The 115,343-nt window shown below is 71.2% G+C and carries 100 protein-coding genes, 3 rRNA genes and 2 pseudogenes (2 of these 105 only partly in view); 78 read left to right on the forward strand and 27 right to left on the reverse strand.

From position 1 onward, the window contains the following. The 9 genes from BR98_RS19045 to BR98_RS19085 form a co-directional block, all read left to right on the forward strand. A protein-coding gene (locus tag BR98_RS19045) for an aldehyde dehydrogenase family protein (RefSeq protein ID WP_035846245.1) crosses the window boundary here: on the forward strand, window positions 1-624 show its final stretch. The gene continues 819 nt to the left of window position 1, outside the view; only the last 624 of its 1,443 coding nucleotides appear in the window; its start codon lies beyond the left edge, outside the window; the stop codon is at window positions 622-624. A gap of 280 nt (window positions 625-904) precedes the next feature. Next, complete coding sequence (locus BR98_RS19050) at window positions 905-1,876, forward strand: hypothetical protein (RefSeq protein ID WP_051969929.1); 972 nt, start codon at window positions 905-907, stop codon at window positions 1,874-1,876. 78 nt (window positions 1,877-1,954) lie between these two features. Then, window positions 1,955-2,338 carry a hypothetical protein gene (locus tag BR98_RS19055; RefSeq protein WP_035846246.1) on the forward strand — a complete coding sequence of 128 codons (384 nt, stop codon included), beginning with the start codon at window positions 1,955-1,957 and terminating at the stop codon, window positions 2,336-2,338. A gap of 82 nt (window positions 2,339-2,420) precedes the next feature. Beyond that, window positions 2,421-2,828, forward strand: coding sequence for a hypothetical protein (locus BR98_RS19060; protein ID WP_035846247.1), 408 nt, complete (start codon window positions 2,421-2,423; stop codon window positions 2,826-2,828). A gap of 55 nt (window positions 2,829-2,883) precedes the next feature. After that, entirely contained in the window at window positions 2,884-4,113 is a 1,230-nt protein-coding gene (gene dxr, locus BR98_RS19065; protein WP_035853002.1) for a 1-deoxy-D-xylulose-5-phosphate reductoisomerase, read from the forward strand. Window positions 4,114-4,185: 72 nt separating this feature from the next. Further along, a complete protein-coding gene (locus tag BR98_RS19070; protein ID WP_035846249.1) occupies window positions 4,186-5,493 on the forward strand; it encodes a M50 family metallopeptidase in 1,308 nt (435 codons plus the stop codon). A 117-nt stretch (window positions 5,494-5,610) separates the two neighbouring features. Further along, a complete protein-coding gene (gene ispG, locus BR98_RS19075) occupies window positions 5,611-6,771 on the forward strand; it encodes a flavodoxin-dependent (E)-4-hydroxy-3-methylbut-2-enyl-diphosphate synthase (protein ID WP_035846252.1) in 1,161 nt (386 codons plus the stop codon). Window positions 6,772-6,805: 34 nt separating this feature from the next. Next, complete coding sequence (locus tag BR98_RS19080; RefSeq protein WP_035846258.1) at window positions 6,806-7,681, forward strand: GNAT family N-acetyltransferase; 876 nt, start codon at window positions 6,806-6,808, stop codon at window positions 7,679-7,681. Window positions 7,682-7,751: 70 nt separating this feature from the next. Then, a complete protein-coding gene (locus tag BR98_RS19085; RefSeq protein ID WP_035846259.1) occupies window positions 7,752-8,321 on the forward strand; it encodes a GNAT family N-acetyltransferase in 570 nt (189 codons plus the stop codon). On the opposite strand, the gene BR98_RS19090 is transcribed toward BR98_RS19085, so the two are convergent. Next, window positions 8,294-9,217: an aminoglycoside phosphotransferase family protein gene (locus BR98_RS19090; RefSeq protein WP_035846265.1), complete on the reverse strand. Its 924-nt coding sequence runs from the start codon at window positions 9,215-9,217 to the stop codon at window positions 8,294-8,296. The genes BR98_RS19085 and BR98_RS19090 overlap by 28 nt on opposite strands. 116 nt (window positions 9,218-9,333) lie before the next feature. Continuing rightward, window positions 9,334-9,906, reverse strand: a complete 573-nt coding sequence (locus BR98_RS42585) for a ferritin-like domain-containing protein (RefSeq protein ID WP_157538180.1) — start codon at window positions 9,904-9,906, stop codon at window positions 9,334-9,336. 783 nt (window positions 9,907-10,689) lie between these two features. Between BR98_RS42585 and rimP the strand changes: the two genes are divergently transcribed. From rimP to BR98_RS19150, 10 genes and pseudogenes are all read left to right on the forward strand, one after another. Further along, window positions 10,690-11,238 carry a ribosome maturation factor RimP gene (rimP, locus tag BR98_RS19105; protein WP_035846267.1) on the forward strand — a complete coding sequence of 183 codons (549 nt, stop codon included), beginning with the start codon at window positions 10,690-10,692 and terminating at the stop codon, window positions 11,236-11,238. Window positions 11,239-11,240: 2 nt separating this feature from the next. After that, the gene (gene nusA / locus BR98_RS19110; protein WP_035846268.1) at window positions 11,241-12,266 is read left to right on the forward strand and encodes a transcription termination factor NusA; all 1,026 of its coding nucleotides are present in this window, start codon (window positions 11,241-11,243) and stop codon (window positions 12,264-12,266) included. Window positions 12,267-12,346: 80 nt separating this feature from the next. After that, window positions 12,347-12,640 (forward strand): YlxR family protein, encoded by a 294-nt coding sequence (locus tag BR98_RS19115; protein WP_083977517.1) that lies wholly within the window; start codon window positions 12,347-12,349, stop codon window positions 12,638-12,640. Window positions 12,641-12,832: 192 nt separating this feature from the next. Beyond that, window positions 12,833-16,011, forward strand: a pseudogene (infB, locus tag BR98_RS38160) (translation initiation factor IF-2). A gap of 139 nt (window positions 16,012-16,150) precedes the next feature. Continuing rightward, window positions 16,151-16,447, forward strand: coding sequence for a DUF503 domain-containing protein (locus BR98_RS19125; RefSeq protein WP_035846273.1), 297 nt, complete (start codon window positions 16,151-16,153; stop codon window positions 16,445-16,447). A gap of 150 nt (window positions 16,448-16,597) precedes the next feature. Further along, window positions 16,598-17,041, forward strand: coding sequence for a 30S ribosome-binding factor RbfA (rbfA, locus tag BR98_RS19130; protein WP_035846275.1), 444 nt, complete (start codon window positions 16,598-16,600; stop codon window positions 17,039-17,041). 2 nt (window positions 17,042-17,043) lie between these two features. Further along, window positions 17,044-18,147 carry a DHH family phosphoesterase gene (locus tag BR98_RS19135; protein ID WP_083976734.1) on the forward strand — a complete coding sequence of 368 codons (1,104 nt, stop codon included), beginning with the start codon at window positions 17,044-17,046 and terminating at the stop codon, window positions 18,145-18,147. Between the two features lie 25 nt (window positions 18,148-18,172). Beyond that, on the forward strand, window positions 18,173-19,078 hold the full coding sequence (truB, locus tag BR98_RS19140; RefSeq protein WP_035846286.1) for a tRNA pseudouridine(55) synthase TruB: 906 nt from the start codon (window positions 18,173-18,175) through the stop codon (window positions 19,076-19,078). A 218-nt stretch (window positions 19,079-19,296) separates the two neighbouring features. After that, complete coding sequence (locus BR98_RS19145; protein WP_051969930.1) at window positions 19,297-21,822, forward strand: hypothetical protein; 2,526 nt, start codon at window positions 19,297-19,299, stop codon at window positions 21,820-21,822. Window positions 21,823-23,044: 1,222 nt separating this feature from the next. Beyond that, window positions 23,045-24,019 (forward strand): bifunctional riboflavin kinase/FAD synthetase, encoded by a 975-nt coding sequence (locus BR98_RS19150; RefSeq protein ID WP_035846287.1) that lies wholly within the window; start codon window positions 23,045-23,047, stop codon window positions 24,017-24,019. A gap of 63 nt (window positions 24,020-24,082) precedes the next feature. On the opposite strand, the gene BR98_RS19155 is transcribed toward BR98_RS19150, so the two are convergent. The 3 genes from BR98_RS19155 to eccE form a co-directional block, all read right to left on the reverse strand. Then, window positions 24,083-26,335, reverse strand: a complete 2,253-nt coding sequence (locus BR98_RS19155; protein ID WP_063774803.1) for a MinD/ParA family ATP-binding protein — start codon at window positions 26,333-26,335, stop codon at window positions 24,083-24,085. A gap of 184 nt (window positions 26,336-26,519) precedes the next feature. Continuing rightward, window positions 26,520-27,287 (reverse strand): hypothetical protein, encoded by a 768-nt coding sequence (locus BR98_RS19160; RefSeq protein ID WP_232247456.1) that lies wholly within the window; start codon window positions 27,285-27,287, stop codon window positions 26,520-26,522. Beyond that, a complete protein-coding gene (gene eccE, locus BR98_RS19165; protein ID WP_232247457.1) occupies window positions 27,287-28,552 on the reverse strand; it encodes a type VII secretion protein EccE in 1,266 nt (421 codons plus the stop codon). The genes BR98_RS19160 and eccE overlap by 1 nt, the downstream gene beginning before the upstream one ends. A gap of 253 nt (window positions 28,553-28,805) precedes the next feature. On the opposite strand from eccE, the gene eccB reads away from it, so the two are divergent. From eccB to BR98_RS19195, 6 genes are all read left to right on the forward strand, one after another. Beyond that, window positions 28,806-30,407 carry a type VII secretion protein EccB gene (gene eccB, locus BR98_RS19170; RefSeq protein ID WP_035846292.1) on the forward strand — a complete coding sequence of 534 codons (1,602 nt, stop codon included), beginning with the start codon at window positions 28,806-28,808 and terminating at the stop codon, window positions 30,405-30,407. Window positions 30,408-30,585: 178 nt separating this feature from the next. Continuing rightward, complete coding sequence (locus BR98_RS19175) at window positions 30,586-30,891, forward strand: WXG100 family type VII secretion target (protein WP_035846299.1); 306 nt, start codon at window positions 30,586-30,588, stop codon at window positions 30,889-30,891. A gap of 86 nt (window positions 30,892-30,977) precedes the next feature. Next, window positions 30,978-31,274: a WXG100 family type VII secretion target gene (locus BR98_RS19180; RefSeq protein ID WP_035846302.1), complete on the forward strand. Its 297-nt coding sequence runs from the start codon at window positions 30,978-30,980 to the stop codon at window positions 31,272-31,274. 105 nt (window positions 31,275-31,379) lie between these two features. Continuing rightward, window positions 31,380-32,648, forward strand: a complete 1,269-nt coding sequence (gene mycP / locus BR98_RS19185; RefSeq protein ID WP_232247459.1) for a type VII secretion-associated serine protease mycosin — start codon at window positions 31,380-31,382, stop codon at window positions 32,646-32,648. 60 nt (window positions 32,649-32,708) lie between these two features. Further along, a complete protein-coding gene (locus BR98_RS19190; protein WP_035846306.1) occupies window positions 32,709-33,236 on the forward strand; it encodes a SigE family RNA polymerase sigma factor in 528 nt (175 codons plus the stop codon). A 36-nt stretch (window positions 33,237-33,272) separates the two neighbouring features. Continuing rightward, the gene (locus BR98_RS19195) at window positions 33,273-34,559 is read left to right on the forward strand and encodes a hypothetical protein (protein WP_051969931.1); all 1,287 of its coding nucleotides are present in this window, start codon (window positions 33,273-33,275) and stop codon (window positions 34,557-34,559) included. Window positions 34,560-34,644: 85 nt separating this feature from the next. Here BR98_RS19195 and BR98_RS19200 read toward each other — a convergent pair whose 3' ends face one another. Continuing rightward, a complete protein-coding gene (locus tag BR98_RS19200) occupies window positions 34,645-36,051 on the reverse strand; it encodes an APC family permease (protein WP_035846308.1) in 1,407 nt (468 codons plus the stop codon). A gap of 513 nt (window positions 36,052-36,564) precedes the next feature. Continuing rightward, window positions 36,565-40,512 carry a type VII secretion protein EccC gene (locus BR98_RS19205; protein ID WP_035846312.1) on the reverse strand — a complete coding sequence of 1,316 codons (3,948 nt, stop codon included), beginning with the start codon at window positions 40,510-40,512 and terminating at the stop codon, window positions 36,565-36,567. 197 nt (window positions 40,513-40,709) lie between these two features. Between BR98_RS19205 and eccD the strand changes: the two genes are divergently transcribed. From eccD to pstB, 20 genes are all read left to right on the forward strand, one after another. Next, the gene (gene eccD, locus BR98_RS19210) at window positions 40,710-42,167 is read left to right on the forward strand and encodes a type VII secretion integral membrane protein EccD (RefSeq protein ID WP_035846316.1); all 1,458 of its coding nucleotides are present in this window, start codon (window positions 40,710-40,712) and stop codon (window positions 42,165-42,167) included. Window positions 42,168-42,248: 81 nt separating this feature from the next. Continuing rightward, window positions 42,249-42,539, forward strand: coding sequence for a 30S ribosomal protein S15 (gene rpsO, locus BR98_RS19215; RefSeq protein ID WP_033222116.1), 291 nt, complete (start codon window positions 42,249-42,251; stop codon window positions 42,537-42,539). 408 nt (window positions 42,540-42,947) lie between these two features. Further along, on the forward strand, window positions 42,948-45,155 hold the full coding sequence (locus tag BR98_RS19220) for a polyribonucleotide nucleotidyltransferase (RefSeq protein ID WP_035846318.1): 2,208 nt from the start codon (window positions 42,948-42,950) through the stop codon (window positions 45,153-45,155). Between the two features lie 114 nt (window positions 45,156-45,269). Further along, window positions 45,270-46,622 (forward strand): M16 family metallopeptidase, encoded by a 1,353-nt coding sequence (locus tag BR98_RS19225; protein ID WP_035846320.1) that lies wholly within the window; start codon window positions 45,270-45,272, stop codon window positions 46,620-46,622. Window positions 46,623-46,633: 11 nt separating this feature from the next. Then, entirely contained in the window at window positions 46,634-47,380 is a 747-nt protein-coding gene (gene dapB, locus BR98_RS19230) for a 4-hydroxy-tetrahydrodipicolinate reductase (RefSeq protein WP_035846322.1), read from the forward strand. Continuing rightward, window positions 47,380-47,814: a tetratricopeptide repeat protein gene (locus BR98_RS19235; protein WP_035846324.1), complete on the forward strand. Its 435-nt coding sequence runs from the start codon at window positions 47,380-47,382 to the stop codon at window positions 47,812-47,814. The genes dapB and BR98_RS19235 overlap by 1 nt, the downstream gene beginning before the upstream one ends. An 85-nt stretch (window positions 47,815-47,899) precedes the next feature. Beyond that, window positions 47,900-48,634 carry an FAD-dependent thymidylate synthase gene (gene thyX, locus BR98_RS19240; protein WP_035846326.1) on the forward strand — a complete coding sequence of 245 codons (735 nt, stop codon included), beginning with the start codon at window positions 47,900-47,902 and terminating at the stop codon, window positions 48,632-48,634. A 228-nt stretch (window positions 48,635-48,862) separates the two neighbouring features. After that, entirely contained in the window at window positions 48,863-49,762 is a 900-nt protein-coding gene (gene dapA, locus BR98_RS19245; protein ID WP_035846329.1) for a 4-hydroxy-tetrahydrodipicolinate synthase, read from the forward strand. A 208-nt stretch (window positions 49,763-49,970) separates the two neighbouring features. Then, window positions 49,971-51,656, forward strand: a complete 1,686-nt coding sequence (locus BR98_RS19250; protein WP_035846331.1) for a ribonuclease J — start codon at window positions 49,971-49,973, stop codon at window positions 51,654-51,656. A gap of 461 nt (window positions 51,657-52,117) precedes the next feature. Continuing rightward, window positions 52,118-53,639, forward strand: a 16S ribosomal RNA gene (locus BR98_RS19255). A gap of 280 nt (window positions 53,640-53,919) precedes the next feature. Further along, window positions 53,920-57,035, forward strand: a 23S ribosomal RNA gene (locus tag BR98_RS19260). An 86-nt stretch (window positions 57,036-57,121) separates the two neighbouring features. Then, window positions 57,122-57,238: ribosomal RNA gene (rrf, locus tag BR98_RS19265) — 5S ribosomal RNA — on the forward strand. Together the 16S, 23S and 5S rRNA genes form the textbook arrangement of a ribosomal RNA operon. 96 nt (window positions 57,239-57,334) lie before the next feature. After that, a complete protein-coding gene (gene mshD, locus BR98_RS19270) occupies window positions 57,335-58,249 on the forward strand; it encodes a mycothiol synthase (protein ID WP_035846333.1) in 915 nt (304 codons plus the stop codon). A gap of 100 nt (window positions 58,250-58,349) precedes the next feature. After that, window positions 58,350-60,635 carry an RNA degradosome polyphosphate kinase gene (locus BR98_RS19275; RefSeq protein ID WP_407639465.1) on the forward strand — a complete coding sequence of 762 codons (2,286 nt, stop codon included), beginning with the start codon at window positions 58,350-58,352 and terminating at the stop codon, window positions 60,633-60,635. Between the two features lie 78 nt (window positions 60,636-60,713). Continuing rightward, window positions 60,714-61,862: a CHAD domain-containing protein gene (locus BR98_RS19280; RefSeq protein ID WP_063774806.1), complete on the forward strand. Its 1,149-nt coding sequence runs from the start codon at window positions 60,714-60,716 to the stop codon at window positions 61,860-61,862. A gap of 219 nt (window positions 61,863-62,081) precedes the next feature. Beyond that, entirely contained in the window at window positions 62,082-62,495 is a 414-nt protein-coding gene (locus BR98_RS19285; RefSeq protein WP_035853030.1) for an NUDIX hydrolase, read from the forward strand. A gap of 271 nt (window positions 62,496-62,766) precedes the next feature. Further along, window positions 62,767-63,912, forward strand: a complete 1,146-nt coding sequence (gene pstS, locus BR98_RS19290; RefSeq protein WP_035846336.1) for a phosphate ABC transporter substrate-binding protein PstS — start codon at window positions 62,767-62,769, stop codon at window positions 63,910-63,912. 170 nt (window positions 63,913-64,082) lie between these two features. Next, on the forward strand, window positions 64,083-65,096 hold the full coding sequence (pstC, locus tag BR98_RS19295; protein ID WP_035846339.1) for a phosphate ABC transporter permease subunit PstC: 1,014 nt from the start codon (window positions 64,083-64,085) through the stop codon (window positions 65,094-65,096). Continuing rightward, window positions 65,093-66,169: a phosphate ABC transporter permease PstA gene (gene pstA / locus BR98_RS19300; protein WP_035846340.1), complete on the forward strand. Its 1,077-nt coding sequence runs from the start codon at window positions 65,093-65,095 to the stop codon at window positions 66,167-66,169. The genes pstC and pstA overlap by 4 nt, the downstream gene beginning before the upstream one ends. A 43-nt stretch (window positions 66,170-66,212) precedes the next feature. Next, window positions 66,213-66,989: a phosphate ABC transporter ATP-binding protein PstB gene (gene pstB / locus BR98_RS19305; RefSeq protein ID WP_035846342.1), complete on the forward strand. Its 777-nt coding sequence runs from the start codon at window positions 66,213-66,215 to the stop codon at window positions 66,987-66,989. Between the two features lie 120 nt (window positions 66,990-67,109). Here the strand turns inward: pstB and BR98_RS19310 are convergent, their stop codons facing one another. Together BR98_RS19310 and BR98_RS19315 are read right to left on the reverse strand one after the other, a co-directional pair. After that, window positions 67,110-68,105 carry an inorganic phosphate transporter gene (locus BR98_RS19310; protein ID WP_035846344.1) on the reverse strand — a complete coding sequence of 332 codons (996 nt, stop codon included), beginning with the start codon at window positions 68,103-68,105 and terminating at the stop codon, window positions 67,110-67,112. A gap of 5 nt (window positions 68,106-68,110) precedes the next feature. Next, the gene (locus BR98_RS19315; RefSeq protein ID WP_035846346.1) at window positions 68,111-68,731 is read right to left on the reverse strand and encodes a DUF47 domain-containing protein; all 621 of its coding nucleotides are present in this window, start codon (window positions 68,729-68,731) and stop codon (window positions 68,111-68,113) included. A gap of 327 nt (window positions 68,732-69,058) precedes the next feature. On the opposite strand from BR98_RS19315, the gene BR98_RS19320 reads away from it, so the two are divergent. Further along, window positions 69,059-69,442 carry a metal-sensitive transcriptional regulator gene (locus BR98_RS19320; protein WP_035846350.1) on the forward strand — a complete coding sequence of 128 codons (384 nt, stop codon included), beginning with the start codon at window positions 69,059-69,061 and terminating at the stop codon, window positions 69,440-69,442. On the opposite strand, the gene BR98_RS19325 is transcribed toward BR98_RS19320, so the two are convergent. Both BR98_RS19325 and BR98_RS19330 read right to left on the reverse strand, forming a co-directional pair. Continuing rightward, a complete protein-coding gene (locus tag BR98_RS19325; protein WP_157537842.1) occupies window positions 69,420-69,650 on the reverse strand; it encodes a hypothetical protein in 231 nt (76 codons plus the stop codon). The two genes, BR98_RS19320 and BR98_RS19325, sit on opposite strands and share 23 nt — an antisense overlap. Before the next feature lie 183 nt (window positions 69,651-69,833). Continuing rightward, complete coding sequence (locus BR98_RS19330) at window positions 69,834-70,718, reverse strand: LolA-like protein (RefSeq protein ID WP_051969933.1); 885 nt, start codon at window positions 70,716-70,718, stop codon at window positions 69,834-69,836. A 150-nt stretch (window positions 70,719-70,868) separates the two neighbouring features. Between BR98_RS19330 and BR98_RS36440 the strand changes: the two genes are divergently transcribed. Continuing rightward, window positions 70,869-71,063: a hypothetical protein gene (locus BR98_RS36440; RefSeq protein ID WP_157537843.1), complete on the forward strand. Its 195-nt coding sequence runs from the start codon at window positions 70,869-70,871 to the stop codon at window positions 71,061-71,063. Between the two features lie 63 nt (window positions 71,064-71,126). Here BR98_RS36440 and BR98_RS19335 read toward each other — a convergent pair whose 3' ends face one another. Further along, entirely contained in the window at window positions 71,127-71,831 is a 705-nt protein-coding gene (locus tag BR98_RS19335; protein WP_035846355.1) for a phosphatase PAP2 family protein, read from the reverse strand. A gap of 102 nt (window positions 71,832-71,933) precedes the next feature. Further along, window positions 71,934-73,031 (reverse strand): C40 family peptidase, encoded by a 1,098-nt coding sequence (locus tag BR98_RS19340; RefSeq protein WP_083977521.1) that lies wholly within the window; start codon window positions 73,029-73,031, stop codon window positions 71,934-71,936. A 418-nt stretch (window positions 73,032-73,449) separates the two neighbouring features. Here BR98_RS19340 and BR98_RS19345 point away from each other — a divergent pair, with 418 nt between their 5' ends. The 5 genes from BR98_RS19345 to BR98_RS19365 all read left to right on the forward strand — a co-directional run bounded on the left by BR98_RS19345 (window position 73,450) and on the right by BR98_RS19365 (window position 78,874). Beyond that, window positions 73,450-73,764: a hypothetical protein gene (locus BR98_RS19345; protein ID WP_035853039.1), complete on the forward strand. Its 315-nt coding sequence runs from the start codon at window positions 73,450-73,452 to the stop codon at window positions 73,762-73,764. A 70-nt stretch (window positions 73,765-73,834) separates the two neighbouring features. Continuing rightward, window positions 73,835-74,650 carry a hypothetical protein gene (locus tag BR98_RS19350; RefSeq protein WP_035846357.1) on the forward strand — a complete coding sequence of 272 codons (816 nt, stop codon included), beginning with the start codon at window positions 73,835-73,837 and terminating at the stop codon, window positions 74,648-74,650. Then, on the forward strand, window positions 74,640-75,926 hold the full coding sequence (locus BR98_RS19355; protein WP_035846359.1) for a hypothetical protein: 1,287 nt from the start codon (window positions 74,640-74,642) through the stop codon (window positions 75,924-75,926). The genes BR98_RS19350 and BR98_RS19355 overlap by 11 nt, the downstream gene beginning before the upstream one ends. 7 nt (window positions 75,927-75,933) lie before the next feature. After that, the gene (locus BR98_RS19360; RefSeq protein WP_035846362.1) at window positions 75,934-77,508 is read left to right on the forward strand and encodes an SCO6880 family protein; all 1,575 of its coding nucleotides are present in this window, start codon (window positions 75,934-75,936) and stop codon (window positions 77,506-77,508) included. Between the two features lie 55 nt (window positions 77,509-77,563). Beyond that, a complete protein-coding gene (locus BR98_RS19365) occupies window positions 77,564-78,874 on the forward strand; it encodes an ATP-binding protein (RefSeq protein WP_051971121.1) in 1,311 nt (436 codons plus the stop codon). A gap of 26 nt (window positions 78,875-78,900) precedes the next feature. Here BR98_RS19365 and BR98_RS19370 read toward each other — a convergent pair whose 3' ends face one another. The 5 genes from BR98_RS19370 to BR98_RS19390 all read right to left on the reverse strand — a co-directional run bounded on the left by BR98_RS19370 (window position 78,901) and on the right by BR98_RS19390 (window position 84,409). Beyond that, window positions 78,901-79,917 (reverse strand): sensor histidine kinase, encoded by a 1,017-nt coding sequence (locus tag BR98_RS19370; protein ID WP_324606681.1) that lies wholly within the window; start codon window positions 79,915-79,917, stop codon window positions 78,901-78,903. A gap of 527 nt (window positions 79,918-80,444) precedes the next feature. Continuing rightward, window positions 80,445-81,218 carry a response regulator transcription factor gene (locus BR98_RS19375; protein ID WP_035846365.1) on the reverse strand — a complete coding sequence of 258 codons (774 nt, stop codon included), beginning with the start codon at window positions 81,216-81,218 and terminating at the stop codon, window positions 80,445-80,447. A gap of 114 nt (window positions 81,219-81,332) precedes the next feature. After that, window positions 81,333-82,421, reverse strand: a complete 1,089-nt coding sequence (locus tag BR98_RS19380) for a S1C family serine protease (protein WP_035846367.1) — start codon at window positions 82,419-82,421, stop codon at window positions 81,333-81,335. Window positions 82,422-82,510: 89 nt separating this feature from the next. Next, window positions 82,511-83,566 carry a LacI family DNA-binding transcriptional regulator gene (locus tag BR98_RS19385; protein WP_035846370.1) on the reverse strand — a complete coding sequence of 352 codons (1,056 nt, stop codon included), beginning with the start codon at window positions 83,564-83,566 and terminating at the stop codon, window positions 82,511-82,513. An 84-nt stretch (window positions 83,567-83,650) separates the two neighbouring features. Continuing rightward, window positions 83,651-84,409 carry a response regulator transcription factor gene (locus tag BR98_RS19390; RefSeq protein ID WP_035846372.1) on the reverse strand — a complete coding sequence of 253 codons (759 nt, stop codon included), beginning with the start codon at window positions 84,407-84,409 and terminating at the stop codon, window positions 83,651-83,653. A 478-nt stretch (window positions 84,410-84,887) separates the two neighbouring features. On the opposite strand from BR98_RS19390, the gene BR98_RS19395 reads away from it, so the two are divergent. The 6 genes from BR98_RS19395 (at window position 84,888) to BR98_RS19415 (ending at window position 87,958) form a co-directional block, all read left to right on the forward strand. Beyond that, window positions 84,888-85,175 (forward strand): MoaD/ThiS family protein, encoded by a 288-nt coding sequence (locus BR98_RS19395; RefSeq protein WP_051969936.1) that lies wholly within the window; start codon window positions 84,888-84,890, stop codon window positions 85,173-85,175. A 148-nt stretch (window positions 85,176-85,323) separates the two neighbouring features. Next, window positions 85,324-86,013, forward strand: a complete 690-nt coding sequence (locus BR98_RS19400) for an LmeA family phospholipid-binding protein (protein ID WP_035846377.1) — start codon at window positions 85,324-85,326, stop codon at window positions 86,011-86,013. Between the two features lie 112 nt (window positions 86,014-86,125). Next, a complete protein-coding gene (locus BR98_RS42590; RefSeq protein ID WP_369405619.1) occupies window positions 86,126-86,206 on the forward strand; it encodes an Ms5788A family Cys-rich leader peptide in 81 nt (26 codons plus the stop codon). Window positions 86,207-86,445: 239 nt separating this feature from the next. Next, window positions 86,446-87,288: a sulfurtransferase gene (locus tag BR98_RS19405; RefSeq protein WP_035846385.1), complete on the forward strand. Its 843-nt coding sequence runs from the start codon at window positions 86,446-86,448 to the stop codon at window positions 87,286-87,288. A gap of 36 nt (window positions 87,289-87,324) precedes the next feature. After that, the gene (locus BR98_RS19410; protein ID WP_035846389.1) at window positions 87,325-87,615 is read left to right on the forward strand and encodes a DUF1416 domain-containing protein; all 291 of its coding nucleotides are present in this window, start codon (window positions 87,325-87,327) and stop codon (window positions 87,613-87,615) included. A 67-nt stretch (window positions 87,616-87,682) separates the two neighbouring features. Further along, entirely contained in the window at window positions 87,683-87,958 is a 276-nt protein-coding gene (locus BR98_RS19415) for a DUF3099 domain-containing protein (protein ID WP_035846392.1), read from the forward strand. Here BR98_RS19415 and BR98_RS19420 read toward each other — a convergent pair. Then, window positions 87,952-88,314, reverse strand: a complete 363-nt coding sequence (locus tag BR98_RS19420; RefSeq protein WP_035846394.1) for a DsrE family protein — start codon at window positions 88,312-88,314, stop codon at window positions 87,952-87,954. The two genes, BR98_RS19415 and BR98_RS19420, sit on opposite strands and share 7 nt — an antisense overlap. A gap of 285 nt (window positions 88,315-88,599) precedes the next feature. Between BR98_RS19420 and BR98_RS19425 the strand changes: the two genes are divergently transcribed. Genes BR98_RS19425 through ygfZ form a run of 3 tightly spaced genes read left to right on the forward strand, consistent with a single transcriptional unit; the run spans window position 88,600 to window position 90,708 of the window. Next, window positions 88,600-89,202, forward strand: coding sequence for an FABP family protein (locus tag BR98_RS19425; protein ID WP_035846395.1), 603 nt, complete (start codon window positions 88,600-88,602; stop codon window positions 89,200-89,202). Between the two features lie 46 nt (window positions 89,203-89,248). Beyond that, window positions 89,249-89,707 (forward strand): Fur family transcriptional regulator, encoded by a 459-nt coding sequence (locus BR98_RS19430; protein ID WP_051969938.1) that lies wholly within the window; start codon window positions 89,249-89,251, stop codon window positions 89,705-89,707. 38 nt (window positions 89,708-89,745) lie between these two features. After that, on the forward strand, window positions 89,746-90,708 hold the full coding sequence (gene ygfZ / locus BR98_RS19435) for a CAF17-like 4Fe-4S cluster assembly/insertion protein YgfZ (RefSeq protein WP_035846396.1): 963 nt from the start codon (window positions 89,746-89,748) through the stop codon (window positions 90,706-90,708). Window positions 90,709-90,720: 12 nt separating this feature from the next. On the opposite strand, the pseudogene dtd reads toward ygfZ, so the two are convergent. After that, window positions 90,721-91,163, reverse strand: a pseudogene (gene dtd / locus BR98_RS19440) (D-aminoacyl-tRNA deacylase). 372 nt (window positions 91,164-91,535) lie between these two features. Here dtd and BR98_RS19445 point away from each other — a divergent pair. After that, window positions 91,536-92,036 carry an RsiG family protein gene (locus tag BR98_RS19445; RefSeq protein ID WP_324606682.1) on the forward strand — a complete coding sequence of 167 codons (501 nt, stop codon included), beginning with the start codon at window positions 91,536-91,538 and terminating at the stop codon, window positions 92,034-92,036. Window positions 92,037-92,174: 138 nt separating this feature from the next. On the opposite strand, the gene BR98_RS19450 is transcribed toward BR98_RS19445, so the two are convergent. Then, window positions 92,175-92,669, reverse strand: coding sequence for an inorganic diphosphatase (locus BR98_RS19450; protein WP_035846397.1), 495 nt, complete (start codon window positions 92,667-92,669; stop codon window positions 92,175-92,177). A 76-nt stretch (window positions 92,670-92,745) separates the two neighbouring features. Between BR98_RS19450 and dacB the strand changes: the two genes are divergently transcribed. From dacB to folE, 6 genes are all read left to right on the forward strand, one after another. After that, window positions 92,746-94,140 (forward strand): D-alanyl-D-alanine carboxypeptidase/D-alanyl-D-alanine endopeptidase, encoded by a 1,395-nt coding sequence (gene dacB / locus BR98_RS19455; RefSeq protein ID WP_198042245.1) that lies wholly within the window; start codon window positions 92,746-92,748, stop codon window positions 94,138-94,140. A 62-nt stretch (window positions 94,141-94,202) separates the two neighbouring features. After that, a complete protein-coding gene (locus tag BR98_RS19460; protein ID WP_035846399.1) occupies window positions 94,203-95,393 on the forward strand; it encodes a zinc-dependent metalloprotease in 1,191 nt (396 codons plus the stop codon). 170 nt (window positions 95,394-95,563) lie between these two features. Further along, window positions 95,564-96,709, forward strand: coding sequence for a tRNA lysidine(34) synthetase TilS (tilS, locus tag BR98_RS19465; protein WP_035846400.1), 1,146 nt, complete (start codon window positions 95,564-95,566; stop codon window positions 96,707-96,709). Between the two features lie 41 nt (window positions 96,710-96,750). Further along, window positions 96,751-97,305, forward strand: a complete 555-nt coding sequence (gene hpt / locus BR98_RS19470; protein ID WP_035846402.1) for a hypoxanthine phosphoribosyltransferase — start codon at window positions 96,751-96,753, stop codon at window positions 97,303-97,305. 260 nt (window positions 97,306-97,565) lie between these two features. Then, the gene (gene ftsH, locus BR98_RS19475) at window positions 97,566-99,605 is read left to right on the forward strand and encodes an ATP-dependent zinc metalloprotease FtsH (RefSeq protein ID WP_035846404.1); all 2,040 of its coding nucleotides are present in this window, start codon (window positions 97,566-97,568) and stop codon (window positions 99,603-99,605) included. 106 nt (window positions 99,606-99,711) lie between these two features. Next, on the forward strand, window positions 99,712-100,317 hold the full coding sequence (gene folE, locus BR98_RS19480) for a GTP cyclohydrolase I FolE (RefSeq protein WP_035846405.1): 606 nt from the start codon (window positions 99,712-99,714) through the stop codon (window positions 100,315-100,317). A 27-nt stretch (window positions 100,318-100,344) separates the two neighbouring features. Here folE and BR98_RS19485 read toward each other — a convergent pair whose 3' ends face one another. Then, on the reverse strand, window positions 100,345-101,526 hold the full coding sequence (locus tag BR98_RS19485) for an alpha/beta hydrolase (RefSeq protein ID WP_051969941.1): 1,182 nt from the start codon (window positions 101,524-101,526) through the stop codon (window positions 100,345-100,347). Between the two features lie 441 nt (window positions 101,527-101,967). Between BR98_RS19485 and BR98_RS19490 the strand changes: the two genes are divergently transcribed. From BR98_RS19490 to BR98_RS19520, 7 genes are all read left to right on the forward strand, one after another. Next, complete coding sequence (locus BR98_RS19490) at window positions 101,968-103,812, forward strand: phosphatidylglycerol lysyltransferase domain-containing protein (protein ID WP_083976737.1); 1,845 nt, start codon at window positions 101,968-101,970, stop codon at window positions 103,810-103,812. 153 nt (window positions 103,813-103,965) lie between these two features. After that, on the forward strand, window positions 103,966-104,820 hold the full coding sequence (gene folP / locus BR98_RS19495) for a dihydropteroate synthase (protein WP_232247461.1): 855 nt from the start codon (window positions 103,966-103,968) through the stop codon (window positions 104,818-104,820). A gap of 22 nt (window positions 104,821-104,842) precedes the next feature. Further along, window positions 104,843-105,337 (forward strand): nuclear transport factor 2 family protein, encoded by a 495-nt coding sequence (locus tag BR98_RS19500; RefSeq protein WP_232247462.1) that lies wholly within the window; start codon window positions 104,843-104,845, stop codon window positions 105,335-105,337. A 126-nt stretch (window positions 105,338-105,463) separates the two neighbouring features. Further along, complete coding sequence (gene folB / locus BR98_RS19505) at window positions 105,464-105,823, forward strand: dihydroneopterin aldolase (protein ID WP_035853060.1); 360 nt, start codon at window positions 105,464-105,466, stop codon at window positions 105,821-105,823. Window positions 105,824-105,896: 73 nt separating this feature from the next. Continuing rightward, window positions 105,897-106,496, forward strand: coding sequence for a 2-amino-4-hydroxy-6-hydroxymethyldihydropteridine diphosphokinase (folK, locus tag BR98_RS19510; protein WP_035846406.1), 600 nt, complete (start codon window positions 105,897-105,899; stop codon window positions 106,494-106,496). 65 nt (window positions 106,497-106,561) lie between these two features. Further along, window positions 106,562-107,059, forward strand: a complete 498-nt coding sequence (locus BR98_RS19515) for a DUF3180 domain-containing protein (protein WP_035846407.1) — start codon at window positions 106,562-106,564, stop codon at window positions 107,057-107,059. A 94-nt stretch (window positions 107,060-107,153) separates the two neighbouring features. Next, complete coding sequence (locus BR98_RS19520; protein ID WP_035846408.1) at window positions 107,154-108,251, forward strand: hypothetical protein; 1,098 nt, start codon at window positions 107,154-107,156, stop codon at window positions 108,249-108,251. A gap of 106 nt (window positions 108,252-108,357) precedes the next feature. Here BR98_RS19520 and BR98_RS19525 read toward each other — a convergent pair whose 3' ends face one another. Further along, a complete protein-coding gene (locus BR98_RS19525) occupies window positions 108,358-108,843 on the reverse strand; it encodes a hypothetical protein (protein ID WP_035846410.1) in 486 nt (161 codons plus the stop codon). Between the two features lie 53 nt (window positions 108,844-108,896). On the opposite strand from BR98_RS19525, the gene arfB reads away from it, so the two are divergent. Then, window positions 108,897-109,328 carry an alternative ribosome rescue aminoacyl-tRNA hydrolase ArfB gene (arfB, locus tag BR98_RS19530; RefSeq protein ID WP_035846411.1) on the forward strand — a complete coding sequence of 144 codons (432 nt, stop codon included), beginning with the start codon at window positions 108,897-108,899 and terminating at the stop codon, window positions 109,326-109,328. Window positions 109,329-109,371: 43 nt separating this feature from the next. Here arfB and BR98_RS19535 read toward each other — a convergent pair whose 3' ends face one another. After that, on the reverse strand, window positions 109,372-109,893 hold the full coding sequence (locus BR98_RS19535) for a flavin reductase family protein (RefSeq protein ID WP_232247463.1): 522 nt from the start codon (window positions 109,891-109,893) through the stop codon (window positions 109,372-109,374). Between the two features lie 325 nt (window positions 109,894-110,218). Here BR98_RS19535 and BR98_RS19540 point away from each other — a divergent pair, with 325 nt between their 5' ends. Both BR98_RS19540 and BR98_RS19545 read left to right on the forward strand, forming a co-directional pair. Continuing rightward, window positions 110,219-112,129 carry a GGDEF domain-containing protein gene (locus BR98_RS19540; RefSeq protein ID WP_035846412.1) on the forward strand — a complete coding sequence of 637 codons (1,911 nt, stop codon included), beginning with the start codon at window positions 110,219-110,221 and terminating at the stop codon, window positions 112,127-112,129. An 84-nt stretch (window positions 112,130-112,213) separates the two neighbouring features. Continuing rightward, the gene (locus tag BR98_RS19545) at window positions 112,214-113,200 is read left to right on the forward strand and encodes a carbohydrate-binding protein (RefSeq protein ID WP_035846413.1); all 987 of its coding nucleotides are present in this window, start codon (window positions 112,214-112,216) and stop codon (window positions 113,198-113,200) included. On the opposite strand, the gene BR98_RS19550 is transcribed toward BR98_RS19545, so the two are convergent. The 3 genes from BR98_RS19550 to BR98_RS19560 form a co-directional block, all read right to left on the reverse strand. Continuing rightward, entirely contained in the window at window positions 113,173-114,057 is an 885-nt protein-coding gene (locus BR98_RS19550; protein ID WP_035846416.1) for a class II fructose-bisphosphate aldolase, read from the reverse strand. The genes BR98_RS19545 and BR98_RS19550 overlap by 28 nt on opposite strands. A 69-nt stretch (window positions 114,058-114,126) precedes the next feature. Continuing rightward, a complete protein-coding gene (nagA, locus tag BR98_RS19555) occupies window positions 114,127-115,293 on the reverse strand; it encodes an N-acetylglucosamine-6-phosphate deacetylase (protein ID WP_035846419.1) in 1,167 nt (388 codons plus the stop codon). Next, window positions 115,290-115,343, reverse strand: partial view of an ROK family protein gene (locus tag BR98_RS19560; protein ID WP_035846421.1) — the 3' portion only. Its footprint extends 879 nt past the window's final position; 54 of the gene's 933 nt are visible here — the last part of the coding sequence; its start codon lies off the right edge, out of view — the gene reads right to left on this strand; the stop codon is at window positions 115,290-115,292. The genes nagA and BR98_RS19560 overlap by 4 nt, the downstream gene beginning before the upstream one ends.

Consider the following 115,343-nt stretch of genomic DNA (forward strand, 5'->3'; position numbering starts at 1 on the left):
ATCGCGATGTTCGCCAACTACCAGGGCGGCCAGTCCTGCATCTCGGTGCAGCGGGTGATCGCCGACGCCACCGTCTACGACGCGCTGGTGGAGAAGCTGGTGACCAAGGTGCAGGCCCAGGTCACCGGTGACCCGGCCGCCGACGCCACCGACGTCGGCCCGCTGGTGGACGAGAACGCCGCCAAGCGCGTGCAGGAGTGGGTCGAGGACGCCGTCGCCAAGGGCGCCAAGGTGCTCACCGGCGGCAGCCGGGACGGTGCGAGCTACGCGCCCACCGTGCTGGCCGAGCTGCCCGCCGACGCGATCCTGGCCACCGCCGAGGTCTTCGGCCCGGTGCTGTCGCTGCACAAGGTGGACTCCACCGAGGAGGCCTTCGCGGCGGTCAACGACTCCAAGTTCGGCCTGCAGGCGGGCGTATTCACGCACGACGTGCAGACCGCCTTCCGGGCCCACCGCGAGCTGCAGGTCGGCGGTGTGATCATCGGTGACGCGCCGTCCTACCGCGCCGACCAGATGCCGTACGGCGGCGTCAAGGACTCCGGCGTGGGCCGCGAGGGCGTCAAGTACGCGATGGACGACTTCACCTACGAGCGGGTCCTGGTGCTGACCGGTCTCGACCTCTGACAGGTGCCCCCGGAACCCCCGTCTCCGCACTGCGGAGGCGGGGGTTCCTGCTGTCCGGCAAACGGCCAAGTCCCAAGATTTCGTTACTCGTTGGTCCTCTTGACCCGTTCCGGTCAGCTGGCTACGCTCGCGGCGGCCAGGCACCCCAGCCGGGCCCCACCCCCCACGGATCGGCGCCACCCCACAGGCGCGGCCGCCCCTGGCATGCCCGTCCCACCCTGACGGGCCCCGGCCGCACTGCAGGGCTCCCCATCGACCACCCTCATCGAAGGGCATCACCTTGCTGCGCTCGATCAAGCACACCGCCGGCATCGCCGCCGCGCTGACCGCCGCCGCCCTGCTCGTCGCCGCCCCAGCCGGCGCCCAGGTGCCGGAGGCCGCGACCCACGCGCTGCACACCCGCTCCAACGCCACCACCGCGAGCGGCAACAACCTCGCCTACGGTGGCGGCAACATCGTCACCAGCCCGAAGATCTACATCGTCTACTGGGGTAACCAGTGGGGCACCGGCTCCACCGTCACCAACGACCCGTCGGGCGAGGCCGCGCTCCAGCTCTCCTTCTTCCAGCACGCCTACGGCAGCGGCGACACCTGGTCCAACTCGGTGACCCAGTACTGCCAGGGCGTCGCCGTCGGCACCACCCAGTGCGGCAGCTCCGGCACCCACGTCGGCCACCCGACCGGCAACCCGGTGGCCGGCACCTGGTTGGACAGCTCGGTCAAGGCGCCGAGCAAGCCGGGCCAGACGGCCATCGCCGCCGAGGCGCAGAAGGCCGCCGCGCACTTCGGCGTCTCCGGCGACAACGTCCAGATCATCGTGGACGCCCCGCACGGCGTGGTCCCGCAGGGCTTCAAGACCCAGTACTGCGCCTGGCACGACCACACCACCGTGAACGGCGCCGACCTGCCGTACACCAACATGCCGTACGTGCCGGACGCCGGCGCCGGCTGCGGCGCCAACTTCGTGGCCACCAGCGGCGGCGTGAACGGGGCCACCGAGGGCGTCACCATCGTCGGCGGCCACGAGTACGCCGAGACGGTCACCGACCCGGCACCGTCCAGCGGTTGGGTGGACGGCGGCGGCGCGGAGAACGGCGACAAGTGCGCCTGGGTCTCCAGCGGCCAGGGCGCCTCCGCGATCGTCAGCATGAACGGTGCCGACTTCGCCGTGCAGTCGCTGTGGAGCAACAACTTCAACAGCAACGCCGGCGGTTGCGCGATCTCCTACACCAGCGCCACCAACCAGCACTGACGAACCGTCACAGGTGGCCCGCCGCACCGGCACTCCACGGTGCGGCGGGCCACCGCCGGACGACCGGAAGGCATCCCCGTGCGACTGCGCGTCCTCGCGCCCCTGGCGCTGCTGCTCACCGCCTGCGGCGCCCCGACGGCCCAGCCCCCCGCCGCTGCCTGCCAGTCCCCGGCCGAGGCCGTGCTGCCGCACACCGCGGGCACCCTGGCCGAGACCGACAGCGGCTCCTTCTGCCTGGCGCCCGGCCAGCAGCTCAGCGTCTTCCTGACCGCCACCGGCTCCGCCCACTGGTCCGCGGTCAGCAGCTCCGACCCGCAGGTGCTGGCCCCGGCCAAGGCACCGCTGACCGCGCCGATCGGCGTCACCCCGGCGCTGTTCGGTGCCACCGCCGCCGGCACCGCCCGACTGACCAGCCAGGACGGCACCGGGCACGACTGGGCGGTGACCGTCGTGGTCCGCTGATGCCCCGCCGACTCCCCGCGTTGACACCCCTGGTGCACCGGCGTAGTCCGGAAGGCAGGGGGCAACGGAGAGGAGACGGATCATGCTCGGCGATCTGATCGGTGAGGAGCAGGGCCAGGTCATAGTGCAGCGGGTCCTCGCGGAGGAGCACGGCCTGCCGCCGGCCGTCGAGACCACCTTCCGGGCAGCCGGCACGCTGCTCGGCGTCGCGGTCAACGACATGGGGAGCTACACCGCCCGATTGCGCCCCGACGGCACGCTGGCCGGCTCCGGCCAGGGCATCCTGATGAGCCCGGACGGCTCGCACGCCAGCTGGTCCGGCCAAGGCGTCGGCCAGTTCACCGGCGACGGCGGCGTCAGCTGGCGCGGCTCGATCATCTACAGCAGCGACTCGCCGGCCTTCGCGGGTCTGCGCGGCGTCGCCGGCGTCTTCGAGTTCGAGACGGACAGCGCCGGCACGACGACCGGAAAGCTGTGGGCCTGGAAGTAACGCAGACCGCTGGAGCGGGTACGGCGGGCGGTCCACTCGGGCCACAATGGTCCCCATGAACTCGCTCGCCCATCCCCAGCTGCGTTTCACCCCGGTCGTCGACGACCCCTCAGGCCCGCGCGAGCTGGTGATCCTCGGATCCACCGGCTCGATCGGCACCCAGGCCATCGACATCGTGCTGCGCAACCCGGACCGGTTCAGGGTGGTCGCGCTGTCGGCGGCGGGCGGGCAGGTCGAGCTGCTGGCCGAGCAGGCGTTCCAACTGGGCGTGCACACCGTCGCGGTGGCCAGGCCCGAGGCCGAGGCGGCGCTGCGCGCCGCGCTGGCCGAGCGGGCCGCCGGACGGCCGCTGCCCACCGTGCTGGCCGGACCGGACGCCGCCACCGAGTTGGCCGGGCTGCCCTGCCACTCGGTGCTGAACGGCATCACCGGCTCGATCGGCCTGGCCCCCACACTGGCCGCGCTGCGGGCCGGCCGGGTGCTGGTGCTGGCCAACAAGGAGTCGCTGATCGTCGGCGGCCCGCTGGTCAAGGCGGTGGCCGCGCCCGGTCAGATCGTCCCGGTGGACTCCGAGCACGCCGCGCTCTTCCAGGCGCTGACCGCCGGCACCCCGGGTGAGGTCCGCCGCCTGGTGGTCACCGCCAGCGGCGGGCCGTTCCGCGGCCGCAGCCGTGAGCAGCTGGCCGGCGTCACCCCGAAGGACGCGCTGGCCCACCCGACCTGGGCGATGGGCCCGGTGGTGACGATCAACTCGGCCACCCTGGTCAACAAGGGCCTGGAGGTGATCGAGGCCCACCTGCTCTACGACATCCCGTTCGACCGGATCGACGTGGTGGTCCATCCGCAGTCGGTGGTGCACTCGATGGTGGAGTTCACCGACGGCTCCACGCTGGCCCAGGCCAGCCCGCCGGACATGCGGATGCCGATCGCGCTCGGCCTCGGCTGGCCCGACCGGGTGCCCGACGCCGCCCCGGGCTGCGACTGGACCAAGGCCGCCACCTGGGAGTTCTTCCCGCTGGACGACGAGGCCTTCCCGGCCGTGGCGCTGGCCCGCGAGGTCGGTACGCTCGGCGGAACCGCGCCGGCCGTCTTCAACGCCGCCAACGAGGAGTGTGTGGACGCCTTCCTCAACGGCGGCCTGGCCTTCACCGGCATCGTGGACACGGTCGCCAAGGTGGTCGCCGAGCACGGCACCCCGCGCTCGGGAACTTCGCTGACCATCGAGGACGTCCTGGATGCGGAGGGCTGGGCGCGAGCTCGGGCCCGTGAGCTGGCAGCCGGCTGACACGGTGGCGTTACGGGGCGTGGCAGCCGGGTGCAAGATGGCCAGTGGGAGCGACATGACGGAGGACCAGCGGTGACTGCAGTGATGACGGTGCTGGGCATCGTGGTCTTTTTCGTCGGGCTGCTCTTCTCGATCGCCTGGCACGAGCTGGGCCACCTGTCCACGGCCAAGCTCTTCAAGATCCGGGTGCCGCAGTACATGGTCGGCTTCGGCCCGACCATCTGGTCCCGCAAGAAGGGCGAGACCGAGTACGGCGTCAAGGCGATCCCGCTGGGCGGCTACATCCGGATGATCGGGATGTTCCCGCCGGGCGAGGACGGCCGGATCACCAAGCGCAGCAGCTCGCCCTGGCGCTCGATGATCGAGGACGCCCGCGAGGCCTCGTACGAGGAGCTGCAGCCCGGCGACGAGGACCGGCTCTTCTACACCCGCAAGCCGTGGAAGCGCGTCATCGTGATGTTCGCCGGGCCGTTCATGAACCTGATCCTGGCCTTCGCGCTCTTCCTGGTGGCGATGATGGGCTTCGGCACCCCGATGTCGCTGCCGACCGTCGACTCGGTCTCGCCCTGCGTCGTCCCGGTCAGCCAGGCCAAGGAGGCCTGCCCGAAGGACGCCCTGCCCTCGCCGGCCGGGGCGGCCGGGATCCAGCAGGGCGACACCATCGTCTCCTTCGACGGCCACCGGATCAGCAACTACAAGCAGCTCTCCGCGGACATCCGCCAGTCCGCCGAGAAGACCGTGCCGGTGGTGGTCAAGCGCGGCGGCCAGCAGGTCACGTTGACCGCCACGATCCAGAAGAACACCCTGGCCAAGCTGGACAAGAACGGCGACCCGATCCCGGGCACCGAGACGGTGACCGGCTTCCTGGGCATCACCCCCACCTCCGGTGTGGTCCGGCTCAGCTTCGGCGCGAGCGTCGACAGGATGTCCGAGATGGCCGACACCGGGGTGCACTCGCTGCTCGCGCTGCCCGGCAAGATCCCGGCGCTGTGGGACTCGGTGGTCAAGGGCACCCCGCGGCAGGCCGACTCCCCGGTCGGCATGGTCGGCGCGGCCCGGGTCGGCGGCCAGGTCTTCTCGAACAACCACGTGCCCGCCACCCAGCGGGTCGCCATCATGATCAGTCTGCTGGCCGGCATCAACCTCTCGCTCTTCCTCTTCAACATGCTGCCGCTGCTCCCGCTGGACGGCGGCCATGTGGCCGGCGCGCTCTGGGAGTCGATCCGGCGTCACGCCGCCAGGCTCTTCAAGCGCCCCGACCCGGGTCCGTTCGACGTCGCCAAGCTGATGCCGGTGGCCTACGTGGTGGCCAGCATCTTCATCGGCTTCACCCTGCTGGTGCTGATCGCCGACGTGATCAACCCGGTCAAGATCAGCTAGCCGACCGCTCAGGGGGCGTGCGCGGGGGCCCTCGCGGGTGCCGTACCGTTGGACGCCGGGTGTGCGATCACCGCGCACCCGGCGTCCGTCACCTCTACTCCGGGGAACCCTGCGCACATGACCGCGATCTCGCTCGGTATTCCGTCCCTGCCGCTCAAGCCGCTCGCCAAGCGCCGCTACTCGCGTCAGATCATGGTCGGCAACGTTCCGGTCGGCGGCGACGCCCCGGTCTCGGTGCAGTCGATGACCACCACGCTGACCTCGGACATCAACGCGACGCTGCAGCAGATCGCGCAGCTCACCGCCTCCGGCTGCCAGATCGTCCGGGTCGCCGTGCCCTCCCAGGACGACGCGGACGCGCTGCCGATCATCGCGAGGAAGTCGCAGATCCCGGTGATCGCCGACATCCACTTCCAGCCGAAGTACGTGTTCGCGGCGATCGACGCCGGCTGCGCGGCCGTGCGCGTGAACCCGGGCAACATCAAGGCCTTCGACGACAAGGTCGGCGAGATCGCCAAGGCGGCCAAGGCCGCCGGGACCCCGATCCGGATCGGCGTCAACGCCGGCTCGCTGGACAAGCGGCTGCTGGAGAAGTACGGCCGGGCCACCCCCGAGGCGCTCGTGGAGTCCGCGCTGTGGGAGTGCTCGCTCTTCGAGGAGCACGACTTCCGCGACATCAAGATCTCGGTCAAGCACAACGACCCGGTCGTGATGATCAACGCCTACCGGCAGCTCGCGGCGGCCTGCGACTACCCGCTGCACCTCGGTGTCACCGAGGCGGGCCCGGCCTTCCAGGGCACCATCAAGTCGGCCGTCGCTTTCGGCGCGCTGCTGGCCGAGGGCATCGGCGACACCATCCGGGTCTCGCTGTCCGCGCCTCCGGCCGAGGAGATCAAGGTCGGCAACCAGATCCTGGAGTCGCTCGGCCTGCGTCAGCGGGGTCTGGAGATCGTCTCCTGCCCGTCCTGCGGCCGCGCCCAGGTGGACGTCTACAAGCTCGCCGAGGAGGTCACCGCCGGCCTGGAGGGCATGGAGGTGCCGCTGCGCGTCGCGGTCATGGGCTGCGTCGTCAACGGTCCGGGCGAGGCCCGCGAGGCCGACCTCGGGGTGGCCTCGGGCAACGGCAAGGGGCAGATCTTCGTCAAGGGCGAGGTGATCAAGACGGTGCCCGAGTCCAAGATCGTCGAGACCCTGATCGAGGAGGCCCTCAAGCTGGCCGAGCAGATGCAGGCCGACGGCGTGGAGTCCGGCAGCCCGACCGTGATCGCCGCCGACTGACGGTGAGTGAGGCACAGTGCTCGATCGAGGTGTGATGCTCCCCGGCTCCCTGCAGGCTGCCCGCAGCCTGGCTGCCACCCGGGTGCTGGACGGCGCGGACCTGGCCGACACCCTGGCGGTGCTGCACCGCGACCCGGTCGCCAACGCCTTCGTCGCCACCCGGGTCGAGGCGGTCGGCCTCGACCCGTGGCGGCTCGGCGGCGAGATGTGGGGCTGGCACGACCAGGACGGCCGGCTGGAGTCGCTCTGCTACGCCGGCGCCAACCTGGTGCCGATCAACGCCGGCCCGCAGGCCGTCCGGGCCTTCGCCGAGCGGGCCCGCCGGCAGGGCCGCCGCTGTTCCTCGATCGTCGGCCCCGCCGAACCCACCGCCGAGCTGTGGGCGCTGCTGGAGCGCAGCTGGGGCCCGGCCCGCGAGGTCCGGGGCCACCAGCCGCTGATGGCCACCACCGAACCCGCCACCGAGGTCGCGCCCGACCCGCTGGTCCGCCGGGTCCGCCGGGACGAGCTCGAGCTGCTGATGCCGGCCTGCGTGGCGATGTTCACCGAGGAGGTCGGGATCTCCCCGCTGGCCGGCGACGGTGGCCTGCTCTACCAGGCAAGGGTCGCCGAACTGGTCAGCGGCGGACGCTCGTTCGCCCGGATCTCGGAGCAGGGCGAGGTCGTCTTCAAGGCCGAGATCGGCGCCGTCACCCAGGGCGCCTGCCAGATCCAGGGCGTCTGGGTGGCCCCCGCCCACCGCGGCCGGCGGCTCTCCGAGGCGGGCATGGCCGCGGTGCTGGAGATCGCGCTGCGCGAGGTGGCCCCGGTGGTCAGCCTCTACGTGAACGACTACAACCTGCCCGCCCGGGCCGCGTACCACCGGGTGGGATTCCGTGAGGTCGGCGCCTTCATGTCGGTACTTTTCTGACTGTTAGTCGCCCGCGCTCGGGGCGGTGATCTCCTGTCGGCACCCCACCCGGTGGAGTAACGTCCCCGGCATGGAGCAGCTCACCGAGATCACCGTTCAGCCGATCGACTTGGCCGCCTGGGCGCCGTATGCGCTCGAGGTGCAGGCGGCCGCCTTCGGGCTCTCCGCCGAAGAGGTGGCGGTACGGCTGCACATCGTCGGGCGGCACGCGCTGCAGCCCGGGGTGATCGCGCTCGGCGCGCTCAGCGGCGGTCGGCTGGTCGGCTTCGGCTACGGCATGCCGAACCAGCGCTCGCACTGGTGGAGCACCGTCATCCAGCCGCACCTGGAGGCGCACGGCCACGGGGACTGGCTGGACAACGTCTTCGCCGTCACCGAACTGCACGTGCTGCCCGAGTATCAGGGGCGGGGCCTGGGCAGCACCCTGATCCGCACCCTGTGCGAGCGCTCCGGGCTGCCGCGCAGCATCCTCTCCGCGATCGACGCCGAGACCCCGGCCCGCCGCCTCTACCGCTCCCTGGGCTACCGCGACCTGGCCCGCGCCGTCCGCTTTCCCGCCACCGACCGCCCGTACGCGGTGATGGGCGCCCGGCTGCCCCTGCTGGACCGGTCCTACAACCCGTCCGCGAACTCCAGGTAGAGCTCCGCGTTGCTGCGTTCGCCGGCGGCCAGGGCGGTCAGGCCGGCGGCGACGGTGCGGAACAGGGTCCAGCCGCGCAGGCGGTCCCGATCCACCTCCACCGCCTCGGCGAGCTGGTGCAGCCGGCGGCGGGCGGCGCCCTGCGGGCCGGGGGCCGCGGCCAGCGTCTCCTTGCGGTCCTGGGCCAGCCAGGCCAGGTCGTAGGCGCGCTCGCCGACCAGCGGCTGCGGGTCGATGGCCAGCCACGGGGAGCGGTCGGCGGCCATCACGTTGCCGTGGTGGAAGTCGCCGTGCAGCAGGAACTGCTCGGGAATGGAGCTCAGCAGTCCCGCCGCGATCTCGGTCGCCTCGTCGAGCAGCCGCAGCGCGTCCAGCCGCTCGGCCAGCGCCCGGTGCTCGCGCAGCCAGCCGATCCGCAGCTCGACCTGTTCGGCCACCGAGGTGAACTGATGGCCCGTCGGGGGCTCGGTCCACAACCGCCGCAGCAGGCTGGTCGCCTCCAGCATCGCCTTCGCCTCGGCCAGTGAGCGCAGCGGGATGTCCCCGTGCAGACGCTCCAGCAGCAGGAACCCCTCGGCGGGCTCGGCGTCCAGCAGCAGCACGGCGCCGCGTCCGGCCCAGTGGGTGAGTGCCGCGTGTTCCTGGGCGGTCTCGGGGGTGACCAGTCCGGTCTTGAGCACGGCGGGGGAGTTGTCACCCCGGCGGACGTACCCGATCAGGCTCAACCGCCCGCCCGGGTCGGCGATCCGGTCCAGGATCAGGTCCCAGCGGGCCAGCTGACGGGTCACCCGGTCCTGGAGGGCGGCCAGCCAACGCTCCCCGGTCTGGCCCTGGCGGGCCAGCACGCCGTCGCGGAGCCGGTCGGGGACGGTGATCTGCCCTGCTGCTGACGACATGCCGACCTTCCGTCTGGTGCTGCCCCCGTGGTACTACCCGTCCATTGTCGGCCATCCACCCCGCCCCGGCCGGACAGCCGCGCTGGTCAGCGCCATATCGGGGGCCGGTGGTGGGTCTACCGGGGGGAGCCGGAGGCGCTCGCGGAGCCCGCCGACGGCGAGGCGGCGGGCTCCGCGAGGCCCGGCAGTGCGGTCGAGGCGCCACCCCAGTGCGCGCACTGCAGCACGCACTCGCGCAGCGCCGTGGCCGCGGTCATCCGCAGCCCGCCGGAGCCGGCGGCGACCAGGTCGGCGTAGACGGCGGTCAGTCGGGACTCGACCTCGGCGGCCAGTCGTCCGGCGGCCGCCGGGTCCGGGACGGCGAACGGCAACTGGTACCCGGGAGCGGCTGCGGCCGGCGTCGCGCCGGCCGCGGCCAGTATTCGCTGCCAGGCGTCCCGGCGGGCCTGGTGGGCGGCGTAGCCGGCCCGGGCCTCGTCGCGCTTGGGGCCCGGCGGGACCTTGGCGCCGACCACCCCGAAGGCGTACACGGCGGCGTGCTCGGCGGCCAGCGCGGCCTGGAGTGCGGCGGTGGCACCGGCTGATGGCGGGTTAGGGGTGCTGGGGGAGGAGCTGGGTGATCCGCCGTCAGCTGACGGTGCACCTGCTGACGGTGCACCTGCTGAGGGGGTGTCGGCGGGAACCGTCAGCGGGGTCTGGTCGCCCAGCCGCACCGCGTGCAGCGCACCGGCCGCAGCGGCCGAGGCCAGCAGCCGGGCCAGCTCCGGCGAGGCGGCGGCGAGATCGGCCAGCCTGGCCTGCGCGGTGCTCCGCTCGGCGCCGGCCAACGCGGCCACCGTGCCGCCCGCCGGCGATCCGGAGGCAGCCGTCGAGGCAGCCGCCGTGGCTGGGGAACTGGCGGCAGCGGCGCTGGGAGCACTGGACGCGGGCAGTCCGCTCGCCAGCGCCGCCCGCTGCTTGACCAGCTCCGCCTGCAGCTCCGCCACCGGTGCACCGCCGGCGCTGCCTGCCGGCAGCGCCGCGTACTGGGCCAGCAGCGCGTCGGTCGCGGCCACCGCCCGGGTGCGCAGCGGCAGGTCCGGGTCGGGTTTCCCCTTGCCGCCCGACCCCGGTGAGCCGGAACCGCTCCCGGATCCGGAGGTGCAGGCGGCCAGCAGCCCGGCGGCGGCCAGCGCCCCGGTGGCCAGGAAAGTCCGCCGGCCGGTGGACTGCATCGACGTGCTCCCGAGAACTCGTGCGGGAGCCGCTGACGCCCCCGCGATCGTGACTGGTGGTGAACGAGAACGTGAAAGAGTTGTGCCCGCCCGGTTGGACCGTACCGTCCGCCTCGCGCGGAGCATAGGGCGGGGCGGTGCGGCGGACACCGGGCACCGCGCGGGACCACCGGAATCGGCGGTTGGGGGGTCGACCCGATAGGCTTTGGCCGAGTTACGACCACTGACAACAGCAGACGCGGCCGAGGAGTCACCCGGATGAGCACCACCCCCACCGATCGGTTGCGTGCCCTGTTGGAGCCGCTGGCCGAGCGGGCGGGCCTGGACCTTGAGGACGTCAAGGTGACCCAGGCCGGCAGCCGCCGCCAGGTGCAGATCGATGTGGACGCAGACGGCGGCGTGGACCTGGATGCGATCGCCGAGTTCAGCCGCGAGGTCGGCCAGGCCCTGGACGAGAGCGACCTGCTGGGCAGCTCCGCCTACGTCCTGGAGGTCGGCTCCCCGGGCGTGGACCGCCCGCTCACCGAACCCCGCCACTGGCGCCGCAACACCGGCCGACTGGTGAAGATCCAGCTGACCGAGGGCGGCGAGATCGTCGCGCGCATCCTGGAGACCGACGAGGACGGCGCGCTGGTCGAGGTGCAGCCGGTGAAGGGCCGCGGCCGGGCCAAGGAGCGCCGCCTGGAGTTCGCCGAGGTGGCCAAGGCGCGGATCCAGGTGGAGTTCAACCGCAAGGAGGACGAGCAACTGCTGTCCGAAGAAGAAGAGGACGAGCAGCCGCTCTCCGAGGAAGAAGAGGAGGCGTAGCCGTGGACATCGACATGAGTGCCCTGCGTGGGCTGGTGACCGAGAAGAACATCCCGTTCGACCTGCTGGTCGAGTCGATCGAGTCGGCGCTCCTCATCGCGTACCACCGGACCGAGGGCTCGCGCCGTCGGGCCCGGGTCGAGCTGAACCGCAAGACCGGCCACGTGACGGTGTGGGCGCTGGAGGACGCGAGCGAGCTGGAGGAGGGCGCCGAGCCCCGCGAGTTCGACGACACCCCGAGCGGCTTCGGCCGGATCGCCGCCAGCACCGCGAAGCAGGTGATCCTGCAGCGCCTGCGCGACGCCGCCGACGACCAGACCTTCGGCGAGTACGCGGGCAAGGAGGGCGACATCGTGATGGGTGTCGTCCAGCAGGGCAACGACCCGAAGAACGTGCTGGTGGACATCGGCAAGCTGGAGGCGATCCTGCCCCCGCAGGAGCAGGTCCCCGGCGAGGAGTACAAGCACGGCACCCGCCTGCGCAGCTACGTGGTGGCGGTCCGTCGCGGTGTCCGCGGCGCCTCGGTGACGCTCTCGCGCACCCACCCCAACCTGGTGAAGAAGCTGTTCGCGCTGGAGGTCCCGGAGATCGCCGACGGCAGCGTCGAGATCGCCGCGATCGCCCGCGAGGCCGGCCACCGCACCAAGATCGCCGTGCACTCGCGCCGGGCCGGTCTGAACGCCAAGGGCGCCTGCATCGGCCCGATGGGCGGCCGGGTGCGCAATGTGATGGCCGAGCTGCACGGCGAGAAGATCGACATCGTCGACTGGTCGGACGATCCGGCCGAGATGGTGGCGAACGCGCTGTCCCCCGCCCGGGTGACCAAGGTCGAGATCGTGGACCTGCAGCAGCGCTCCGCTCGGGTGATCGTGCCGGACTACCAGCTCTCGCTGGCGATCGGCAAGGAGGGGCAGAACGCCCGTCTGGCGGCTCGCCTCACCGGATGGCGGATCGACATCCGGCCGGACACCGACACCTCGGGTGAGGGCTCCGATGCGGGCCGCAGCGGGGAATCCCGCCCGGAGTAATCGCGTTGAAATCGGATAGTCGCGGCCCTGCCCTGATCGGCGGGGCCGCGGTCAGTCCCTGCGGAGGGGTAGACTTGAAGGTGTCCGGCCGGACGCATGTCCGCGCATGCCCTGAACGCACCTGCGTGGGCTGCCGCAAGCGAGCGGCCAAGCACGAGCTGTTGCGAGTCACGGCGGTCGAGGGCGTCTGCGCCCCCGATCCCGGCAATTCGCAGCCTGGCCGGGGAGCGTACCTGCACCCCGACCCGGCCTGTCTCGACCTGGCAGTCCGCCGCCGGGCGTTCCCGAGAGCCTTCCGGCTCCAGGGCGCGCTCGACACGGAGGCGCTGCGTGAGCACGTCGAGGCCAGGGCAGACAGCACCCCGGCGTCCTGAGGACCCTGGGGACGAACCACCGTACAGAGCAACGGCGCGCGCACCACGGTGCACCGCGCCACCAGTCAGGTACCTCGCGAGATGGAAGTAGGTCGAGATTGCGATGAGCACTCGATGAGTACGCGATGAGTACGCCCATGAAGTAGCGACGGTCCGGCGGACAACGACCCCGGACTTATAGACAGGAGCGAAGTGGCTAAGGTCCGGGTTTACGAACTCGCCAAGGAACTCGGCTTGGAGAGCAAGGCCGTCATGGCCAAGCTGACCGAGCTGGGTGAGTTCGTCCGTTCGGCGTCCTCGACGATCGAGGCGCCGGTTGTGCGCAAGTTGACTGATGCTTTGGGAGCGACGCCGCCGTCCGGTGGCGGCTCCGCCAAGCCTGGCCCGCGGAAGCCCGCGGCGCCCCAGCCCGCCGGCGGTGCCGGTGGCGCTGCACCCAAGCCGGGTGCCCCCACGCCGGGTCCGCGTCCCACCGCGGCCCCCGGCCCCCGTCCGACTCCGGCAGCCGCCGCCCCGGCTGCTGCCGCTCCGGCCGCCCCCGCGGCGCCGGCGGCTCCCGCCGCCTCGCGTCCGGGTGCGCCGACTCCGGGCCCGCGTCCGGCCGCACGTCCCGCCGCTCCGGCGGCCCCGGCTGCTCCGGCGGCCGAGTTCTCCTCGCCGGCTCCGGCCGGCGACGCCCCCGCCCCCGCAGCGCGTCCGGCTTCGCCGGCCCCGCGTGCGGCCGGCCCCGCCGCCGGTGGCGCCCGTCCGGGCCCGCGTCCGGCCGGTCCGCGTCCGGGCAACAACCCCTTCACCTCCGGCAGCGCCACGGGCATGGCCCGTCCCGGTGACCGTCGTCCGGCCGCGCCGGGCGAGCGTCCGGCCCGTCCGGGTGGTCCCGGCGCCGGTGCACAGCGTTCAGACGGCCCTGGCGGTGCCCGCCCGGCCCGTCCGGGTGGTCCCGGCGCTGGTGCACAGCGTTCCGACGGCCCTGGCGGTGCCCGCCCGGCCCGTCCGGGTGGTCCCGGTGCCGGTGCACAGCGTTCCGACGGCCCTGGCGGTGCCCGCCCGGCCCGTCCGGGTGGTCCCGGCGGCGCGCCGCGTCCCGACGGGATGCCGCGTCCGGCCGGCCCGCGTCCGGGTGCTCCCAGCCCGTCCGGCATGCCGCGCCCGAACCCGGGCATGATGCCGCAGCGTCCCGGCCCGGGCACTGGCCCGCGTCCGGGCCCCGGTGGCCGTGGTCCCGGTGGCCCCGGCGGCCGTCCGGGTGGTCCGGGTGCCGGCGGCGGCGCCCGTCCCGGCTTCGCCGGTCGTCCGGCCGGTCCGGGCTCGCGCCCGGCCGGTGGTGGCGGTGGCGGCTTCGGCGGCCCCGTCCGGGTGGCGGCGCCGGTGGCGGCGGTGGCTTCGGCCCGCGTCCCGGTGGCTTCGGCGGTCGTCCCGGCGGCCCGGGTGCCCGTGGTGGCACGCAGGGTGCCTTCGGTCGTGGCCCGGGTGGTCGCCCGGCGCGCGGTCGCAAGTCGAAGCGGGCGAAGCGCCAGGAGTACGAGGCCATGCAGGCCCCGTCCATGGGTGGCGTGATGCTGCCCCGCGGCAACGGACAGACTGTCCGGCTGTCGCGCGGCGCCTCGCTGATGGACTTCGCGGAGAAGATCAACGCCAACCCGGCGTCGCTGGTCTCGGTGATGTTCAACCTCGGCGAGATGGTCACCGCGACCCAGTCGGTCTCCGACGCCACCCTCGAGCTGCTGGCCGGCGAGATGGGCTTCGTGCTGGAGATCGTCAGCCGTGACGACGAGGACCGCGAGCTGCTCGAGTCCTTCGACATCGACTTCGGTGCCGACGAGGGCGACGAGGACATGCTGGTCGCCCGTCCGCCGGTGGTGACCGTCATGGGTCACGTCGACCACGGTAAGACCCGACTGCTCGACGCGATCCGCAAGTCCAACGTGGTCGCGGGCGAGGCCGGTGGCATCACCCAGCACATCGGTGCCTACCAGGTCACGGCCGACGTCAACGGCGAGGACCGGAAGATCACCTTCCTCGACACCCCGGGTCACGAGGCGTTCTCCGCCATGCGTGCCCGTGGTGCCAAGTCCACCGACATCGCGATCCTGGTGGTCGCGGCCAACGACGGTGTCATGCCGCAGACGGTTGAGGCGTTGAACCACGCCAAGGCCGCGGGTGTGCCGATCGTGGTCGCCGTCAACAAGATCGACGTCGAGGGCGCCGACCCGACCAAGGTCCGCGGTCAGCTGACCGAGTTCGGTCTGGTGGCGGAGGAGTACGGCGGCGACACCATGTTCGTCGACATCTCGGCTCGCCAGGGCCTGCACATCGACCAGCTGCTGGAGGCCGTGGTCCTGACCGCGGACGCCTCGCTGGACCTGCGGGCCAACCCGGAGCAGGACGCGCAGGGTATCGCCATCGAGGCGCACCTGGACAAGGGTCGCGGCGCCATGGCGACCGTCCTGGTCCAGCGTGGAACGCTGCGGGTCGGCGACTCGATCGCCGTCGGCGACGCGCACGGCCGTGTCCGCGCCATGCTCGACGAGAACGGCAAGAACGTCGAGGAGGCGGGTCCGTCCCGTCCGGTCCTGCTGCTCGGTCTGACCTCGGTGCCGCGCGCCGGCGACAGCTTCATCGTCGTCGACGACGACCGCACCGCGCGCCAGATCGCCGAGAAGCGTTCGGCCCGTGACCGCAACGCCATGTTCGCCAAGCGTCCGATGCGGATCTCCCTGGAGAACCTGGACCAGGCGATCGCGGCCGGCGGTATCCAGCAGCTCAACCTCATCATCAAGGGCGACGTCTCCGGTTCGGTGGAAGCCCTCGAGGACGCCCTCGTCAAGCTCGACGTGGGCGACGAGGTCGAGCTCCGGATCCTGCACCGCGGTGTGGGTGCCATCACCGAGTCCGACGTGGACCTGGCGATGGGCTCGGAAGCGATCATCATCGGCTTCAACGTCCGCGCCGAGGGCCGTGCTCGCACGGCCGCCGAGCGCGAGGGCGTCGACGTCCGGTACTACTCGGTCATCTACCAGGCGATCGAGGAGATCGAGGCCGCGCTCAAGGGCCTGCTCAAGCCCGAGTACGAGGAGGTGCGCCTCGGCTCCGCGGAGATCCGCGAGGTGTTCCGCAGCTCCAAGTTCGGCAACATCGCGGGTGTCATCGTCCGCGAGGGCTTGCTGCGCCGCAACGCCAAGGCCCGCCTCATCCGCGACGGCAAGGTCGTGTCGGAGAGCCTCACCATCGAGGGTCTGCGCCGCTTCAAGGACGACGCGACCGAGGTCCGCGAGGGCTTCGAGGCCGGTGTCACCCTGGGGTCGTTCAACGACATCAAGGTGGACGACATCATCGAGACCTTCGAGATGCGCGAGAAGCCGCGCTCGTAACGGGTGCTCGTACCGGGGCCGGTCGGCGGGAAATTTCCCGTCGACCGGCCCCGGTCTCGCTGTGTAGGGTCCTCGACATCAGCCCCCGATTCGTCCGGGGGTTACTACGAGGCCTTCAGGTCGGCGAGACCTGTCATACATGTTCGTGGGAACACTCACCTTCGACCTGCTCCTCGGCGACGTTCACTCGTTGAAGGAGAAGCGATCGATCGTGCGGCCCATCGTGGCCGAACTGCAGCGCAAGTACAGCGTGTGCGCCGCAGAAGTCGGGAACCAGGATCTGCACCGCCGGGCCGAGATCGGCCTCGCGGTCGTCTCGGGCGAACACCGGTTCGTCACCGAGATCCTGGACAGCTGTGAGCGGCTGGTCGCCGGCCGCCCCGAAGTGCAGTTGCTCTCCGCGAGGAGGCGCTACTACGGCGACGAGGATGATTGAGATCGGGAGCGGGGGCGCAACGTCGCCACCGTCACACCGACGAGGACCGAGAGCGCCCACAAGGCTGGGCGCGGGCCGGTACTTTGGGGCTTGGGCCCCGAGGGGTGAGCGATCACCCGGAGTACCGTGCCCACTGCACGAGGAGGCAACGTGACCGACACCGCAAGGGCGCGCAAGCTCGCCGACCGTATCCAGGTGGTCGTCGCCCAGACCCTGGAGCGGCGCATCAAGGATCCGCGGCTGGGCTTCGTGACCATCACCGACACCCGCGTCACCGGCGACCTGCGGGAGGCCACGGTCTTCTACACGGTCTTCGGCGACGAGACCGAGCGGGAGGCCACGGCGGCCGCGCTGGAGAGCGCCAAGGGCGTGCTCCGGTCCGAGGTCGGCAAGCAGACCGGGGTGCGCTTCACCCCGTCGCTGACCTTCGTCGCGGACGCGCTGCCGGACAACGCCCGACAGATCGACGACCTGCTCGACAAGGTGCGGGTCTCGGACGCGGCGGTGCGCACCGCCGCCGCCGGGGCGCAGTACGCCGGTGAGGCCGACCCCTACAAGGCGCCGGCCCGCGACGACGCGGACGAGGACGAGTAGTCATGGCAGTTGAGCCGGCGGCGGCCGGTTCGGCGAGGGCGTCCGGCACCACTGAGGTGGCGGACGCCCTCGCGGTGCTTCCGGGGCAGCGCGCGCAGTCACCGGGCGGCTTCGAGCCGTGCCCGGGCGGCTTCGACGCGGTCTGGGAGCAGGTGCTCGCGGACATCGGGCGGGCCACCGAGATCGACCTGATCTGCCACATCGTCCCCGACGGGGACGCGCTCGGCTCGGCGCTGGCCGCCGGACTGGCGCTGCGGGCGCTCGGGCACCGGGTCCGGGTCTCCTTCGGCGACGATCCGCAGATCATCCCCGAGTCGCTCTCCTTCCTGCCCGGGCAGGAGCTGATCGTGCCGGCCGCGGAGGTGCCGGCCCAGCCGGACCTGGTGCTCTGCTTCGACGTGGCCTCCGAAGGACGGCTCGGCCTGCTGCACCAGAAGGCCTTCGCGGCGCGCACCCTGGTGGTGATCGACCACCACGCCTCCAACCCGGGCTTCGGGACGCACCGGCTGATCGACCCGAGCGCGCCGGCCACTGCCGTGCTGGTGGACGAGCTGCTGCGCCGGCTCGGGGTGCGGCTCGACCAGGAGCTGGCCACCTGCCTGTACACGGGGGTCGCCACCGACACCGGGTCGTTCAAGTACGCGGCCACCACGCCGCAGACCCATGAGCTGGCCGGGCGGCTGCTGGCCACCGGGATCCGGCACGACCTGATCTCCCGCCAGCTCTGGGACACCTCCTCCTTCGGCTACCTGAAGGTGCTGGCCGCCGCGCTGGACCGGGCGGTCTACGAGCCCGAGGCGGTCGACGGGCGCGGGCTGGTGTGGACCTGGGTGCCCTACCAGGACCTGGCGCTGTACAGCGTCACCGTCGAGGAGATCGAGGGCCTGATCGACATCCTGCGCCGCCCGGCCGAGGCCGAGGTGGCGCTGGTGCTCAAGCAGGACCCGGACGGCACGCTGCGCGGCTCCTGCCGCTCGAAGGGTGCGGTCGACGTGGCGGCGGCCTGCCAGGAGTTGGGCGGGGGCGGGCATGTGTACGCGGCCGGGTTCTCGGTGCGCGAGGACGTGCCGAGCACCGTGGCGCGGTTCCGGTCCGCGCTCGGCTGATCATTTCACTCTCAAGAAAGTACCGATGAAGCGCAAAGGCACCGGCCCCGACGGTCTGGTCATCGTGGACAAGCCCGAAGGCATCACCTCGCACGGGGTGGTCGCCCGGATGCGGCGGCTGGCGGGGACCAGGAAGGTCGGCCACGCCGGCACCCTGGACCCGATGGCCACCGGCGTGCTGGTGATCGGTGTGGAGCGGGCCACCCGGCTGCTCGGGCACCTGATGCTGACCGCCAAGACCTACACGGCGACCATCCGGCTCGGCCAGACCACGATCACCGACGACCGCGAGGGCGAGGTCACCGAGTCCACCCCGGTCACCGGTGTCAGCCGGGAGGCGATCGACGCCGAGATCGTCAAGCTGACCGGCGAGATCATGCAGGTGCCCTCCAAGGTCAGCGCGATCAAGATCGACGGGAAGCGGTCCTACCACCGGGTCCGCGAGGGCGAGGACTTCGAGATCCCCGCGCGGCCGACCACGGTCCACTCCTTCACCGTGCACGAGCTGCGCGAGGCGGTCGCCGAGGACGGCACGGCGGTGCTCGACCTGGACGTCACCGTCGAGTGCTCCTCCGGTACGTACATCCGCGCGCTGGCCCGGGACCTGGGCGCCGCGCTCGGCGTCGGCGGGCATCTGACCGCGCTGCGGCGCACCAAGGTCGGCCCGTACGAGGTCTCGTCCGCGCACACGCTGGAGCAGCTGGAGGAGCAGCTCAGCGTGCTGCCGATCGCCGAGGCCGCGGCGGCCGCGTTCCCGCGCTGGGACATCGGCGAGGAGGACGCTAAGCGGCTCTCCACCGGGATCAGGCTGAAGGCGCCCGGTCTCGGGGTGGACGGGCCGATCGCGGTCTTCGGACCGGACGGGACCTTCCTGGCGCTGGTCGAGGAGCAGGGCGGCCAGGCCAGGCCGGTGGCGGTTTTCGTCGGGTAGCAGCTCCGCCCCGGTCGTCGGGGCCCTCCCTTGGTAGTTGGTGCCCTCCCCGGCAGCCGGGGCTCACTCGGATGGGCGAGCGCGCGAGGTGAACGGCCGTGGTGAACGGAGCGGCCGGGGTCGCTCGGCCCGTCCCGTGGGCAGGCTCATCGCGGCGAGCACGGCAGCGGTGACGGGCCCGACGGGAGCCCGCCCGGGCCGCCGGGGAGGGCAGCACAATGACGGGTGGCCTCGCGGACACCGACCCCAACGGGTCGCTGGTACGACTGTCCGACAGCGCCGGGCGCGAGCTGGGCTACGGGTTCCCGGCGGACGCCCGCGGCACGCTGCTGACGGCGTACCAGACGGTCGCCGATCTCGGTGACGTTCCGCCGGTGCGCGCCGGTGATGCCGTGGTGCGCGGCCTGACCCGGTGCCCCGAGCTGGGCCTGGCACTGCTGACGGTCGATCAACCGGCCGTAGCGCGGCCGCTCCCGGTGCTGCTCGGTGCGCTCGCCGAGCCGGGCCGGCCGGTCGCCGTGCCGCGCGAGGGCGCGCCGCCGCTGCTGGGCACACTGCTGGGCACCGGCACCGCACTCAGTGCCTGGCCCGGTCCGGTCCGGCTGCTGCCCGGGATCCTGCTGCTCGAGCTGCCGGGAGCAGCCGCCCCGGGCACCGCGCTGCCGGCCGGGCTGCCGGTCCTGGATCCGGCGACCGGAGCGGTGCTCGGCCTGCTCGCCCCCGGGCTGCGCGGCCTGCCGGCCGGCCTGACACCGGCCGTCCCGATCACCGGCCACCCGGAGCTCCCGCCCGAACTCGCCGAGCTGCTGGCCCGCAACGCCGTCGACGCCCCGGCGTACGGGCCCGCGCTCAACCTCGGCGGGATGCTCCAACTGGCCTCCCGCCAGCTGGCGGCCGCCGTGGCGGGTCCGGGCCGGGTCACCGACCTCGCCGCCGACCGGGTCGAGCGGGCCGACGGGCTGGCCGGCGAGGAGCCGGAAGCCCCGCTCACCGTGCTGGTCGGCGAACCGGGCAGCGGCCGGACCACCGAGCTGGCCGCGCTCGCCGTGCGCCGAGCGGGCGGCCCCCGGGCGCTGCCCACGCTCTGGCTGCGCGGGGCCGACCTGTGGAGCGGCGACTCCTCGGTGACGGATGCCGTCGGACGGGCCCTGGCGCCCGATGTGACGGCGGCGGCCGCGGCCCAGGTCTGCGCGGCGGGCGGGCGGCCGCTGCTGGTGCTGCTGGACGGTCCCGAGGAGGCGCCGGCCGTCCTCGGCGCGCCCTGGTGGGAGCGGACGCTGCGCTGGCTGGGCGAGAGCGGGGCGCGGCTGCTGGTGGCCTGCCGGCCGGAGAGCTGGGAGCCGGGGCGCTGGGAATCGGGGCGCTGGGACGTGGAGCACGGTGTCGCCCAGGTCCGGTTGCACCGGCTGGGCCCGCTGCGCGGATCGGCGCTGGAGCGGGCGGCCCGGCGGTACGGGGTCACGGCGCCGGAGGCGGCGACCGCTCCGCTGGTACTGCGGCTGGCGGGAGAACTGCGGGCGGCGGGGGTGGCGGGGGCGTCGGGGGCGGGCCGCGCCGAGCTGTACGGCGGGTGGCTCGACCTGTGCTGTCTGCGGATCGCCCAGCGGCTGGCCGAGGAGGGCCCGCGACCCGCCTCGCACCGCAAGGGCGCGGTGGGCCGGCCGGCCGTGCCGGTGTCGCCCGGGCGGGTGCGGCGGTTGGCGGCCACGGTGGCCGGACGGTTGCACGAGGCGGCGCGGCGGATGCTCGGGCCCGGGCAGGGCGGCCTGGGACGGGCGGCCTTCGAGGAGCTGTTCCCGGTCAGCGGCGGCTGGGCGCGGGCGGTGCTCGCGGAGGGGCTCTTCGTCCCGGCGGGCGACGGTTACCGGTTGGCGCACGAGGAGATCGCCGACTGGCTGCTCGGGCTGCACCTGGACCTGGAGGCGGCCCTGTGCCAGCTGCTCGCCGCCGGGGAGCGGCGCGGGGTGCCCCGGCACCGGGTGGGCACGGTGGAGGCCGCCCTGCGCACGGTCGGGGAGACTTGGGGGGAGGCCACGCTGAACGGGTGGCTGGACCGGCTCTGGCAGGCCCTGGCGGACCCGGGGACCGGACCGGAGGCCCGCTGGTGGGCGTCCCGGCTGCTCGCGGCGGGCCTGCGGGCGAGCCCGGCGCCCGGAGCGCACCGGGAGCTGCTGGAGCGGTTGGCCGAGCGGATCGCGCAGGCGACGGCGGGGACGGGCGGGTTCGCGGCGCTGCGCGAGGGCCCGCGACCGGCCACCCGGCGCAGACCGACCGCCGGTGGCGCGCCGGGGCAGGGGGCGCGGGAGGCGGCGGAAGACGGGGGCCGGGCGAGCGAGCGGGTGCGCCGGGGCGTGCGGCGGCCGAGAGTGCGGCCGGCTCACCGGTACCGGAGGGGCCGCCGGTTGACGGTCCGCCGGTTCACGGCCTGCCGGTTGACGGTCCGTCGGGGGAGCCGGACACCGCGGGCCTCGGTCTGTTCGGCCCCGGCTTCTGGGACGCGCTCGACCTCCCGCCGGCCACCCGCTGGGCCCTGCTGCGCATCCTGGTCCGGGCGGACGGTCCGGAGCAGGGCTTCCTCGGCGCCGCGGCGGCCTGGCTGCGGGCCGGCGGGGCAGCGGTGTTCCCGCTGCTCTGCGGCTGGTTCGAGGACGGCCGCGGCCTGCCGGCCCGCCCGGGCGCCACCGTCGCCGACCTCGCCCAGGACCTGCTCTACGCCCACCGCGCCTTCGCCGTCGACGAGTTGACCGAGGCGCTGGTGGCCGCAGCGCACCCGAGGGCGGACGCGCTGCTCACCGTGCTGGCCGTCGAGGAGCCCTCCGCGCTCTGCCGCGCCGTCGACCGGTGGAGCCACGACCCGCGCGCCGAGCGCCATGTGGCCGCCGCCGTGCACGCGCTGCGCACCGCGCCGTACGCGAGCGGCCCGGGCCTGGACCTGCTGCGCTTCACCGCCCTGACGCTGCTCGCCCGGGAGACCGAACCCGGCCTGCACGGCGCCGCCCTGGCCCTGCTGGTCCGCGACCGGCGGACCCGTCCGAAGCACCTGCAGGCCGCCCTCGACGCCTACGCCGCGGACGACTCGTTCGTCACCCCGGAGATCCTCGGCACCGCGCTCGACACCGACCAGGCCGCCGTGCTGGCCGCCTTCGAGGCCCGACTCGAGCGGCCCGGCGCCGGCGCGGCGGCCGTGCTCCGGGTGCTCGCCGACGCCCTGCCCGCCGACACGCGGGCGCCGGGCACACTGCCCGACCCCGCCACCCGGCTGGCCGGGCGGCTGCTGCGGGAGCGTCCGGAGCGGGCCGAGCTGGTCGCCGAGTACCTCAACCGGCGACTCGCCCTCGGCACGGCGGGCCCGGGCGACCTGACCGCCCTGCTCGGCGCCGGACCGGTGGACCGCCCGGCCGCCCTCCGGCAGACCTTCGCCCTGGTGCTGGCCACCCCGGGACCGGGCGACGAGGAACTGCGCCGACAGTTCCTGGACCGGCTGCTGGCCACCGAGCGGGACCCGGCGGTGCTGGCCCCGGTGCTGGAGCGGGTGGCCACCACCGTGGACCGGCGCGATCCGGACCGGGCCCGCGCGGTGGTGCGCCGGATCGCGGACGCCTGGGCCCACGGCGAGGGCGGGATCGAGCGGCTGGACGCCCTGTTGGTGCGCTGCGCGGGCCGTACGGCCGGCTTCGCCCTGCTGCTCGCCGACTGGCCGTCGGACGCCCGCCCGCCGGCCGGCGGCCCGCTGTTGGAGCGGATGCGGGCCCAGGTGGCGCGCGGTGCCGACCCGCAGTACGCGGCCGCGGAGGCCGAGCGGGCCCCGGTGCGCCCCGTCATCGCGGTGCCGCCGCGCGCAGCAGGTGTTCCGGTGCCGGGGCGCCAGCGGGCGCATGGCACGCTATAGGGGTTCGAGTTCGAGCGTTTGAGCACCCGGGAGCGGGAGCTCGGAGCGAGACCCCAAGTAGAGAAGGAGCGGTCAGGGTGCAGCGCTGGCGTGGCCTGGAGGAGATTCCCGGCGACTGGGGACGTAGCGTCGTCACCATCGGTTCCTTCGACGGTGTGCACCTGGGGCACCAGCTGATCGTCAACCGGGCCGTCGCCCGGGCCCGTGAACTGGGCGTCCAGGCCGTGGTGGTGACCTTCGACCCGCACCCGAGCGAGGTGGTCCGGCCGGGCAGCCACCCGCCGCTGCTGGCCCCGCACCCGCGCCGGGCCGAGCTGCTGGCCGAACTCGGGGTGGACGCGGTGCTGGTGCTGCCCTTCACCACGGAGTTCTCCCAGGAGTCGCCGCAGACCTTCGTGCAGCAGGTGCTGGTGGACGCGCTGCACGCGCGGCTGGTGATCGAGGGGCCGAACTTCCGGTTCGGCCACAAGGCGGCCGGCGATGTCGCGCTGCTGGCCGAGCTCGGCCGGGCGGCGGACTTCGAGGTCGAGGTGGTCGACCTGCAGGTGCGAGGCGCGGCCGGTGGCGGCGAGCCGTTCTCCTCCACGCTGACCCGCCGGCTGGTCGCCGAGGGCGATGTGGCGGGCGCGGCCGAGGTGCTGGGCCGCCCGCACCGGGTCGAGGGCGTCGTGGTGCGCGGTGCGCAGCGCGGGCGCGACCTCGGCTACCCGACCGCCAACGTGGACACCGTGCCGCACAGTGCCGTCCCGGCCGACGGGGTGTACGCGGGATGGCTGACGGTGCTCGGCCGGCCTGGGCCCCTCCTGCCCGATGCCGGGCAAGGAGGGAGGATGCCGGCGGCGATCTCGGTGGGCACCAACCCGACCTTCAACGGCACCACCCGCACCGTCGAGGCCTATGCGATCGACCGGGTCGGCCTGGACCTGTACGGACTGCACGTGGCGGTCGACTTCCTCGCCTACCTGCGCGGGATGGAGAAGTTCGACACCATCGAGGCGCTGCTCGACCGGATGGCGGACGACGTCAAGCAGGCCAGGGAGCTGACCGAGTAGGTCTGACGATTCCTCAGAACGCGAACGGCGCCCCGGTCGAAGGGGCGCCGTTCGCATTGCTGCCTACTGCTGCGGGGGCGGCGGCGGGTAGCCGTAGCCCTGCGGGGGCTGGGCCGGGTCGGGCTGCTGCGGCGGGTGCGTCCAGTCCTGCGGCAGCGCCTGCTGCTGCGGGGCTGCGGGCCCGGCCGGCGGGTAGCCGTAGCCCTGCGGCGGCTGCCCGGGAGCGGGCTGGCCCGGCTGCTGCGCCCAGGGCTGGCCGGCCGGCGGAGCACCCCAGGGCTGGGCCTCCTGCTGCGGGTAGCCGTAGCTCTGCGGCTGCCCTGCCCACTGCTGCTGCCCGGCGGCGGCCTGCTGCTGCCAGCCGCCGGCGGCCTGCTGGGCCTGCTGCGCCCGGAGGATGTCCTCGCCGACCAGGGTGGCCAGGTCGAAGTACGCCTCGCGGACCTTGGGCCGCATCATCTCCAGGTTGACCTCGGCGCCGGCCGCCAGGCTCTCGTCGAAGGGCACCACCACGACGCCGCGGCAGCGGGTCTGGAAGTGCGCGACGATGTCCTCGATCCGGATCATCTTGCTGGTCTCGCGGACCCCGGAGACCACCGTGATGCTGCGCTGCACCAGGTCGGCGTAGCCGTGCGCGGCCAGCCAGTCCAGCGTGGTGCTGGCGCTGCTGGCGCCGTCCACGCTCGGCGTGGCGACGATGATCAGCTGGTCGGCCAGGTCGAGGACGCCGCGCATCGCGCTGTACAGCAGGCCGGTGCCGGAGTCGGTCAGGATGATCGGGTACTGGCGGCCCAGCACGTCGATCACCTGGCGGTAGTCCGAGTCGTTGAAGGTGGTGGAGACCGCCGGGTCGACGTCGTTGGCCAGGATCTCCAGACCGGAGTTGAGGTCCTGCGAGGTGAACTGGCGGATGTCCATGTAGCTGCGCAGGTGCGGGATGGCGGTCACCAGGTCGCGGATGGTCGCGCCGGTCTGACGCTTGATCCGGCGGCCCAGCGTGCCGGCGTCCGGGTTGGCGTCGATCGCGATCACCTTGTCCTGGCGCTCACTGGCCAGGGTGGCCCCGAGCGAGGTGGTGGTCGTGGTCTTGCCGACGCCGCCCTTGAGGCTGATCACCGCGATCCGGTAGCAGCTCATCACAGGGGTGCGGATGATGCTCAGCTTGCGCTCGCGCTCGGCCGCCGCGGCCTTGCCGCCGAACTTGATCCGCGGGGTCTGGCGCTGCTGCTTGGGCTGGTTGCGCAGCAGTCGGTCGGAGTTGAGCTCGACCGCGGCGGTGTAGCCGAGCGGGGCGCCGAGCGCGGTCGGCTGCTGGTTGCCGGGCTGCTGGAAGGCGGCCGGGGCCTGCGGGACGCCCTGCTGCTGCGGGTAGCCGACCGGCGCCGGGTAGGGCTGCTGGCCGGGGATCTGGCCCTGGACCTGGCCGGGGACCGGTGCGGGGGCGCCCTGGGCAGGGCCCGGCTGGACCGGTCCGGGGTAGCCGGCCTGCTGCTGGTGCGGCCAACCGCCCTGGCGCGGGTCGACCGGCTGGACCGGGCCCGGCTGCGGGTGTCCGGGCTGTCCGGCCTGCGGCACACCGGGCTGACCCGGCTGCATCGGCTGGACCGGCTGGCCGGGCTGACCCGGCTGCGGGGCCCAGGGCCCACCGGGGCCGGGCTGCGGCGCCAGCGGCTGGGGCTGACCGGGCTGGGGCTGACCAGGCTGGGGGGCGTTCGGCTGCAGGTGCGGGGGGTACGCGCCGGGCGGGTAGGCGCTGCCGGGGTAGCCGGGCTGGGGCTGAGCGGGCTGCGGCTGGGGGGATTGGGGCTGGCCTGGCTGTGGCGGCGCGACCTGGTACGGGCCCTGCTCGGCGGCAGGCCAGCCGGGCGCGGCCACCGGTGCGGCCCCGGGCCCGGGCACGTTCGGCGCGGGGGCCACCGGGGCGACGGGCTGCGGCTGAGCGGTCGGCGGCTGTTCGCCGACCGGCGGCGCGGGGGCCGGCACCGGAGTGGGCACCGGCGTCGGAGCCGGCCCGGCCGCGGGGGCCGCAGCGGCGGTCGGCGCCGGCGCGGCCTGCTCGTGCACCGGCTGCCCCTGCCCGGGCACCGGCGCGGGCGCGGCGGCTACGGCAGTCGAAGCGGTCCCGTCCACGGCAGCCGCAGCGGCCGGAGCCGCCGACTCGGCGGGAGCAGCGGCCGGCGTGGCCGTCCCGCCCCCCGACGCCGACTCGCCCTGGGTGTACCAGGACGGGGGAGTGTAGTCAGGCGCGTCGGACCAGTCGTCGTCGTCCTCCGCCGCGTTGTCGCCGACGTAGACGCCGTCCCGATCGCTGCTCACCTTGGGCTCCCTCGTGTTCGCCGCCGCTGGTCGCGGTGCCGTAGGCACAAGACTAGAACCTTGTCCCAGCCGGGTTCACTGCACCGTCAGGTCTGGTCGGTCCTGACGGGCCGTCGGGCACTCGTCAGAGTGACCGCCGACCCCGTCCGTGGTCCGTCCCGGTGGTCGGTCCTGGCGGTCCGGCTCAGTCGACCCGGCGGGCCGGTCCCAGCAGCTGGTGCTCGGCCTGCCCCGGTTCGGTGCGGACGTACTGACGGCGGATCCGGGTGGCCCAGAGCGTGATGTCCTCGCCCAGGGTGGGCAGCGCCGCAACGTCCGGCCCGCTCAGCGTCAGCACCCGCCCGACCAGCTCGGCCTCCTGCGGCGAGACCCGCTGCACGCCCACCAGGTCGGCGGCGTTCAGCACCCGGGCCGCGTTCGGGCCCAGGAACGGCAGCACGGTCAGGGTGGACTGCCAGGGCGAGGCGGAGAGCCGGCTGCGCGGCGGCCGCGGCCCGAGGTCACGCACCACCAGCACCGGCGCGGCCACCGAGGCGCCCTGGGCGCCGAGTCGGCCGATCTGGTGGACCGTCACGCACGGCTGCCCGCCGCCCGCGGCCTGCGCCAGCGGCGCCCAGATCTGCGGCCGGGCGGTCTCCACCGCGACCCGGGCACCGGTGGCGGCCGCGCGCAGCGCCACCAGCTGAGCCGTCCACACACCGCCGACCAGCACCACGTCGTACGCGGTGGGCCGGAACAGGCCGAGCACGGCGGGCCGGCGCTCCGGGTCCTCGCCGATCAGCACCCCGTCGTCGCCGACCGGGAAGGCGAGCGCCGCCAGGTCGGCGGGCTCCAGCACGTGCTGCTCCCGGCGCGGGCCGCGCAGGCCGAAGCCGGCCCGGATCCGGGCCACGGGTCGCGGCCGCTCGGGGCCGGGGTGCGCCGACTGGCCGGAGTAGGTCTGGTAGGCCATCAGGAAGTCCCTCCCAGGGGCAGCGTGGCGAGCAGACCGGGCGCCTGCTCCTGGTCGAGCCGGGACAGCCCCAGGCCCACGCTCTGCGCGCGCTGCTCCAGCAGTCGGCCGAACTGCGCGACGTCGTGCTCGCTGCGGGCCACCACCCGGACGTGGCCGCTGATCGCCACCGCGTCGCCGGTACCGGGCCGGGCGGTCAGGCTGAACGCGCTGGCCAGCGCGGGTGTGCCGGTGACCAGGTTGACCAGGTCAGGGGCCGAGATCCGGCCCGCCGCGCCGCCCGGGCGGCTCAGTTGGGGCCACTTGGAGATCCAGTAGGTGGTGTGGAAGCGGTCGTCGACCCGCCAGAACCGGCTGCTCTCCTGGGTGCGCCGGGTCACCCCGCCGCCGCTGCCGGAGCCCTGCCGGCCGGCCGTGGCCAGCGGGTTGGCGCAGGTGGCGATGGACAGCGCGGCGATCAGCTCGCGCTCGTCCAGCGCGGTGGCGCTGAACCCGGCGCCGTTCAGCCGGCCGGCCAGCTGGTCGGTGACCCGCTGCAGCGCCTTGCGGGCGCCCTCCTCGCCGCCGCCGCGGGCCAGCACGGCGGTGGCCGCCCGCTCCGGGTCGAGCTTGAGCGCGACCCAGGTCAGCCGCAGCGCCGGGGTGGTCAGACCGTCCGGCAGCTGCTGGTAGGCGCGGGTGGCCAGGGCCTGCTCGGGCAGGTGCGGGGCCGGGGCGGGCTGGGTGTGCTGGACCAGCTGCACCGACTCCAGGCTGATGTCGTCCACCCGCAGCGCCGAGCAGATCACGTCCAGCGGCAGCGGCAGCGCGGTGCGCATCGGCCGCAGCGGCTGGTCCTTGGCCTGCACCAGCAGGACCGAGGTGAGGAAGGTGCCGTCGCCGATCATGCCGGTCTCGCGGCGGACCGGGCGGCCGGCGCCGAGGTCGATCTCGGTGGCGTGGGTGCAGGTGCGCAGCGCCGGGTCCAGCTCGAGGGCGGGCGCCAGGCCGGGGTCGGTGCCCGGCGGCACGCTGCCCGGTGCCTCGCGGCGGCGCACGCGCTGCGCGGAGCGGATCCGCAGCGCCTCCGGCAGGGTGCGGCCGCGGATCGGGACCAGGGCGAGCACCAGCAGCAGCACGGCGGGGACGGCGAACGCCCCGGCCACCATCTTGTTGATCGTCCAGCCGACGGCGACCAGTGCCACCGCGACCTCGATCAGGACCAGTTGCTGCAGGCGCAGCCGGCTGCCCAGCAGCCCGGGCCGCGGGTGCACCTTGATCGGCACCGGTGTCGGCCCGGTGACCTGGACCGGACTCTCCGCACTGCGCTGTGCCGTCCTGCGTCGCCCTGGAGCGGTCTGGCTTGGCATCCCCCGCGTGACCCTCTCTGATTGGCTGTCACAGCCCGGTTGGCCGGGCGCTGAACAGTACCCGTACCGTACTCACCGTCTGCCGCATCGTAGAGGGTTGGGCCGCACACCGGGCCCGGCGGGCGGCGAATTGGCGAGCGGGGCGCTTGAACAGGGGAGACGAGGACAGATGGCATCACGGCGCGACGAGCTGAACGCCTACACCTTCGCGCGCAAGCGCACGGTGGGCGCGTTCCTGCAGCCCGGCGGCGGAGGCAGCGACGAGGACGCGCCGCGGCCGATCCGCGCGGTGGTGCCCTCGTTGGTGGTGGGCGCGCTGGTGATGGCCGGGTTCGGGCTGTGGGGGATGATCAAGCCCACGGCGCAGCAGGGCTGGGACGACGGCAAGAACGTCATCGTCGGCAAGGACTCGACGACCCGTTACGTGGTGCTGCCGGGCCCGAACGGCACCAAGGTGCTGCACCCGGTGCTCAACATGGCCTCGGCGAAGCTGGTGCTGCCGGCCGACTCCAAGGTGGTCTTCGTCGCCGACTCGGTGCTGGACAACTACAAGACGCACGGCGCGACCATCGGCATCCCGTACGCGCCGGACAAGCTGCCCAGCGCGCAGGACGCCCAGCAGGCCAAGAAGTGGTCGGTCTGCGACCTGCCCGGTGCCGATGACGACCACCCCAACCAGGGCGTCTTCGTGGCGGCCGGTCCGGAGGCGGCCACCCTGGCCCGCAAGGACCGGCTGCTGGGTGACGGCCAGTCGCTCTACGTCCAGGCGCCGCGCAAGAACGGTGCGGACGGCACGCAGTACCTGGTGGACTCGCAGGGGCGCAAGCACGTGCTGGGCCAGCAGGGCATGAGCGACGCCGACATGACGGCGCTGCGGATCGCGGTCTTCGGCACCCAACCCAAGCCGGAACATGTCACCCAGCAGTGGCTGGACACGCTGGCGGACGGCACCGCCATCACCTTCCCGAGCGTCCCCGGCCTGACCGCCACCAGGACGCACTCCACCGTCCCGCTCTCCGACCCGAAGGAGCAGTTCGTCGGCCGGGTGGTCACCTCGGGGGACGCCTACTACGTGGTGGGCCTCAATCGGCTCTACCAGGTCACCCAGTTCACCGCCCAGCTGATCCTGAAGAACCCGCAGACCCAGGTCGCCTACGACCGCGGTGAGACGGTGCAATGGGACACCATCACCCCGACCGACAACGCCCAGAACACCCGCGACTACGAAACCAGCGGACCGATGGCCAAGGTGACCGACTGGCCGTCCGCCAAGCTGGGTGGCCCGGTCAACAGCACCGGCTCGGGCACCCGTCAGGTGATCTGCTCGACCTTCGACGGGATGACCCCCGGCGGGGACGTGCAGCGCTCCGTCTGGGCCTGGACGGAGTTCCCCGCCACCTTCACCCTCGGCGCCGCGACCGCCCATGTCAGCCCGGGCCACGGGCTGTTCTACCGGGCGATGGACAACGACCCGCAGGCCTCGGGCAGTGACTACCTGATCACCGAGACCGGGCTGCGCTACTCGGTGCCGACCTACAGCGAGGGGCAGGTGCCGGCTTCGCCCAGCGCCGGTGCGTCCGCCGGCGCGGCCCAGCAGGCGGCCGGGGCGCAGGCCGGCGCCCAGCCCGGGCAGCCGGTACCGAATGAGGCCCAGGCACGGCTCGGTTACAAGGACGACGTGCCGGTGCCGGTGCCCAAGGCGTGGTCGGACCTGGTGCCCGTGGGCTCGGCGCTCAACACCAAGACCGCCGTGCAGGAGCAGAACTCCTGACACTTGGTCAGCTCGCGGCTGTCACAACGTCATGGCTTGGTAACCAAACGGCGCCCGGTGTTGGGCCTGTCCCCACCGGCGACTACAGTGCTGCCAGGCATCACACCGTGATGTCCGTCGGGCGGGCTGGGTGACCAGGGGGTCCGACGATGGTCTGTCTCATGGGGGACGGTGCAAGATGGCTGGTCAGTTCACGACGACCGCTGAGGAGATGCGTGCCTTCTCGGCCCGGATCACCGAGGTGAACTCGCAGATCCAGGGCGAGATCTCGAAGCTCAACTCGCTGATCGGCGAGGTGGCCGGTGGCTGGTCCGGTGACGCCGCGACGGCTTACCACCAGCTCCAGGAGAAGTGGAACGACGACGCCAACGCGCTGAACAAGGTGCTGGACGAGATCCGCCAGGCGATCGACACCACCACCAAGCAGTACTCCACGACGGAGGACCAGCAGCGCTCGTCGATCAGCGGCGTCCAGGGCGCCTGACCCGTTCGGGTCAACGCAGCGTAGTTCGGAGGGGGCAGCCTCGGATGGGTCGTCCCCGGTCCACCTCTTCCTCGTAAGGAGTCACCATGGCTGACGGCAGCATCAAGGTCACATTTGCCACGATCGAGAACGCGGGCACCACGGTTCGCCAGACCGCGAACACGATCCAGTCGCAGCTGGACGACCTCAAGGCCGGCGTTCAGAAGATCGCCGCTTCCTGGACCGGCGCGGCGCAGGAGGGCTACCAGGCCCGCCAGGCCATCTGGGACCAGAAGGCGGCCGACCTGCACACCACGCTGAACCAGATCGCCGCGGCGCTGGACAACGCGCACCAGAGCTACACCGCCACGGAGAACTCCAACAAGGCGATCTGGGCGGGCTGAGCCCTCGCCCCCGCACGGGGGCCTGGTGCTGATCGTGTCGAGGAGCGGGCGTCCCGAGCCGGGCGCCCGCTCCGGCTGTTGCGGCAAGTCGAGGGGTGCGAAGTGGTGTTGAGGCGAAGGCTGGGCCGCGCTGCGGCGGCCGCGGTGGTCCTGGGCGTGCTGGCCGGCTCGGCCGTCGCCCCGGCGTACGCCGCCGACCCGCCGGGGGTGCACTGGTCGCCGTTGAGCATCTCCGCCGCCGGCAACTGCAAGTTCGGCGAAAAGGACGTCCCCGCCACCCCGTGGGCGCTGCAGCGGGTGTTGCTCGACCAGCTCTGGCAGAAGGGCGCGGTCACCGGCAAGGACGTGCTGGTCGCGGTGATCGACACCGGTGTGGACGACCGCAACGAGCAGCTGAAGGGCAAGGTCCAAGAGGGCCCCAACCTGCTGATGGACAAGAGCCAGAACCCGCCCAAGCTGACCGACGGGGGTTCCAAGACCGACCCGGTGGGCCACGGCACCAAGGTGGCCGGGATCATCGCGGCGGCTCACCGCGACGGCGTCGGCTTCGTCGGACTCGCCCCCGACGCACAGATCCTGGCGATCCGGCAGAACGACGACGCGGGCAACGGCGACGTCGGCACGCTGGCCCAGGCGATCAACGAGGCGGTCACCCGGGGCGCCAAGGTGATCAACATTTCGCAGGACGTGCGCGGCACCACCGGAAGTGCCTTCGGCGGCAGCGACGTGCTCAAGCGCGCGGTGGACGCGGCCGAGGCGGCCAACGTGGTGGTGGTCGCGGCCTCCGGCAACGACGGCCAGGAGGGCAACACCTACCCGGCCGCCTTCGACACCGTGCTCGCGGTGGGCGCCTCCGACCGCAACAACGAGCGCGCCACCTTCTCCGAGTACGGCAACTTCGTCAAGGTCGCCGCGCCCGGCGTCGACATGCTCTCCACCGTCCCCGGCGGCGGCCAGTGCGTGGACAACGGCACCAGCTTCGCCTCCCCCTATGTGGCCGGGGTGGCCGCCCTGCTGCGCGGCCAGCACAAGGACTGGACGGCCCGGCAGATCCGGGCCCGGATCGAGCAGACCGCGCAGCGCACCGAGCGCGGGCCCAACAAGTACATCGGCTGGGGTGTGGTCGACCCGGTCAAGGCGGTCACCGACACCGACCCGCCGGCCAACGACCCGGTCCCCGACCCGCAGGTCAGGCTGGCCGACGCGCCGATCGTGCCGCAGCCGCTCGGCCTCGGCGAGACCCAGGCCGACCGCGACCGCCGCACCGCCACGTACGTCCTGGTCACGGCCGCGCTGATGGTCGCCCTGCTGTTCGGCGGCTCGGTCGTGCTGCGCGACGCCCGCCGCCGCTCGAAAGGCACCGACACCCTGTAACAGCCCGGGCCCGCCGCCGCGTCATCAGAGTGTCGGGGCGGTGCGAGCGGGGGAGTAGCGGTGGGCCAGCAGAGTACGGCGCGCGAGGCGGAGTACCTGGAGTTCGCCGTCGCCCGCTCCGGCCACCTCTACCGCTCGGCCTGCCTGCTGACCGGCGGGGACACCCACCTCGCCGAGGACCTGGTGCAGGAGGCGCTCGGGCGGATGTACGCGCTGTGGCGGCGCAGCAGATGGTCGACCGGCGGACAGCGGATCGAGAACCCCGCCGCCTACGCGCACACCGTCCTGGTCCGCGCCTTCCTGACCCACCAGCGTCGCCGCAGCAGTACCGAGCGCCCCACCGTGGAGCTGCCGGACGCGCCGGCCCGGGCGAGCGACCCCGAACTGCGGGTCACCCTGCTGGAGGCGCTGGCCCAACTCTCCGCCCGGGACCGGGCCGTGCTGGTGCTCCGCTACTGGGAGGACCGCAGCGTCGAGGAGACCGCCGAGGCGCTGCGCTCGAATTCCGGCGCGGTCCGCACCCAGAGCAGCCGTGCGCTGACCCGGCTGCGCGCCGTCCTCGGCGACTCGCTGGTCGAAACCGCCTGAAGCCTTGCAGACTCTTCCGAGAGACGGTGATCACTCGTGCCCGCAGACGACGACTTCCATGACCTGATCGATGCCCTCGGGAGTGCCGGCCGGCAGTTCGCCACCGAGACCGACCCGCTGGTGACCGGTGGACTGACCCGGGGCCGTTCGCTGCGCCGCCGCCGCGCCGTGGCGCTGACCGGCGGCGTCACCGCGCTGGCGGCGGTCGGGGTGGTGGGGGTGCTGGTCGGCACCCCGGGCAGCCCCAGCCGTCACACCGAGACGGTGACGGCCGCCTCGCCGAGCATGCCCGACCCCAGCGGCTCGCAGAGCCCTGACGCGGCGCCCGGGACGACCAAGGAACAGATGCTGGCGATCGTCAAGTCACTGCTGCCGCCCGGTCGGACCAGCCTGGAGGTGGGCGAGGGCACCGCCGAAGCCGGCAGCGCGCCGCGCGACGCGGCGAGCGCGACCATGGACTTCGACGACGGTCACGGCAAGGCGCGGTTCCGGGTCCAGCTCGGCCGGGTGATCCCGACGTCCGTGCTCAACATGACCCGCTGTCCGGACCCGCAGTCCGAACCGGTCGAGGGATGCACGAGTGAGACGACGCCCGATGGTTCCACCCTGACTCTGCTGCAGGGATACCTCGACCCCGGCAAGCGCACCACCAAGCTCTGGCAGGCCACCCTGCTGGATCCCGCCGGCTGGCTGATCATGGCGAACGAGTGGAACGCGCCCGCCGAGCAGCCGACCGAGGCCTCCCGGCCCGACCCCCCGCTGAGCCTGGCCCAGCTCGGCGCGATCGTCACCAACCAGCAGGCCTGGGCCCCGGTCCGGGCCGGCGCCGCGCCCTATCCGACGCACCCGGCCGCCCCGCCGAGGGTCGACGGCAAGGAGCTGCGGACGACCTTGGAACAGCTGCTCCCGGCCGGCCTGACGACCTCCGGCAGCGGCGGGGACTCGAACCCCGCCGACGCCGGCTACACGAGGCTGATCGTCGACGACGGCAAGGGGGCGAGCCTGGTCCAGGTGAACGTGCAGGACTGGAGCGCGATGGTGGCCGCCGACAGCGAGATGGTGCTGAAGATCTTCGGTCACGCCCAGGTGCTGCCCGACGGCAGCAAGGTGGCGGTCGACACCGATGCCGACCCGGGTGGCGAGCGCGGGCGGGGCAGCCTGATGTGGCAGGTGGAGGTGCTGCGCAAGGACGGCATCCGGGTCGTGGTGTCGGCGCTGAACAGTTCGGAGATCGCGAACGACGCCACCCGCAGCAAGCCCGCGCTCACCGTGGAGCAGCTCACGACGATCGCCACCAGTCCGCGCTGGAAGTTGCACGGCTAGCCGGGTCCCCCGCGTGGCACGCGAACGGCCCGGTCACCCCCCAGCGGGGCGTCCGGGCCGTTCGCGTGGATCAGCGGCGGGTCGGTCAGACCTGCTCGTCCTCCGGCAGGGTGATCACCCAGCGGGTGTCCTGGCGCGGGCGCAGGTAGAAGACCCAGTAGAGGGAGGCGACCGCGGTGATGACGCCGGTCCAGATCAGCGCGGTGATGTCCAGCTGGGTCATCGTGTAGATCAGCACGCCCGCCAGCAGCGCGGGCAGTACCGGCCACAGCGGCTGGCGCCAGGCGGGGGCGTCCTTGTGGGCGCCGCGGCGGGAGAACAGCGCGGCCACGGCGACCAGCAGGTAGAGCGCGGCGACCGAGACGCCGGTGATGTTCATCAGCAGGTCGAGCTTGGCGAAGCAGAGCGCCGCGCCGGGCACTCCCACGGCCAGGGTGGACACCCAGGGGGCGTTGAACCGGTTCAGAGTGCCGAAGGCCTTGTTGACCGGCTCGGGCCAGGCCTTGTCACGGCCGGAGGAGAAGAGCACCCGGGAGTTCTGGATGACCATCACGATGCCGGCGTTGATGATCGCCAGCGCGATGCACAGGCTGATGAAGGTGCCGAGCGCGGAGTCGCTCCAGCCGGCCACCATCGAGGAGATGTCGCCGCCGGTCAGGGTGGCCAGGTCCGGGGCGCCCAGGGTGATCGCGATCACCGGGACCAGGATGACCACGCAGGACAGGCCCAGCGTCCAGAGCACCGTGCGGGCCACGTTGCGGCGCGGGTTCTCCAGCTCCTCGGAGAGGTAGATCGCGGTGGAGAAGCCCTGGGTGACGAAGAGCGCGACACCCATCGCGCCGAGCATGGCGGTCAGGCCGACCGGGCTGGTCGCGCCGGTGGCGTCGGCCGTCGCGCCGTGCAGGAGGCTGCCCAGGCCGCGCTGGCTGTGCGCGAAGCCCAGCACCGAGACGACGCCGGCCGCGATCACCTCCAGCACCAGGAAGATGCCGGTGATCCAGGCGTTGGCGCGCAGGTCCAGCAGGCCGGCCACGGTCGCCGCGAGCATCACCGCGGCGCCGGCCACCGGGCCGCTGACGTGCACGATCGGGGCCAGGTAGGCCGCAGTGCCGATCGCGATGACCGCCGGGACGATCATCACCACCAGCAGTGACTGGATGAAGACCAGCCAGCCGGCGAACCGTCCGGCCAGCGTGCCGACCATGGCGTACTCGCCGCCGGCACTGGGGATCAGGGTGCCGAGCTCCGAGTAGGCGAAGGCCACCGCGACGCAGATGATCGAGCCGATCCCGATGGTCAGTGCCGTCGCGCTGCCGAGCGTGTTGAAGAGCGTCGGTACCAGCACGAAGAGCGAGGAGGCCGGGGTGACGCAGGAGAGCGTGAGCAGCGTTCCGCCCACGATGCCGAGCGAACGGTTGAGCTTGCGCGGGGCTTCGGTGGCACTGACCGTCACCGTGGGGGCGGTGGCGGGCGGGCGAAGCGTGTCGGTCATGGGGGGAGGGTCCGATCGGCTCAGCGCGGCTGTGCGCGGTCTGTGCGGTGCTGGGGGTGGGGAGCGGTATCGCCTCCGGAGGGGGTCGGCTGGGGGTTCTGCTGCTGTCGCTCCCGAGTGGCCAATGGTGCGGGGGCGTATTGCTTGCGTCAATGTCGGTTGACCTTCGGAATCCGTTGCGGTAGCCCGCATAGTCATCCGATCCGATGATCACTTTGGGTCACGAGGATTGATGTCCGACTTGCCGACTTTGGCCAACGGAGTGTGAATCAAAGGTGAATTCGGTCGCCTGGCCATAGGATCGAAGGTTTCCCAGGGCAACCGTATGCAGTGGCCCAGGCGCGTCGGAAGGGCCAGGGAACCCCGCCCGTCGCACCGGCCGCGCGACGACATCCGCAGCCCGCAGCGGAAAACTGCTCGATAACATTCCGGCCATTGGACACCGGTGCACCCCGCGGACGACGAAGGGGCCGGGTGCGACGCGCGCACCCGGCCCCTCGTGGTCACTCTCGGCTACTGCTGCGGCAGCCAGCCGGTCTGGACCATCTGCCCGCCGGTGATCCGCCGCGAGACGAAGACACCCCGGCCCGGCGGCAGCGGCTGCGGCTTGACCGTGCCCAGCAGCACCCCTTCGTCCTTGGTGCCGGAGAGCAGCACGCCCTGCCCGCCCAGCTCGCGCATCCGCTGCATCACCGGCTCGAAGAGCGAGCGGCCGGCGCCACCCGCGCTGCGGGCGATGATCACCCGCAGGCCGATGTCCCGGGCGAACGGCAGGAACTCGGCCAGCGGCGACATCGGGTTGCCGGAGGCGGTGGCGACCAGCTCGTAGTCGTCCACGATCACGAACATGTCCTTGCCGCTGTACCAACTGCGGTTGCGCAGCTGCTCGGCCGTCACGTCCGGACCGGGCAGCCGGCGGGCGCAGGCCCCGCGCAGCATGTCCACGATCGCGGTCATCGCGGGCTGCGCGGCAGCGTACTCCACCAGGTACTCCGGCGGCACCGTGCCCAGCAGCGCGCGCCGGTAGTCGCCGACCACGATGCCGGCCTGGTCCGGGGTGTACCGCTCGGTGATCTGCTTGATCAGCATCCGCAGCAGCGCCGACTTACCCGACTCGCTCTCACCGAAGACGATGAAGAGCGGGTCGGTCTCGAAGTTGACGAAGACCGGCGCCATCTCGACCTCGTCCACACCGAAGGCGACACCGCGCTCGGGGTGCTCGAAGCCCTTGGGCAGCGCGTTGCCGTCCAGCACGCTCGGCAGCATCCGCACCTGCGGGGCCCGCGGCCCGGTCCAGGCGGAGTTGACCGCCTCGACCAGCCCGGCCACACCGGTGACCAGGTCCTCGGTTGTGGAGGAGCCGTCCAGCCGGGGCAGACCGCCCAGGAAGTGCAGCTTGCCGGCGGTCAGACCGCGACCGGGCGCACCGGCCGGCACGTTCTGCGCGATCTTCCGGTCGACCTCGGACTCCATCGGATCGCCCAGTCGCAGCTCGGTGCGGTTCTGCAGCAGGTCCTTCAGCGCCGGGCGGACCTCGGCGTACCGGGAGGCGGTCAGCACCAGGTGGACGCCGTAGCCGAGACCGCGCTGCGCGATGTCGTTCACCACCGGCTCCAGGATCTCGAACTCCTGGCGGAAGGTCAGCCAGCCGTCGACCACCAGGAAGACGTCGCCGAACTGCTCGTCCGGCAGCTGCCCGGCGGCCCGGCGGGTGCGGTAGGTGCCGATCGAGTCGATCCCGGCGGAGCGGAACAGCTCCTCGCGCCGGTTCAGCACCCCGTGCACCTCACTGACCATGCGGCGCACCTTGTCCGAGTCGAGGCGACCCGCGAACCCGCCGACGTGCGGCAGCTCCTGCAGCGACTGGAAACCGCCACCGCCGAAGTCCAGCAGGTAGAACTGGGCCTCCACCGGGGTGTGGGTGAGCGCGAAGCCCGCCACCATGGTGCGGATCATCGTCGACTTGCCGGAGCGCGGACCACCGACCACCAGACCGTGGCCGGCCGCACCCGAGAAGTCCTGGTAGAGCACGTCGCGGCGCTGGTCGCGCGGCCGGTCCACGATGCCGACCGGCACCACCAGTCGGCCCAGCGCCCCGAACTCCGGCGAGGTCAGCCCGCGCTCGGGGGTGGCCACCAGCGGCGGGACCAGCTGGTCCATGCTGGGCGCCTCCTCCAGCGGCGGCAGCCAGACCTGGTGCGCCGCCGGGCCCTGGCCGACCATCCGGTGCACGATCACGTCCAGCACGGTGTCCACCAGCGCGTCGTCCAGCTGCTCCGGCTCCGGCTCCACCTCCTGCACCACCGGCTCCAGCACCGGCACCTCGGCCGCGGTGAAGAGCACCGGGCGGGCGCCGGAGACCCGGCCGCTGGAGCGCTGCTGGCCCGGCGCCCGGTACGGACCGGAGACGTAGGCCGCCTTGAACCGGTCCATCACGTCGGTGCCGAACTTCAGGTACCCGACACCGGGGACCGGCGGCAGGTGGTAGGCGTCCGGGACACCGATCGCGGCCCGCGACTCGGCGGCCGAGAAGGTGCGCAGACCGATCCGGTAGGAGAGGAAGGTGTCCAGGCCGCGCAGCTTGCCCTCCTCCAGGCGCTGCGAGGCCAGCAGCAGGTGCACACCCAGCGAACGGCCGATCCGGCCGATCTGGATGAACATGTCGATGAAGTCCGGCTTGGCGGTGAGCAGTTCGGAGAACTCGTCGATGATCAGCACCAGCGAGGGCAGCGGATCCAGCGCCGCGCCGGCCGCCCGGGCCCGCTCGTACTCGTTGAGGTTGGCGTAGTTGCCGGCCGAACGCAGCAGCTCCTGACGGCGGTTCAGCTCGCCCTCGATCGCGTCGCGCATGCGGTCGACCAGGGTGAGCTCGCCCTCCAGGTTGGTGATCACCGCGGAGGTGTGCGGCATGTCCGCCATCCCCGCGAAGGTCGCACCACCCTTGAAGTCGGCGAGCACGAAGTTGAGGGTCTCCGAGGAGTGGGTCATCGCCAGACCCAGCACCAGGGTGCGCAGCAGCTCCGACTTGCCGGAACCGGTCGCGCCGACGCACAGGCCGTGCGGGCCCATGCCCTCCAGCGCGGCCTCCTTGATGTCCAGGTGGACCAGCTCGCCGTTGGCGCCCACCCCGATCGGCACCCGCAGCTTCTCGTGCTGGGCGCGCGGGCGCCAGGTGCGCGAGACGTCCACCGAGCCGGCGTCGCCGACACCCATCAGGTCGGTGAAGTCCAGGTTGGAGAGCAGCGGTTCGTCGTCGCCACCGGCCGAGATCCGGTACGGGGCGAGCTGGCGGGCCAGCGCCTCGGACTGCCAGGCCGACAGGGTGTCGGGCGTGCCGGTGTAGGAGGCGCCGGAAGCCGACTGCAGCAGCAGCTCCTTCGGCGAGACGGTGACCAGTAGGTGCCCGGTCGGCTCGTCCAACTCGCCCGGGACCACCTCGATCACGGTCACCCCGTGCACGCCGTCGGCGCCGGCCAGCACCGAGTCGTGCGGGATCGAGGCACCGTCCAGCACCACCACCAGGTGCGGCTGCTCCGGCATCGGCTGGGCGTCGCGGACGAACCGCTGACGGCCCGACAGCTCGTCGGCCAGCAGCTGCTCCAGCTCGCCCAGGCCCGCCGCGATCAGCCGCCGGGACCCGGCACCGTCGTTCTCCTTGCGGTGCTGGGTGTGCGGCAGCCACTTCACCCACTCCCACTCGTCCAGCGCACCCGGCGCGGCGGCCACGCCGAGCAGCAGGTCGTCCGGCGAGTGCAGGGTGGTCAACTGGGCGATCATCGCCCGGACATTGCCGTACACGGTGTCCGGGTCGCCGCACACCGTGATGTGGTAGAAGGCGCGCAGCGAGACCGCCAGCGGCAGGTCCTGGAGGGTGCCGTGGGCCTGCAGGAAGGTGCGCATGGCGTCCGCCGCCAGCGGCTCCAGCTCGTCCATCGGCGCGGTCTGCGGAGCCACCAGCGGGGTGTTCAGCTGCTGCGGGCCACGACCGAGCCGGATCTGCGCGAAGTCCGGGTCGCTCGGGCGCCGTTCCCAGAGCCGACGGCCCTCGGCCACGATCGACCAGAGCTGGTCCGGCTCCGGGTGCAGGTACAGCTGCGCACCGCGCTGGCGCTCGGCGGTCCGGCGGACCTGACGGCGCATCTGCTGCAGGTACTTGAGGTAGTCACGCCGCTCGTCGGCCAGTCCGGCGCCGCCGCCCTTGCGGGCCCGGACCAACTGGGCCACACCCATGCCGGCGGTGGAGGCCACCATCAGCACGCCCATGATCTTCATCATCGGCGCCGATCCGGGCATGAAGAAGAACGCCGCCGAGCCGCCCATTCCGAGCAGCGGCAGCAGGCTCATCATCCAGTCGTCGCCGCCGCCACGGGCCAGTTCGGGCGGGGAGACCAGCTCCACCGGCTCGTCCGGCACCACCGGGGGATAGGCCCGGGCAGGCCGCTTGACCGTTACGACACTCATCTACCGCCCTCACGCGACTCGACGGGTCTTGGAGGGGGCTCCCCTGTGACTGCCATGCCCCCGCCCGCGCAGGGGGCTGATCCTACCCAGCCCCGACTCGCGGCTCGCAGCACCCGCCCCCGAGTCGGGCGCCGCCGGGGCGGTAGGGTGACGCAGCGCCAACTCAGGGTCAGTGGAAGCAACAAGGGGGAGAACGGGTGAGTTCGAACGCAGCGACCGGATTCTGCCGCGTCACCGTCGTGGCAACGGACAGCCGGATCGACGTGGCGCTGCCGGAGGACGTCCCGCTCGCGGACGTCTACCCCGAGGTGCTCAGGCTCTCCGGCCAGACGCAGGCCGACGGCGCCCCCACCGGCTTCCACCTGGTGCGCCGCGACGGCACCGTGCTGGACAGCGGCCTGCCGCTGGCCGACCAGCAGGTGCGCGACGGCGACCTGCTGAGCCTGCGCCCGTTCGCCGAGTCGCTGCCCCCGGCCGTCTACGACGACGTGGCCGACGCGATCGCCAGCGCCGTCGAGGCCGACCGCCGGTTCTGGAGCCCGGACCTGATGCGGGCCTTCGGCCTGATCGGCGCCGGCCTGCTGATCGTGCTGCTCGGCTTCGCGCTCTGGTTCGCCGACCTGCGCCACGACATGCACGGCCTGCCCGGCGTGCTGTCCGGCGTCACCGCCGTGGTGCTGGTCGCCTTCGCCGGGGTGCGCGCCCGGGTCTACCAGGACCACGCCGCCGCGCTGGCCCTGGGCATCGGCGCACTGCCGCACGCGCTGATCGCCGGCACCGGCGTGATCGCGGTCCGCCACCTGGGCGACGGTCCCGGCCGACTGCAGTTCCTGGTCGGCTGCGTGACCATGCTGGTGGTCTCGGTGCTGCTGGTCGCCCTGCTGCCGGAGAAGGACTCGGTCTTCGTGGCCGCCGCCTTCCTGTCCGCCGCCGGCACCCTGGCCACCTTCGCCGCCGTCCTGCTGCCCGGCACGCCCGCCAACCACATCGCCGCCGTCGCCGGTGTCGCGGCGGTCGCCGCGGTCGGCTTCCTGCCGGCCCTGTCCGCCCGGTTCGCCCGGCTGCCGGTCGGCTTCAGCGCACCCGGCCAGACCCGCACCCGGTCCAGCCGCTCCGGCGAGGAGACCACCCGGGCCGAGGCCGTGCAGTACGAGCGGATCGCCCACCAGGCCCGGCGCGGCCACGAGGTGCTGGTCGGCCTGGTCGGCGGCTCGGCCGCGGTGATCGTCGGCGCCTGCACCGTGCTGGGCTTCACCGACGCGGTCTTCCCGCAGGTGCTGGCCCTGGCACTGGGCATCTCGACGATGCTGCGGGCCCGGCTGTTCCGCTACACCGCCCAGGTCTTCAGCCTGACCATCGCCGGCCTGCTGGGCCTGGGACTGCTGATCCTGGGGCTGTCGCTGCACACCCCGCTGTTCATCATCAAGGCCGCCAGCTCCACCGCCGTCGACCTGCGCACCATCTGGCTGGGCGGCTCGATCGCGATCGGCGCGGCCCTGCTGATCGCGATCGCCCTGGTGGTGCCGCGGCTCGGCGTCTCGCCGTTCTGGGGCCGGATCCTGGACCTGGTGGACAGCCTGCTGCTGATGTCGCTGGTGCCGCTGGCGCTGGCGGTGCTGGACATCTACGCCCAGGTCCGTGGCGCCACCAGCTGACTGATACCCTTGGCTCGCCGAGTAGTCGCAGATCCTGTGACGTAGACCAGGATCACTCGGCAAGGACATGAAGGAGTAAGCGTGGCTCTCGCCGCCGACGTCAAGAAGCAGATCATCGCCGAGTTCGGCCAGAAGGAGGGCGACACCGGCTCTCCCGAGGTTCAGGTGGCCATGCTCTCCCGCCGCATCTCGGACCTGACCGAGCACCTCAAGTTCCACAAGCACGACCACCACAGCCGTCGCGGCCTGCTGATCCTCGTCGGTCAGCGCCGTCGCCTGCTGCAGTACCTGGCCAAGAAGGACATCGAGCGCTTCCGTGCGCTCGTCGACCGTCTGGGCATCCGTCGCGGTGCCGCCGGCGGCGCCCGCTAAGACCGCTGCCTGGGGCGGCTCCCCACACGGGGGAGCCGCCCCTCGCGCGTACCCGACGCAGATTTTTCCGGTTCGCCTCCCGAGGTGGCCGAGATTCGCACCGTAGGGTTGTGGGCATGCCGGGTGGTGGGCGCGACGCGCCCCACCCCAACGGCACCACAACCCCAGAGCGGGCCGCAGGCTTCAAACGGAAGCCGCCCGCATCCAGGAGAGCGTCCAGACGCCCGCCGCCGACCAGGCCGTACCGCCGAGAGGCGCCGGTCCTCGGTAGTGGCCGCCGGGAGTCCCGCAGACCGAAGCGGGAGTGCCCGGGGGCTTCGATCGAAGACCGGCCCGGCAGGTCAGGGCCATCGGCAGGCAAGCGCGGGGGCGCTCTCCAGGAGACGTACGAAAGAGGAGATCTTCCAGGTGGAAGAGAACGTGTTCTACGCCGAGGCCGTGATCGACAACGGTTCCTTCGGCACCCGTACCATCCGCTTCGAGACCGGCCGACTGGCCCGTCAGGCCGCCGGCTCCGCCGTGGCCTACCTGGACGACGACACCATGGTGCTGTCGGCCACCAGCGCCTCCAAGCAGCCGAAGGAGCACTTCGACTTCTTCCCGCTGACGGTGGACGTCGAGGAGCGGATGTACGCCGCGGGCCGGATCCCCGGCTCGTTCTTCCGTCGCGAGGGCCGCCCCTCCGAGGACGCCATCCTGACCTGCCGCCTGATCGACCGCCCGCTGCGCCCGTCCTTCGTCAAGGGCCTGCGCAACGAGGTCCAGGTCGTCGTCACCGTGATGGCGCTCAACCCCGACCACCTGTACGACGTGGTCGCGATCAACGCCGCCTCCGCCTCCACCCAGCTGGCGGGTCTGCCGTTCTCCGGCCCGATCGGCGGCGTCCGCGTCGCGCTGATCCGCGGCCAGTGGGTGGCCTTCCCGACCCACTCCGAGCTGGAGGAGGCCGTGTTCGACATGGTCGTCGCCGGCCGGGTGCTGCCGGACGGCGATGTCGCGATCATGATGGTCGAGGCCGAGGCCACCGACAAGACCATCAAGCTGGTCGCGGGCGGCGCCGAGGCGCCCTCCGAGGAGGTCGTCGCCTCCGGTCTGGACGCCGCGAAGCCGTTCATCAAGGTGCTCTGCGCCGCGCAGTCCAAGCTCGCCGCCCAGGCCGCCAAGCCGACCGGCGAGTTCCCGGTCTTCCTGGACTACCAGGACGACGTGCTGGCCGCGCTGACCGCCGCCGTCAAGGACGAGCTGGCCAAGGCGCTGACCATCGCCGGCAAGCAGGAGCGCCAGAACGAGCTGGACCGGGTCAAGGCGGTCGCCGCCGAGAAGCTGCTCCCGGAGTTCGAGGGCCGCGAGAAGGAGATCAGCGCCGCCTACAACGCGCTGACCAAGAAGATCGTGCGCGAGCGCGTCATCAAGGACAAGGTCCGCATCGACGGCCGTGGCGTGACGGACATCCGCACCCTGGCCGCCGAGGTCGAGGCCATCCCGCGGGTGCACGGCTCGGCCCTGTTCGAGCGCGGCGAGACCCAGATCCTGGGCGTCACCACCCTCAACATGCTCCGGATGGAGCAGCAGCTCGACACGCTCTCCCCGGAGACGCGTCGCCGCTACATGCACAACTACAACTTCCCGCCGTACTCGGTCGGCGAGACCGGCCGCGTGGGTTCGCCCAAGCGCCGCGAGATCGGCCACGGCGCGCTGGCCGAGCGGGCGATCCTGCCCGTGCTGCCGACCCGCGAGGAGTTCCCCTACGCGATCCGCCAGGTCTCCGAGGCGCTGGGCTCCAACGGCTCCACCTCGATGGGCTCGGTCTGCGCCTCCACCATGTCGCTGCTGAACGCCGGTGTGCCGCTGAAGGCCGCCGTCGCCGGTATCGCCATGGGCCTGATCTCGCAGGAGATCGACGGCGAGACGCACTACGTCGCGCTGACCGACATCCTGGGCGCCGAGGACGCGTACGGCGACATGGACTTCAAGGTCGCCGGTACCCGCAACTTCATCACCGCGCTGCAGCTGGACACCAAGCTCAACGGCATCCCGGCCTCGGTGCTGGCCGCCGCGCTGAAGCAGGCCAAGGACGCGCGTCTGCACATCCTCGACGTGATGAACGAGGCGATCGACACTCCGGACGAGATGTCGCCGAACGCACCGCGCATCATCACCATCAAGATCCCGGTGGACAAGATCGGTGAGGTCATCGGCCCGAAGGGCAAGATGATCAACCAGATCCAGGAGGACACCGGCGCGGACATCACCATCGAGGACGACGGCACCATCTACATCGGTGCGGTCGACGGTCCCTCGGCGGAGGCTGCCCGTACGACGATCAACCAGATCGCCAACCCGACCATGCCGGAGGTCGGCGAGCGCTACCTGGGCACCGTGGTGAAGACCACGACGTTCGGCGCGTTCGTGTCGCTCATGCCGGGCAAGGACGGCCTGCTGCACATCTCGCAGATCCGCAAGCTCGCCGGTGGCAAGCGCGTGGAGAACGTCGAGGACGTGCTCGGCGTCGGCGCCAAGGTGCAGGTCGAGATCGCCGAGATCGACCCGCGCGGCAAGCTCTCGCTGATCCCGGTCATCGAGGGCGAAGAGGGCGGCGAGGCCGCGTCGGAGTGACGCAGCCCCAGTAGTCCCTGCGGCCCGTACGCCCCTCGCGGCGTACGGGCCGCACCCCGTTGTCACTGCTCGACAGTGCCAGCTCGACCGTTTCATCGCACGAGAGGAACATTCGTGGCCCAGGCCTCGGCGGCGAAGCAGCGCCCCGGCACCACCCGCACCCTGCTCAAGGGCGTGGACGGGGCGGGTACGGTCCGCCGCACCGTGCTCCCGGGCGGCCTGCGGGTCGTCACCGAAACCCTGCCGACGGTCCGCTCGGCGACCTTCGGGATCTGGGTCGGCGTCGGCTCCCGGGACGAGACCCCGGTGCTCAACGGCGCCACGCACTACCTGGAGCACCTGCTCTTCAAGGGCACCGCCAAGCGCTCCGCCCTGGAGATCTCGGCCGCCCTGGACGCGGTCGGCGGCGAGATGAACGCCTTCACCGCCAAGGAGAACACCTGCTACTACGCGCGGGTGCTCGACACCGACCTGCCGGTGGCCATCGACGTGGTCTGCGACATGCTCACCGGCTCGCTGATCCGCCCCGAGGACGTGGAGGCCGAACGCGGCGTCATCCTCGAGGAGATGGCGATGGCCGAGGACGACCCGGGCGACGTGGTGCACGACCTGTTCGCCAAGGTGATCTACGGCGACGCCCCGCTCGGCCGACCGATCCTGGGCACCCAGGAGACCGTCAACGGCCTGAGCAGGGACCAGATCGCCGGCTTCTTCAAGCGCCGCTACAAGCCCGAGCACCTGGTCGTCGCGGCCGCCGGCAACCTGGACCACCGCGCCGTGGTCAAGCAGGTCGAGGCCGCGTTCGCCGGCCTGCTCGCCAAGTCCGAAGCCGCGCCCGCCGCCGCCCGCCGGGGCGAGCGGACGCTGCGCAGCGCCGGCCGGCTGGAGGTGCTCAACCGCCCCACCGAGCAGGCCCACCTGGTGCTCGGCGTGCCCGGCCTGCCCCGGCACGACGAGCGGCGCTGGGCGATGGGCGTGCTCAACTCGGCGCTCGGCGGCGGGATGAGCTCGCGGCTCTTCCAGGAGGTCCGGGAGAAGCGCGGACTCGCCTACTCCGTCTACTCCTACTCCTCCTCCTACGCCGACAGCGGCCTGTTCGGCATCTACGCCGGCTGCCAGCCCAAGCGGGTCGAGGAGGTGCTGCGGATCTGCCGCGAGGAGCTGGACAAGGTGGTCGCCGAGGGCATCACCGAGGAGGAGCTGAGCCGCGCGATCGGCCAGATCTCCGGCTCCACCGTGCTCGGCATGGAGGACACCGGCTCGCTGATGAACCGGATCGGCAAGGCCGAGCTCGCCTACGGCCACCACCTCTCGGTGGACGAGATGCTGGGGAAGATCGCCGGCGTCACCCTGGGCGACGTGCACGCGGTGGCCCGTGATGTGCTGGGGGCGCACCGGCCCTCGCTGGCGCTGATCGGCCCGATCGCCGACAAGCGCGCCGCCAAGCTCGCCGACTACCTGGCCTGAAAGGATCTCGCATGACTCTGCGCGTCGCCGTCATCGGCGCCACCGGACGGATCGGCTCCGAGGCCGTCAAGGCGGTCGAGGCCGCCGACGGCCTGGAGCTGGTCGCCACCCTCGGCCGCAAGTCCGAGCTGTCCGAGCTGACCGCGGCCGGGGCCCAGGTCGCCGTCGAGCTGACCCACCCCGACTCGGTGATGGGCAACCTCGACTACTGCCTGCACAACGACATCCACGTGGTCACCGGCACCACCGGCTGGGACGCGCAGCGGCTGGCCCAGGTCGAGGGATGGCTCGCGCAGAGCCCCGAGCTCGGCGTGCTGATCGCGCCGAACTTCTCGATCGGCGCGGTGCTCGCCATGCAGTTCGCCCAGCAGGCCGCCAAGTACTTCGAGTCCGTCGAGGTCGTCGAGCTGCACCACGACCGCAAGGCCGACGCCCCCTCCGGCACCGCCACCCGCACCGCCCAGCTGATCGCCAAGGCGCGCGAGGCGGCCGGCCTGCCCCGCCAGTCGGACGCCACCACGCACGGCCTGCCCGGCGCCCGCGGCGCCGACGTGGACGGGGTGCCGGTGCACGCGGTGCGCCTGCGCGGCCTGCTGGCCCACCAGGAGGTGCTCCTCGGCGACACCGGCGAGACCCTGACGATCCGTCACGACTCGCTGCACCACAGCTGCTTCATGCCGGGCATCCTGCTCGGCGTGCGCAAGGTGGTGCAGACGCCGGGGCTCACCGTCGGCCTCGAACACTTCCTGGATCTGTGATGACCTCGCGCAGCGGGTTCTTCGTGCTGGCCGGGGTGCTGTTCTTCGTCGCCCTGGTCTGCGTGCTGGAGGGCGTCCAGCTGATCGCCACCGGCAAGCCGGCCGGCATCGGCATCGGCGTCTGCGCTTTCGTCATCCCGGCCATCGGCGTCTGGTTCCTGCGCCAGACCATCCGGTTCGGCCGTACCACCGAGGCGATGTCGCGCGAGCTGGCGGCCGAGGGCGGCCTGCCGGTGGACGAACTGCGCCGCACCTCCGGCGGGCGGATCGACCGGGCCTCGGCCGACGAGGTCTTCGCCAAGCGTCAGGCCGAGGCCGAGGCCGAGCCGGGCGACTGGCGGGTCTGGTTCCGCCTCGCCGTCGCCTACGCGGACGCGGGCGACACGCCGCGCGCCCGCAAGACCATGCACCACGCCATCAAGCTGCGCGGTTGAAGCCAGGTACTGCCAGTGACTACCAACGGAGTCCTGGTAGCCCCCTAGGCTGTCCGCGAGGATGGTTCAGAAAGAGGAGTAACGCGTGACCGACGCACAGGGGGCCACCCCCACGTTCCGCAGCGATGTCACGGTGGAGCTGGTCCGCAGCGCGGCCACCGACACCGACGTGCTGTGGGCCGCCCGGGTCTCCACCGCCGGCGAGCAGTCCCTGGAGGCGCTCCAGCAGGACCCGGAGAAGTCCAAGGGGCTGATCAACTTCCTGATGCGGGACCGGCACGGCACGCCCTTCGAGCACAACTCGATGACCTTCTTCGTCAGTGCGCCGATCTTCGTGTTCCGCGAGTTCCACCGGCACCGGGCCGGCTGGTCCTACAACGAGGAGAGCGGCCGCTACCGCGAGCTGCAGCCGGTCTTCTACGTCCCGGGCGAGGAGCGCAAGCTCGTTCAGGTCGGCCGTCCCGGCAAGTACGAGTTCCACGAGGGGACCGCCGAGCAGTACAAGCAGGTGACCGACTCGATGGAGCGGGCGTACCGGCAGGCCTATGCCGAGTACCAGGAGATGCTGGCCGCCGGCGTGGCCCGCGAGGTGGCCCGCGCGGTGCTCCCGGTGGGCCTGTTCTCCTCGATGTACGCCACCTGCAACGCCCGCTCGCTGATGCACTTCCTCTCGCTTCGCACCAAGGACGAGCGGGCCACCGTGCCCTCCTTCCCGCAGCGCGAGATCGAGATGGTGGCCGAGCAGATGGAGGCCCAGTGGGCCACCCTGATGCCGCTCACCCATGCGGCGTTCAACGCGCACGGTCGGGTCGCACCCTGACCTGGAGCGATAGGCATATGGGCGCATCGGTCCGGCATGTCTGGATTGCGACGGATTCGGGTGCTCCCTAGGCTCAGGACACGGATTCCGGTGCTGCTTGAACCCCCGAGCAGGTAGCACCGGAATCCTATGGTTTGTCCGGTTCCTGGCTCCCTGTCAGGCCGCCCGATGTCCGAGGCGTGGACCGGACCACCGGCTTCCACAACAGCTACGAGTATTTTTGGACCCATGGCTCCGACCTCCACACCGCAAGCTCCCTTCGGCCGGGTCCTGACCGCGATGGTGACCCCGTTCACCGCCGACGGCGGACTCGACCTCGATGGCGCCCAGCGCCTGGCCGCCCACCTGGTCGACCTGGGCAACGACGGCCTGGTGCTGAACGGCACCACCGGCGAGTCCCCGACCACCAGCGACGCCGAGAAGGCGCAGCTGGTGCGCGCCGTCGTCGAGGCGGTGGGGGACAGGGCGCACGTGGTCGCGGGCTGCGGCACCAACGACACCGCGCACAGCATCGAGCTGGCCCGCCAGGCCGAGGCCGCCGGTGCGCACGGCCTGCTGGTCGTCACCCCCTACTACAGCAAGCCCCCGCAGGAGGGGCTCTACCGGCACAGCGTCGCCATCGCCGACGCCACCGAGCTGCCGGTGATGCTCTACGACATCCCCGGCCGCAGCGGCGTCGCGCTCAGCCACGAGACGCTGGTCCGGCTCGGCGAGCACCCGCGGATCGTCGCCAACAAGGACGCCAAGGGCGATCTCGGCGCCGCCTCCTGGGCGATCGCCCGCTCCGGCCTGGCCTGGTACTCCGGCGACGACATCCTCAACCTGCCGCTGCTCTCGGTCGGAGCCGTCGGTATGGTCAGCGTGGTCGGCCACCTGGTCGCCGACCGGCTGCGCGAGCTGGTCGAGGCGTACGGCGCCGGCCGGAACGCCGATGCCACGGCCATCCACCAGAGCCTGCTCCCGGTCTACACCGGTATGTTCCGTACCCAGGGCCTGATCCTCACCAAGGCCGCGCTCGGCCTCAGCGGCCAGCCGGCCGGTCCGGTCCGGTTGCCGCTGGTCGACGCCACGCCGGAGGAGATCGCCCGACTGAAGGAGGATCTCGCCGCGGGCGGGGTACACCTGTAGTCAGACAGAGACGTGCGCGCCCCGGATCGCCGGGTCCCCAAGCCGCCATCGGGGACCTGTCGCCGAACCGGAGACGGCGCGAGGCACAACAACGAGCCGCTCGGTGACGAGCGGACCGAACTGACAGGTACTACGAAGCCGCGCGCCATATGTCGACGAGGGAGGAAACCCCTGCGGCATATGGCGCGCTGCGTGAACGGAGAGTCTTTTGAGCCATCCTCACCCTGAACTCGGCGCGCCCCCCGCACTCGCGCCGAACGCGATCCGGATCACCCCGCTGGGCGGCCTCGGGGAGATCGGTCGCAACATGACGCTGCTGGAGTACGCGGGCCGGCTGCTGATCATCGACTGCGGCGTGCTCTTCCCCGAGGACGAGCAGCCCGGCATCGACCTGATCCTGCCGGACTTCTCCTCGATCCGGGACCGCCTCGACAAGGTCGACGGCATCGTGCTGACCCATGGTCACGAGGACCACATCGGCGCCGTCCCCTACCTGCTCCGGGAGAACCCGGACATCCCGCTGATCGGCTCGAAGCTGACCCTGGCGCTGATCGAGGCCAAGCTCGCCGAGCACCGGATCCGGCCCTACGTGCTGGAGGTGGCGGAGGGCGAGCGCGAGCTGATCGGCCCGTTCGACTGCGAGTTCATCGCCGTCAACCACTCCATCCCCGACGCCCTCGCGGTCGCCGTGCGCACCCCGGCGGGCATGGTGGTCGCCACCGGCGACTTCAAGATGGACCAGCTGCCGCTGGACGGCCGCCTCACCGACCTGCCGGCCTTCGCCAAGCTGGCCGAGGAGGGCATGGACCTGCTGCTGGTGGACTCCACCAACGCCGAGGTCCCCGGCTTCATCCCGCACGAGCGGGACATCTCCGCGGCGCTGCGCAACGTCTTCGCCAACGCCGACAAGCGCATCATCGTGGCCTCCTTCGCCAGCCACGTGCACCGCATCCAGCAGGTGCTGGACGCCGCGCACGAGTACAAGCGGAAGGTCGCCTTCGTCGGCCGCTCGATGGTCCGCAACATGGGCATCGCCCGCGACCTCGGCTACCTGAAGGTCCCCGGCAACCTGATCGTGGACGTGAAGCAGCTGGACGACCTGCCGGACAAGGAGGTCGTGCTGGTCTGCACCGGCTCGCAGGGCGAGCCGATGGCCGCGCTCTCCCGGATGGCCAACCGCGACCACCAGATCCGGATCGTCGAGGGCGACACCGTGATCCTGGCCTCCTCGCTGATCCCCGGCAACGAGACCGCGATCTACCGGGTCATCAACGGCCTGACCCGCTGGGGCGCCAACGTCGTCCACAAGGGCAACGCCAAGGTGCACGTCTCCGGGCACGCCTCGGCCGGCGAGCTGCTGTACTTCTTCAACATCTGCCGCCCGAAGAACCTGATGCCGGTGCACGGCGAGTGGCGCCACCTGCGCGCCTGCGCCGAACTCGGCATCAAGACCGGTGTGCCGAAGAACCGCACGGTCATCGCCGAGGACGGCGTGGTGGTCGACCTGGAGAACGGCGTCGCCAAGATCGTCGGCAAGGTGCAGGCCGGGTACGTGTACGTCGACGGCTCGTCGGTCGGCGACATCACCGAGTCCTCGCTGAAGGACCGTCGGATCCTCGGTGAAGAGGGCTTCATCTCGGTCTTCGTGGTGGTCGACTCGTCCAGCGGCAAGATCGTCAGCGGCCCGACCATCCAGGCCCGCGGCTCCGGCATCGACGACTCCGCCTTCACGCCGGTGGTGCAGAAGCTGGAGGAGGCGCTGCGCAAGTCCGCCGACAACGGCGTGCTCGAGGTGCGCCAGGTCCAGCAGCTGGTGCGCCGCACGATCGGCAAGTGGGTGGCGGACAACTACCGCCGCCGGCCGATGATCCTGCCGGTGGTCGTCGAGGTCTGATGGTCGCCGAGGTCTGATTTGACGTGGGGCAGCTCGGTGCGTAATGTTCTCCGAGTTGCCCCACGGCCGTCAGGCCACTGCTTCGAATTCAGTTCGAGCGGGGAAAACAGCCCGAGAAACTCTGATAGAGTTCGGGAGCGCCGAAAGGCGGAAAGCAAAGCGGAAGGAAATTCGGTCCGGAAAACGGAGCGGAAATCATCTGATAAGCTTTACGAAGTAAGAACGAAGGGCCCGGAGAAAACGCGAGAGCGAATTCGAAGGAAGTCTCCGTTCCTTGAGAACTCAACAGCGTGCCAAAAGTCAACGCCAGATATGTTGACATCCCCGGCCTGAACCTTCTGGTTCGGGTTGGAGATTCCTTTTGAAGTAAAACACTAGCGAGGACGCAGTGCACGGGGTCGGCCTATTCCGCTGATTGTCGTGCCGCTCTGCGCGGGTGTCGACCCGATTACGGGAAAACATTCACGGAGAGTTTGATCCTGGCTCAGGACGAACGCTGGCGGCGTGCTTAACACATGCAAGTCGAACGGTGAAGCCCTTCGGGGTGGATCAGTGGCGAACGGGTGAGTAACACGTGGGCAATCTGCCCTGCACTCTGGGACAAGCCCTGGAAACGGGGTCTAATACCGGATATGACCTGGGACCGCATGGTTCTGGGTGTAAAGCTCCGGCGGTGCAGGATGAGCCCGCGGCCTATCAGCTTGTTGGTGGGGTAATGGCCTACCAAGGCGACGACGGGTAGCCGGCCTGAGAGGGCGACCGGCCACACTGGGACTGAGACACGGCCCAGACTCCTACGGGAGGCAGCAGTGGGGAATATTGCACAATGGGCGAAAGCCTGATGCAGCGACGCCGCGTGAGGGATGACGGCCTTCGGGTTGTAAACCTCTTTCAGCAGGGAAGAAGCGCAAGTGACGGTACCTGCAGAAGAAGCACCGGCTAACTACGTGCCAGCAGCCGCGGTAATACGTAGGGTGCGAGCGTTGTCCGGAATTATTGGGCGTAAAGAGCTCGTAGGCGGCCTGTCGCGTCGGATGTGAAAGCCCGGGGCTTAACCCCGGGTCTGCATTCGATACGGGCAGGCTAGAGTGTGGTAGGGGAGATCGGAATTCCTGGTGTAGCGGTGAAATGCGCAGATATCAGGAGGAACACCGGTGGCGAAGGCGGATCTCTGGGCCATTACTGACGCTGAGGAGCGAAAGCGTGGGGAGCGAACAGGATTAGATACCCTGGTAGTCCACGCCGTAAACGTTGGGAACTAGGTGTTGGCGACATTCCACGTCGTCGGTGCCGCAGCTAACGCATTAAGTTCCCCGCCTGGGGAGTACGGCCGCAAGGCTAAAACTCAAAGGAATTGACGGGGGCCCGCACAAGCAGCGGAGCATGTGGCTTAATTCGACGCAACGCGAAGAACCTTACCAAGGCTTGACATATATCGGAAACGGCTAGAGATAGTCGCCCCCTTGTGGTCGGTATACAGGTGGTGCATGGTTGTCGTCAGCTCGTGTCGTGAGATGTTGGGTTAAGTCCCGCAACGAGCGCAACCCTTGTTCTGTGTTGCCAGCACGCCTTTCGGGGTGGTGGGGACTCACAGGAGACTGCCGGGGTCAACTCGGAGGAAGGTGGGGACGACGTCAAATCATCATGCCCCTTATGTCTTGGGCTGCACACGTGCTACAATGGTCGGTACAAAGGGCTGCGATGCCGCGAGGCGGAGCGAATCCCAAAAAGCCGGCCTCAGTTCGGATTGGGGTCTGCAACTCGACCCCATGAAGTTGGAGTTGCTAGTAATCGCAGATCAGCATGCTGCGGTGAATACGTTCCCGGGCCTTGTACACACCGCCCGTCACGTCACGAAAGTCGGTAACACCCGAAGCCGGTGGCCTAACCCTTGGGAGGGAGCCGTCGAAGGTGGGACCAGCGATTGGGACGAAGTCGTAACAAGGTAGCCGTACCGGAAGGTGCGGCTGGATCACCTCCTTTCTAAGGAGCACATAGCCAGCTCGGAGCGAATGCCTTCGAGTGGTTGCTCATGGGTGGAACGTTGACTATTCGGCACACTGGGTGATGGTTCGTGAGTACTGCTTCGGCGTGGAAAGCGTTCTTGAGTCTGGTGTGTCGGGCACGTTGTTGGGTCCTGAGGGAACGGCCGTATGGTCTGAACCTCGAGGATGCCGGTCCCACGGACAGTACTCGTTTTCGGGTGGTGTAGGTGGGTGTCTGGTCGTTGTTTGAGAACTGCACAGTGGACGCGAGCATCTGTGGCCAAGTTTTTAAGGGCGCACGGTGGATGCCTTGGCACCAGGAACCGATGAAGGACGTGGGAGGCCGCGATAGGCCCCGGGGAGCTGTCAACCGAGCTTTGATCCGGGGGTGTCCGAATGGGGAAACCCGGCAGTCGTCATGGGCTGTCACCCGCACCTGAACACATAGGGTGCGTGGAGGGAACGCGGGGAAGTGAAACATCTCAGTACCCGCAGGAAGAGAAAACAACCGTGATTCCGGGAGTAGTGGCGAGCGAAACCGGATGAGGCTAAACCGTATTGGTGTGAGACCCGGCAGGGGTTGCCGATACGGGGTCGTGGGAAAGTTCTTCAGTCGTCTGCCGGCGGCTGGGTGAGTCAGAAACCGTTGGTGTAGTCGAAGGACATGCGAAAGGTCCGGCGTAGAGGGTAAGACCCCCGTAGACGAAACATTAGCGGCTCACTTGAGCTTCTCCCAAGTAGCACGGAGCCCGAGAAATTCCGTGTGAATCTGGCGGGACCACCCGCTAAGCCTAAATATTCCCTGGTGACCGATAGCGGATAGTACCGTGAGGGAATGGTGAAAAGTACCGCGGGAGCGGAGTGAAATAGTACCTGAAACCGTGTGCCTACAAGCCGTGGGAGCGTCGTTGGTCTTCGGACCAGCCGTGACTGCGTGCCTTTTGAAGAATGAGCCTGCGAGTTTGCGGTGTGTAGCGAGGTTAACCCGTGTGGGGTAGCCGTAGCGAAAGCGAGTCCGAATAGGGCGTTTGAGTTGCATGCCCAAGACCCGAAGCGGAGTGATCTAGCCATGGGCAGGTTGAAGCGCGGGTAAGACCGTGTGGAGGACCGAACCCACCAGGGTTGAAAACCTGGGGGATGACCTGTGGTTAGGGGTGAAAGGCCAATCAAACTCCGTGATAGCTGGTTCTCCCCGAAATGCATTTAGGTGCAGCGTCACGTGTTTCTTGCCGGAGGTAGAGCACTGGATAGGCGATGGGCCTCACCGGGTTACTGACCTTAGCCAAACTCCGAATGCCGGTAAGTGAGAGCGTGGCAGTGAGACTGTGGGGGATAAGCTCCATGGTCGAGAGGGAAACAGCCCAGAACACCGACTAAGGTCCCTAAGCGTGTGCTAAGTGGGAAAGGATGTGGAGTCGCAGAGACAACCAGGAGGTTGGCTTAGAAGCAGCCACCCTTGAAAGAGTGCGTAATAGCTCACTGGTCAAGTGATTCCGCGCCGACAATGTAGCGGGGCTCAAGCACACCACCGAAGTCGTGTCATTCACAGAATACGTCCAACGACGCTGTGGATGGGTAGGGGAGCGTCGTGTTCCGGGTGAAGCGGCCGAGGAATCGAGTCGTGGACGGGATACGAGTGAGAATGCAGGCATGAGTAGCGATACAAGAGTGGGAAACTCTTGCGCCGATTGACCAAGGGTTCCTGGGTCAAGCTGATCTGCCCAGGGTAAGTCGGGACCTAAGGCGAGGCCGACAGGCGTAGTCGATGGACAACGGGTTGATATTCCCGTACCCGCTTTGAAGCGCCAACGCTGAACCTCTGAATGCTAAGGCCGTGAAGCCGGCCCGGAGTCTTCGGACAAAGGGACGTGGTGGAGCCGCTGATCCGACAGGGTATTAGGTGAGCGATGGGGTGACGCAGGAAGGTAGTCCAGCCCGGGCGGTGGTTGTCCCGGGGTAAGGGTGTAGGCCGAGTGGTAGGCAAATCCGCCACTCTTTAAGGCTGAGACCTGATGCCGAGCCGATTGTGGTGAAGTGGATGATCCTATGCTGTCGAGAAAAGCCTCTAGCGAGTTTCATGGCGGCCCGTACCCCAAACCGACTCAGGTGGTCAGGTAGAGAATACCGAGGCGTTCGGGTGAACTATGGTTAAGGAACTCGGCAAAATGCCCCCGTAACTTCGGGAGAAGGGGGGCCGGAACTGGTGGAGGCACTTGCTGCCCGAGCTGGGGCCGGCCGCAGAGACCAGCGAGAAGCGACTGTTTACTAAAAACACAGGTCCGTGCGAAGCCGTAAGGCGATGTATACGGACTGACGCCTGCCCGGTGCTGGAACGTTAAGGGGACCGGTTAGCTTGGATTCGTCCGGGCGAAGCTGAGAACTTAAGCGCCAGTAAACGGCGGTGGTAACTATAACCATCCTAAGGTAGCGAAATTCCTTGTCGGGTAAGTTCCGACCTGCACGAATGGCGTAACGACTTCTCGACTGTCTCAACCATAGGCCCGGTGAAATTGCATTACGAGTAAAGATGCTCGTTTCGCGCAGCAGGACGGAAAGACCCCGGGACCTTTACTATAGCTTGATATTGGTGTTCGGTTCGGCTTGTGTAGGATAGGTGGGAGACTTTGAAGCCTTGACGCCAGTCTTGGTGGAGTCGTCGTTGAAATACCACTCTGGTCGTGCTGGATGTCTAACCTGGGTCCGTGATCCGGATCAGGGACAGTGTCTGGTGGGTAGTTTAACTGGGGCGGTTGCCTCCTAAAGGGTAACGGAGGCGCCCAAAGGTTCCCTCAGCCTGGTTGGCAATCAGGTGTTGAGTGTAAGTGCACAAGGGAGCTTGACTGTGAGACCGACGGGTCGAGCAGGTGCGAAAGCAGGGACTAGTGATCCGGCGGTGGCTTGTGGAAGCGCCGTCGCTCAACGGATAAAAGGTACCCCGGGGATAACAGGCTGATCTTCCCCAAGAGTCCATATCGACGGGATGGTTTGGCACCTCGATGTCGGCTCGTCGCATCCTGGGGCTGGAGTAGGTCCCAAGGGTTGGGCTGTTCGCCCATTAAAGCGGTACGCGAGCTGGGTTTAGAACGTCGTGAGACAGTTCGGTCCCTATCCGCTGTGCGCGTAGGAGTGTTGAGAAGGGCTGTCCCTAGTACGAGAGGACCGGGACGGACGAACCTCTGGTGTGCCAGTTGTCCTGCCAAGGGCATGGCTGGTTGGCTACGTTCGGGAGGGATAACCGCTGAAAGCATCTAAGCGGGAAGCCTGCTTCGAGATGAGCACTCCCACCTCCTTGAGAGGGTAAGGCTCCCAGTAGACGACTGGGTTGATAGGCCGGATGTGGAAGCCCAGTAATGGGTGGAGCTGACCGGTACTAATAGGCCGAGGGCTTGTCCTCAGTTGCTCGCGTCCACTGTGTTGTTCTGAAACAACGACCCCATCCCGTTTGGTCGCGGGGATGGTGCGGCGACAGTTTCATAGTGTTTCGGTGGTCATAGCGTGAGGGAAACGCCCGGTTACATTCCGAACCCGGAAGCTAAGCCTTACAGCGCCGATGGTACTGCAGGGGGGACCCTGTGGGAGAGTAGGACGCCGCCGAACAATCATTCAGAAGGAGCCCCTTTCCAGGAGACTGGAAAGGGGCTTCTTCGCGTTCCGGGCCTGTTCTCCCAGCTGACGCGGCGTAAGGTCGCAGACATGGCCATCCACAGCACCGAAACTCTCACCCCCGAGGACCTCGCCACCGCCCGCACCGTCCTTGCGGCCGCCATTGCCGCCGACGGTCGCGAGGCCGTCTCCGAGGCCGGCCGCCTCCGGCTGCGTGCCGACGCCCCCAGGCCCGGCGTCCACCACCTCATCCAGACCCATGAGTCCGCTCCCGCCGGTTACGCCCAGCTGGAAGCCCCGGAAGCCCGGGAAGCCACCGCCACCGCCGAGCTCGCCGTCCACCCCGGGCTGCGGGGCCAGGGCTTGGGCCGCAGCCTGGTCGAGGCCGTGCTCGCCGAGGCCGGCCCGGCCCGTACCGTCGACTTCTGGGCCCACGGCGGCCACCCGGCCGCCCGGCGCCTGGCCGAGCGGTTCGGCGCCGAGCTGGTCCGCGAGCTGCGGCAGATGCGCCGCACCGGCCCGGCTCCGGCGGCGGTGCCGCTCCCCGAGGGTGTGACCCTGCGGACCTTCCGTCCGGGCCTGGACGACGAGGCCTGGCTCCGGCTCAACGCACTGGCCTTCGCCCACCACCCCGAGCAGGGCTCCTGGACCGCGCAGGACCTGGCCGACCGGCTGGCCGAGCCGTGGTTCGACCCGAACGGCTTCTTCCTCGCCATCCGGAACGACCAGCTGGTCGGCTTCCACTGGACCAAGGTCCACCCGGCCACCGCCACCGAGCCGGCGCTCGGCGAGGTCTACGTGGTCGGCGTCGACCCGGCCGAGCAGGGCAGCGGCCTGGGCCGGGCGCTGACCGCGGCGGGTCTGCGGCATCTGGCTGACGATCGGGGGCTGGAGACGGTGCTGCTCTATGTCGATGCCGACAACCCGGCCGCCGTGCGGGTATATGAACGAGTGGGGTTCACCATCCACGAGGTGGACCTGATGTACCGGGTCAAGTCGGGCTGACCGGCCGCTCGGGGCTGACCGCCCGGGCCGACCGCCTCAGCTTTCCTCCTGGCCATGCGGTGTTTACCGTGGATTCAATTGACGCCGCGAAGATCACAGGATGACGTCCGTAGTGTCTCGCTCCCGCAGCTTGGGTCACGCTGCTCGGTCCGGTCGGATAACGACCGCACCGGGCGGTTGGCTCTACCCGCAGCGGTCGGCGGGAGCTGAGGAGGCCGAGCACGCGGACCTCACGCCGGAGGAGCTGGAACCCATGAGCATCACCAACGCGCTCGGCCTCTCGCTCGACAAGCTCCACGAAGGTGAGCTCGAGGAGCTTCCCCAGGGTCGCTTCCTGGACCGCGAGCGCAGCTGGCTGGCGTTCAACGAGCGGGTGCTGGAGCTGGCCGAGGACCCGGAGGTCCCGCTGCTGGAGCGGACCAAGTTCCTGGCGATCTTCGCCAGCAACCTGGACGAGTTCTTCATGGTCCGGGTGGCGGGTCTGAAGCGCCGGATCGCCACCGGGGTGGCCACCCGCAGTGCCTCCGGTCTGCAGCCGCGTGAGGTGCTGGACCAGATCTGGACCAGATCGCGGGAGTTGATGGCCCGGCACGCGGCCACCTTCCAGCACGACGTGCTGCCGGACCTGGCGTCCGAGGGGATCGAGCTGGTCCGCTGGGCGGAGCTGACCGACAAGGAGCAGGCCCGCCTGCACACCCTGTTCCGGCAGCAGATCTTCCCGGTGCTGACCCCGCTGGCGGTCGACCCGGCGCACCCCTTCCCGTACATATCGGGCCTGAGCCTGAACCTGGCCGTCGTGGTGCGCAACCCGGTCTCCGGGCACAAGCACTTCGCCCGGGTGAAGGTTCCGCAGTCGCTGATGCGCTTCCTGGAGGCCTCCCCGCAGCGCTACGTCCCGTTGGAGGACGTGATGGGGGCGCATCTGGAGGAGCTGTTCCCCGGCATGGAGGTGCTGGACCACCATGCCTTCCGGGTCACTCGCAACGAGGACCTGGAGGTGGAGGAGGACGACACCGAGAACATCCTCAAGGCGCTGGAGAAGGAACTGATGCGGCGCCGGTTCGGCCCGCCGGTGCGCCTGGAGGTGGAGGAGTCGATCGACCCCTACATCCTCGACCTGCTGGTGCGGGAGCTGAACATCACCCAGGCGGAGGTGTTCCCGCTGCCGGGTCCGCTGGACCTGACCGGGCTGTTCGGGATCGCCGGGCTGGACCGGCCGGAGCTGAAGTACCCGAAGTTCGTGGCCGGCACCGCGCGCGGGCTGACCGATGTCGAGTCGGCCTCGCAGCCGGACATCTTCGCGGCCATGCGCGAGCGCGACGTGCTGCTGCACCACCCGTACGACAGCTTCTCCACCTCGGTGCAGGCCTTCCTGGAGCAGGCGGCCGCCGACCCGCACGTGCTGGCGATCAAGCAGACGCTGTACCGCACCTCGGGCGACTCGCCGATCGTGGACGCGCTGATCGACGCGGCCGAGTCCGGCAAGCAGGTGCTGGTGCTGGTCGAGATCAAGGCGCGGTTCGACGAGCAGGCCAACATCAAGTGGGCCCGCAAGCTGGAGGAGGCCGGCTGCCATGTGGTGTACGGCCTGGTCGGGCTGAAGACGCACTGCAAGCTGTCCCTGGTGGTCCGCCAGGAGGGCGAGACGCTGCGCCGCTACGCGCACGTCGGGACCGGCAACTACCACCCCAAGACGGCGCGGCTGTACGAGGACCTGGGTCTGCTGACCTCGGACCCGCAGGTCGGTGCGGACCTGTCGGACCTGTTCAACCGGCTGTCCGGCTACTCGCGCCGGGAGTCCTACCGTCGCCTGATGACCGCGCCGCGCGGGCTGCGGGACGGCCTGATCGCGCGGATTTACAACGAGATCACCAACCACCAGGCCGGCCTGCCCGCGTACGTGAAGCTCAAGGTCAACTCGATCGTGGACGAGACCGTGATCGACGCGCTGTACCGGGCCTCGCAGGCGGGTGTGCCGGTGGACGTCTGGGTGCGCGGGATCTGCGCGATCCGTCCCGGGGTGGCCGGGCTGAGCGAGCACGTCCGGGTCCGCAGTGTGCTCGGCCGTTTCCTGGAGCACTCCCGGATCTTCGTCTTCGGCAATGCGGGAGATCCTGAAGTCTGGTTCGGCAGCGCGGATATGATGCACCGTAACCTGGATCGGCGGATCGAGGCCCTGGTCCGGGTGGCCGACCCGGCGCACCGTGCGGAGCTGTCCGGGCTGATCGATCTCGGCATGGCGGAGGAGACCGCCTCCTGGCACCTGGGTCCGGACGGGGCGTGGTCCAGACGGAGCCAGGACGCGGACGGTCACCGTCTGCGGGACATCCAGGAGCTGCTCATCGACTCGCGCCAGCGGCGCCGGAGCCCTGCCGGCGCGCTCTGACCATCCGTCACCTGCCCTGGGAATCCGGCCTGTCCACGGGGGACGGCCGGACACGGGGGAACGGGGAGTACCCACGACATGACTGACGCGCCCATGACGGCCTCGGCGTCCACCGCGACCGCCGGGGAGGTCCTCTCCAGGTATCTGACCGAGCAGGCAGGCAACTTCCTGCGCGCGCTGCCGCAGGCCGTGGGCGAGGCGGGGGCCCGGCCCGGCACCCTGCCCTCGCTGAACTCGCCGGCGGTGAGCCCGTCAGCCGGGCCCGCCGGGACCGGGGAGCTGCTGCGGGCGGTGCGGCGGATCGGCGGTGCGCTGCACACCTTCGGGTCGCTCTTCGACCCGTCCTGGGCGGAGGAGTCACGGGCCGAGCTGCGCTGGCTGCTCAACCTGCTGGCGCAGGAGCCGGCCTTGCTGCGGCGGTCGGCGCGGCTGCTCACGGCCTTGGACACGCTCAGTGCGACGGACCGGGCGGGCGAGGCCGGGGGCCCGGGCATGCTGGCCGGGCACCAGGGGGCGCCGAAGGCGCGGGCGCTGCTCGACCGGCAGCTGACGCTGGCCAGAACCCGGGCGCACAGTGCGGTGCTGCAGGAGCTGCGGTCGGCGAGGCTGCACGCGCTGGCGGACCGGATGACGCTGCTGGTGGGTGAGGCGCCGTTGCTGGCGCCGGCGGGTGGCCGGGTGGCGGAGGTGCTGCTGCCGCAGGCGGAGGTGGCGTTCGGCGCGCTGGTGGGCGCGGTGCAGGCGCTGCCGCTGCAGCGGGCGGCCACCGCGTACCAGGGGGATGCGCTGCATCGGCTGGGCCCTGCGGTGGTGAAGTCGTCGGGCGCGCCGGTGCCGTCGCAGGGCCGGTCGGCGGTTGCGGGCGGTGCGGGCGCTGGGGACGCGGACAGTGCTCTGGCGGCCGACGACGCGCCGTGGCACCGGGTGCGGATCCTGGTGAAGCGGGCCAGGTACGCGGGGGAGGTGTGCGGGCGGTCGGGCCGGGAGCTGGAGGGGTTGGACCAGGTGCTGGACCGGCACCAGGAGGCGGCGGACGCGGCGGTGACGGCCGCGACGGCGGCGCGCACCCCGCGGATCACCCCCGCGACGGCGTATGTGCTGGGCGTGGTGCATGCTGATCAGCGACTGGAGGTCGAGGCGGCACGGTACGCCTTCGGCTGCCAGTGGCCTTCCCTCTCCTTCGGCCTGGACGGCTGGGAGGGGTCCCCCGCACCTCGGATGGCATGAATGGGCGAGCAGTACCAGCAAGGCGGCGGTCGGCAGGAGCCCGGTCCGCGGATGATCGCGGCGGGTCCCGCCCAGGCGGGGGAGCGAGCCGGCCAGCTGGTGCGCAAGCAGCTGCGCGAGGCGAAGCGGCAGGGGCTGTGGACGGGGCCGGGGCGCGGTGCGGCGGCCAAGGCCGGTGGGCACCGGCCGAGTGCCCGCAAGGGTGGTCAGGGCAGCACGGTGCTGGCGGCCGGGGCGGTGCTCTGGCTGCCGGGCGAGCCGCGCAAGGACGGCAGTGGGCTGCGCAAGCCGCGGATCGCGTTGATCCACCGGCCCAAGTACGACGACTGGAGCCTGCCGAAGGGCAAGCTGCTGGCGGGGGAGACGCCGTGGCAGGCGGCGCTGCGTGAGGTGGAGGAGGAGACCGGGCTGGTCTGCCGGCTGGTCGCCCCGCTGCCCGCGCAGCACTACCTGGCGCAGGGCCGGCCGAAGGAGGTCCGGTACTGGGCGGCGGTGCCGGTGCGCGGGGAGTTCCGGCCGAACCGGGAGGTGGACCGGATGAAGTGGCTCAAGCCCGCCAAGGCGCGCGCCAAGCTGACCCATGACCGGGACCGGGTGCTGATCGACGCCCTGTTGGAGCACCTGGGCTGTTAGCCGCGCTGTTCGCCGCAGTGACGGCCTGGCGTTACCTGACGGCGTGTCTTGGCCGAATCCTTGCCGTGATGCAACCGTGACTACCGGCCGGTGTTTCCTGGCATCCTTTCGAGGTTCACTCTCCGTTCATTTGTGACCGGCTGACGCGTCACCTGCCCCGCTTAGTTTCGGTCCTACCGGAGGGCCGTAGAGGCCCCGGACCACAGCTCGTCCGCCCCGCCAGGCCAAGCCCGGTCGGCAACGCGGACTGTGCCAAAGAAAGGGACACCCTGTGAAGCTCCAGCGGAACGGCCGCTCCAAGGCCCTCGCCATCGGTGCCGTGGCGCTCGTCAGCTCGCTGTCGCTCGCGGCCTGCGGCTCCGACAACAACACCAACGGCGGCGGCGGCTCCGCGGCCCCCAGCGGCGGCACCTCGGCCGCCGCGATCAAGTGCGCCGACAAGCAGGCCCCGATGCTGGCCGCTGGTTCCACCGCGCAGGGCACCGCGATCGACGTGTGGAAGACCGCCTTCGGCGCGGCCTGCTCCGGCAGCACCCTGAACTACAGCGGTGGCGGCTCGGGTGCCGGTGTCCAGCAGTTCAACCAGGGCAAGGTCACCTTCGCGGGCTCCGACTCGGCGCTGAAGCAGGCCGACATCGACGCCTCCAAGGCGGTCTGCACCGGCGGTCAGGGCATCGACCTGCCGATGGTCGGCGGCCTGGTCTCGATCATCTTCAACGTGGACGGCGTCGACAAGCTCACCCTGGACGCCCCGACCATCGCCAAGATCTTCGACTCGCAGATCACCAAGTGGAACGACCCGGCGATCGCCGCGCTGAACCCGGGCGTGACCCTGCCGGCCGCCGACATCCAGGCCTTCCACCGCTCGGACGACTCGGGCACCACCCAGAACCTGACCGCGTACCTGGCCAAGGCCTCGGGCGGCGCCTGGGCCTACCCGGCCAGCAAGACCTGGGCGGGCAAGGGTGGCCAGTCGGCCGCGCAGAGCGCGGGCGTCTCGGGTCAGGTCAAGTCCGTGAAGAACTCGATCGGCTACGCCGAGCTGTCCTACGCCCAGCAGAACAGCCTGAAGAGCGCCGCGATCGCCACCGGTGCGAGCAAGCCGGTCGAGGCGACCGCCGCCAACGCCGCCACCACGATCGCCACCGCGAAGTCGGCCGGTGCCAGCAACCCGAACGACCTGGCGCTGAGCCTGGACTACGCGACCAAGACCGAGGGTGCCTACCCGATCGTCCTGGTCACCTACGAGATCGTCTGCGACAAGGGCAACAAGCCGGAGACCCTCGACACCCTGAAGTCGTTCCTGAACTACACGATCAGCGACGGCGGCCAGGCGGCCATCGGTGACAAGGGCTACGTGCCGCTGCCCAAGGAGGTCTCCGACAAGGTGAAGACCGTCATCCCGACCCTCGCCTGACCTCAGCAGTACCGGCAGTACCAGCAGTAACTGAACCACCGGCCGGCGGTCCCGCTCAGGGGGAACGGGACCGCCCGCCGGATCTCTCGTCCGCACACCACTCGTCCGGGGCACCGCCGCCATGGTGCCGCCCCCACCGGGGCAGCGCCGCCAGACCGGAGTAGAACTTCATGACTTCCTCGCCCCCTGGCTCCTCCAGGGACCGCAGTCCAGCGTCCACCGACTCACCCAGGCGTCGCAGCTCCCTGCAGGGGAACAGCCGTCGGGGTGACAGCATTTTCCTCGGGGCCTCCGCCGGCTCCGGCATCCTGCTGCTGGTCATCATGGCCGCCATCGCCGGCTTCCTGATCTACCGCAGCGGGATCGCGATCAGCAAGGACCAGACGAACTTCTTCACCACCTTCGAGTGGAGCCCGGACCAGCTGAAGCCGAGCTTCGGCATCGCCGTGCTGGTGTTCGGCACGGTGGTCTCCGCGGCCATCGCGATGGTGATAGCGGTGCCGGTGGCGATCGGGATCGCGCTGTTCATCTCGCACTACGCGCCGCGCCGGATCGCCCAGCCGTTCGCCTACCTGGTGGACCTGCTGGCGGCCGTGCCCAGCATCGTCTACGGCCTCTGGGGCGCGCTCTTCCTGGTGCCGCACATGGCCGGACTGAACAGCTGGCTGGACGAGTACCTCGGCTGGACCTACATCTTCAAGCTCAGCCACCACGGTGCCCCGGCGCGCAGCCTGTTCACCGTCGGCATCCTGCTGGCGATCATGGTCCTGCCGATCATCACCGCGGTCAGCCGCGAGGTGTTCCGCCAGGTGCCGCGGATGCACGAGGAGGCGGCGCTGGCGCTCGGCGCCACCCGCTGGGAGATGGTCCGCACCGCGGTGCTGCCGTTCGGCCGCCCCGGTGTCATCTCGGCCTCGATGCTGGGCCTGGGCCGCGCGCTCGGCGAGACCATCGCGGTCGCCACCGTGCTGTCCGCCAGCAACGTGCTCTCGCTGCACATCCTGGACGCGGGTGGCGGCACCTTCGCGCAGAACATCGCGCTGAAGTTCGGTGAGGCCGGCTCGGTCGGCAAGGACGCGCTGATGGCCTCCGGCCTGGTGCTGTTCGTGATCACTCTGCTGGTGAACGGCGCGGCGCGGATCATCATCGCCCGTCGCAAGGAGTACTCGGGGGCCAACGCATGACGACCGCGACCTCTGTGTCGGACCGCTCCCCGGTCCCGCAGCTCAACCGCCGGCTGACCAGCGCCCGGCTGCCCCGCTGGGCACCGGCCGGCGTCGCCGTGCTCTCCATCGCGCTCGGCTGCGCGATCGGCGCCGGCGCCGGCCTGGCCAGCCACCTGCAGTGGGGCCTGATCGCCGGGCTGCTCTTCGTGGCGATCAGCTACGTGGTGGCGGCCAAGGTCGAGGGCGCCCGGCAGGCCAAGGACCGCTTCGCGACCTCGCTGGTCTGGATGGCCTTCGTGCTGGCCGTGGTGCCGCTGGCCTCGCTGCTGATCTACACGATCCAGCAGGGCGCGTCCGTGGTGGACGGCAACTTCCTGAGTCACTCGATGCGCGGGGTGCTCTCCTCCGGACCGGGCGGCGGCATCTACCACGCGCTGCTCGGCACCCTGCTCCAGGTCGGCCTGGCCACCGCGATGGCCGCCCCGATCGGTCTGCTGACCGCCGTCTACCTGGTGGAGTACGGCCGTGGCCGACTCGCCGCGGTGGTCACCTTCTTCGTCGACGTGATGACGGGTATCCCGTCGATCGTCGCCGGTCTGTTCATCCTCTCCGTCTGGAACCTGGCGCTGGGCTTCGACTACTCCGGCTTCTCGGGCAGCCTCGCGCTGGCCATCCTGATGATGCCGGTCGTGGTGCGGTCCACCGAGGAGATGCTCAAGCTCGTTCCGAACGAGCTGCGCGAGGCCTCGTACGCCCTGGGCGTGCCCAAGTGGAAGACGATTCTGCGGGTCGTGCTCCCGACCGCGATCGGCGGCATCACCACCGGTGTGATGCTGGCGGTGGCTCGAATCACTGGCGAGACCGCACCGGTGCTGATGCTGGTGTTCGTCTCCGACTCGATCAACTCGGACCCGTTCAACGGTCCGCAGATGAACCTCCCGGTCTACATCTGGCAGCAGTACGGGTACAACAACCAGTACGGGTACGCCCGCGCCTGGGGTGCCGCGCTGGTGCTGATCGCCTTCGTGATGGGCCTCAACCTCCTCGCCCGGGGTATCGCCCGGTGGCGCTCGCCCAAGTCCGGCCACTGACCGTCCGACTGACGTAGAAACAGACGAGAGAAGAAGAAAGATCATGGCAAAGCGCATCGACGTCAGCGGACTGTCCGCCTTCTACGGTGGCACCAAGGCCATCGAGGACATCTCGATGACCATCGAGCCCCGCTCGGTGACCGCCTTCATCGGCCCCTCCGGCTGCGGCAAGTCCACCTTCCTGCGCACCCTCAACCGGATGCACGAGGTGATCCCCGGCGCCCGGGTCGAGGGCAAGGTCCTGCTGGACGACGAGAACCTGTACGCCTCCAACGTCGACCCGGTGGCGGTGCGCCGCACCGTCGGGATGGTCTTCCAGCGCCCGAACCCGTTCCCGACCATGTCCATCTACGAGAACGTGGTGGCCGGCCTCAAGCTGGCGGGCGTCAAGAAGAAGTCCGTGCTGGACGGCGTGGTGGAGAGCTCGCTCAAGGGCGCCAACCTGTGGAACGAGGTCAAGGACCGGCTGAACAAGCCGGGTGCGGGCCTGTCCGGCGGTCAGCAGCAGCGTCTGTGCATCGCCCGGGCGATCGCGGTGGAGCCGCAGGTGCTGCTGATGGACGAGCCCTGCTCGGCCCTGGACCCGATCTCCACGCTGGCCATCGAGGACCTGATCGGTGAGCTCAAGTCGCAGTTCACCATCGTCATCGTGACCCACAACATGCAGCAGGCGGCCCGGGTCAGCGACCGCACCGCCTTCTTCAACCTGGCCGGGGTCGGTCAGCCGGGGAAGCTGGTCGAGCTGGACGACACCCAGCGGATCTTCTCCAACCCGTCGGTGCAGGCGACCGAGGACTACATCTCCGGCCGCTTCGGCTAAACGGCGATGGCAAGCTGCCCTTCGGTGCTGCATGGCGGTGCCGCCGCAGGGCATGAGTAGGGCCCGCCCTCGGGACGCGAGGGCGGGCCCTGACTCGTTTCTGCCGTCCGTCGGCTGCCGCTAACCGAAGATCAGGTGGGTGATCCCGTAGACGGCCGCCGCGACCAGGCCCGCGGCCGGCATGGTGATGAACCAGCCGAGCACGATGTTCTTGGCCACGCCCCAGCGGACCGCGCGGACCCGCTTGGTGGCGCCCACGCCCATGATCGCAGAGGTGATCACGTGGGTGGTGGAGATGGGGGCCTTGAAGACGTACGAGGTGATGTACATGATCGTCGCGGCGGTGGACTCGGCCGCGAAGCCCTGCGGCGGGTCCAGCTCGATGATCTTGCGGCCCAGGGTGCGCATGATCCGCCAGCCGCCCGCGTAGGTGCCCAGGGAGAGCATGGTGGCACAGGAGATCTTGACCCAGATCGGGATCCCGTTGCCGGTTTGGTGACCGGAAATGGTCAGGGCCATCACCACGATGCCCATGGTCTTCTGGGCGTCCTGCAGACCGTGGGCCAGCGCCATCGCGGCGGCCGAGGCGGTCTGCGCGACCCGGAAGTTGCGCTTGGCCCGGTGCGGGTTGGCCCGCCGGAAGATCCACAGGATCGCCAGCATCACCAGGTAGCCGGCCACCAGGCCGACCACCGGCGAGACGATCATCGGAATGATGATCTTGTCGATCACGCCGGACCAGATCACCGTGGTGCCGCCGGCCAGTGCCGCGCCGACCAGCCCGCCGAAGAGCGCGTGCGAGGAGGAGGACGGCAGGCCGAAGTACCAGGTGGTGAGGTTCCAGGTGATCGCACCGACCAGCGCACCGAACAGGATGGTCATGCCCTGGCTGCCGTGCGGGGTCTCGATCAGGCCCTTGGAGACCGTCTGCGCCACCCCGCTGCCCAGGAAGGCGCCGGCCAGGTTCATCACGGCGGCCATCGCGAGGGCGGCCTTGGGAGTCAGCGCCCGGGTGGAGACCGAGGTGGCGATGGCGTTCGCCGAGTCGTGGAAGCCGTTGGTGTAGGTGAAGAAAAAGGCCACGCCGAGGACGACGATCAGGGCTGGCATGTCCACGCTGGTCAGGACTCCTTGACGGTGATGGTCTCCACCGTGTTGGCCACGTGCTCGAAGGCGTCGGCGGCCTCCTCCAGAACGTCGACCACCTGCTTGAGCTTGAGCACCTCGATCGCCTCGTACTGACCGCTGAACAGATGGGCGAGCAGCTTGCGGTGGATCTGGTCCGCCTGGTTCTCCAGCCGGTTGACCTCGATCCAGTACTCGTTCAGGCCCGACATGCTGCGCAGGTTCGGCATCGCCTCGGCGGTCAGCTCGGCGGCCCGCGCCAGCACCTCGATCTGCTGCTCGACGCCCTTGGGGAGGGTCTCGATGTCGTAGAGCACGACCAGGTCGACCGCCTCCTCCATGTAATCCATGATGTCGTCCAGCGAGGAGGCCAGGTTGTAGATGTCCTCGCGGTCGAAGGGCGTGATGAAGGAGGAGTTGAGCTGGTGGAAGATCGCATGAGTGGTGTCGTCGCCCGCGTGCTCGGCGGCGCGCATGCGCTCGACGATCTCCGCGCGGGCTGACACGTCTGAGCCCAGCAGTTCCAGCAGGAGCTTCGATCCGACGACGAGGTTCTCCGCGGCGGCGGCGAACATGTCGTAGAAGCTCGTCTCCTTCGGGGTCAGGCTAAAACGCACGGATATCTCCGATGTGCGGGGGACGGACTGAACGATGCTAGGTGTTCCGCTCCATGATTGTCCCAACGGGGTAGCACGTCGTGGACACAGAGGGAATCGGATGCTCCCCTTCCGGTCACAGGCTGACCAGAATCCATTGGTCCCTCGTACGTCGGCGTACCGGGTGCGGAGCACAAGTCTGACGGAAGGCCGGCGCGATTACCCCCCTCCGGTGCGCCCGGATCCCGATCAGCCCCCGGACGGGGGAACCCGGGCGCCGGCCCCGGTGCGGGACACTAGGAGCACCGGCGGCGATCGGCCGGACGACGACGAGAGCGGGGCAGGCCGATGAGCACCGACACCACCGAGAGCACCGACACGGCTGGCACGGCGGGTGCGGCCGAGGCGGCGGGAACGCCCGGCACGGCGGGTGCGGCCGGCCACCACGGGCCGCACGGCTACAGCTCGCACAAGGCGGACCACCTCAAGCGGCTGCGCCGGATCGAGGGCCAGGCCCGCGGGCTGCAGCGGATGGTCGAGGAGGACGTCTACTGCATCGACATCCTCACCCAGGTCTCGGCCACCACCAAGGCGCTGCAGTCCTTCGCACTCTCGCTGCTGGAGGAGCACATCAAGCACTGCGTGGCGGACGCCGTCAACGAGGGCGGCGAGGCGATGGACGCGAAGGTGGCCGAGGCGATGGCGGCGATCAGTCGGCTGCTGCGGAGCTGATCCGGTCCTCGTCGTTCTCGTCGGGTGCTGCCGGTTCCGCCGGGTCGGCTCCCGATCCGGACTGGCTGAGCAGCACCTCGTCGATCCGGGCGGTGGGCAGTCGGTCGGCGGGGGAGTCGGTGGCGGCGATCATCAGCTCGCCGGTCAGCTCGATCTCGTCCAAGGCCGCGCTCTCGTGGCCGACCGTACGATCCGCGGAGGACGACACCCTGCACCACCCCTTCAGCGCCCGCACACCGGGGCGGCAGCCACCCTCCCCCAGCCTAGGGAGTGCCGGCCCCGCTCCCCATGGCACGGACGGGCCATCTCTGCCGCGCAAACGGGTGGCTGCCCGTCAGAGGCATGGACATGACGGACTGTCACCTCGCCGGCCGGCCACTTGGGCGGCCGGTCACTTGGGCGAGCTGGTGTCCTTCATCTCGACCACGTCGGCGGCGGCCGGCTCGGCCACCTCGACCTTGGCGCCGAACTCACTGAGCGTCAGCATCGAGGTCACCTTGACCAGGTCCTTGGCGTCCTTGGAACCGGCCACCCCGGCGAAGGTGAAGACCTCGACGGCCTTGTGCAGTCGGCCCTGGGAGTCCAGCCAGGCCTCGAACGGCACCTCCTTGACGGTGAAGGTGGTGGCCGCCATCCGCAGGCCGTTCGCCGCCTGGCCGCCGGTCGCGTCGGCGGCCTTGGCCAGGTCCAGGGTGCCCTTGTAGTGCTTGAGCGGGACCCCGTCCACCGTCTCGTCGCCGACCTCGGTGGCCTGCTGGGCGCCGCGCAGCGCGCCGGCGGCGGTGGCCGGGTCGGTGGCGCCGTTGCTGATCAGGTTGCCGTCGGCGAGCTGACGGACATCCAGCTTGACCCACTTGCCCGCGGGCACCTTGGCGCCGCTGTTCTGCAGGAAGACGATGCCCGGCTCGACCACCTCGACCACCTTGCCGGTGGTGGCCGCGCCCGGCGGCACCTGCACCTCCAGCCGACCGATCCGCTTGACGTAGTCGTAGGGGCCGCCGCCGGAGAAGGCGGCCTTCTTGTCGCCGGACTCGGTGGTCAGCTGGGTGGCGGCCTTCGCGGAGCCGCTGCGCCCGGTGATGTCCGCAGCGTTGCGCACGGCGGTCAGCGGGTCGTCGGCCAGCTTGTCGGCGACCGGGCTGTGGCTGGCCCCGTCACCGGCGCCGGAGTCCGAGGAGCCGCCGGAGGCGCCACTGCAGGCGGACAGCGCGGCCGCGAGCAGCGTGGCGGCGGCGACCGTCCTGGCAGACGTCTTCAAGGTGAACTCAACCCCCATGGTGATCTCAACCCCCTCGGGCCGGACGGCCGACGGGCCGCGCCTCTGGACGGGCGGGGCCGGTACTGGCAGAACGACCGGCTGGGCGGCGAGTTACGCGCCACCCGGCGTGCGGCTGCGAACGCGCGCCGGTGCAGTACCGTGGACGGCGTGTGGGTGACCTCTCCCGAACCCGGTCCGCTGGTGCCTGGACCCGACACGGCCGCAGGTCACCGGGTGGAGGTCACCGAGCGAGGCTCGTTCGCTCTCGCGCTGTGCAGCTGCGGCTGGTCGGCGCCCGCCCGTCGTTCGCGGGACAAGGCCAGGCGGGACGCGGCCGCGCACCTGGCGGAGCCGGTCGGCTGACGGCGGCGGATCTGCGGGCCGCTCTAGCGCAAGTCGCTCTCGTTCGGGCTGTTGCGGGGTTTTTCAGGCTGCGAGGTCGGACTCGGGAGCCGGCTGCTGCTCGGGGTGCCCCTCGCGGCGGCGGTTGCGGCCGCGGCGCGCGGTCCGCTTCGGGGCGGCGGTGACCAGCGGGGCCAGCACCGAGCGGGTCAGCGCATGGCAGAGCGGTACCAGCACCGCCATCGCGATCGGCGCCAGCAGCAGCACCACGGCGGCGGCCAGGGCGTAGCCGCCGAGCACGTCGGTCGGGTAGTGCACGCCCATGAACATCCGGCAGAAGCCCTGCAGCAGGGCCAGCACGCCGGCGATCGCGCCGAGCCGCCGGTTCACCAGGAAGAGTGCCACCGCGACCGCCATCGACATGGTCGAGTGGTCGCTGACGAAGGAGTGGGTGCCGGCCTTGCCGGCCACCAGGACGTCCAGCCCCGGGTGGCTCACGAACGGGCGGGGGCGGTCGACGATCGAGGCGATCGGCAGGTTGGCCAGCTCGGCCACCACCACCGAGAGCGGGGCCCAGAGCACCCCGGCCACCGCCACCGGCGCGTCCGGTCGGCGCCGGGCCCGCAGCCAGCCGACCGTGCACAGGGTCAGCAGGCCGAACAGGATGCCGTACTCGCCGACCCAGGAGACCAGGGAGTCCAGCCAGCTCGGGGCGGCCTTGGCCCACCCGTTGACGGTGTAGAGCAGTTCGAGGTCGGGGTTGCCGGTGTCGGCCAGCAGCATCGACACGCCGTACCTCCTGTGCTCCGTTGGTCTTTCCGGTGCTTCTGGTCCTTCTGGTCCTTCGCGGGAGCAGCCTACTTGACGTGGTGCGGACGAACTGGCTGGCCGTCAGGACTTCGCCGGGGAGGAGGGGGTGGGGCTGGGGGCGGTGGTGTTGAGGGTCGAGCCGCCGTGCCCGTCCAGTGTCGAGCCGCCGGTGATGGTGCCGTCGGGCGCCCGGTTGGGGAGGGCGGCGGCGCCGTCCTGGGTGACCCGGGTGGCGCCGATGTAGTCCTTCTGGTCGATGGTGTCGTAGCGCACCACCGCGCCGGTGTGCGGGGCGTCGATCATGTAGCCGCCGCCGACGTAGATGCCGACGTGGTGGATGCTGCGCGGGTCGCTGAGGTCGGTGGCGAAGAAGACCAGGTCGCCCGGGCGCAGTTGGTCACGTGAGGGGTGCTGGCCGGCGTACCACTGGTCGTTGGCGACCCGGGGCAGCGAGATGCCGACCGAGGCGAAGGCCACCTGCATGAGCCCGGAGCAGTCGAACCGGCCGTCCTCGCCGGTGCCGCCCCACTCGTAGGGGGTGCCGAGCTTGGTCTGGGCGAAGTAGATGGCGCCGGAGGCCTGCTGAGAGACCGCCACCGGTGCGGTGGCGGCGGTGAAGCTCTGCGCCAGGGACTTGATCGAGCGGACGTAGCCCTGGGTCTCGGCGAAGGGCGGGACGCCCTGGTACTTGAGCACCCAGTCCGAGCCGGCGTTGTAGGCGGCGAGCAGGTTGGCCTGCCGGTCACCCGGGACGCCGACGGTGGCCCGGGCCATCGCGCAGTCGTAGAGCGCGGCGCTGGGGATGGCGTCGGCCGGGTCCCACGGGTCCTTCTTGCCGTCGCCGTTGCCGTCCACCCCGCTCTCGGTCCAGGTGGCGGGCATGAACTGGGCGATGCCCTCGGCCCCGACGCCGCTGCGGGCCAGCGGGTTGAAGCCGCTCTCCTGGTAGAGCTGGGCGGCCAGCATCGGCGGCGAGATCTCCGGGCACTTGGTGCCCCACTGCTGGATCAGGCCCTGGTACGCCGCCGGCACCGTCCCGGGGGCGAGCGCCAACCCCACCCCGTTCGACTGCTGCGAGACCCCGCTCGCCGCGTACGTCCCGACCCCCACCAGCAGCAGGAAGCCGATTGCAACAGCTCCCGCTGCGGCCGCCGCTCGAGACCCATTCCGGAGTACCATCAGCACCATCCCGATGCAGTGTCAGAGTGCTTGTGGTCCAGGAGCTTTTGGTCGTGCGGCCTGGACCGGGAGCCTCCGGCGCGGCGTCGGAACGCATATGCCCCCCGCACGCGCCAGGTCGATCGGCCGACACCTCCACGAGTCTGCTGCAAGGCGTTGCTCAGCGCAATCATCGGAGATACAAAGAGTGAGCGCTATCCTTCGTACAGTGGACATCCTGGCGTACGTGTCCTATGCCTCGCGACCAATCCTTCAGAAGTAGCCAAGTCGACATCAGATCTGGCCAAGAATAGGTCCCAGCCCTTCGCACTCCTGAGGTGAGGGGCCTTGAATTGCCTGATCGGGCGGTGAGACAGGAATGCACGTGGGTGACACAGTGAGCAGTGTGGGCAACACCGTGAATGGATACGCAGGCGGCCTGCTGGCCGCGGATCCGCCCAAGAAGGGCAACATCGACACCATTATCGGTGGGATCGCCCCGGATTGGGGGCCATTCGCCACCCTCGGGTCGGAGGCCCGGATCATGGTGGAGGTGGTGATGGCGGTCGCCATCCTGGCCTGCCTGGCGATCGCGGTCTGGGGTGCGGCCAAGCAACGGATCGGCGCCACCGCGATGCGCGACACCTTCAGCGCCGAACAGGGCAAGGGGCTGATCATCGCCGGGCTGACCGGCGTGTTCATCATCGGATCGCTGGGCACTCTGTTCACCATTGTGTACGGCATGGCCATCTGACGATCAGACAGTCGACCCGGATCGTAATGCTGGAGCCCATCCACCGGCTCCCCGTCCCAGGAGGGCCGCCGTGCCGTTGCCCGACGACCAGCCGCACACCCGAACGCGGCTGCCGGTCGGCGAACAGGCCTCCGCGCAGCCGCCGGGCCGTCAGCCCCGCCCGCTGCGCACCCTGCTGACGGTGCTGGTGGTGGTCACCCTGTTGGTGTTGGCCATCTCGATCGCCAACAGCGACAAGAAGACCGGCTCGGTAGCGGGCGGCGGCCACTCAGCCGCCGCCGTACCGCCGGGCGCGACCGCACCCACCGCGCCCAGCGGCGACCAACCGGTCACCGCCACCAGCAACGGGATCGGCACCGGCTACCCGCACACCGAACAGGGCGCCCAGTCGGCCGCGGCCAACTACGCGGTGGCGCTGGGCAGTGCGGACATGTTCCGGGCCGACGGGCGCCGCACCGTGCTGACCGCGATCGCGGACCCGGCGGTGGCGGACAGCCTTCGCGCCCGCTACGACCAGGCGATCACCCCCGACGTCCTGGCCCACCTGGGCCTGGACGCGCAGGCCAAGGCGCCGAGCGGCCTGACCTTCGTCAGCCGCAGCACGCCGATCGGGACCAGGACCGAGGGCTACACCGCCGACACCACCAAGGCGATGGTCTGGTACGTGGGCCTGATCGGACTGGCCGGCAGCGGGTCGACGCTGCCGGTGCGGGAGAGCTGGAACACCCTGACGCTGACCCTGCACTGGGTCGGCGACGACTGGAAGATCACCGACTTCAGTCGGCAGAGCGGGCCGGCCCCCGTCCCCGCCGACCAACAGGCCGCCACCGCCGACGAGATCACCGGCGCCGTCCAGCAGTTCGGAGGCTTCCGCTATGCCCGCTGACGAACCGCAGCCCGCGACGGCCCGCCGCGCGCTGACCCTCGGCGGGGTGGTGGCGACGGTGCAGCTCGGGGCGATGCTGGCGGCGCAGCGCGCCTTCGCGGCGCCGAGCGCCCCGCCCTCGGGCGGCGCGAGCCCGTCGGCCACCCCCAGTCAGAAGCCATGTGACTTTCCGCTCCCGGGCGCCGACACGGTCTGTGGAAGTAACAGCGGCGGCAGCACACTCCCCGGCTCCTCCACCGTCGGCTCCGTCACCGACCCCCTCGGCTCTCTCGCCAAGTCCTGTGCGCAGGCCGCCGCCTGGGTGGTGCGCAACCTCTCCGGGGGGATCGACAAGACCACTCAGGTGGACTTCACCAATACCGATTTCCTCGCGCAGTACTCCGTCGTGTTCGCCGCTTCCACCGTGCTCACGCTGGTGCTCTGGCTGCTGGCCGTCACCAAGCGGGCGGTGCGCGGGGTGCCGTTGACGCAGGCGTTCTCGGAGGCGATCGGGTTCCTCTGGCTGACCGTCATCTCCTCGGCGTTCACTCCGCTGATCCTGTACACCCTGGTGGGTGCGACGGACGGCTTGACGACGGCGATCGCGGCGGGGACCAAGTCGGACACCGGTACCTACCTCGGCGGGTTCGCGGACACCTTGGAGCACGGCTCGATCGGCGGTGGGCCGCTGATCCTGGTGCTGGTCTCGTTGGTCGCGGTGCTGGCCGCGGTGGTGCTCTGGATCGAGCTGTGGATCCGCACGTTGATGCTGTACGTGGGCGCGCTGCTGGGCACCGCGGTGTATGCGGGGCTGGTGGACAAGCAGTTGTGGAAGCACGTGCGCCGCTGGGCCGGTCTGATGGCCGCGATCGATCTGGCCAAGCCGGTGATCGTGATCATCCTGGGTCTGGCCAGTGCGTTGGCGGGCGGCGCCGGGGCCACGGACGACTTCGCCCGGGTGCTCGCGGGTCTGGGGATCCTGTTCCTGTCGATCTTCGCGACGACGGCGATCTACCGCTTCATCCCGGGCTTCGGGGACGAGATGCTGCAGCTGCGCAACGCCCGGGCGAGCGCGGTCAGCGCCGGCTCGGCGATGATCAGCGGGCCGGCCAACCTGGTCAAGCAGGGCATCTCGACGCACGGTTCGCGCGGTGGCGCGGAGACCGCCTCGGCGTCCGGCGGCACGGGTGGCAGCTCGGCCGCGGCCGGCATCGCCGCGCACGGCTCGCGCACCCCCGCGCCACCGGCCCAGCCGGCCGCCCCGACCCCAGCCCAGAACCCAGCGAAGGGAGGCTGACCGCACCATGACGAGCGAACCGCTCGGCCAGTACGGGGGCCAGTACGGCCAGCCGTATGTCCACCAGCGTCGCACCTACTTGATCGGCAAGGCCCGGCCGAACGCCCCGATCGGGCGCAACCGGGAGTCCGGGGAGATCATGCTGATCATCTTCGGTGCCTTCCTCGGCATGCTCTGGGGCCTGCTGATGCCGATCCTGCCGCTGCGGATCGCCGGGCTGGTCGGCCTGCCGTTGCTGGCCATCGCCGCGGTCTACGTCCCGTACCGGCGCCGGACCTTCTACAAGTGGGTGGAGATCAACCGCACGTACCGGCGCACGCTGCGCAGTGGGCGGGCCGTCTGGCAGTCCAGCGCGATGGACGCCGGTACCCGTTTCGACGGCCGCGAGATCGAGGTCGGTCCGCCGCCAGGGGTGGGGCGGCTGCGCTGGTTGAGTGCGCCGTTCGGCCCGGACGAGGTCGGGGTGCTGATGCACCTGGAGCGCCGTACGGTCACCGCCGCGATCGAGATCGAGGGCCCGGGCGTCGGCCTGCGGGACTCGGAGGACCAGGAGGCGCTGGTCGACCGGTTCGGCACGCTGCTCAAGCACGTGGCCAACGGGGACGGCTTCGTGACCCGGCTGCAGATCCTGGCCCGCACCCTGCCCGCCGATCCGGACGCGCACGCTAAGGACGTCGAGCGGCGCGGCGACCACGACGCCCCGCGCTGGCTGCAGGACTCCTACGACCAGTTGCAGTCGATGGTCTCCACTTCCTCCGAGCAGCACCGGGCCTACCTGGTGGCCTGCATGCACTACAACCGGGACCTGGCCGCCGAGGCGCACGCGATGGGCCGCACCGCCACCGGCGAGCGGGCCCGTGACGACGAGGGTCTGGCGGCCGTGATGGCCCGCGAACTCACCGACATCTGCGCCCGGTTGGCGGAGGCCGACATCCGGGTGCGGCAGCCGCTGGGCCAGGCCCGGCTCTCCTCGCTGCTGCACTCGATGTACGACCCGGACCACCCGATCGACCACATCCAGGCGATGAGCCGGCGCAACGCCTGGCCGGCCGAGCTGGACGCCACCCACCCGCAGTACCTGCAGGCCAAGACCCGGGAGTCGCAGACCCGGGAGCCCTGGTGCCACGCCACCGCCTGGATCAAGGAGTGGCCGCTCACCCCGGTGGGCGTCAACTTCCTGGCCCCGCTGCTGGTCCACACCCCGGACGTGATCCGCACGGTGGCGGTCACCATGGACCTCGAACCCACCGACGTGGCGATCGAGCGGATGCTCACCGAGAAGACCAACGACGAGGCCGAGGCCAGTCGGGCGGCCAAGATGAACCGCACCGTCGACCCGCGCGACCTGGCCCACACCGGCCGGGTCGACCAGCGCGGCGACGACCTGGCCTCCGGAGCCGCCGGGGTCAACCTGGTCGGCTACATCACGGTCTCCTCCCGCAACCCCGAGGCGCTGGCCCGCGACAAGCGGACCATCCGGGCCTCGGCCGGCAAGAGCTACCTGAAGCTGGAGTGGTGCGACCGCGAGCACCACCGGGCGTTCGTGAACACCCTCCCGTTCGCCACCGGCATCCGCCGCTGACACCCTGGGGACCTCTGTGGCGATTGGCAATCTCTCCGACGCCTTCACCAGCCTGATGTTCGGCAAGGTGGAGACCACCCGGCTGCCGGTGCGGACCTCCACCGGCCAGGCCCAGGCCGTCTACCTGCCCACCGCCGCACCGGGGTTGGGCGACTCCGGGGTGATCATCGGCCGCGAGGTGTACAGCGGCAAGGGGTACGTCTACGACCCGTTCCAGCTCTACGGCCAGCAACTCCCGGCCCCGCACTGGCTGGTGCTCGGCGAGTCGGGCAACGGCAAGTCGGCGCTGGAGAAGACGTATGTGCTGCGCCAGTTGCGCTTCCGCGACCGGCAGGTGGTGGTGCTGGACGCGCAGGGCGAGGACGGGGTCGGCGAGTGGAACCTGATCGCCAACGCGCTGGGCATAAAGTCCGTCCGGCTGGACCCGATGGCGGCCCGTGACGGCGGCGTGAAGCTCAACCCGCTGGACCCGGCGATCACCACCACCGGCCAGCTCTCGCTGCTGCGCACCATCATCGAGGTGGCCATGGGCCGCAGCCTGGAGGAGCGGGCCGGGTTCGCACTGAAGGCCGCGCACGCCCATGTCCGCGCGACGGTGACGGACCGTCAGCCGATCCTCGGCGACATCATCGACACGCTGCGCCGCCCCGACCTGTCCTCGGTGGAGTCGCTCGGGGTGGATCCCGAGGAGGTCCAGTCCTGGGGCCTGGACGTCGCGCTGGTGCTGGACCGGCTGGTCGACGGTGACCTGCGCGGCATGTTCGACGGGTCGACCACCGATGGCATCGACCTGGACGCCCCGCTGATCGTCTTCGACCTCTCGCACATCGACCGCAACTCGATCGCGATGCCGATCCTGATGGCGATCGTCGGCGTCTGGCTGGAGCACACCTGGATCCGCCCCGACCGGAAGAAGCGGATCTTCCTGGTCGAGGAGGCCTGGCACATCATCAACAGCCCGTTCGTGGCCCAACTCTTCCAGCGCCTGCTGAAGTTCGGCCGCCGCCTGGGGCTGTCCTTCGTCGCCGTGGTCCACCACCTCTCCGACGTGGTGGACGGCGCCGCCGCCAAGGAGGCCTCGGCGATCCTCAAGATGGCCTCCACCCGGACCATCTACATGCAGAAGGCCGACGAGGCCCGGGCCACCGGACGGGTGCTCGGCCTACCCCGGTGGGCGGTGGAGATCATCCCGACCCTCTCCCCGGGCATCGCCGTCTGGGACGTCAACGGCAACGTCCAGGTGGTCAAGCACATCATCACCGAGGCCGAACGCCCGCTGGTCTACACCGACCGCGCGATGACCGAGGACGGGGTGGCCGAACGCATCCGCGCGGAGCGCCAGTTGGAGGCCCAGCCGGAGGTGTGAGGGCGGGGTCAGGGCGGTCGATACGCCTACTCGGGCGACTCGGGCGGCGACTCGGGTGCTCCCGGCAGCCGCACGATCGCCAGCGCTCCCGGTCCGCCGTCCCGGGCCGGGCCGAGTGTGACCTGGCCGCCGGCGTCCTGGATGGTCTGCGCGACGATCGACAGTCCCAGCCCGGACCCCGGGAGCTGACGCGAGGACGGTGAGCGCCAGAACCGGTCGAAGACGTACTGCAGTTCGTCCGCGGGAATCCCCGGGCCGTGGTCCCGTACGGTCAACCGTCCGTGCTGGAGCGCGACTTCGACCGTACCGGCCGGCGGACTGTACTTCACCGCGTTGTCCAGCAGATTCATGATCGCGCGCTCCAGCGCGGCCGGGTCGGCACGGACGTACCAGGGTTCCAGTGCGATCTGGTAGTTGAGCCCAGGCCCGCGCAACTTGGCGCGGTCCACGGCCCGTTGGGCGATGTCGTGGAACGGGATGATGGCCACGTTCTGTCCCGGGCGCGGGGTGTCCGGCCGGGAGAGCTGCAGCAGGTCCCCGATCAGCACGGTCAGTTCCTGCATCTGCGCCTTCATCGAGGCGAGCAGCTTGGTGCGGGTGGCCGGCGGGAGCGGGCGGCCGGTGTCGTCACTGCGGATCAGCAGGTCGACATTGGTGCGCAGCGAGGTGAGCGGCGTGCGGAGCTCATGCCCGGCGTCGGCGATCAGCCGGGTCTGCCGCTCCCGGGAGTTGGCGAGGGCGGTGGACATGGAGTTGAAGGAGTTGGAGAGCCGGGCGATCTCGTCGTTCCCGTGCACGGGAATGGTGGTCCCGACCTCCTCGGTACGGGCGATGTGCTCGACGGCTGTGGTGAGGTGGTCCACAGGCTTGAGCGCGGTGCGGGCGACCACGCGACCGGTGATGCCGGCACCGAGGATCCCCAGAGCGGCGACTCCGATCAGGACGAAGGCGAGCTGCTCCAGGGAGTCCTGAACACTCCTGGTGGGCAAGGCGGTGAGCAGGACCGCGGGCTCCTGGTTGATCGGGCTGTAGGTGACGCTCACCCGAACCATGGCCGGAGTGCCGTCTGCGAACGTCCCAGGTCGATAGCTCACATGGTCACTGCTGTACCCAAGCGCTGACTTGTCGTCAGGGTCGGGGTTGATGCCTTTGGTCGAGCCAGGGATCAAACATGCCGAGCCGTCCGAGAAGACGACCTGGGAGCTGGCCTGCGCCGGGCGTGGCCCACCTGGGGGGTGCAGTCCGGGGTGGTGGTTCTGTCGCTGTTGGGTAGCCGCCTTCTCGGCGGCCGCCTGGGCCGCTGACGGTGTGGAACCGCAGGAAACGGAGGGCCAGACGGCCAACCCGTTCGGGTAGTTGATGAGGAGAAACTCCGTGGGGCTGGCCGCCAGGTTGTCCTTCACCTGCTGGTCCAGCCGCTGCTTGACGAGAAACCAGCTCGCCAACGCCGACAGTGCGATCGCCACCGCCACCGCAGCCGCCGTCAGCATCGCCAACCGACTCCGCAGCGACCGATCGTGGTACCACCGCGACAGCCGTCCCCGTGAGGCAAATCCCGTACTCATCACCCTCAGGCCGCAGCCCCGCTAGGCGCGCGCAGTGCGTAGCCGACCCCGCGCACGGTCTGGATCAGGCGCGGCATCCCGCCCTGCTCGGTCTTCCTCCTCAGGTACATCACGTACACGTCGAGCGAGTTGGAGGAGGGCTCGAAGTCGAAGCCCCAGACCGCCTTGAGGATCTGCTCCCGGGTCAGCACCTGCCTGGGGTGGGCCAGGAACATCTCCAGCAGCATGAACTCGGTCCGGGTGAGCTCGACCGGTCGTCCGTCCCGGCTCACCTCCCGGGTCGCCGTGTTCATCCGCAGGTCGGCGAAGGCGAGCACCTCGGACTCGTCCTCCACCACGGAGGCTCGCGCCGCCGCCTCCGCGGCCAGCGCGTTGCGGCGCAGCAGGGCCCGCACCCGGGCGAGCAGTTCGTCCAGTTCGAAGGGCTTGGCCAGGTAGTCGTCCGCGCCGACGTCGAGGCCGGTGACCCGGTCGCCCACCGCGTCCCGGGCGGTGAGCATCAGCACGGGCGCGGTGTCCCCGCGCGAGCGCATCCGGCGCACTGCGGTGAGGCCGTCCATCCGCGGCATCATGATGTCGAGCAGCACCAGGTCGGGCTGGTCGCGCTCCACGGCCTCCAGCGCTTCGAAGCCGTCGGTGGCGGTTGTGACCTCGTAGCCCTCGAAGGCGAGGCTGCTCTCCAGGGCGTCCCGCAGGGCGGGCTCGTCGTCGACCACGAGCAGGCGGGCGGGTGCGGCCGGCTGCTCGGCAGGGGTGCGGTCGTCGGCGGGGGGAGTCATCGGCGGTGGGCCCTCTCTGGTGCCGGAAGGGGTCTAGCCATTGTGCGGGGAAAATCGGGTGAAGCGGGGCAACGGTGCGATACCTGGGAGAAACCTGTGAAGCGGGGCGGGCGGCTAGAGCTCCTGGCCGGCCTGCAGCTTCGGCAGCACCTGCTTGACGGAGTCGATCGGGATGGCGAAGCCGAGGCCGACGCTGCCGGCCTGGCTGGAGGTGGCGCTGGAGCTGGCGCCGGTACCGGAGTACATGGCGGAGTTGATGCCGATCACCTGCCCGTTGGCGTTGATCAGCGGCCCGCCGGAGTTTCCGGGGTTGAGTGCGGCGTCGGTCTGCAGGGCCCGGTAGGCCGCGGTGTCCCCGCCGGAGCTGGACGACGATCCGCCGTACCCGGGGAAGGACGGGAAGCCGAAGCCGCCGTTGCCGCGCGTGGTGCCCTCGTCCACCTGCACCGTGACCTGGCGGTTCTTGGCGCTGATGATGCCCGAGGTGACGGTGCCGGTGAGGCCTTCGGGGTTGCCGATGGCCACCACGGAGTCGCCGACCGCGACCGAGGAGGAGCTGCCGAGTGCGGCGGGGGTCAGGCCGGAGACGCCGCTCGCGGTGATCACCGCGACGTCCAGCGACTTGTCGGTGCCGGTCACCGTGGCGGTGGCCTTGTTGCCGTTCTGGAAGGTGACGGTGCCGGTGCCGCGCTCGCTGACCGCGCCGGAGATCACGTGGTAGTTGGTCAGGATCTGGCCGCCGGCGGTGAGGATCACGCCGGTGCCGGTCGCGGTGCCGCTGCTGGTCTGGACGGTGATCTGGACGACGCTGGGGGAGACGGCCGCGGCGATCGCGGAGACGTTGGCGGTGCCGTCGGACTTGGCGGCGACGGGGCTGACGACCGTGCCGGAGCTCGCCGAGCTCGTCGAGTTGTGCCGGGTGTCGGCCACGGCGCCGCCGGCCAGGCCGCCCAGGACGGCCGCGACGGCGGCCACGGCGGTCACCAGGGCGAGGCGGCCGCGCAGGAAGCCGTTGCGGGCCTGGTGCGCGGATCCCGGGGCTTCGTGTCCGGAGGCTTCGGGGCCTGGGGCTTCGGGTCCGGGCGAGCCCTCACCGGCGAGCCCGGCGGTGGTGTGGTCGATGTGAGCGGTGGGCGCCTCGGCCGGCTTCGGCGGGAGGGGGTACCCCGACTCATCTGCGGTGGTGCGGTGCTGGTCGCTCATGGACCAAACCGTCCGCCCGCCGGATGAGGATCCGATGAGAGTCAGGTCAGAACGCCCAGAGAAGCCCGTTCACTTCTCATAAAGACCCGCTACCCTGCCGACGAACCGGCGCCCTGGGCCGGGCAGCCGCAGGAGCGCCGCACCACCAGCCGGGACGGGAACTTGCGCACCCGCTCGGTGTCCGAGCCGGGCACCATCAGCGAGTCGTCCAGCACCAGGTCGACGGCGGCCCGCGCCATCGCCTCCCGCTCACTGGCGACCGTGGTCAGCGGCGGGTCGGCCAGCGCCGCCTCGGGGATGTCGTCGAAGCCCGCCACCGCGAGGTCCTCCGGCACCCGCAGGCCCACCTCGCGGGCGGCCCGCAGCACGCCGAGCGCCTGGTCGTCGGTGGAGCAGAAGACGGCCGGCGGCCGGTTGGGCGAGCGCAGCAGTTCGAGGGCGACCTCGTAGGCGCCGTAGCGGTGGAAGGGGGCGTCCACCAGGTGGTCGTCGGTGGGCAGGCCGGCGCCTTCCATGGCGCGCTGCCAGCCCTCGACGTGGTCGATCACCGGGTCGCCGGGCGCGGGGGTGTCCACCGGGCCGCCGAAGCAGGCCACGTACGGGTGTCCGTGCTCCTCGAGCAGGTGGCGCACCACCAGTTCGGCGCCGCCGATGTCGTCGGTGACCACCGAGACGTCGTCGATCGCCTCGGGCCGGCGGTGCAGCAGCACCACCTTGGCGCCCTCCATGGCGGCGAACTCCTTGGCGGCCCGCTGCGGCGCGCCCTGGCTGACCAGGATCAGGCCGGAGACCCGCATGCCGAGGAAGGCCTGGATGTAGTGCATCTCGCGGTCTTCGACGTAGTCGGAGTTGCCGATCAGCACCAGCTTGCCGCGGTCCGAGGCGGCCCGTTCGACCGCGTGCGCCATCTCGGCGAAGAACGGCTGCCGGGCGTCCGGCAGGATCATGCCGATCAGGTTGGTGCGCCGGGAGGCCATCGCCTGCGCGACGCTGTTCGGCCGGTAGCCGAGCTGCTCGATCGCGGCGAGCACCTTCTCCTTGGTCGCGGGCGCGACCGGGCGCGGTCCGTCGTTGATGACATAGCTGACGACCGCGGTCGAGGTCCCAGCCAGTCGGGCTACATCGTCGCGCGTCACCTTGGCCACAGGTGGAGTCTACGCGTGTTTGTCCAGCGGCTCACTGGTCGGGCCCGGTACCATCCTGGGTCCGACCAGTGAGCCACTGCGGCATCAGGCCTCGTGGCGGCTGCCGACCGGCTGCTCGACGGGCTCCTCGGCCGGCTGACCGGCCGCCGCGCGCTCGCTCTTCTCGCCCTGGGCGGGCACCACGAACCGGTAGCCGACGTTGCGCACGGTGCCGATCAACTGCTCGTGCTCGACGCCGAGTTTGGCCCGCAGCCGGCGGACGTGGACATCGACCGTACGGGTGCCGCCGAAGTAGTCGTAGCCCCAGACCTCCTGCAGCAGCTGCGCCCGGGTGAAGACCCGGCCGGGGTGCTGCGCGAGGTACTTGAGCAGCTCGAACTCCTTGAAGGTGAGGTCGAGCACCCGGCCCTTGAGCTTGGCGGAGTAGGTCGCCTCGTCCACCGACAGGTCGCCGTTGCGGATCTCCATCGGGCTGTCGTCCACCGCGGCGTGCTGCTGGCGGCCCATCGCGAGCCGCAGCCGGGCCTCGACCTCGGCGGGGCCCGCGGTGTCGAGCAGCACGTCGTCGATGCCCCACTCGGCGGTGACGGCGGCCAGGCCGCCCTCGGTGACGACCAGGATCAGGGGTGCGCTGACGCCGGTGGAGCGCAGCAGCTGGCAGAGCGAGCGGATCTGCGGCAGGTCGCGGCGGCCGTCGACCAGTATCACGTCGGCGCTGGGGGTGTCGACCAGGGCCGATCCCTCGGCCGGGGCCACCCGCACCTGGTGCAGCAGCAGTCCGAGGGCCGGCAGCACCTCCGCCGACGGCTGCAGTGCATTGGTGAGCAGGAGGAGAGAACTCATACCCGGGTCGTCCCCTTTCCGGGTCGTCGCGTTCGCGGGACAGCGGAGGATTCGTGGGCGCGCAGAACTGGGTGGGGCGCACGACAGTGGTCCCGCAACCCCTGCCGGTGCACTGCAGCCCTGCTCATCCGCGAACCGTCCGCTTCTTTCCCCGGTCCGGCTGGGTGCACTCCGTTGTGCGACAGTCGGCTCGGGTGGGTTACCACTCGCAAGGACGTCCGTATCGGAGTCCTGAAAGCACAAAAGGACCCGGGGGCGACTCTGCCCGGATCCCTTACGCCATGAGAATAGCCCAACACGCCCGGTTGGCGAAGGGGTGGAACGACGTGATCCGCCTCGCGTCGGTCCGCGTGCGCCCCGGGTGCGACCCTGTTGGCCTGCATTGTTCCCGGTCTGCGGGCGGCTGGGGCCATCATGGAGCACGGCACTGACCGGCACACATATGTGTACACCTTCGAGATCTCGAGAAGGGGGCGCCATGACTGCGACCTTTGAACCCTCCGCCGTGGCGACCGGGACCATCCGCTACTGGGCGGCAGCCAAGTCCGAGGCGGGCGTGGCCGAGGAGCCGTACCGCGCGGCCACGCTGGCCGAGGCGCTGGCGCAGGCCAAGGAGCGGCACGCCGAGCGGCCGAAGTTCGTCCGCCTGCTGGACATCTGCTCCTACCTGGTGGACAGCGAGCCGGTCGGTGGGCGGGACCGCGCGCTGGTGCGGCTGACCGAGGGCGGCACGGTCGAGGTGCTGCCGCCCTTCGCCGGCGGTTGACCGGGGCTGAGAACGGCTGAGAACGGCCGAGCGCGGCTGAGACCGACCGGCCGGGGGCGGCCGGGACCGGCCGGCCAGTGTTCGGAACCATGGTTCGCATCAGATCGTCGTACCGGCGATAGACGATCGCCGACGGGGAGAGTGCTCGATGCGGACCTGGATCAAAGTGGCCGTCACCGCCGCGGTGCTCGGCGGCGTGCTGGTGGGCGCCGACCGGATCGCGCTCTCGATGGCGCAGAGCCGGGCGGCGGACGAGCTGGCGGGCCGTCAGGGCATCAGCGGCCGCCCCTCGGTCGCCATCGACGACTTCCCGTTCCTGACCGACCTGATCGACAAGAAGCTCGGCAGCGTGCACCTGTCCGCCGCCCAGATGCAGCTGACCGGCGGCGGGCGCAGCTTCCAACTGCAGGACTTCTCGGCGCAGCTGAACGGCGTTCAGGTCGACGACGGCCTGAGATCGGCGACGGTGGACTCCGGCCACGGCTCCGGGCGGATCAGCTACCAGGAGGTCCAGTCGCTGATGGGCCTGGATGCCCGCACCTCGATCGCCTACGGCGGCCCGGGCCAGCTGAAGGTCGGCTACGAGGTGCTCGGGCAGCGGATCACCACCACCGTGAAGCTGCGCACCCAGGGCAACCAGGTGCTGGTGGCCGGGGTCGGCGACCTGCCCGGGGTGGGCGCGCTGCCGGGGGTGAGCGGCATGGTCAGCTCGGCGATCGGCTCGAAGAGCTTCACCCTGCAGGGCCTACCGGTGGGCCTCAACCTGGACCAGGTGGCCCCGCAGCCGGACGGCCTGCAGCTGTCGTTCCAGGGCAGCAAGGTGCACCTGGTCGGGTGAATCCTTGCGGCGGCAGGCCGCGAGGAGGGCAAATCCCGGCATGCGGACGATTTCATCTCGCGATTCGATACGCTGATGACAGAGGCGCGTCCCGGTCCCTAGCATCGTCCCCATGAAGCGACAGGCAGACCTCACCAAGCGGCGGGCGGTAGACCTCTGCCGCGTGGCTGCCTGCCTGTGTCGAATGCGCTGACCGGCGGCCCGGTCCGGCAGAATCGACCCGCCGCCACGCCCCTTCTCCTGGCCTGATCAGGCACGTTCCGCCTGCGGCCGGTCCCAGACTTCCAGATTTCCGCCCGACGGCACCCGCTGCTCCGCCCCGTCCCACTATCCGGACAGATCTTCGGACAAGTGGTTCGGATGCCCGGTCCGCGCCCAGTCCCTCGGGCCCCCTCACCTTCCGCCAACCGCCCCCGGATGGAGACACATCACATGAGCCGCAGCGACGTCCTGGTCGACGCCGACTGGGTCCAGGCCCACCTGGACGACCCGAAGGTCGTCATCGTCGAGGTGGACGAGGACACCTCCGCGTACGACAAGAACCACATCAAGAACGCCGTCCGGATCGACTGGAAGAAGGACCTCCAGGACCCGGTCCGCCGCGACTTCGTCGACCAGGCCGGCTTCGAGGCGCTGCTCAGCGCCAAGGGCATCGCCAACGACGACACCGTGGTGCTGTACGGCGGCAACAACAACTGGTTCGCCTCCTACGCCTTCTGGTACTTCAAGCTGTACGGCCACGGCGACGTCCGGCTGCTCGACGGCGGCCGCAAGAAGTGGGAGCTGGACTCCCGCGACCTGGTCGACGGCTCCGAGGTCCCGAACCGCCCGGCCACCGACTACAAGGCCCAGGCCCAGAACACCGCGATCCGTGCCTTCCGCGACGACGTGGTGGCCGCGATCGGCAGCCTGAACCTGGTCGACGTGCGCTCGCCCGACGAGTTCTCCGGCCGCCTGCTCGCCCCGGCCCACCTGCCGCAGGAGCAGTCGCAGCGCCCCGGCCACGTGCCGAGCGCCCGCAACATCCCGTGGTCGAAGAACGCCAACGACGACGGCACCTTCAAGTCGGACGACGAGCTGCGCGCCCTCTACGCCGAGGAGGGGGTCGACCTGTCGAAGGACACCATCGCCTACTGCCGGATCGGCGAGCGCTCCGCGCTCACCTGGTTCGTGCTGCACCAGCTGCTCGGCCAGGAGAACGTCAAGAACTACGACGGCTCGTGGACCGAGTACGGCAGCCTGGTCGGCGTGCCGATCGAGCTCGGCGCCAACTGAGCACCGCGCTGAACCCGTAAGCAAGGAGACCGAGACATGTGTGGTGCGAAGGCCGGCGGGCCGGACCTGGCAGGAGTTGACGTGGCGAGCGAGACGATCATCCAGGGGTCGGTGACCCGCGACGGTGAGCCGGTCAGCGGCTATGTGCGGCTGCTGAACGACGGCGGCGAGTTCACCGCCGAGGTGCCCACCTCGGCGACCGGGCAGTTCCGCTTCTTCGCGGCCCCGGGCAACTGGACCGTGCGCGCGCTGGTGCCGGGCGCGACCGTGGACCGCAAGGTGGTCGCCTCCCAGGGCGCCCTGACCGAGGTCCCGATCGCGGTCTGACCCGCGAGGAGTGGAACCACCGACGAGCCCCTGCCCCGGCAGGGGCTCGTCGCTTTACCGTTGAGGTGTGCAGCAGCGCAGGAGGCACCGGTACTACTTCGTGATGATGGGCGGCTGCCTCGGGCTCTTCGTCCTGGCCTGGGGAGTCGTGCGCTTCTTCTCGGTGGGCGCGGCGATCGGCCTGTGCGTGGTGGCCATGGTGATCCCGCCGCTGGCCGCCGTCTTCGCCAACAAGCGCGACCCCGAGGACGACTGGTGGCAGGACCCGCGCTGGGACGACCCCGAGTGGGACCGCCCGGGCCACGACCGCGACCGCCCGGACCGCGAGTCCGAAGATCAGTAGACCAGTGCCTGCACGCCGTCGGCCGTGATCTCACTGACGAAGACCTGGGCGCCCGCGATCCGGACACCCGGCACGGTGTCGCCCTGCTCGATCCCGCGCCGCGCCGCGCACTGGGTGCACAGGGTGACCGTCCCGGCCGCCAGGATCGAGTCCAGCAGCTCCGGCAGCGGCGCCGCGTGCGGCAGCTCGAACTCGGCGGCCCGCCCGGGCAGCGCGAACCAGGAGGACTCCCCGGTGAGCCAGAGCGAGACCTCGACCCCGCTGGCGACCGCGACGGCCGCCACCGTGAACGCCTGCGAGCAGCGCTCCGGCGCATCGGCTCCGGCGGTGACCTTGATGACCAGCTTCTTCGACACGCCGTCAGCCTAGAGCCTGGGCCGCGGCGCGTGTGGTGGGCCTCACCGCGAACGGCGAACCCCCACCGGATAGACTCGCGCCGTCACCGTCCGTCCGTAATTCGCCGTATCGGGAGCGCATCATGACTAGTGGCCTCGAAATCTTCTTCGACGTCCTGCTGGCTGTCATGTCCGTCGTGATCGTCTGGTTCGCCGCCTTCTCGGTCATGAAGCTGTACCAGGGCCAGCGCTGACCTCTCCCGTACCGTAGGGGTAGTCCCACCGTCCCCGACTGCGACCAGGACCATGATCGAGATCCCTTCTGACCTCCACAAGGACGTCGTTTCGCTGGCTTTCCTCCTCGGCACCTGGGAGGGCGCGGGCGTCTTTGCCCCTCTGCCGGGTGAAGGGGGCCCGGGCGAGGAGAAGTGCAACTTCGGCCAGGAGATCGTCTTCCGTCACGACGGCCGGCCGTTCCTGGAGTTCCGCTCCCGCACCTGGGTGTTGGACAACGAGGGCGAGAAGGTCCGCCCGCTGGAGAACGAGCACGGCTTCTGGCGGATCACCAGCAACCAGCACGGCACCAGCGGCGAGCGCGAGGTGGAGATCTCGATGCTCCGCGACACCGGCACCGTGGAGATCTGGTACGGCAAGCTGGCCGACGGCAAGCCGCAGATCGACGTGGCCACCGACGCGGTCGCCCGGGTCGAGGGCTCGGCCCCGTACAGCGGCGGCAAGCGGCTCTACGGCTTCGTCAACGACGAGCTGCTCTGGGTCGGCGAGAAGGCCGCCCCCGAGGTGCCGCTGCGCCCGTACATGTCCGCGCAGCTCAAGAAGGTGCTCAGCCCCGCCCAGCTGATCAAGGACATCAACGACCTGCCGGACGACGGGATCGCGTTCTTCCGCTGAGACGGGCACCCGACCGGGCACCGCAGACCACCACAGGGACGGCATCGTGGCGAACAACGGTACGGCCGACTGGCGTGACGTGTGGCAGTCCGACCTGCGTGAGCGCGGCTACCGCCTGACCCCCCAGCGCCAACTGGTGCTGGAGGCGGTGGACGTGCTCGACCACGCCACCCCGGACGAGATCCTCGCCCAGGTCCGGCTGACCGCCAGCGGGGTCAACATCTCCACCGTCTACCGGACCCTGGAGCTGCTGGAGGAGCTGGGCCTGGTCTCGCACGCCCACCTCGGCCACGGCGCGCCGACCTACCACCTGGCCGGCCGCCACCACCACCTGCACCTGGTTTGCCGGGACTGCGCCAAGGTGACCGAGACCGACACCGCGATCGCCACCCCGCTGATCGACAGCCTGCGCGCCCAGCACGGCTTCGACACCGACCTCAAGCACTTCGCGATCTTCGGCCGCTGCGCCGACTGCACCGCCAAGCTCCAGCAGCCGCCGACGTAAGACCGCTCGGCGATTGGGGGCGGTCTAAGCTGGCTCGCATGAAGAGCCCGCTGCTGTCCCTGCCCGGAGCCGTCCCCGCCGAGGGGCCCGACGAGGGTGTCGCGGCGCATTACGGCGACCTCTTCCGCGAGCAGCGCGAGCTGGCCGCCGGGCGGGCGTTCACCGACCTGTCGCACCGCGGTGTGGTCACCGTGACCGGCCCCGACCGGCTGGCCTGGCTGCACCTGCTGCTCACCCAACACGTCAGCGAACTCCCCGCGCAGCAGGCGGTGGAGGCGCTGATCCTGTCCCCGCACGGGCACGTCGAGCACGCCCTCTACCTGGTCGACGACGGCACCACCAGCTGGGCGCACGTCGAGCCGGGCACCCAGGGCGCGCTGATCGAGTACCTGGAGCGGATGAAGTTCATGTACCGGGTCGAGGTCGCCGACGCCACCGGCGAGTTCGCGGTGGTGCACCTGCCGGCCGGCAACTCCGCCGATGCGACCGGTGCCGCCGCCGTGCGCGAACTCCCGTACGGGCGCGACCTGTTCCTGCCGCGCGCCGAACTGGCCGCGCTGACCATGGAGTTCGGCAGCCCGGCGGGCGTCTGGGCGTACGAGGCGCTGCGGATCGAGGCGCACCGCCCGCGGTTGGGCTTCGAGACCGACCACCGGACCATCCCGCACGAGGTGGACTGGCTGGCCACCGCCGTGCACCTGAACAAGGGCTGCTACCGCGGCCAGGAGACGGTGGCCCGGGTGCACAACCTCGGCAAGCCGCCGCGCCGCCTGGTCTTCCTGCACCTGGACGGCACCGAGGAGGTGCTGCCCCCGCACGGCACCGAGATCCACCTGGCCGAGGACCCGCAGGGCCGGGCGCTGGGCTTCGTGACCTCCTCGGCCCGGCACTACGAGCTCGGCCCGATCGCGCTGGCCCTGGTCAAGCGCAACGTCCCGGTGGACGCCGTGCTGCGGGCCGGCAGCGTGCCGGCCAGCCAGGACGTCGTGGTGGCCCCGTAACGCCGACAGGCGCTAGACCTCCAGCAGCACCGTGAACGGCCCGTCGTTGACCAGCGACACCTTCATGTCGGCCCCGAACCGGCCGGTCTCCACCTTGGCGCCGAGGGCTCGCAGCTGCTCGACCAGCTCGGCCACCAGCGGCTCGGCGACCGGCCCGGGGCGGCGGCGTTCCAGGTGGGGCGCCGGCCCTTGCGGGCGTCGCCGTAGAGGGTGAACTGACTGATCACCAGCAGCGGCCCGCCGAAGTCCGAGCAGGACAGTTCCGTCTCCTCACCCTCGAAGAGCCGCAGCGTCCACAACTTGCGGGCCAGCTGCGCCGCCTGCTCGGCGGTGTCCTCGTGGGTGACCCCCACCAGCACGCACAGCCCGGGGCCGCTGATCGCCCCGACCGTCTCCCCGGCCACCGTCACGGCGGCCTCGCTCACCCGCTGCACCACTGCTCGCATGCGGGCCATTCTCCCTCGGGCGCACGGGTCACCGGAACCGGCTCCGACCGGCGGTCGACGTCACGTTGTAATGAGCCTTACCCGTTCGCCAGGCGGCCGTACGGGTGCATCTGGGCCGCGCCGGCGGCCGCGGAGTGGCACGATGCGAGGGTGGCCGCGCCGGGCGGAGGCGGACGACTGTTCGCGCCGCTCGTACGCCCGTGCCCGTGCGGCTCGCCCGGGTGGGTGGCTGCGGCGGGACGGGGAACCCCTGAGCGGCCGTCAGGCGTGCATCCGGGGGTGGGGGCACCAGGGCGGGACCAGGACGCGACGGCAGGTGGTTGGTCGATGGACACGAACGGGATTTCCCGCGAGGCCGTGGCAGCGGGTACGGAGCCGGCGGTGGCGGAGATCGAAGGGCTGGGCCTCGACGAGTTGCGGATCCTGCGCCGGGACGCCCTGGAGCAGGAGGCCGACCTCTCCTACCTGCGCCGGCTGCTGCAGGGCCGGGTGGACATCCTGCGGGCCGAGTTGGACCGCCGCACCCTGGACCGCCGGCTGCGCCCGGTGCACCCCGACACCCTGCTGCACCAGCTGCCGCAGATCCTCGCCGACAGCCCGTCCAACGTGCGCCAGTCGGCCCGGCACGTCACCCTCGGCACCCCGCGCGGCGAGCAGTACCAGGCGCAGGCGGACGCCCTGATGGGCGATGTGCAGCTGGCCGACCTGGCCGCGCACGCCTCCGCCGAGCTGCTGGCCGCGTTGGACCGGCTCACCGCGCACGAGCGCGAGGTCTCGGGGCGGCGGCAGTCGCTGCAGCGGACGGCGGACGGCTGCAGCGCGGAGATCACCCGGCGCTACCGCGAGGGCGAGGCACGGGTCGAGGACCTGCTGGCCGACTAGCTCAAGAGCCGACCAGCTCAAGAGCCGACCAGCTCGAGAGCCACAGCTCAAGAGCCGGCTACCGGCTACGCGGCAGACCGGCTCAGCAGCGGCCGAAAGCCGGGTCGGTGGCCACACCCACCGACCCGGACGGCCGCCTCAGTGGGCGTCGCCGGACTCGGCCAGCCGCTTGATCGACGCGGTGATCTCGGTCTCGGCCTCGAGCCGGCCGACCCACTCGGCACCCTCGACGGACTTGCCGGGCTCCAGGTCCTTGTAGACCTCGAAGAAGTGCTGGATCTCCAGGCGGTCGAACTCCGACACGTGGTGGATGTCCCGCAGGTGCTCCCAGCGCGGGTCGGTGGCCGGGACGCAGAGCAGCTTGTCGTCGCCGCCGGCCTCGTCGGTCATCTTGAACATGCCGATGGCGCGGCACTTGATCAGGCAGCCGGGGAAGGTCGGCTCGTCCAGAATGACCAGCGCGTCCAGCGGGTCGCCGTCCTCGCCGAGAGTGCCCTCGACGAAGCCGTAGTCGGCCGGGTAGCGGGTCGAGGTGAAGAGCATCCGGTCGAGACGGAGGCGACCGGACTCGTGGTCGACCTCGTACTTGTTACGGGAGCCCTTCGGGATCTCGATGGTGACGTCGAACTCCAACGGTTCCTCCAAGGTAGGGACTGACAGAATCCCAGTGTCTCCTACGGCAGGGAGTGCTGTGGAAAGGGGTTGGGCAGTGGCAGGGACACGCAGGGGCCAGGCGGCGGTGCTGGCCGCGATGACGGGGTTCACCCTGCTGGCGGGTGGCACACCGGCGCACCCGCAGGCGGTCGGCCAGGCGACCGCGCCGCCCACGCCGACCGCGCCCGCGATCCTGCAGCCCGCCGTCACCACCGGCACCGAGGGCCTGCCCAGCACCGCCGGCCTGCAGGCCGCGCTCGGCCAGCTGACCCAGGACAAGGCGCTCGGCACCCTCACCTTCGCGATCAGCGACGCGGGCACCGGCAAGCTGCTGCTCGGCTCGGGGGAGACCACGCCGGCCACCCCGGCCTCCACCACCAAGCTGGCCACCTCGGTGGCCGCGCTCAGCCTGCTGCCCCCGCAGACCCGGCTCACCACCAAGGTGGTCAAGGGCGCGACGCCGGACGAGATCGTGCTGGTCGGCGGCGGCGACCCGACGCTGACCGGCCTGAACCCGGACCAGATCCGGATCGCCGGCGCCCCGGTGGACGCCGACTCGGCCCCCGCTTCGATGCCGGAGCTGGCCCGGCAGACCGCCGCCGCGCTCAAGGCGGCCGGGGTGACCACCGTCCACCTCGGCTACGACACCTCGCTCTACACCGGGCAGCCGTTCCACAAGTACAACGACGGCACCGACATCGGCCCGATGGCCGCGCTGATGGTCGACGAGGGCAAGGCGGACGCCACTCAGGACACCGAGGGCCCGGTACGGGTGTCCGACCCGGCGGGGCAGGCGGTGACCAAGTTCGCCGACCTGCTCGGCGCGCAGGGCGTCAAGGTGGACGGCAAGCCGAAGGAGGGCCCGGCCCCGGCCGGTGCCAGGCAGCTGGGCCAGGTGCTCTCGCCGACCCTGCCCCGGCTGGTCGAGCGGCTGCTCACCCACTCCGACAACACCCTGGCCGAGGCAGTCGGCCGGCAGGTGGCGATCGCCGTCCACCAGCAGGCCAGCTACGAGGGCGCGGGGGCGGCCGTGGCCCAGACCCTCGGCTCGCTCGGCATCCCGATGGCGGGTGTGTCGCTCAACGACGCGAGCGGGCTCAACCCGCACAACGCCGTTTCGCCGCTGGTCCTGGCCGACCTGCTGGCGCTGGCTGCCTCGGCGGACCACCCGCAGCTGCGCCCGGTGCTGACCGGACTGCCGATCGCCGGCCTGACCGGCACCCTGGACAAGCGCTTCACCGCCGCGCAGGGCTCGGCGGACGGCGCGGGCGTGGTGCGGGCCAAGACCGGCACGCTGAGCGACAGCGGCGTCAACACGCTGGCCGGCACCGTGGTGGACGCCGACGGGCGGCTGCTGAGCTTCGCGCTGATGACCAAGGGCGGCGCCGGCGACACCCGGGCCGCGGTGGACCGGATCGTCGCCAGGCTCGTCAGCTGCGGGTGCCATTAGTTTCGGGTGCTCGGCCGGGCCAACCGCTGCCCTGGGCGCACCGCAACACGTACGGTGAGTTCATGACGAGTGCTGGCGGCGGTGCAGACATGGTCGACTGGAATCTCGCGGTCGCCACCGCGACCCGGCTGGCCCGGCCCGGACCGCAGGTCACCCGGGAGGAGGCCCGCACCGTGGTGGCCGAGCTGCGCAGGCACGCGGTGGCCGCCGAGGGGGCGGTGCGCGAGTACACCGGGATGCGGGCCGCCCGGCTGGCCGCCGACGGCGCCGCTCCGGTGCTGGTGGTGGACCGGCCCGGCTGGGTGCGGGCCAACGTGGCGGGCTTCCGCACGGTGATCCGCCCGCTCACCCAGAAGCTGGCCGCCCGCCGCGCCGACACCGCCGGCGGCGCGCTGCTCGGCGTGGTCGGCGAGAAGGTCACCGGCATCGAGGTGGGCGCGGTGCTGGCGCTGCTCTCCGGCAAGGTGCTGGGCCAGTACGAGACCTTCGCGGCCGCCGAGCCCAGCACCCGTACCCCGCGCACCCCCGACAGTCCGGCCGACCTGTTCGACCAGCCCCGACTGGGGCCCGAGCAGCCGGGGCCGGGCCGGCTGCTGCTGGTCGCACCGAACATCGTCCAGGTGGAGCGGGAGCTGGACGTCGACCCGCACGACTTCCGGCTCTGGGTCTGCCTGCACGAGGAGACCCACCGCACCCAGTTCAGCGCGGTGCCCTGGCTGCGCGACCACGTGCAGTCCGAGGTGCAGGCCTTCCTGGCCGAGACCGACGTGGAGCCGGTCGCGCTGCTGGAGCGGCTGCGCGAGGCGCTGTCCCCCGGCGAGCGGCCGCAGAGCGCCGGCGCGGGCACCCTGCTGGAGGTGGTGCAGACGCCCAACCAGCGGGAGATCCTGGCCCGGCTGACCGCCGTGATGTCGCTGCTCGAGGGCCATGCGGACGTGGTGATGGACGGCGTCGGCCCGTCCGTGGTGCCGAGCGTGGGCGAGATCCGGGAGAAGTTCCAGCGCCGCCGCGACAAGGGCGCGGGGCGCCTGGACCTGATGCTGCGCCGGCTGCTCGGGATGGACGCCAAGCTGCGCCAGTACCAGGACGGCGCGGTCTTCGTGCGCGGTGTGCTGGACCGGATCGGGATGGACGGCTTCAACCTGGTGTGGACCTCGCCGAACACGCTGCCGACCAAGGACGAGATCCACGATCCGGCGGCCTGGGTGGCCCGGGTCGGACGCCAGTCCCAGCCGAAGCCCCCGGAAGGGTGAGGGCGGGGGACGGCGGAACGTTTCTTCATTCACCCGTCCGTGGGACGGTGGTCGTACCGGTGGCGCGGGTGGCCCAGGCGCGGCCGCCGGTCTGAGACGATCTGCCTGCGACGATCTGTGACCGTCCGGTCACCCGGTGATCGCCATCCTGCCAGAGGAGTTGCTCCACCATGGGCCCACACCCCGCTGTCGCGGCGATACGCCTGGCTGTCCGCCGCGCCCTGCTGGACCTCGCCGCCGAGACCGGCACCACCGCCCTGGTCCCCGCGGCCGCCCGCAGCGCCGTCCGCAGTGCCGCGCCCGTCCCGGTGTCCGCCGGTGCCGCCACCGTGCTGATCGGCAACGCCCGCCGCCACCCCTCCGGCCTGCCGCGCACCCCCGCCGCCCCCGGCTCCCCGCTGGTCCTGGTCGCCGTCAGCGGCGGCGCGGACTCCATGGCCCTGGCCACCGCCACCGCCTTCGAGGCCCCCAAGCTGGGCCTGCGGGTCGGTGCCGTCACCGTCGACCACGGTCTGCAGGACGGTTCCACCGACCGCGCCCAGCAGGTCGCCGAGCGGCTGCGCGCGCTCGGCCTCGACCCGGTGGAGGCCGTCAGGGTCCGGGTCGGCCGCCAGGGCGGCCCCGAGGCTGCCGCCCGCGACGCCCGCTACGCCGCGCTGGACGAGGCCGCCGAGCGCCACCAGGCGATCGCCGTCTTCCTCGGCCACACCCGCGACGACCAGGCCGAGACCGTCCTGCTGGGACTGGCCCGGGGATCGGGCGCGCGCAGCCTGGCCGGCATGCCCGGCCGCAAGGGCCGCTACCGCCGCCCGCTGCTCGACCTGGATCGCGCCGCCACCCGTCAGGCCTGCGCCGCGCAGTCCATCCCGGTCTGGGACGACCCGCACAACCTGGATCCCGCCTACACCCGGGCCCGGGTCCGCCACGAGGTGCTGCCGGTGCTGGAGAAGCACCTGGGCGGCGGCGTGGTCGAAGCCCTGGCCCGCACCGCGCGGCTCTTCCGCGACGACGCCGACGCCCTCGACCAGTGGGCCGAGCGGGCCGAGCTGGACCTGGGCCGCAGTGATCCGCAGGACAACTCCCGCTCACTGAGCGTCACCGGCCTGGCCGAGCTGCCCTCCGCCGTGCGCCGCCGGGTGCTGCGCCGAGTGGCGCTGCGCACCGGCTGCCCGGCCGGCGACCTGTTCGCCCGGCACCTGGAATCGGTGGACCTGCTGGTCACCGGCTGGCGCGGCCAGGGACCGCTGCAGCTACCCGGGGGCGTCGAGGTGATCCGCCGGTGTGGCAACCTGGTGTTTCGGCGGCAGAACGACTGACCGCCGGCACAGGACCACAGACCCTTGAGGACGTACTCCCGGTGGACGACAAGGACATGGGCGCCGACCTGGCGAAGGTGCTCATCAGCAAGGACGAGATCGACGCCAAGCTCCAGGAGCTGGCCGAGCGGATCGACCGGGACTACGCGGGCAAGGACCTGCTGATCGTCGGTGTCCTCAAGGGCGCCGTGATGGTGATGGCCGACCTCGCCCGTGCGCTGCACTCGCAGGTGACGATGGACTGGATGGCGGTCTCCTCCTACGGGATGGGCACCAAGTCCTCCGGTGTGGTGCGGATCCTCAAGGACCTCGACACCGACATCGCCGGCCGTGACGTGCTGATCGTCGAGGACATCATCGACTCCGGCCTGACGCTGTCCTGGCTGCTCGGCAACCTGGGCTCGCGCGGCCCGGCCTCGCTCGAGGTGTGCACCCTGCTGCGCAAGCCGGACGCCGCCAAGGTCGAGATCGACGTCAAGTACGTGGGCTTCGACATCCCCAACGAGTTCGTGGTCGGGTACGGGCTGGACTACGCGGAGAAGCTCCGCAACCTCCCGTTCATCGGTACGCTCGCCCCACACGTGTACGGCGGCTGATCCGGAAACGGGTAGTCATGGGCACTTGAGGGAACAGTCTGCCGATTCCACCCGTTGGAGTCGGCGGACCCACAACTCCATAGACCGTAACGTCGCGCTTCCACGGAGCGGGACATCACTGCTGTACGGTCAAATTACCCGCTCTTACGACAATGCCGACCCGAGCGGGGTGCAGACGCACACAACCGGATGCGCCGGCGACCGAGAGGCCGCCCGGCCGTTGAGTGGCAGGAGGGACGGGGCTGCAAGGCCCCGCATGGATGGACGTCAAGCGATACTTCCGCGCGCCGATCGCATGGATCCTCCTGGCAGTCGTCGCCGTCATTGTGCTGATGAACGTCGTTTCGGACTCGAACGGCTACAAGACGGTGGACACCGGCCAGGTGGTCGCAGCGATCAACAGTGGCCAGGTCAAGCAGGCGCAGCTCACGACCGGCGACTCCCAGACGGTCAAGATCCAGCTCAAGGACGGCGAGACGCTGCAGGCCGGCAGCTCCGGCAAGGCGCCCTCGGGTACCAAGTTCCAGGCCTCGTACATCGGTGACCAGGGCAAGGAACTGGCCCAGGCCATGTCCAATGACCCGAAGAAGATGCCGAGCCAGGGCTACACCGTCAGCCCCGAGAAGCAGTCGACCTTCGTCAGCCTGCTGCTCTCGATGCTGCCGATCGTGATCATCGTGCTGGTCTTCCTGTTCCTGATGAACCAGATGCAGGGTGGCGGCTCCCGGGTCATGCAGTTCGGCAAGTCCAAGGCCAAGCTGCTCACCAAGGACACCCCGAAGACCACCTTCGCCGATGTGGCCGGTGCGGACGAGGCGGTGGAGGAGCTCCACGAGATCAAGGAGTTCCTGCAGGAGCCGGCCAAGTTCCAGGCGGTCGGCGCCAAGATCCCCAAGGGCGTGCTGCTCTACGGCCCGCCCGGTACCGGTAAGACCCTGCTGGCGCGTGCCGTCGCGGGTGAGGCCGGGGTGCCGTTCTACTCGATCTCCGGCTCGGACTTCGTCGAGATGTTCGTCGGTGTCGGTGCCTCCCGGGTCCGTGACCTGTTCGAGCAGGCCAAGGCGAACGCCCCGGCGATCGTCTTCGTCGACGAGATCGACGCCGTCGGCCGGCACCGTGGCGCGGGCCTCGGCGGTGGCCACGACGAGCGCGAGCAGACCCTCAACCAGCTGCTGGTCGAGATGGACGGCTTCGACGTCAAGGGCGGCGTGATCCTGATCGCCGCCACCAACCGCCCGGACATCCTGGACCCGGCGCTGCTGCGCCCGGGCCGCTTCGACCGGCAGATCGCCGTCGAGCGTCCCGACCTGCAGGGCCGGCTGGACATCCTCAAGGTGCACCAGAAGGGCAAGCCGGTCGCGCCGGACGTCGACCTCCGGGCCGTCGCCAAGCGCACCCCCGGCTTCACCGGTGCCGACCTGGCGAACGTGCTCAACGAGGCCGCGCTGTTGACCGCCCGCTCCGACAAGAAGCTGGTCGACAACATCACCCTGGACGAGGCGATCGACCGCGTGGTGGCGGGTCCGCAGAAGCGCACCCGGATCATGTCGGACAAGGAGAAGAAGATCACCGCGTACCACGAGGGCGGCCACGCCCTGGTCGCGGCGGCCTCTCCGAACGCCGACCCGGTGCACAAGATCACCATCCTGTCCCGCGGCCGGGCGCTCGGCTACACCATGGTGCTGCCGGACGAGGACAAGTACTCCACCACCCGCAACGAGATGCTCGACCAGCTGGCCTACATGCTGGGCGGCCGCGCGGCGGAGGAGCTGGTCTTCCACGACCCGACCACCGGCGCCTCGAACGACATCGAGAAGGCCACCGCCACCGCCCGCGCGATGGTGACCCAGTACGGCATGACCGAGCGCCTCGGCGCGATCAAGTTCGGCACCGACAACTCCGAGCCGTTCCTCGGCCGTGAGATGGGTCACCAGCGCGACTACTCGGAAGAGGTCGCCGGGTTGGTGGACGAAGAGGTCAAGAAGCTGATCGAGAACGCCCACAACGAGGCGTGGGAGATCCTGGTCGAGAACCGCGACGTGCTGGACAACCTGGTCCTGGAGCTCCTCGAGAAGGAGACCCTGAACAAGGAGCAGATCGCCGAGATCTTCGCCCCCGTGGTGAAGCGCCCGGCCCGCCCGGCCTGGACCGGTTCGGCCCGCCGCACCCCGTCCACCCGCCCGCCGGTCCAGTCCCCCAAGGAGCTGGCCCTCAGCAACGGCGCGGCCGCCTCGGTCGAGGCGACCCAGGTGGACATCGTGAAGCTCCCCCCGGTGACGGGCGAGTCGACCGAGAACTGATCAACCCGTACGGAATGGATGCCGCGTCACCAGGGTTTGTACCCTGGAGGCGCGGCATCCGTGCTGCTCGGACCCCCTCACTATCCACTGCAACTGCGAGGCTCGCATGATCGACCCGGTGACGTTCGACAGCCCGCCCGCCATCGGCACCTTCGACCAGAAGCGGGCCGAGAACGCGATCCGCGAGCTGCTGATCGCGGTTGGCGAGGACCCGGACCGCGAGGGGCTGCTGGACACCCCGGCCCGAGTGGCGCGGTCCTACCGGGAGATATTCGCCGGGCTGTACCAGCAGCCCGAGGAGGTGCTGACCACCACCTTCGACCTGGGCCACGACGAGATGGTGCTGGTCAAGGACATCGAGGTGTTCAGCACCTGTGAGCACCACCTGGTGCCGTTCCGTGGTGTGGCGCACGTCGGCTACATCCCGTCCACCAGCGGCAAGATCACCGGCCTGTCCAAGCTGGCCCGGCTGGTCGACGTCTTCGCCCGCCGCCCCCAGGTGCAGGAGCGCCTGACCAGCCAGGTCGCCGACTCGCTGATGCGGATCCTGGAGCCGCGCGGGGCGATCGTGGTGATCGAGTGCGAGCACATGTGCATGTCGATGCGCGGGATCCGCAAGCCCGGCGCCAAGACCATCACCTCGGCGGTGCGCGGCCAGCTGCGCGATCCCGCCACCCGGGCCGAGGCGATGAGCCTCATCATGAGCCGCTGAAGGAGCCGCTGGCCGGTCGGCGGCCCCTCAGCCCCGGGGCTCGCGGTCCGGGGCGGGCTGCAGGTGGTCGCTGATCCACTCGAGGGCGGCGGGGAGTTCTCGGCGCCAGGTCTCGAAGCTGTGGCCGCCGTCGGGCAGGAAGAGCGAGTCGACCTTGAGGTCCGGGTGGGCCTGGGTGACCGGGGTGACACTTGCGAGGAACTGTTGGGTCGCCGCGTAGTTGTCCTCCGTTCGGGTGCTGACGATCAGCAACGAGGACTTCGGCACCGGCAGGTTGTGCAGCCGCCAGGCCAGGTCGTAGCTCTGGGCCAGCTGCTGGTTGCCGCCGAACAGGTCGCCGGTGCTCCAGTCGGTGGCGGCCTGGTAGTCGGCGTGCAGGGCGGCCGCCGAGCCGTAGGAGCCGGGGTCGCGCAGCGCCAGGCGCAGCGCGCAGCTGCCGCCGGTGGAGTAGCCGAGGACGCCCCAGGAGGCCGCCGAGCGGCTGACCCGGTAGGCGGAGCGCAGGGCGGTCGGCACGTCCTTGGCGAACCAGGTCTCGGTGGCCGGGCCGCCCGGGACGTCGACGCACTCGGTGTTGCGCGGGGCGGCGACGGTGGGGCGGGCCATCACCAGGACGGTCGGCGCCATCCGGCCGGTGCGCTGCAGGTCCCAGGCGGTCTGCGGGGTGTGCATCTCGTTCAGCAGGTGCAGCGAGGGGCCGGGGTAGCCGGCCAGGGTGAGCAGTACCGGGAAGCGCTCCCGGGAGTACTTCGGATTGAAGTACTCGGGTGGCAGGTAGATGAACATCTGGTCGGACAGGCCGCTCTCCTTGCCGCGCACCTGGATCGAGTCCACCCGCCCGACCTCCTCCGGTCTGCCCTGCGGCAGGTCGGAGACGGTGTTCAGGCCGCCCTCCTCGGTCGGCCGGACCAGGGCGTCGCCGGTGGGCGGCCCGGCCTTGCCGCCGGCGCCGGCGGGGCCGAGCGCCAGCTGGCTGCCGTCCGGCTGCAGCAGGTCGTGCCAGGAGGAGTAGAAGCCGTAGGAGTTGTTGACGATCAGCCCGCAGACGGCGAGCACGGCCAGCTGAGTCAGGCTCAGCAGGCCGATCCGGCCCAGCACGTGGTGCGGCCGGTGGTGGGCCAGCCGGGGCCAGAACAGGACGGTGGCGAGCAGGGCCAGCGCGGCGACGGCGGCCACGAGGTACACCAGCGCGCTGCTGGTCAGTTCCATCCAGAGCCTCCCCCTGGCGGTCGAGCCGGCGGTCGCTGCGCAAGTTGTCGGGGTGTCAGACGGCGTGCCACACGGGCCGTCACGGGGTTCGGGGCGGCCGCAGCGGGTGCCGCTGACTCATCATCGGATGCGGATCGGCAGGCGGCCACCGGAGTCGTCTGCGTCCACTGGGGCAACGCCGGGTGAACCGTGAGCGGCACGGGCACGGCACCGGCTGCCGTCCGGCTTCACCCACAGGAACCAAAGCCCTAGACTTCGGCGTCGCCACCCGCACGGGGGCTCGGATCGCTCCCAGGAACGGACGGTCCAGCGCAGGTGGACCACGGATTACTCGCTCTTGACGATCTCTTGGTCAAGGGAAGGAAATAGGCATGAAGGTCCATCACGGCTCATCCCCCAGGGTGACCGGGCAGTCGCGCGAAGCCTCTACGCTGAGCTTCCATGAGCGTTCCCGTGTCCGCTGAGTCGTCCCCGGAGCAGCCCCGACGGCGGGGGCTCCAGACGTTGCGCACCCAAGCCGCCGCCGTCCCGCGGGCCTGGCTGCCGGGTGCGGTCGGCTATGCCTGCCTACTGATCGGTCTGGTCGACATCCTCAGCGGGGTCTTCCCCAAGCTGCGGCGCACCCGGATGCACAGTTGGGCCGGCCAGCTCCCCGGCACCACCACCACGCTGGCCACGGCCGGCACCCTGCTGATCGGCATCCTGCTGGTGCTGCTGGCGCACGCGCTGCGCCGGCGCAAGCGGCGGGCCTGGCGGATGGTCTGCGCGCTGCTGCCGGCCAGTGCGGCGCTGCACGTGCTGCGTTGGCACCAGGTCGGCCCCGCGGTGGTCTCGCTGGTGCTCTTCGTGGTGATGCTGCTGCACCGCCGTGAGTTCTACGCCAAGGCCGACCCGCGCACCCGCTGGCGGGCGCTGCTCAACCTCGTGGTGATGGGCGCGATCAGCCTGGGTCTGGGCTTCCTGATCGTCAGCGCGCACCCGGCGCGCGAGATGGGCCGGCCGAGCCTGATCGACCGGCTGCACGAGACGGTCTGGGGCCTGTTCGGCCTGGACGGCCCGATCACCTACCACCCGGACCGGATCGGCGACGTGGTCGGCTACTCGCTGGCCGGGCTGGGCCTGCTGACCGCCTTCTCCACCGCCTACCTGCTGCTGCGCCCGGGCAAGCCGGAGCCGGAGCTGACCGCCGAGGACGAGGCCAAGGTCCGTTCGCTGCTGCAGCGCCACGGTGCCCGCGACTCGCTGGGCTACTTCGCGCTGCGCCGGGACAAGAGCGTGCTCTTCTCGCCGACCGGCAAGGCGGCGATCTCCTACCGGGTGGTCTCCGGCGTGATGCTGGCCTCCGGTGACCCGGTGGGCGACGTCGAGGCCTGGCCCGGCGCGATCAAGGTCTTCATGGCGCACGCCCGCGAGCACGCCTGGGTGCCGGCCGTGATGGGCTGCAGCGAGGTCGGTGGCGAGGTCTGGACCCGCGAGGCGGGGCTGGACGCGCTGGAGCTGGGCGACGAGGCGATCGTGGACGCGAGCACCTTCTCGCTGGCCGGCCGGGCGATGCGCAACGTGCGTCAGATGGTCAAGCGGATCGAGCGCAACGGCTACTCCTGCCAGGTCCGCCGGGTGGCGGACCTGACGCTGGAGGAGAAGCTGCGGATCGCGGACGCCGCCGCCCGCTGGCGCGGCACCGACACCGAGCGCGGCTTCTCGATGGCGCTGGGCCGGTTCGGCGACGCGGGTGACGACGACTGCGTGGTGGTCACCGCGCACAGGGCGCCCGAGGAGGGCGACCCGAGCGGCGACGACCTCAAGGCGGTGCTGCACTTCGTGCCGTGGGGGCCGGACGGCATCTCGCTGGAGCTGATGCGCCGCGACCGGGCGGCCGACCCGGGCCTGAACGAGCTGCTGATCGTGGCGGCGCTGCAGGAGGTGCCGAACCTCGGGGTGCGGCGTGTCTCGCTGAACTTCGCGATGTTCCGCTCGGCGCTGGCCCGCGGTGAGCGGATCGGCGCGGGCCCGGTGCTGCGGGCCTGGCGCGGGCTGCTGGTGTTCCTGTCGCGCTGGTTCCAGATCGAGTCGCTGTACAAGTTCAACGCCAAGTTCCAGCCGGAGTGGGAGCCGCGGTTCCTGGTCTACCCGAGCACCCGGGACCTGCCGCGGATCGGCTTCGCGGCGATGCAGGCGGAGGCGTTCATCACCCTGGGGATGCCGCGGTTCGGCCGCAAGAAGCAGCGCCAGGGCCTGATGCCGGATCCGGCCGGCGCCCAGGACTCGATCGCCCCGGCGGCCTGAGCGGCCCCGGACCGAAGAGGAGGTCCGGCAGCTCACAAGGGTGCTTTGTGAGCTGCTCCTCCGCTGCGGGCGGATGCCGCCTCGTCCCTCGGCGACCTCCACCCTCCGCTACCTCGCAGCTCGGTCGCTCGCCGGGCGGCCGATAATGGCCCCATGAACAACCCGCTGCCCGGCCTGCCCGCCCTCGACCGCTGCGCCGTGATGGGCGTCGTCAACGTGACCCCCGACTCCTTCTCGGACGGCGGGCTCTGGCTGGATCCGGCCGCTGCGGTGGCGCACGGCCGGCAGCTGGTGGCGCTGGGCGCGGACCTGGTGGACGTCGGCGGCGAGTCGACCCGGCCCGGCTCGCAGCGGGTCACCGAGCAGGAGGAGCTGCGCCGGGTGCTCCCGGTGGTCCGCGAGCTGGCCGCCGCGGGTGTGGTGGTCTCGGTGGACACCATGCGGGCGAGCGTCGCCGAGCGGGCCCTGGCGGCCGGCGCGCTGCTGGTCAACGACGTCTCCGGTGGTCTGGCCGACCCCGACATGGCCCGGGTGGTGGCCGACAGCGGCGCCCCGTTCGTGGTGATGCACTGGCGCGGTCAGTCGGCCGACATGGACGCCCTGGCGGTCTACCAGGACGTGGTGCGCGAGGTGGTGGCCGAGCTGACGGTGCGGATCGAGGCGCTGCTCGCGGCCGGGGTCAAGGAGGAGCAGCTGATCCTGGATCCCGGACTCGGATTCGCCAAGACCAGCGAGCACAACTGGGCGCTGCTGGGAGGTTTGGACGCGCTGACCGCCTTGGGCCGCCCGGTTCTGGTTGCGGCATCGCGCAAGCGGTTCCTGGGTACGCTGCTCGCCGACCCGGAAACCGGGCAGCCGCGGCCGGCCCGGCAGCGGGACGACGCCACGGCCGCGGTCTCGGCGTTGTCGGCCCGGGCCGGGGCCTGGGCGGTGCGGGTGCACGACGTGGCGGGCACCGCGGACGCCGTTCGGGTGGTGGCCGCCTGGCGGGCTGCCGGGGCGAGCTGAGCTGACGGAAGTGGGTGGTGGCGTGACTGGTGACTCGCTGAGCAACGGTGGGACCGCAGCGTCGTTGGAGGCCGACCGCGAAGCCGTGCTGGCGGCCAACCAGCGGCTGTACGAGGCGCTGGAGAACGGCGACCTGGAGGCCATCGAGGAGGTCTGGCTGTCGGCGGCGGACGCCGACGACAAGACCGGCGTGGTCTGCGTCCACCCCGGCTGGCCGGTGCTGCGCGGGCGGGCCCAGGTCACCCGCTCTTATCTGCTGATCATGATGAACACGGAGTACATCCAGTTCTTCCTGACCGATGTCGAGGTCGAGGTGCAGGGCGATGTCGCGCTGGTCACCTGCACCGAGAACATCCTCTCCGGCGGTGAGTCGGAGGAGGAGGGCGAGCTCGGCCCGCTGGTCGGCGGCAAGGTGGTGTCCACCAACCTGTTCCGTCGCACGGCGGCCGGCTGGCGGCTCTGGTCGCACCACGGATCGCCGGTGCTGACCAGCGGTGACGACGAGGACGAGGACTGACTTTCACGAGTTCAACCCGGCGCCGACCCGAGGCCCACGCTGGTCCTGTCGGCCGACGAGGGTAGATTCGACGGACGGCGGGCGACGGGGCCTGCCGTTCCAAGATCAGGAGCAGTGATTCAGGTGCTGGACCGCGTCACCCTGCGGGGCCTGCGTGCCCGCGGCCACCACGGCGTCTTCGAGCGCGAGCGGATCGAGGGGCAGACCTTCGTGGTCGACCTGGTCCTCTACCTCGACACCCGCCCGGCCGCCTCCGGCGACGACCTCGCCCGCACGGCCCACTACGGGGTCGTCGCGGAGGAGGTCACCGCGATCATCGCCGGCGAGCCGGTGGACCTGATCGAGACGTTGGCCCAGCGGATCGCCGACCAGTGCCTCAAGCACGACGCGGTGGAGGAGGTCGAGGTCACCGTGCACAAGCCGGACGCACCGATCACCGTGCCGTTCGACGACGTGACCATCACCATCCATCGGAGCCGCACGTGAGTGAACGAAGTGAACGAGCCGTCAAGAGGTGCGTGTGGGCGAATGCCCCTGCCGAGCGAAGCGAGGCGGGCGCATGAGTACCAGTGACCCGACCGCCTCGCCGACCACCTTCGACCTGCAGCACCGGGTGGACAGCGCCGACGCCACACTGGCCAACCCGCGCACCGCAGTGGTGGCCCTGGGCAGCAACCTCGGCAACCGGCTGGAGACCCTGCAGGGCGCGGTGGACGAGCTGGGCGACACCCCCGGCCTGAAGATCACCGCGGTGTCCGGGGTCTTCGAGACCGAGGCCCTGGGCGGCCCCGACGAACAGCCCAACTACTACAACGCCGTGGTGCTGCTGCGCACCACGCTGCCGCCGTACTCGCTGCTGGAGCGGGCCAACGCGATCGAGGACGCCTTCGGCCGGGTCCGCACCGTGCGCTGGGGCGCCCGCACGCTGGACGTCGACATCATCAGCTACCAGGGCGTGCTGAGCGAGGACCCGGTGCTGCTGCTGCCGCACCCGCGCGCCCACGAGCGGGCCTTCGTGCTGGCCCCCTGGCTGGACGCCGAACCGGACGGTGAGCTGCCGGGCCACGGGTCGGTGGCCGAGCTGCTCGGCAAGCTCGGCGGCGAGGGTGCCCAGGGCGTGGTCCGGCGCACCGACATCCAGCTGCGCCTGCCGGAGTAAGGTCAAGGCTGCGCCGTGGCGGCGAAGGGCGACCGCCGGCATCCGAGAAGGGACCCATCGAACCTGTGAAGCCGCTGCGCCTGCGTCTCCTGCTGGGCATCTTCGTGGTCGCCGCGGCCCTGGCCTGGGCCGGCGCCAAGCTGTGGAACTCGCTGGACACGCTGCCGGGAGTGCCGGCCGCGGCGCCGGTGGTGCTGGCGGTGGTCGCGGTGATCCTGCTGGCCGCGGCGATCTCGCTGCGCTCCCGGCTGAAGGCGGTCCGGGACCGGGCGCCGGGGGCGAAGCGGGTGGACCCGCTGGTGGCGGCCCGGGCCGTGGTGCTGGCCCAGGCCAGTGCGCTGGTCTCGGCCCTGGTCTCCGGGGTCTACGCGGGACTGGGCATCGAGCTGCTGACCCTGCCGGACTTCGCCGCGCACCGCGGCGCGGCGATCACCGCGGGCCTGGCGGTGCTGGCCGGCGCCGGTGTGGTGGCCGCCGCGCTGTGGCTGCAGCACGTCTGCAAGCTGCCCGAGGACGGCGGCGGCAGCGGGAACGGCAAGGGCGCGGCACCGTCCGCCCGCTGACTCGACGTCACCTCCGGGCCCGCTGAGCTGGGGCCCTTCCGCACCGCCGCCCCCGAGCTGACAGCGCCGGTATTCGCACGCTAGTTTCTTGTGCATGTCTCGCGGTCGCCACCGGCACTCCTCGCTCCTCGGTCGTGCGCTGCCGCCCATCGCGGCGGCCGGCCTCACGCTGGCCGCGCTGGCCGCGTTGCTGATCAGTCCGGACCGGGTGGTGGCCCGGTCGGTCGGGGTCGCGGCGGTGCTCGCGGTGCTGGGCCTGGCCATGGTGCTGCGCCAGCGTGACCGGGCGGCCCGGCAGGCTGCCGACACCGCCGCGCTGCGCCGGATCCGGGACGAGGAGCGGTACGAGGAACAGCTGGCCGAGGCGGAGTACGCGGCCGAGGTGGCCGAGGAGCGGGCGGCCCGGCTGGGCCGCCGGCTGACGGCGGAGAAGTCCCGGCTGGCGAAGGCGGAGACCGAGATCGCCCGGCTGCTCAAGGAGCGCGCGGTGCAGGCGGCCGAGCAGGCGCTCAGGGAGGCCGAGGCGGCGCAGCGGGCGATCGAGGCGGCCCAGCCCAAGCACCCGGTGACCCCGGTGGCCTATCTGCGGGCGGCGAACGCGCTGCGCGCACTCGAGCGACGGGCCGAGCTGGCCGAGCAGCAGGCAGAGCATCTGGCGCGCCGTCAGGCGGCCAAGCGGGCCGCGGCCGCGCTGCCGCCCGGTGGTTCGGCCGACGCGTCCTCGGCGGCGGGTCGTGCGCTGCCCGAGGTGCGGGCCACGCACGCCCCGGCGGTGCCGACCGCGCGTATCGGGCGCCTGGAGCCGGTGGCCACGCGGGCCTCGGACGGGGAGCGCCCGGCGGTGGCCGCCTCCCCGGTGCGTCCGGTGCTGCCCGGCCCGGTGGCCGAGGCGGCCGCGGCGATCGTCCCGGTGGAGCGGCAGCGGCCGCGTCCGCAGCTGGCGACCGGACGCGGACCGAACTTCAGCTTCTTCGGACGCGGTCCGGTGGCGCGGCCGGCGGCGCCGGCGCCCGCGGTGGGCTCGGTCACCGAACTCGCCGAGCAGCAGAGCCAGCAGCAGCGGCGGGTGGCGGAGCAGGACCTGGCGGACGTGCTGGGTGACGAGGTGGCCGACACCGAGGTGGTCGACCTGACGCCGGAGGACGACACCGAGCTGCTGGACCTGGGCGAGCTGCGCCGGGGCCAGGCCTGAGGGCCGGCGCCAGGTGATCGGCGCCCGGTGATCGGCGCCCGGTGATCGGGGTCGGGTGATCGGGGTCGGGTGATCGGGGTCGGGCCGCGCTGAATCTGAGCCTTCCTCAGATTCGCGGGTAGCGGCCCTGCACGGTCCAGATGTTGGGGTTGTCGGCCAGCTCGGGGTGCAGGTCGGACAGATCCGCCAGCACGTCCTGCAGGAAGTCCCGGGCCTCGCGCCGCAGCTCCTGGTGCCGGACCACCAGCGGCTCCTGGTCCAGCCAGGTCGCCGAGACCTCCACCAGGCCGAACCGGCGGGCGAACCGCAGCAGCTCGGTGTTCTGGGTGAAGTCCAGGTCGGCGGTGCGGATCGCGGCGGCCCGGCTGCCGCGCGGGTCCTCGTCCAGCTGCTCGACGATGTCGCACAGCGCCCAGGCGAAGTCCAGCACCGGCACCCAGCCCCAGGCGGTCGACAGTTCGAGCTCGTCCTCCGCCAGGTAGACGTCACCGCAGAACAGGTCGTGCCGCAGCGCCTGCACCGAGGCACTGCGGTAGTCGGTCTGCGGGGGGTCGGGAATCCGCAGCGAGAGGGAGTAGCCGAGCTCGATCACAGGGCTCATTTAACCGCGTGACGGGGCCGGGTCCGGCCGGGGATGATGGGCGCATGCCCGAGCCCATCCGCGTGCGGGGCTCGGTGGTCGTTCCCGACGCCGAGCTCGTCTGGCGCTTCTCCCGGTCCAGCGGCCCCGGTGGCCAGCACGTCAACACCTCCGACACCCAGGTCGAGCTCCGCTACGACCTGGCCGCCTCCGAGGCGCTGCCCGAGGTGTGGAAGCAGCGCGCGCTGGAGCGGCTGGCGAACCGGCTGGTGGACGGCAGGGTGCTGGTGGTGCGGGCCAGCGAGCACCGCTCGCAGTGGCGCAACCGCGAGGTGGCCGCGGCCCGGCTGGCCTCGCTGCTGGGCGAGGCGACGGCGCCGCCGCCCAAGGCCCGGCGGGCCACCAAGCCGAGCCGGGGGATGGTCGAGCGGCGGCTGTCGAACAAGAAGCACCGCTCGGAGCTCAAGCGCGGCCGCTCGGCACCGCGCGGCGAGTAGCCCGGCGCCACGGGGTCCGCGCCGCGGAAAACATGACGCCGGCTCAGCCCAGGTGCCGGTAGCCGCCGCGGAAGTAGAGCAGCGGGCGCCCGTCCGGCGCCGGCACCCGGGCCTCCAGCACCCGGCCGATCAGCAGCATGTGGTCGCCCGCCGGTATCCGCTGCTCGGTGCGGCACTCCACGGTGGCCAGTGCCCCGGTGACCAGCGGCGCGTCGGTCTGCGGGCCGCGCACGTGCGGGGTGTCCGCGAACAGCAGCCGGTCGCTCAGCCGCCCCTTCATGGCGAACCGCGAGGCCAGCGCCCGGTGCTCCTCGCCGAGCAGCGAGACCGCCCACAGGTCCACCCGGGAGAGCAGCTCGTCCATCCGCGAGTCCTCGCGCACCGAGATCAGCACCAGCGGCGGCTCCAGCGAGACCGACAGGAACGAGGTCGCGGTCATCCCGGCGTCCTCACCGGCGTCGTTGGCCGTCACCAGCGCCACCCCGGCGGCCAGCTGGGAGAGGGCGGCCCGGAACTCGTCCGGCGTGGCGAGGGAGGCAGCTGCGTGCTGCGGCGAGATGGACACGTACCGCACGCTAGCTCTCGGGTGCCTCCGGTGGCATCCGGCGGTGGTCCTAGGCCCTATGGCGGTGCCCCCGTCACCCGCCGGCGGGGACCGGCTACAGCTTGGGCCGTCCACGACCGACCAGGAAGATGGCCATCGCCGAATCGTGTCCGGGCATGACCGAGATGAACCGGATTTGCCTGTTTATGCGTTCTGTGATTTGGGTCACAAGTAACGACCTATTGCTGACCGAGCGTGCCGATCGCTGTGCTCGCTGTGATTCAGTTCTTCTGGCAATCGGACGATAACCATCAAGACCTATCCGAAGCAGCCGGGGAGCCCCCGCATGGAAGCCGAGTCGGAGCCCTACGTCCGCCTCGCGACCCTTCGCACCTTGCACCGGGTCGTGGCGGACCTCAATGCTGCCCGCAGCCTGGCGGGCACCCTGCAGGCCGTGGTCGAGGGTTCGGTGCACGGGCTCGGCTTCGACGCCGCCGCGGTGAGCCTGGTCCGCCCCGACGGCGACCTGGTGGTGGCGGCCGTCTGGGAGTACGAGGAACGCGACTACGGCGGCCCCTCGGTGCTGCTCGGCCAGGTCGGCACCCGCGAGTCCTGGGACCGGCTGCTCGCCGTCGGCGACCACTGGGGCACCCTGCGGTTCCTGCCGCACGACCGCGGCTGGGCGGTGGGCACCGACATCCCGCGCTGGACCGGGGACGGCCCGCTGCCGGTCTACGCCAACGACTGGCACCCCGAGGACGGCCTGCTGGCCCCGATGTACAGCGCCGGCGGCGACCTGCTCGGCGTGCTCAGCGTGGACCGCCCGCGCAGCGGCAAGCGCCCCGGCGCCTGGACCCGCGAGGCGCTGGAGATGTTCTCGCTGCAGGCCTCGATCGCGATCGGCAACGCCCGGCTGCGGGCCGAGATGCAGCGCGCGCTGGCCCGGCTGGAGAAGGAGCAGCAGGCGCTGCGGGCCAGCGAGGAGAGCTTCCGGCAGGCCTTCGAGTACGCCCCCAGCGGGATGGCCATCACCGAGCTGCACGGGGCCGCCCGCGGGCAGCTGACCCGGGTCAACGACGCGCTCTGCCGGCTGCTCGGCCGCCCGCGCGCGGCGCTGCGCCAGCAGAGCTTCCTGGACCTGGTGCACCCCGAGGACCGCGGCCTGCTGGAGCGCACCAGCGCCGAGAGCGGCCGGGCCGAACTTCGGCTGGCCCGGCGCGACGGCGGCTACCAGTGGGTCTGCCTGCGCAACTCGATCGTGGCGGACGCGGCCGAGGGGCCGAGTTTCCTGCTCACCCACGTCGAGGACATCGAGGACCGCAAGCGGCACGAGCTGCAACTCGCCCACCGGGCCAGCCACGACGCGCTCACCGGCCTGCCGAACGGCGCCGAGCTGCGCAGCCGGCTGGCCCGCCGGCTCTGCGCCCTGCCGCAGGGCCCGGGCGGCGCGGCCGCGCACGGGGCCGCCGCGGCTGGACCGTGCGCGTTGGAGGGTGCGGCCGCCGCGCACGGCTCCTCGGGCTCCTACGGCCCGCACAGCCCGCGCTCCGGGCAGGAGGTCCCGGCGCCCGTCGGTGGGCCGCCGGACGGCGGCTACGGGGGCTACGGCGGCCCGGGCGGGCGCGGCACCCTGGTGCACGGCTACGCGGAGCGCGGCGCCACCGCCGAGCGCCCCGGCTACCAGGCCGGTGGCGGTGGTGGCGGTGGCGGCGGTGGTGGCGGCGCCTTCGCCGCCCCGGGGATGGAGCACGTGCACGCGGTGGTGCCGACCGACCCGGAGGCCGCGCCGGAGCCCTGGCACGGCCCGCGGTCCAGCGGCGGCCCCGGCCCGCAGAAGGGCCTGGCGGTGCTCTTCTGCGACCTGGACGGCTTCAAGTCGGTCAACGACCGGTTCGGCCACAACGCCGGTGACGCGGTGCTGGTGGAGGTGGCCCGGCGGCTGCAGCAGGTGGTCCGCGAGGGTGACACGGTGGCCCGGCTCGGCGGTGACGAGTTCGTGGTGCTGGCCGACAGCATCGGTAACGAGGAGGCGGCCGACCTCGCGGTCCGGCTGCGCAACGCGATCATCCCGCCGATGCGGATAGCCGGGCGGGTGATGCGGGTCGGGGTGAGCCTGGGGATCGGTTGGGCGGGCTGCGGGATGAGCATCGAAGAGGTGCTGCACCAGGCCGACAAGCGGATGTACGACGAGAAGCGGGCCCGCGGCGGCGCGGTCCGTGGCGCCCGGGGCGAACGATCCCACCGTCGGGCGGTTTGAGACCACCAGGTCTGAGCAGGGCCGAACTGCGCTGTAGGGTGCCCTGGGTACAGGTGTCCAGACGGCATTGGGGAGTCCACCGCGATGACGGCGAGCAGCCAGGGACCCGCGGACGACGCGGGCCAGATCCCGCAGGACGAGGACCCGTTCGCCTATCTCTACCGTCCGGCCGAGGGTGCGGACGGCACCGAGCAGGCACCGGGCGCACCGCGTGGCGGGTACCGCCCGATGGAGGTCGGCCGGGCCCAGTACGGGCAGCAGGCGGCCCGTCCGCAGGCCCCGTTCCCGCCCACCGCGCCGTACCCGCCGCAGCGGCCGTACGGGCCCGGCGCCGAGCAGACCAGCCAACTCCCGCACCAGCAGGCGCGTTACGCCGAGCGGTCGCGCCCGCAGCCGGGCGAGGACGCGCCGCGCGGGCGCGGCAAGGGGCCGGTGATCGGTGTGGTGGCGGTGGTCGCGGCGATCGCGATCGGGTCCGGTATCGCGCTGTCCGGCAACGACGGCAAGAGCAGCAAGGACAACGCGGCGCCCGGTCCGGCGAGCAGCGCGGGCCACCCGGCGTCGCCCTCGGCCTCCGGGGCGGGCAGCCTGTCGCCGAGCGCCTCGGGTTCGCCGTCCGGCTCGGCGAGTGCCGCCGGTGCGAACACCTTCATCGACGCCTCGAAGGCGCAGGCCCAGGGCGCGCCGCTGGCGGCCACCGTCAAGGGCACGGTCTCGGCCGACGGGAGCTACCTGACGCTCCAGCAGGGTTCCAGCGTGACCTGGACGGTCACCGTGCCGACGGCCGGCCAGTACAAGTTCTGGCTGCACTACAGCAACAACGGGGACCCGGTGAAGGTCGCGGTCAGCGTCAACGGCGCCGACCACCCGGGCGGCACCACCTTCAAGAGCTACAGCAAGGGCGGCGACCCGTCGCAGGCCTGGTCCTACACGAACATATGGCCGCAGCTGCAGGCGGGCAGCAACACCATCGTGGTCACGCCGGCCGGCGGCCCGGTCCTGGTGGACCAGGTCGCCGTCACCGGCATGGACGTCAACGGCAACTACCCGAGCGGCTCCGCCACCGGCTGACCGGACCGGGTGGCGACCACCCGGGCCAGCTGGGCGACGGTCTCGGCCATCGCGGTCCGGGCCGGGCCGAGCACCTTGCGCGGGTCCACCGCGTCCGGCAGCCGGTCCAGCGCGGCGCGCAGGGCCGGGGTGAAGGCGGTGTTCAGCGCCGTACCGATGTTGATCTTGACCAGGCCGGCCGTGACGCCGGCGGCGAGCTCGGCGTCGGGGACGCCGGAGCTGCCGTGCAGGACCAGCGGGACGGGCACCGCGGCCGCCAGCCGGGCGATCAGCGCGTGGTCCAGGCCGGCCGTCCTGGTGGTCATCGCGTGTGAGCTGCCGACCGCCACGGCCAGCGCGTCCACCCGGGTCCCGGCGACGTAGTCGGCGGCCTCGGCCGGGTCGGTGCGGGCGCCCGGGGCGTGTGCGGGCAGCGGCGGCTCGCCGTCCTTGCCGCCGACCCGGCCGAGCTCGGCCTCCAGGTGCAGGCCGTGCCGGTGGGCGAACTCGGCCGCCTCGGCGGTGGCCTTGAGGTTCTCGGCGTGCGGCAGCGTGGAGGCGTCGAACATCGCGGAGGAGAAGCCGGCCGCGGGCGCCGCCCGCAGCAGGTCGAAGTCCTCCACGTGGTCCAGGTGCAGGGCGGTGGGGACGGCGGCCGCGGCGGCGACCTCGGCGCAGGCGCGGGCCAGCGGCAGCAGCCGCCCGCCGTGGTAGGCCACGGCGTTCTGACTGATCTGCAGGATGACCGGGGTGCCGGCCAGTTCGGCGCCGGCCACGATCGCCTCGGCGTGCTCCAGGGTGATCACGTTGAAGGCGGGCAGTCCGCGGCGGGTCTCGACGGCGTGGGCGAGCAGGTCGGCGGTACGGGCGAGTGGCATGGGAGTCCCTCGGGAGGTGGGCGGGGTTTGGTGGCGCCGCGCACCTCCCGAGGAGAATGTGAGGGGTACTCAGATTCCCTTGGGGAAGTGCTCGGCGCCCTTGATCCATTCGCCGCGGCGGACCACGGCGACCAGGTCGTAGCTGTGGGAGTCGAGGACGGCCAGGTCGGCGCTCTTGCCGACGGCCAGCGAGCCGATCGAGTCGGCCAGCCCGAGCAGGGCGGCGGGGGTGGTCGAGATGGACTGCACGGTCTGAGTCAGGCTCAGCTTGTTGACGAGGACGGAGCGCTGGAAGGCGACGTCCAGGGTCAGCGTGGAACCGGCGATCGAGCCGCCCTCCACCAGCCGGGCGACGCCGTCGGTGACCCGGACCTGCAGCGGGCCCAGCGGGTAGAGGCCGTCGCCCATGCCGGCCGCGCCCATCGCGTCGGTGATCAGCGCGACCCGCCCGGCGCCGGCCGTGCCGTACGCCAGGTCCAGCACCGAGGGGTGCAGGTGGGTGCCGTCGTTGATCAGCTCCACGGTGACCCGCTCGTCCTCGAGCAGGGCGACGATCGGTCCGGGCGCGCGGTGCTGGATGCCCGGCATCGCGTTGAACAGGTGGGTGGCGACGGTGGCGCCGGCCTCGATCGCCTCCAGGGTCAGCGCGTAGTCGGAGTCGGTGTGGCCGACCGCCGCGATCACGCCCAGGTCGGCGAGCATCCGCACCGACTCGAGGCCACCGGGCAGTTCGGGGGCCAGGGTGACCATCCTGGCGGTGCCGCGCGCGGCGTCCACCAGCTTGCGGACCAACGCCGGGTCCGGGTCGCGCAGCAGGTCGGGGCGGTGTGCGCCGCACCGTCCCGGCGAGATGAACGGGCCCTCGAAGTGGACGCCCGCCAGCACCCCGTCCTCGACCAGTTCGGAGAGGACCGCGGCCTGCCGGCAGACCTCGTCGATCTCCCCGGTGACGGTGGAGGCGACGGTGGTGGTGGTGCCGTGCTCGAGGTGGGTCCGGGCGGCGACCAGCGCCTCCTCGGCGATGCCGGAGGCGTAGGAGGCGCCGCCGCCCCCGTGCACGTGCAGGTCGACGAAGCCGGGGACCACGGTGTAGCCGGTCAGGTCCAGGTCGCCGGCGGCGCGCGCACCGCCGATCCGCGCGATCGTGCTGCCGGAGAAGGCCAGCCGGCCGTCCTCGACGACGCCGCTCGGCAGCACCAGCCGGGCTCCGGCCAGACCTGTAACGTCCGCGGTCACGCGGTCACCTCCATCGTGAGCAGATCCCAGGCGAGCAGGCCGGCGCCCAG

Source organism: Kitasatospora azatica KCTC 9699 (assembly GCF_000744785.1).
In the GTDB taxonomy this organism is placed as follows: Bacteria; Actinomycetota; Actinomycetes; order Streptomycetales; family Streptomycetaceae; genus Kitasatospora; species Kitasatospora azatica.

Excerpts from the sequence above, each read along its gene's own strand:
- BR98_RS19060 (WP_035846247.1), top strand. The coding sequence starts at position 2,421 with ATGCTCGGCGATCTGATCGGTGAGGAGCAGGGCCAGGTCATAGTGCAG.
- dxr (WP_035853002.1), top strand. The coding sequence starts at position 2,884 with ATGAACTCGCTCGCCCATCCCCAGCTGCGTTTCACCCCGGTCGTCGAC.
- ispG (WP_035846252.1), top strand. The coding sequence starts at position 5,611 with ATGACCGCGATCTCGCTCGGTATTCCGTCCCTGCCGCTCAAGCCGCTC.
- BR98_RS19080 (WP_035846258.1), top strand. The coding sequence starts at position 6,806 with ATGCTCCCCGGCTCCCTGCAGGCTGCCCGCAGCCTGGCTGCCACCCGG.
- BR98_RS19085 (WP_035846259.1), top strand. The coding sequence starts at position 7,752 with ATGGAGCAGCTCACCGAGATCACCGTTCAGCCGATCGACTTGGCCGCC.
- BR98_RS19090 (WP_035846265.1), bottom strand. The coding sequence starts at position 9,217 with ATGTCGTCAGCAGCAGGGCAGATCACCGTCCCCGACCGGCTCCGCGAC.
- rimP (WP_035846267.1), top strand. The coding sequence starts at position 10,690 with ATGAGCACCACCCCCACCGATCGGTTGCGTGCCCTGTTGGAGCCGCTG.
- BR98_RS19125 (WP_035846273.1), top strand. The coding sequence starts at position 16,151 with ATGTTCGTGGGAACACTCACCTTCGACCTGCTCCTCGGCGACGTTCAC.
- BR98_RS19135 (WP_083976734.1), top strand. The coding sequence starts at position 17,044 with ATGGCAGTTGAGCCGGCGGCGGCCGGTTCGGCGAGGGCGTCCGGCACC.
- truB (WP_035846286.1), top strand. The coding sequence starts at position 18,173 with ATGAAGCGCAAAGGCACCGGCCCCGACGGTCTGGTCATCGTGGACAAG.
- BR98_RS19145 (WP_051969930.1), top strand. The coding sequence starts at position 19,297 with ATGACGGGTGGCCTCGCGGACACCGACCCCAACGGGTCGCTGGTACGA.
- BR98_RS19160 (WP_232247456.1), bottom strand. The coding sequence starts at position 27,287 with ATGGCCTACCAGACCTACTCCGGCCAGTCGGCGCACCCCGGCCCCGAG.
- eccB (WP_035846292.1), top strand. The coding sequence starts at position 28,806 with ATGGCATCACGGCGCGACGAGCTGAACGCCTACACCTTCGCGCGCAAG.
- BR98_RS19175 (WP_035846299.1), top strand. The coding sequence starts at position 30,586 with ATGGCTGGTCAGTTCACGACGACCGCTGAGGAGATGCGTGCCTTCTCG.
- BR98_RS19180 (WP_035846302.1), top strand. The coding sequence starts at position 30,978 with ATGGCTGACGGCAGCATCAAGGTCACATTTGCCACGATCGAGAACGCG.
- BR98_RS19200 (WP_035846308.1), bottom strand. The coding sequence starts at position 36,051 with ATGACCGACACGCTTCGCCCGCCCGCCACCGCCCCCACGGTGACGGTC.
- BR98_RS19205 (WP_035846312.1), bottom strand. The coding sequence starts at position 40,512 with ATGAGTGTCGTAACGGTCAAGCGGCCTGCCCGGGCCTATCCCCCGGTG.
- dapB (WP_035846322.1), top strand. The coding sequence starts at position 46,634 with ATGACTCTGCGCGTCGCCGTCATCGGCGCCACCGGACGGATCGGCTCC.
- BR98_RS19235 (WP_035846324.1), top strand. The coding sequence starts at position 47,380 with ATGACCTCGCGCAGCGGGTTCTTCGTGCTGGCCGGGGTGCTGTTCTTC.
- dapA (WP_035846329.1), top strand. The coding sequence starts at position 48,863 with ATGGCTCCGACCTCCACACCGCAAGCTCCCTTCGGCCGGGTCCTGACC.
- mshD (WP_035846333.1), top strand. The coding sequence starts at position 57,335 with ATGGCCATCCACAGCACCGAAACTCTCACCCCCGAGGACCTCGCCACC.
- BR98_RS19275 (WP_407639465.1), top strand. The coding sequence starts at position 58,350 with ATGACGTCCGTAGTGTCTCGCTCCCGCAGCTTGGGTCACGCTGCTCGG.
- BR98_RS19280 (WP_063774806.1), top strand. The coding sequence starts at position 60,714 with ATGACTGACGCGCCCATGACGGCCTCGGCGTCCACCGCGACCGCCGGG.
- pstC (WP_035846339.1), top strand. The coding sequence starts at position 64,083 with ATGACTTCCTCGCCCCCTGGCTCCTCCAGGGACCGCAGTCCAGCGTCC.
- pstA (WP_035846340.1), top strand. The coding sequence starts at position 65,093 with ATGACGACCGCGACCTCTGTGTCGGACCGCTCCCCGGTCCCGCAGCTC.
- pstB (WP_035846342.1), top strand. The coding sequence starts at position 66,213 with ATGGCAAAGCGCATCGACGTCAGCGGACTGTCCGCCTTCTACGGTGGC.
- BR98_RS19320 (WP_035846350.1), top strand. The coding sequence starts at position 69,059 with ATGAGCACCGACACCACCGAGAGCACCGACACGGCTGGCACGGCGGGT.
- BR98_RS19330 (WP_051969933.1), bottom strand. The coding sequence starts at position 70,718 with ATGGGGGTTGAGTTCACCTTGAAGACGTCTGCCAGGACGGTCGCCGCC.
- BR98_RS19340 (WP_083977521.1), bottom strand. The coding sequence starts at position 73,031 with ATGGTACTCCGGAATGGGTCTCGAGCGGCGGCCGCAGCGGGAGCTGTT.
- BR98_RS19355 (WP_035846359.1), top strand. The coding sequence starts at position 74,640 with ATGCCCGCTGACGAACCGCAGCCCGCGACGGCCCGCCGCGCGCTGACC.
- BR98_RS19360 (WP_035846362.1), top strand. The coding sequence starts at position 75,934 with ATGACGAGCGAACCGCTCGGCCAGTACGGGGGCCAGTACGGCCAGCCG.
- BR98_RS19365 (WP_051971121.1), top strand. The coding sequence starts at position 77,564 with ATGTTCGGCAAGGTGGAGACCACCCGGCTGCCGGTGCGGACCTCCACC.
- BR98_RS19375 (WP_035846365.1), bottom strand. The coding sequence starts at position 81,218 with ATGACTCCCCCCGCCGACGACCGCACCCCTGCCGAGCAGCCGGCCGCA.
- BR98_RS19380 (WP_035846367.1), bottom strand. The coding sequence starts at position 82,421 with ATGAGCGACCAGCACCGCACCACCGCAGATGAGTCGGGGTACCCCCTC.
- BR98_RS19390 (WP_035846372.1), bottom strand. The coding sequence starts at position 84,409 with ATGAGTTCTCTCCTCCTGCTCACCAATGCACTGCAGCCGTCGGCGGAG.
- BR98_RS19395 (WP_051969936.1), top strand. The coding sequence starts at position 84,888 with ATGACTGCGACCTTTGAACCCTCCGCCGTGGCGACCGGGACCATCCGC.
- BR98_RS19400 (WP_035846377.1), top strand. The coding sequence starts at position 85,324 with ATGCGGACCTGGATCAAAGTGGCCGTCACCGCCGCGGTGCTCGGCGGC.
- BR98_RS42590 (WP_369405619.1), top strand. The coding sequence starts at position 86,126 with ATGAAGCGACAGGCAGACCTCACCAAGCGGCGGGCGGTAGACCTCTGC.
- BR98_RS19405 (WP_035846385.1), top strand. The coding sequence starts at position 86,446 with ATGAGCCGCAGCGACGTCCTGGTCGACGCCGACTGGGTCCAGGCCCAC.
- BR98_RS19410 (WP_035846389.1), top strand. The coding sequence starts at position 87,325 with ATGTGTGGTGCGAAGGCCGGCGGGCCGGACCTGGCAGGAGTTGACGTG.
- BR98_RS19425 (WP_035846395.1), top strand. The coding sequence starts at position 88,600 with ATGATCGAGATCCCTTCTGACCTCCACAAGGACGTCGTTTCGCTGGCT.
- ygfZ (WP_035846396.1), top strand. The coding sequence starts at position 89,746 with ATGAAGAGCCCGCTGCTGTCCCTGCCCGGAGCCGTCCCCGCCGAGGGG.
- BR98_RS19460 (WP_035846399.1), top strand. The coding sequence starts at position 94,203 with ATGACGAGTGCTGGCGGCGGTGCAGACATGGTCGACTGGAATCTCGCG.
- tilS (WP_035846400.1), top strand. The coding sequence starts at position 95,564 with ATGGGCCCACACCCCGCTGTCGCGGCGATACGCCTGGCTGTCCGCCGC.
- ftsH (WP_035846404.1), top strand. The coding sequence starts at position 97,566 with ATGGACGTCAAGCGATACTTCCGCGCGCCGATCGCATGGATCCTCCTG.
- folE (WP_035846405.1), top strand. The coding sequence starts at position 99,712 with ATGATCGACCCGGTGACGTTCGACAGCCCGCCCGCCATCGGCACCTTC.
- BR98_RS19485 (WP_051969941.1), bottom strand. The coding sequence starts at position 101,526 with ATGGAACTGACCAGCAGCGCGCTGGTGTACCTCGTGGCCGCCGTCGCC.
- BR98_RS19490 (WP_083976737.1), top strand. The coding sequence starts at position 101,968 with ATGAGCGTTCCCGTGTCCGCTGAGTCGTCCCCGGAGCAGCCCCGACGG.
- folP (WP_232247461.1), top strand. The coding sequence starts at position 103,966 with ATGAACAACCCGCTGCCCGGCCTGCCCGCCCTCGACCGCTGCGCCGTG.
- folK (WP_035846406.1), top strand. The coding sequence starts at position 105,897 with ATGAGTACCAGTGACCCGACCGCCTCGCCGACCACCTTCGACCTGCAG.
- BR98_RS19520 (WP_035846408.1), top strand. The coding sequence starts at position 107,154 with ATGTCTCGCGGTCGCCACCGGCACTCCTCGCTCCTCGGTCGTGCGCTG.
- arfB (WP_035846411.1), top strand. The coding sequence starts at position 108,897 with ATGCCCGAGCCCATCCGCGTGCGGGGCTCGGTGGTCGTTCCCGACGCC.
- BR98_RS19540 (WP_035846412.1), top strand. The coding sequence starts at position 110,219 with ATGGAAGCCGAGTCGGAGCCCTACGTCCGCCTCGCGACCCTTCGCACC.
- BR98_RS19545 (WP_035846413.1), top strand. The coding sequence starts at position 112,214 with ATGACGGCGAGCAGCCAGGGACCCGCGGACGACGCGGGCCAGATCCCG.
- BR98_RS19550 (WP_035846416.1), bottom strand. The coding sequence starts at position 114,057 with ATGCCACTCGCCCGTACCGCCGACCTGCTCGCCCACGCCGTCGAGACC.